The sequence below is a fragment of the Thermus kawarayensis JCM 12314 genome (assembly GCF_055393575.1).
Map to the genome: position 1 here is coordinate 700,001 of NZ_AP043756.1, position 97,500 is coordinate 797,500.

At 68.4% G+C, this 97,500-nt stretch carries 101 protein-coding genes, 1 tRNA gene, 3 pseudogenes and 1 riboswitch (2 of these 106 only partly in view); of the genes and pseudogenes, 42 read left to right on the forward strand and 63 right to left on the reverse strand.

Annotated elements, in window-relative coordinates; all coding sequences use genetic code 11:
- From pyrE to ACZ5RK_RS04170, 4 genes are all read left to right on the forward strand, one after another.
- On the forward strand, positions 1-381 hold the 3' portion of the coding sequence (gene pyrE / locus ACZ5RK_RS04155) for an orotate phosphoribosyltransferase (protein ID WP_464910054.1). Its footprint begins 162 nt before the window's first position; the window shows 381 of its 543 coding nt (coding positions 163-543); the start codon falls outside the window, past its left edge; it ends in the stop codon at positions 379-381.
- Positions 382-384: 3 nt separating this feature from the next.
- A complete protein-coding gene (locus tag ACZ5RK_RS04160; protein WP_464909780.1) occupies positions 385-1,383 on the forward strand; it encodes a hypothetical protein in 999 nt (332 codons plus the stop codon).
- On the forward strand, positions 1,380-2,345 hold the full coding sequence (locus tag ACZ5RK_RS04165) for an NAD(P)H-dependent glycerol-3-phosphate dehydrogenase (protein WP_464909781.1): 966 nt from the start codon (positions 1,380-1,382) through the stop codon (positions 2,343-2,345). The genes ACZ5RK_RS04160 and ACZ5RK_RS04165 overlap by 4 nt, the downstream gene beginning before the upstream one ends.
- A 93-nt stretch (positions 2,346-2,438) precedes the next feature.
- Complete coding sequence (locus ACZ5RK_RS04170) at positions 2,439-2,975, forward strand: Uma2 family endonuclease (protein WP_464909782.1); 537 nt, start codon at positions 2,439-2,441, stop codon at positions 2,973-2,975.
- On the opposite strand, the gene ACZ5RK_RS04175 is transcribed toward ACZ5RK_RS04170, so the two are convergent.
- Genes ACZ5RK_RS04175 through ACZ5RK_RS04195 form a run of 5 tightly spaced genes read right to left on the reverse strand, consistent with a single transcriptional unit; the run spans position 2,972 to position 7,602 of the window.
- Complete coding sequence (locus tag ACZ5RK_RS04175) at positions 2,972-3,682, reverse strand: alpha/beta fold hydrolase (RefSeq protein ID WP_464909783.1); 711 nt, start codon at positions 3,680-3,682, stop codon at positions 2,972-2,974. The two genes, ACZ5RK_RS04170 and ACZ5RK_RS04175, sit on opposite strands and share 4 nt — an antisense overlap.
- Positions 3,679-3,885, reverse strand: coding sequence for a hypothetical protein (locus ACZ5RK_RS04180; RefSeq protein WP_464909784.1), 207 nt, complete (start codon positions 3,883-3,885; stop codon positions 3,679-3,681). The genes ACZ5RK_RS04175 and ACZ5RK_RS04180 overlap by 4 nt, the downstream gene beginning before the upstream one ends.
- Complete coding sequence (sufU, locus tag ACZ5RK_RS04185; protein WP_464909785.1) at positions 3,882-4,298, reverse strand: Fe-S cluster assembly sulfur transfer protein SufU; 417 nt, start codon at positions 4,296-4,298, stop codon at positions 3,882-3,884. Before sufU ends, ACZ5RK_RS04180 begins: the two co-directional genes overlap by 4 nt.
- Before the next feature lie 7 nt (positions 4,299-4,305).
- Positions 4,306-5,520 (reverse strand): aminotransferase class V-fold PLP-dependent enzyme, encoded by a 1,215-nt coding sequence (locus ACZ5RK_RS04190; RefSeq protein WP_464909786.1) that lies wholly within the window; start codon positions 5,518-5,520, stop codon positions 4,306-4,308.
- A gap of 15 nt (positions 5,521-5,535) precedes the next feature.
- Positions 5,536-7,602 carry a heavy metal translocating P-type ATPase gene (locus ACZ5RK_RS04195; protein WP_464909787.1) on the reverse strand — a complete coding sequence of 689 codons (2,067 nt, stop codon included), beginning with the start codon at positions 7,600-7,602 and terminating at the stop codon, positions 5,536-5,538.
- Positions 7,603-7,786: 184 nt separating this feature from the next.
- Between ACZ5RK_RS04195 and ACZ5RK_RS04200 the strand changes: the two genes are divergently transcribed.
- Together ACZ5RK_RS04200 and ACZ5RK_RS04205 are read left to right on the forward strand one after the other, a co-directional pair.
- Positions 7,787-8,628 (forward strand): IS5 family transposase gene (locus ACZ5RK_RS04200; protein WP_464909788.1). Its coding sequence is split into 2 segments (ribosomal slippage): positions 7,787-8,150 and positions 8,150-8,628, totalling 843 coding nucleotides; the frame shifts between segments, so codons are not numbered across the junction.
- A gap of 57 nt (positions 8,629-8,685) precedes the next feature.
- Positions 8,686-9,483: pseudogene (locus ACZ5RK_RS04205) on the forward strand (IS630 family transposase).
- Here ACZ5RK_RS04205 and ACZ5RK_RS04210 read toward each other — a convergent pair.
- The 3 genes and pseudogenes from ACZ5RK_RS04210 to ACZ5RK_RS04220 all read right to left on the reverse strand — a co-directional run.
- Entirely contained in the window at positions 9,480-10,868 is a 1,389-nt protein-coding gene (locus ACZ5RK_RS04210) for a multicopper oxidase family protein (RefSeq protein ID WP_464909789.1), read from the reverse strand. The pseudogene ACZ5RK_RS04205 and the gene ACZ5RK_RS04210 sit on opposite strands and share 4 nt — an antisense overlap.
- 41 nt (positions 10,869-10,909) lie before the next feature.
- Positions 10,910-11,299 carry a DUF302 domain-containing protein gene (locus ACZ5RK_RS04215; RefSeq protein ID WP_054647477.1) on the reverse strand — a complete coding sequence of 130 codons (390 nt, stop codon included), beginning with the start codon at positions 11,297-11,299 and terminating at the stop codon, positions 10,910-10,912.
- Positions 11,300-11,316: 17 nt separating this feature from the next.
- Positions 11,317-11,445, reverse strand: a pseudogene (locus ACZ5RK_RS04220) (peptidase M4); the annotation flags it as partial.
- 35 nt (positions 11,446-11,480) lie between these two features.
- On the opposite strand from ACZ5RK_RS04220, the gene ACZ5RK_RS04225 reads away from it, so the two are divergent.
- Entirely contained in the window at positions 11,481-12,104 is a 624-nt protein-coding gene (locus tag ACZ5RK_RS04225) for a class I SAM-dependent methyltransferase (RefSeq protein WP_464909790.1), read from the forward strand.
- 17 nt (positions 12,105-12,121) lie between these two features.
- Here ACZ5RK_RS04225 and ACZ5RK_RS04230 read toward each other — a convergent pair whose 3' ends face one another.
- The 20 genes from ACZ5RK_RS04230 to ACZ5RK_RS04325 all read right to left on the reverse strand — a co-directional run bounded on the left by ACZ5RK_RS04230 (position 12,122) and on the right by ACZ5RK_RS04325 (position 30,812).
- The gene (locus tag ACZ5RK_RS04230) at positions 12,122-12,334 is read right to left on the reverse strand and encodes a DUF2283 domain-containing protein (protein WP_054647476.1); all 213 of its coding nucleotides are present in this window, start codon (positions 12,332-12,334) and stop codon (positions 12,122-12,124) included.
- Positions 12,331-12,597 carry a DUF4258 domain-containing protein gene (locus ACZ5RK_RS04235; protein WP_464909791.1) on the reverse strand — a complete coding sequence of 89 codons (267 nt, stop codon included), beginning with the start codon at positions 12,595-12,597 and terminating at the stop codon, positions 12,331-12,333. Before ACZ5RK_RS04235 ends, ACZ5RK_RS04230 begins: the two co-directional genes overlap by 4 nt.
- Before the next feature lie 97 nt (positions 12,598-12,694).
- The gene (locus tag ACZ5RK_RS04240; RefSeq protein WP_464909792.1) at positions 12,695-13,447 is read right to left on the reverse strand and encodes a WD40/YVTN/BNR-like repeat-containing protein; all 753 of its coding nucleotides are present in this window, start codon (positions 13,445-13,447) and stop codon (positions 12,695-12,697) included.
- Between the two features lie 3 nt (positions 13,448-13,450).
- A complete protein-coding gene (locus tag ACZ5RK_RS04245; protein ID WP_054647474.1) occupies positions 13,451-13,969 on the reverse strand; it encodes a CueP family metal-binding protein in 519 nt (172 codons plus the stop codon).
- Between the two features lie 10 nt (positions 13,970-13,979).
- Positions 13,980-15,101, reverse strand: coding sequence for a sensor histidine kinase (locus ACZ5RK_RS04250; RefSeq protein ID WP_464909793.1), 1,122 nt, complete (start codon positions 15,099-15,101; stop codon positions 13,980-13,982).
- 2 nt (positions 15,102-15,103) lie between these two features.
- On the reverse strand, positions 15,104-15,769 hold the full coding sequence (locus ACZ5RK_RS04255) for a response regulator (RefSeq protein ID WP_464909794.1): 666 nt from the start codon (positions 15,767-15,769) through the stop codon (positions 15,104-15,106).
- Entirely contained in the window at positions 15,766-15,978 is a 213-nt protein-coding gene (locus tag ACZ5RK_RS04260; RefSeq protein ID WP_054647807.1) for an SHOCT domain-containing protein, read from the reverse strand. Before ACZ5RK_RS04260 ends, ACZ5RK_RS04255 begins: the two co-directional genes overlap by 4 nt.
- 38 nt (positions 15,979-16,016) lie before the next feature.
- Positions 16,017-18,404 (reverse strand): heavy metal translocating P-type ATPase, encoded by a 2,388-nt coding sequence (locus ACZ5RK_RS04265; protein ID WP_464909795.1) that lies wholly within the window; start codon positions 18,402-18,404, stop codon positions 16,017-16,019.
- 4 nt (positions 18,405-18,408) lie between these two features.
- The gene (gene csoR / locus ACZ5RK_RS04270) at positions 18,409-18,693 is read right to left on the reverse strand and encodes a metal-sensitive transcriptional regulator CsoR (protein ID WP_054647345.1); all 285 of its coding nucleotides are present in this window, start codon (positions 18,691-18,693) and stop codon (positions 18,409-18,411) included.
- Between the two features lie 2 nt (positions 18,694-18,695).
- Positions 18,696-18,896, reverse strand: coding sequence for a CopZ family metallochaperone (locus tag ACZ5RK_RS04275; RefSeq protein WP_054647344.1), 201 nt, complete (start codon positions 18,894-18,896; stop codon positions 18,696-18,698).
- A 117-nt stretch (positions 18,897-19,013) separates the two neighbouring features.
- On the reverse strand, positions 19,014-19,316 hold the full coding sequence (locus ACZ5RK_RS04280) for a Rieske (2Fe-2S) protein (RefSeq protein ID WP_464909796.1): 303 nt from the start codon (positions 19,314-19,316) through the stop codon (positions 19,014-19,016).
- A 1-nt stretch (position 19,317) separates the two neighbouring features.
- Positions 19,318-20,610: a Fe-S cluster assembly protein SufD gene (sufD, locus tag ACZ5RK_RS04285; RefSeq protein ID WP_464909797.1), complete on the reverse strand. Its 1,293-nt coding sequence runs from the start codon at positions 20,608-20,610 to the stop codon at positions 19,318-19,320.
- 60 nt (positions 20,611-20,670) lie between these two features.
- Complete coding sequence (sufB, locus tag ACZ5RK_RS04290; RefSeq protein ID WP_464909798.1) at positions 20,671-22,077, reverse strand: Fe-S cluster assembly protein SufB; 1,407 nt, start codon at positions 22,075-22,077, stop codon at positions 20,671-20,673.
- Positions 22,074-22,826: a Fe-S cluster assembly ATPase SufC gene (gene sufC / locus ACZ5RK_RS04295; protein WP_464909799.1), complete on the reverse strand. Its 753-nt coding sequence runs from the start codon at positions 22,824-22,826 to the stop codon at positions 22,074-22,076. The genes sufB and sufC overlap by 4 nt, the downstream gene beginning before the upstream one ends.
- 85 nt (positions 22,827-22,911) lie before the next feature.
- Complete coding sequence (locus ACZ5RK_RS04300) at positions 22,912-25,674, reverse strand: hypothetical protein (RefSeq protein WP_464909800.1); 2,763 nt, start codon at positions 25,672-25,674, stop codon at positions 22,912-22,914.
- 142 nt (positions 25,675-25,816) lie between these two features.
- Positions 25,817-27,133, reverse strand: a complete 1,317-nt coding sequence (gene aceA, locus ACZ5RK_RS04305; protein ID WP_464909801.1) for an isocitrate lyase — start codon at positions 27,131-27,133, stop codon at positions 25,817-25,819.
- Positions 27,134-27,249: 116 nt separating this feature from the next.
- Positions 27,250-28,581 carry an FAD-dependent oxidoreductase gene (locus ACZ5RK_RS04310; protein WP_464909802.1) on the reverse strand — a complete coding sequence of 444 codons (1,332 nt, stop codon included), beginning with the start codon at positions 28,579-28,581 and terminating at the stop codon, positions 27,250-27,252.
- Between the two features lie 60 nt (positions 28,582-28,641).
- The gene (locus ACZ5RK_RS04315) at positions 28,642-29,328 is read right to left on the reverse strand and encodes an ABC transporter ATP-binding protein (RefSeq protein WP_464909803.1); all 687 of its coding nucleotides are present in this window, start codon (positions 29,326-29,328) and stop codon (positions 28,642-28,644) included.
- Between the two features lie 21 nt (positions 29,329-29,349).
- A complete protein-coding gene (locus ACZ5RK_RS04320) occupies positions 29,350-30,492 on the reverse strand; it encodes an ABC transporter permease (protein ID WP_464909804.1) in 1,143 nt (380 codons plus the stop codon).
- 44 nt (positions 30,493-30,536) lie between these two features.
- Positions 30,537-30,812 (reverse strand): NIPSNAP family protein, encoded by a 276-nt coding sequence (locus ACZ5RK_RS04325; protein ID WP_054647281.1) that lies wholly within the window; start codon positions 30,810-30,812, stop codon positions 30,537-30,539.
- 31 nt (positions 30,813-30,843) lie between these two features.
- Between ACZ5RK_RS04325 and alaS the strand changes: the two genes are divergently transcribed.
- Genes alaS through mltG form a run of 4 tightly spaced genes read left to right on the forward strand, consistent with a single transcriptional unit; the run spans position 30,844 to position 35,573 of the window.
- Positions 30,844-33,492, forward strand: coding sequence for an alanine--tRNA ligase (gene alaS, locus ACZ5RK_RS04330; protein WP_464909805.1), 2,649 nt, complete (start codon positions 30,844-30,846; stop codon positions 33,490-33,492).
- Between the two features lie 9 nt (positions 33,493-33,501).
- A complete protein-coding gene (locus ACZ5RK_RS04335; protein ID WP_464909806.1) occupies positions 33,502-34,188 on the forward strand; it encodes a hypothetical protein in 687 nt (228 codons plus the stop codon).
- Positions 34,169-34,576 (forward strand): Holliday junction resolvase RuvX, encoded by a 408-nt coding sequence (gene ruvX, locus ACZ5RK_RS04340; RefSeq protein WP_054647126.1) that lies wholly within the window; start codon positions 34,169-34,171, stop codon positions 34,574-34,576. The genes ACZ5RK_RS04335 and ruvX overlap by 20 nt, the downstream gene beginning before the upstream one ends.
- Positions 34,560-35,573, forward strand: coding sequence for an endolytic transglycosylase MltG (mltG, locus tag ACZ5RK_RS04345; RefSeq protein ID WP_464909807.1), 1,014 nt, complete (start codon positions 34,560-34,562; stop codon positions 35,571-35,573). The genes ruvX and mltG overlap by 17 nt, the downstream gene beginning before the upstream one ends.
- Here the strand turns inward: mltG and ACZ5RK_RS04350 are convergent.
- Positions 35,558-36,397, reverse strand: a complete 840-nt coding sequence (locus tag ACZ5RK_RS04350; protein ID WP_464909808.1) for a carbohydrate ABC transporter permease — start codon at positions 36,395-36,397, stop codon at positions 35,558-35,560. The two genes, mltG and ACZ5RK_RS04350, sit on opposite strands and share 16 nt — an antisense overlap.
- Before the next feature lie 4 nt (positions 36,398-36,401).
- A complete protein-coding gene (locus ACZ5RK_RS04355; protein ID WP_464909809.1) occupies positions 36,402-36,893 on the reverse strand; it encodes a bioflim formation protein in 492 nt (163 codons plus the stop codon).
- Between the two features lie 32 nt (positions 36,894-36,925).
- Between ACZ5RK_RS04355 and ACZ5RK_RS04360 the strand changes: the two genes are divergently transcribed.
- Entirely contained in the window at positions 36,926-37,639 is a 714-nt protein-coding gene (locus ACZ5RK_RS04360) for a DEAD/DEAH box helicase family protein (RefSeq protein WP_464909810.1), read from the forward strand.
- A 74-nt stretch (positions 37,640-37,713) separates the two neighbouring features.
- Positions 37,714-38,799: an enolase C-terminal domain-like protein gene (locus ACZ5RK_RS04365; RefSeq protein WP_464909811.1), complete on the forward strand. Its 1,086-nt coding sequence runs from the start codon at positions 37,714-37,716 to the stop codon at positions 38,797-38,799.
- Here the strand turns inward: ACZ5RK_RS04365 and ACZ5RK_RS04370 are convergent.
- Together ACZ5RK_RS04370 and ACZ5RK_RS04375 are read right to left on the reverse strand one after the other, a co-directional pair.
- Positions 38,785-39,411, reverse strand: a complete 627-nt coding sequence (locus ACZ5RK_RS04370) for an HAD family hydrolase (RefSeq protein WP_464909812.1) — start codon at positions 39,409-39,411, stop codon at positions 38,785-38,787. The genes ACZ5RK_RS04365 and ACZ5RK_RS04370 overlap by 15 nt on opposite strands.
- A complete protein-coding gene (locus ACZ5RK_RS04375) occupies positions 39,404-40,453 on the reverse strand; it encodes an MFS transporter (RefSeq protein ID WP_464909813.1) in 1,050 nt (349 codons plus the stop codon). The genes ACZ5RK_RS04370 and ACZ5RK_RS04375 overlap by 8 nt, the downstream gene beginning before the upstream one ends.
- Positions 40,454-40,491: 38 nt before the next feature.
- Between ACZ5RK_RS04375 and ACZ5RK_RS04380 the strand changes: the two genes are divergently transcribed.
- The 21 genes from ACZ5RK_RS04380 to ACZ5RK_RS04480 all read left to right on the forward strand — a co-directional run bounded on the left by ACZ5RK_RS04380 (position 40,492) and on the right by ACZ5RK_RS04480 (position 64,509).
- Positions 40,492-41,268 (forward strand): YgfZ family protein, encoded by a 777-nt coding sequence (locus tag ACZ5RK_RS04380; protein ID WP_464909814.1) that lies wholly within the window; start codon positions 40,492-40,494, stop codon positions 41,266-41,268.
- A complete protein-coding gene (locus ACZ5RK_RS04385; protein WP_464909815.1) occupies positions 41,241-42,425 on the forward strand; it encodes a CinA family nicotinamide mononucleotide deamidase-related protein in 1,185 nt (394 codons plus the stop codon). Before ACZ5RK_RS04380 ends, ACZ5RK_RS04385 begins: the two co-directional genes overlap by 28 nt.
- Positions 42,422-43,015: an RNA 2',3'-cyclic phosphodiesterase gene (gene thpR, locus ACZ5RK_RS04390; RefSeq protein WP_054647127.1), complete on the forward strand. Its 594-nt coding sequence runs from the start codon at positions 42,422-42,424 to the stop codon at positions 43,013-43,015. Before ACZ5RK_RS04385 ends, thpR begins: the two co-directional genes overlap by 4 nt.
- On the forward strand, positions 42,966-43,988 hold the full coding sequence (gene recA, locus ACZ5RK_RS04395) for a recombinase RecA (RefSeq protein WP_464909816.1): 1,023 nt from the start codon (positions 42,966-42,968) through the stop codon (positions 43,986-43,988). Before thpR ends, recA begins: the two co-directional genes overlap by 50 nt.
- Positions 43,989-45,704 carry a ribonuclease Y gene (gene rny / locus ACZ5RK_RS04400; protein WP_464909817.1) on the forward strand — a complete coding sequence of 572 codons (1,716 nt, stop codon included), beginning with the start codon at positions 43,989-43,991 and terminating at the stop codon, positions 45,702-45,704.
- 11 nt (positions 45,705-45,715) lie between these two features.
- Complete coding sequence (gene mreB / locus ACZ5RK_RS04405; RefSeq protein ID WP_054647632.1) at positions 45,716-46,747, forward strand: rod shape-determining protein; 1,032 nt, start codon at positions 45,716-45,718, stop codon at positions 46,745-46,747.
- 5 nt (positions 46,748-46,752) lie between these two features.
- On the forward strand, positions 46,753-47,178 hold the full coding sequence (gene fabZ, locus ACZ5RK_RS04410; RefSeq protein ID WP_464910055.1) for a 3-hydroxyacyl-ACP dehydratase FabZ: 426 nt from the start codon (positions 46,753-46,755) through the stop codon (positions 47,176-47,178).
- The gene (locus tag ACZ5RK_RS04415) at positions 47,178-47,816 is read left to right on the forward strand and encodes an RNA-binding protein (RefSeq protein WP_464909818.1); all 639 of its coding nucleotides are present in this window, start codon (positions 47,178-47,180) and stop codon (positions 47,814-47,816) included. Before fabZ ends, ACZ5RK_RS04415 begins: the two co-directional genes overlap by 1 nt.
- A gap of 181 nt (positions 47,817-47,997) precedes the next feature.
- Positions 47,998-51,357 carry a DNA-directed RNA polymerase subunit beta gene (rpoB, locus tag ACZ5RK_RS04420; RefSeq protein ID WP_464909819.1) on the forward strand — a complete coding sequence of 1,120 codons (3,360 nt, stop codon included), beginning with the start codon at positions 47,998-48,000 and terminating at the stop codon, positions 51,355-51,357.
- A 16-nt stretch (positions 51,358-51,373) separates the two neighbouring features.
- Positions 51,374-55,951, forward strand: a complete 4,578-nt coding sequence (gene rpoC, locus ACZ5RK_RS04425; protein ID WP_464909820.1) for a DNA-directed RNA polymerase subunit beta' — start codon at positions 51,374-51,376, stop codon at positions 55,949-55,951.
- Positions 55,952-56,074: 123 nt separating this feature from the next.
- The gene (locus ACZ5RK_RS04430) at positions 56,075-56,653 is read left to right on the forward strand and encodes a fuculose-1-phosphate aldolase (protein ID WP_464909821.1); all 579 of its coding nucleotides are present in this window, start codon (positions 56,075-56,077) and stop codon (positions 56,651-56,653) included.
- Positions 56,650-56,889, forward strand: coding sequence for a hypothetical protein (locus ACZ5RK_RS04435; protein WP_054647040.1), 240 nt, complete (start codon positions 56,650-56,652; stop codon positions 56,887-56,889). The genes ACZ5RK_RS04430 and ACZ5RK_RS04435 overlap by 4 nt, the downstream gene beginning before the upstream one ends.
- Positions 56,859-57,707, forward strand: coding sequence for an alpha/beta fold hydrolase (locus tag ACZ5RK_RS04440; protein WP_464909822.1), 849 nt, complete (start codon positions 56,859-56,861; stop codon positions 57,705-57,707). Before ACZ5RK_RS04435 ends, ACZ5RK_RS04440 begins: the two co-directional genes overlap by 31 nt.
- 14 nt (positions 57,708-57,721) lie before the next feature.
- Positions 57,722-57,814, forward strand: a riboswitch (TPP riboswitch).
- Positions 57,815-57,844: 30 nt separating this feature from the next.
- Positions 57,845-58,879: a thiamine ABC transporter substrate-binding protein gene (locus ACZ5RK_RS04445; RefSeq protein WP_464909823.1), complete on the forward strand. Its 1,035-nt coding sequence runs from the start codon at positions 57,845-57,847 to the stop codon at positions 58,877-58,879.
- A gap of 1 nt (position 58,880) precedes the next feature.
- Positions 58,881-60,365: an ABC transporter permease gene (locus tag ACZ5RK_RS04450; protein ID WP_464909824.1), complete on the forward strand. Its 1,485-nt coding sequence runs from the start codon at positions 58,881-58,883 to the stop codon at positions 60,363-60,365.
- An 85-nt stretch (positions 60,366-60,450) separates the two neighbouring features.
- The gene (locus ACZ5RK_RS04455; RefSeq protein ID WP_054647039.1) at positions 60,451-60,960 is read left to right on the forward strand and encodes a YceI family protein; all 510 of its coding nucleotides are present in this window, start codon (positions 60,451-60,453) and stop codon (positions 60,958-60,960) included.
- A complete protein-coding gene (locus tag ACZ5RK_RS04460; RefSeq protein ID WP_464909825.1) occupies positions 60,957-61,739 on the forward strand; it encodes a cytochrome c3 family protein in 783 nt (260 codons plus the stop codon). Before ACZ5RK_RS04455 ends, ACZ5RK_RS04460 begins: the two co-directional genes overlap by 4 nt.
- On the forward strand, positions 61,736-62,146 hold the full coding sequence (locus tag ACZ5RK_RS04465; protein ID WP_464909826.1) for a hypothetical protein: 411 nt from the start codon (positions 61,736-61,738) through the stop codon (positions 62,144-62,146). The genes ACZ5RK_RS04460 and ACZ5RK_RS04465 overlap by 4 nt, the downstream gene beginning before the upstream one ends.
- Complete coding sequence (locus ACZ5RK_RS04470; RefSeq protein WP_464909827.1) at positions 62,143-62,799, forward strand: response regulator transcription factor; 657 nt, start codon at positions 62,143-62,145, stop codon at positions 62,797-62,799. The genes ACZ5RK_RS04465 and ACZ5RK_RS04470 overlap by 4 nt, the downstream gene beginning before the upstream one ends.
- Positions 62,796-64,013, forward strand: a complete 1,218-nt coding sequence (locus tag ACZ5RK_RS04475) for a sensor histidine kinase (RefSeq protein WP_464909828.1) — start codon at positions 62,796-62,798, stop codon at positions 64,011-64,013. The genes ACZ5RK_RS04470 and ACZ5RK_RS04475 overlap by 4 nt, the downstream gene beginning before the upstream one ends.
- Complete coding sequence (locus ACZ5RK_RS04480; RefSeq protein ID WP_464909829.1) at positions 63,997-64,509, forward strand: hypothetical protein; 513 nt, start codon at positions 63,997-63,999, stop codon at positions 64,507-64,509. Before ACZ5RK_RS04475 ends, ACZ5RK_RS04480 begins: the two co-directional genes overlap by 17 nt.
- Positions 64,510-64,537: 28 nt before the next feature.
- Here the strand turns inward: ACZ5RK_RS04480 and ACZ5RK_RS04485 are convergent, their stop codons facing one another.
- The 22 genes from ACZ5RK_RS04485 to ACZ5RK_RS04590 form a co-directional block, all read right to left on the reverse strand.
- A complete protein-coding gene (locus ACZ5RK_RS04485; protein ID WP_464909830.1) occupies positions 64,538-65,332 on the reverse strand; it encodes a DNA-formamidopyrimidine glycosylase in 795 nt (264 codons plus the stop codon).
- Positions 65,316-65,636, reverse strand: a complete 321-nt coding sequence (locus ACZ5RK_RS04490) for a DCC1-like thiol-disulfide oxidoreductase family protein (RefSeq protein WP_054647079.1) — start codon at positions 65,634-65,636, stop codon at positions 65,316-65,318. Before ACZ5RK_RS04490 ends, ACZ5RK_RS04485 begins: the two co-directional genes overlap by 17 nt.
- Positions 65,620-65,997: an acyl-CoA thioesterase gene (locus ACZ5RK_RS04495; protein WP_464909831.1), complete on the reverse strand. Its 378-nt coding sequence runs from the start codon at positions 65,995-65,997 to the stop codon at positions 65,620-65,622. The genes ACZ5RK_RS04490 and ACZ5RK_RS04495 overlap by 17 nt, the downstream gene beginning before the upstream one ends.
- Positions 65,998-66,008: 11 nt before the next feature.
- On the reverse strand, positions 66,009-66,248 hold the full coding sequence (locus ACZ5RK_RS04500; protein WP_054647081.1) for a 4a-hydroxytetrahydrobiopterin dehydratase: 240 nt from the start codon (positions 66,246-66,248) through the stop codon (positions 66,009-66,011).
- A gap of 52 nt (positions 66,249-66,300) precedes the next feature.
- Positions 66,301-66,377: transfer RNA gene (locus ACZ5RK_RS04505), tRNA-Met, on the reverse strand.
- A 9-nt stretch (positions 66,378-66,386) separates the two neighbouring features.
- Complete coding sequence (locus ACZ5RK_RS04510) at positions 66,387-67,763, reverse strand: FAD-binding oxidoreductase (RefSeq protein ID WP_464909832.1); 1,377 nt, start codon at positions 67,761-67,763, stop codon at positions 66,387-66,389.
- A 78-nt stretch (positions 67,764-67,841) separates the two neighbouring features.
- The gene (locus ACZ5RK_RS04515) at positions 67,842-69,620 is read right to left on the reverse strand and encodes an ABC transporter ATP-binding protein (protein WP_464909833.1); all 1,779 of its coding nucleotides are present in this window, start codon (positions 69,618-69,620) and stop codon (positions 67,842-67,844) included.
- On the reverse strand, positions 69,607-70,155 hold the full coding sequence (locus tag ACZ5RK_RS04520) for a hypothetical protein (RefSeq protein WP_054647077.1): 549 nt from the start codon (positions 70,153-70,155) through the stop codon (positions 69,607-69,609). The genes ACZ5RK_RS04515 and ACZ5RK_RS04520 overlap by 14 nt, the downstream gene beginning before the upstream one ends.
- A gap of 232 nt (positions 70,156-70,387) precedes the next feature.
- A complete protein-coding gene (locus tag ACZ5RK_RS04525; RefSeq protein WP_464909834.1) occupies positions 70,388-70,789 on the reverse strand; it encodes a PIN domain-containing protein in 402 nt (133 codons plus the stop codon).
- Positions 70,786-71,028 (reverse strand): AbrB/MazE/SpoVT family DNA-binding domain-containing protein, encoded by a 243-nt coding sequence (locus ACZ5RK_RS04530; RefSeq protein WP_054647637.1) that lies wholly within the window; start codon positions 71,026-71,028, stop codon positions 70,786-70,788. The genes ACZ5RK_RS04525 and ACZ5RK_RS04530 overlap by 4 nt, the downstream gene beginning before the upstream one ends.
- Positions 71,029-71,110: 82 nt before the next feature.
- Positions 71,111-72,247 (reverse strand): MFS transporter, encoded by a 1,137-nt coding sequence (locus ACZ5RK_RS04535; RefSeq protein ID WP_464909835.1) that lies wholly within the window; start codon positions 72,245-72,247, stop codon positions 71,111-71,113.
- A 66-nt stretch (positions 72,248-72,313) separates the two neighbouring features.
- Positions 72,314-73,468 carry a hypothetical protein gene (locus ACZ5RK_RS04540; protein WP_464909836.1) on the reverse strand — a complete coding sequence of 385 codons (1,155 nt, stop codon included), beginning with the start codon at positions 73,466-73,468 and terminating at the stop codon, positions 72,314-72,316.
- A complete protein-coding gene (locus ACZ5RK_RS04545; RefSeq protein ID WP_464909837.1) occupies positions 73,465-74,616 on the reverse strand; it encodes a hypothetical protein in 1,152 nt (383 codons plus the stop codon). Before ACZ5RK_RS04545 ends, ACZ5RK_RS04540 begins: the two co-directional genes overlap by 4 nt.
- A 323-nt stretch (positions 74,617-74,939) precedes the next feature.
- Positions 74,940-75,557 (reverse strand): NHL repeat-containing protein, encoded by a 618-nt coding sequence (locus ACZ5RK_RS04550; protein WP_464909838.1) that lies wholly within the window; start codon positions 75,555-75,557, stop codon positions 74,940-74,942.
- A gap of 130 nt (positions 75,558-75,687) precedes the next feature.
- Positions 75,688-76,089 carry a PIN domain-containing protein gene (locus ACZ5RK_RS04555; RefSeq protein WP_464909834.1) on the reverse strand — a complete coding sequence of 134 codons (402 nt, stop codon included), beginning with the start codon at positions 76,087-76,089 and terminating at the stop codon, positions 75,688-75,690.
- Positions 76,086-76,328 (reverse strand): AbrB/MazE/SpoVT family DNA-binding domain-containing protein, encoded by a 243-nt coding sequence (locus ACZ5RK_RS04560; RefSeq protein ID WP_054647637.1) that lies wholly within the window; start codon positions 76,326-76,328, stop codon positions 76,086-76,088. The genes ACZ5RK_RS04555 and ACZ5RK_RS04560 overlap by 4 nt, the downstream gene beginning before the upstream one ends.
- Before the next feature lie 82 nt (positions 76,329-76,410).
- Positions 76,411-77,535 carry an MFS transporter gene (locus tag ACZ5RK_RS04565; RefSeq protein WP_464909839.1) on the reverse strand — a complete coding sequence of 375 codons (1,125 nt, stop codon included), beginning with the start codon at positions 77,533-77,535 and terminating at the stop codon, positions 76,411-76,413.
- Positions 77,532-78,482 (reverse strand): hypothetical protein, encoded by a 951-nt coding sequence (locus ACZ5RK_RS04570; protein WP_464909840.1) that lies wholly within the window; start codon positions 78,480-78,482, stop codon positions 77,532-77,534. The genes ACZ5RK_RS04565 and ACZ5RK_RS04570 overlap by 4 nt, the downstream gene beginning before the upstream one ends.
- Positions 78,483-78,729: 247 nt before the next feature.
- Complete coding sequence (locus ACZ5RK_RS04575) at positions 78,730-80,208, reverse strand: hypothetical protein (RefSeq protein WP_464909841.1); 1,479 nt, start codon at positions 80,206-80,208, stop codon at positions 78,730-78,732.
- A 101-nt stretch (positions 80,209-80,309) separates the two neighbouring features.
- Positions 80,310-81,269 (reverse strand): aldo/keto reductase family protein, encoded by a 960-nt coding sequence (locus ACZ5RK_RS04580; RefSeq protein WP_464909842.1) that lies wholly within the window; start codon positions 81,267-81,269, stop codon positions 80,310-80,312.
- 43 nt (positions 81,270-81,312) lie between these two features.
- A complete protein-coding gene (locus ACZ5RK_RS04585) occupies positions 81,313-81,522 on the reverse strand; it encodes a CDGSH iron-sulfur domain-containing protein (protein ID WP_054647356.1) in 210 nt (69 codons plus the stop codon).
- A gap of 9 nt (positions 81,523-81,531) precedes the next feature.
- The gene (locus ACZ5RK_RS04590) at positions 81,532-82,005 is read right to left on the reverse strand and encodes an AbrB family transcriptional regulator (protein ID WP_054647355.1); all 474 of its coding nucleotides are present in this window, start codon (positions 82,003-82,005) and stop codon (positions 81,532-81,534) included.
- A gap of 27 nt (positions 82,006-82,032) precedes the next feature.
- Between ACZ5RK_RS04590 and ACZ5RK_RS04595 the strand changes: the two genes are divergently transcribed.
- On the forward strand, positions 82,033-84,348 hold the full coding sequence (locus ACZ5RK_RS04595; protein WP_464909843.1) for a penicillin acylase family protein: 2,316 nt from the start codon (positions 82,033-82,035) through the stop codon (positions 84,346-84,348).
- Positions 84,349-84,466: 118 nt separating this feature from the next.
- On the opposite strand, the pseudogene ACZ5RK_RS04600 reads toward ACZ5RK_RS04595, so the two are convergent.
- The 3 genes and pseudogenes from ACZ5RK_RS04600 to ACZ5RK_RS04610 form a co-directional block, all read right to left on the reverse strand.
- A pseudogene (locus tag ACZ5RK_RS04600) lies at positions 84,467-85,177 on the reverse strand (GGDEF domain-containing protein); the annotation flags it as partial.
- 6 nt (positions 85,178-85,183) lie between these two features.
- Positions 85,184-85,540, reverse strand: coding sequence for a hypothetical protein (locus ACZ5RK_RS04605; RefSeq protein ID WP_464909844.1), 357 nt, complete (start codon positions 85,538-85,540; stop codon positions 85,184-85,186).
- Between the two features lie 10 nt (positions 85,541-85,550).
- A complete protein-coding gene (locus ACZ5RK_RS04610; RefSeq protein WP_464909845.1) occupies positions 85,551-87,638 on the reverse strand; it encodes an AAA family ATPase in 2,088 nt (695 codons plus the stop codon).
- Positions 87,639-87,705: 67 nt separating this feature from the next.
- Here ACZ5RK_RS04610 and glgC point away from each other — a divergent pair, with 67 nt between their 5' ends.
- The 6 genes from glgC to ACZ5RK_RS04640 are packed head-to-tail and all read left to right on the forward strand — an operon-like array spanning position 87,706 to position 92,655.
- Positions 87,706-88,950 (forward strand): glucose-1-phosphate adenylyltransferase, encoded by a 1,245-nt coding sequence (gene glgC / locus ACZ5RK_RS04615; RefSeq protein ID WP_464909846.1) that lies wholly within the window; start codon positions 87,706-87,708, stop codon positions 88,948-88,950.
- Between the two features lie 2 nt (positions 88,951-88,952).
- A complete protein-coding gene (locus ACZ5RK_RS04620; RefSeq protein ID WP_464909847.1) occupies positions 88,953-89,639 on the forward strand; it encodes a SagB/ThcOx family dehydrogenase in 687 nt (228 codons plus the stop codon).
- 17 nt (positions 89,640-89,656) lie between these two features.
- Complete coding sequence (locus ACZ5RK_RS04625; protein WP_464909848.1) at positions 89,657-90,331, forward strand: response regulator transcription factor; 675 nt, start codon at positions 89,657-89,659, stop codon at positions 90,329-90,331.
- Positions 90,331-90,708, forward strand: a complete 378-nt coding sequence (locus ACZ5RK_RS04630; RefSeq protein ID WP_464909849.1) for a gamma-glutamylcyclotransferase family protein — start codon at positions 90,331-90,333, stop codon at positions 90,706-90,708. The genes ACZ5RK_RS04625 and ACZ5RK_RS04630 overlap by 1 nt, the downstream gene beginning before the upstream one ends.
- Positions 90,708-92,021 carry a glycogen synthase gene (locus tag ACZ5RK_RS04635; protein WP_464909850.1) on the forward strand — a complete coding sequence of 438 codons (1,314 nt, stop codon included), beginning with the start codon at positions 90,708-90,710 and terminating at the stop codon, positions 92,019-92,021. The genes ACZ5RK_RS04630 and ACZ5RK_RS04635 overlap by 1 nt, the downstream gene beginning before the upstream one ends.
- Position 92,022: 1 nt before the next feature.
- Entirely contained in the window at positions 92,023-92,655 is a 633-nt protein-coding gene (locus tag ACZ5RK_RS04640; RefSeq protein ID WP_464909851.1) for a tetratricopeptide repeat protein, read from the forward strand.
- Here the strand turns inward: ACZ5RK_RS04640 and dusA are convergent.
- Genes dusA through ACZ5RK_RS04665 form a run of 5 tightly spaced genes read right to left on the reverse strand, consistent with a single transcriptional unit; the run spans position 92,551 to position 96,371 of the window.
- Positions 92,551-93,579, reverse strand: coding sequence for a tRNA dihydrouridine(20/20a) synthase DusA (dusA, locus tag ACZ5RK_RS04645; protein WP_464909852.1), 1,029 nt, complete (start codon positions 93,577-93,579; stop codon positions 92,551-92,553). The two genes, ACZ5RK_RS04640 and dusA, sit on opposite strands and share 105 nt — an antisense overlap.
- A complete protein-coding gene (ispH, locus tag ACZ5RK_RS04650) occupies positions 93,572-94,594 on the reverse strand; it encodes a 4-hydroxy-3-methylbut-2-enyl diphosphate reductase (RefSeq protein ID WP_054647748.1) in 1,023 nt (340 codons plus the stop codon). Before ispH ends, dusA begins: the two co-directional genes overlap by 8 nt.
- 1 nt (position 94,595) lies before the next feature.
- Positions 94,596-95,192, reverse strand: a complete 597-nt coding sequence (locus tag ACZ5RK_RS04655; RefSeq protein WP_464909853.1) for a hypothetical protein — start codon at positions 95,190-95,192, stop codon at positions 94,596-94,598.
- Complete coding sequence (locus tag ACZ5RK_RS04660) at positions 95,180-95,371, reverse strand: hypothetical protein (RefSeq protein ID WP_464909854.1); 192 nt, start codon at positions 95,369-95,371, stop codon at positions 95,180-95,182. The genes ACZ5RK_RS04655 and ACZ5RK_RS04660 overlap by 13 nt, the downstream gene beginning before the upstream one ends.
- A gap of 7 nt (positions 95,372-95,378) precedes the next feature.
- Complete coding sequence (locus ACZ5RK_RS04665; RefSeq protein WP_464909855.1) at positions 95,379-96,371, reverse strand: polyprenyl synthetase family protein; 993 nt, start codon at positions 96,369-96,371, stop codon at positions 95,379-95,381.
- Between the two features lie 17 nt (positions 96,372-96,388).
- Between ACZ5RK_RS04665 and ACZ5RK_RS04670 the strand changes: the two genes are divergently transcribed.
- The gene (locus ACZ5RK_RS04670; protein ID WP_464909856.1) at positions 96,389-97,219 is read left to right on the forward strand and encodes a DMT family transporter; all 831 of its coding nucleotides are present in this window, start codon (positions 96,389-96,391) and stop codon (positions 97,217-97,219) included.
- Here the strand turns inward: ACZ5RK_RS04670 and moaA are convergent.
- Positions 97,197-97,500: the 3' portion of a GTP 3',8-cyclase MoaA gene (gene moaA, locus ACZ5RK_RS04675; RefSeq protein WP_464909857.1), read on the reverse strand. Its footprint extends 674 nt past the window's final position; only the last 304 of its 978 coding nucleotides appear in the window; its start codon lies off the right edge, out of view — the gene reads right to left on this strand; its stop codon occupies positions 97,197-97,199. The two genes, ACZ5RK_RS04670 and moaA, sit on opposite strands and share 23 nt — an antisense overlap.

Below are 97,500 nucleotides of genomic sequence, written 5' to 3' on the forward strand. Positions count from 1 at the left end.
GTGGACTTCGTCCTCGGCCCCGCCATCGGGGGGGTGGTGCTCTCCTTCGTGGTGGCCAGGGCCCTGGGGGCCAGGGCCCTCTTCGCCGAGAAGGACGGCCAGGGGGGCATGACCCTCCGCAAGGGGCTTACCGTGAACCCGGGCGACCGTTTCCTGGCGGTAGAGGACGTGGTGACCACCGGGGAAAGCGTAAGGAAGGCCATCCGGGCGGCGGAGGCCCGGGGAGGGGTTTTGGTGGGGGTGGGGGCTTTGGTGGACCGGAGCGGGGGAGGGGTGGACTTCGGCGTGCCCTTCCGGGCCCTGGCCCGCCTCGAGGCCCCCCAGTACCCCCCGGAGGCCTGTCCCCTCTGCCGGGCGGGGATGCCCTTGGAGGAGGTTTAGGCCGTGCGGGGGCTGGCTTTGCTCCTCTTCTTTGCCTTGGCCCTGGCGGCCCCGGAGGAGGCGGCCAGGGAGGCCGTCTCCCGCTGGCTCAGAGGGGAGCTTTCCCCGAGGCTTGAGGAGGTCCTCAAGGCCTCCCCTGAGGAGGCCCCCGGGCTTCTGGAGCGCTACGCTTCCTTCCCCCCGCCTCCAGAAGGGCTCTCCGTGAACCTGGATAGCCCCCAGGTGGAGGGGGGCCGGGTCTACTTCCCCGCCGCCCTGGGGGAGGAGGTGGGGGAGGTGGTGGTGGTCCTGGAAGGGGAGAGGGTGCAACGGGTCTACTTCCGCCCCCAGGGCCTGGGGGTGCCCCCCTACCTCCTTGCGCCCGGGGCGGGGTGGGGATTTCTCCTTCTCTCCTTCTTCTGGACCCTGATGCTCTTCCAGCCCTCCCCCTTTCGCGCCTGGGGGCTGGAGGCCTTGGCCCTCCTCAGGGGCCACCTGAGGCTGTACCTCTTCACCAACCTGCTCCTTTACGGCCTCTTCGCCCTGGGAGCGGGGCTTGCTTACGGGATGCCCGAGCTCGCCCGGGCCCTGCAGGCCCTTTTCGGGGGGGCCCTGGAGGCCATCGGCCTGGAAGGGGCGGTGGGCAAGGGGGTCTTGGTCCTGGCCGGGGTCATCTTCCACTGGAACTTCACCCAGGGGCTCCTCCTCACCGGCCTTTTCCCCGCCCTCCTCTTGGGGCTTCCGGTCCTCCTCTTGAACGCCCTGCGCTACTTCGTCTTCGGCTTCGCCCTTTCCCCGGCCCTCCTCGGGGAGGTGTTTTTGGCCCACCTGCCCACCCTGCTCCTGGAGCTTCAGGCCTACATCCTGGTGACCTTTGGGGGGCTTGTCCTCCTGGCCAAGACGGTCCGGGGGGAGGGGTACCGCAGGGGTCTCCGGGGGCTTCTCCTCGCCTTCTACCTGGGGGCTTACGCCCTTCTCCTCGCTGCCTGGTACGAGGCCTGGGAGGTGGTCTTCCTCCTATGAAGGTGGCGGTGCTGGGCGCGGGGGCCTGGGGAACGGCCTTGGCCGTCCTCCTCGCCGGCAAGGGGGTGCCCACGGCCCTGTGGGCGAGGCGCAAGGAGCACGCCGAGGCCCTCAGGGCCCACCGGGAGAACAAGGACTACCTGCCGGGGGTGGCCCTTCCCGCCTACCTCTACCCCACCCACGACCCCCAGGAGGCCCTGGAGGGGGTGGAGCTTGCGGTGGTGGCGGTGCCTTCCAAGGCCTTGCGGGAGACCCTCGTCACCCTTCCCCTGGCCCCCTGGTACGTTTCGGCCACCAAGGGCCTCTTCTACGAGGAAGGGGTTCGGACGCCGGCGGAGGTGGTGGAGGCCCTGACCGGGAGGCCCGCCGTGGTCCTTTCCGGGCCCAACCACGCCGAGGAGGTGGCCCGCTTCCTCCCCACGGCCAGCGTGGCGGCGGGGCCGGAGGAGCACGCCCGGCGGGTCCAGGCCCTCTTTTCCGGGCCCACCTTTCGGGTGTACACCAGTCCGGACCGGCGGGGGGTGGAGCTAGGCGGGGCGGCGAAGAACGTCCTGGCCCTGGCGGCGGGGATGGTGGATGGGCTTAGGCTTGGGGACAACGCCAAGGCAGCTCTCCTCACCCGGGGGCTTAAGGAGATGGTGCGCTTCGGCACCGCCCTGGGCGGGGAGGAGGCCACCTTCTACGGGCTTTCCGGCCTGGGGGACCTCCTGGCCACGGCCTACAGCCTCCACTCCCGCAACCGCGGGGCCGGGGAGAGGCTGGTGCGGGGGGAGGCTTTGGAGCGCCTCGAGGACCGGGGGGTGGTGGAGGGGCTTTACGCCGTGAAGGCCATGGTGGCCTGGGGAAAGGAGGCGGGGGTGGAGCTTCCCATCGCCGAGGCCGTCCACCAGGTGGCCTACGGGGGTCTGGACCCCTTGCGGGCCCTCCAGGGCCTCATGGCCCGGGAGCCCAAGGCGGAGTGATGCCGCCGTGCGGGCCCAAGCCGATCTAAAGGTTCCCGTGGGGGTTTCGGGGGACTGCGGAAAGGGTGGGAAGCCGAGGAGGCCTGGGTTAGGATGAGGGAAATGCTTGCCCGCAAGCTTCTTACCCTGGAGCGTTACCTGGAGGAGGAGGTGCAAAGCCCCGTGAAGCGGGAGTTCTACCGAGGCCTCCCTTACGCCATGGCCGGGGCCAGCGCCCTCCACAACCGGGTGGCCCTGAACATCGCCGCCCGCTTCCTGGAGGCGGCCCGGCCCCGGGGGTGCCGGGTCTACATGAGCGACATGAAGCTCCGCATCCGGGACGAGGCGGTCTACTACCCGGACGTGATGGTGGTCTGCGGGGAGGGACCGCCCCACCCCTATTACGAGGAGGCCCCTTGCGCCGTGGTGGAGGTCCTTTCCCCCGCCACCGAGGCCTTGGACCGCAGGGAGAAGCGGGCCATGTACCTAAGTCTGGACACCCTCCAGATCTACTTCTTGGTGGACCCGGAGGGGCGACGCTTTACCGCCTATCGCTTAACCCCGGAGGGGTTCGTGGAGGAGGAGGGCGAGGAGGTGCACGTGCCCTGCCTGGACCTCCGCCTCTCCCTGGAGGACGCCCTCCGCCTTTAGAAGAACTCGGCGAGAAAGCCCAAAAGGGCGGTGCGGAAGGCCTTGGGGTTTTCCAGGTTGGCCAGGTGGCCGGTTTCGGGAAGGATGAGCATGCGGGCGTCGGGGAGGGCCTTCCACATGCCCTTGGCCTCCTCCGGGGGGGTGAGGGTGTCCTCCTCCCCCACCAGGACCAGGGCGGGCACCTCCATCCGGGGAAGGAGGGGGGTGGAATCGGGCCTTGCGGCGAGGGCCACGAGGCTTTCCGCCACGGCCTCGGGGGAGGCCTCCAGGATGAGGGCCCTCGCCCTCTCCACCACCTCGGGCCTCAGGGCCTGGGTAGTCTTCCCCAGGTGACTTGGGAGGAGGGCCTCGGGCAGGAAGGCCACCCCCTCCTTAAGCACCCTTTCCCTGAGGGCGTAGCGGTTCCTTCTGGCCTCCTCCGCGTCGGGGCCGGCGCGGGTGCTGGAGAGGACCGTTCCCAGGAAGCGCTCGGGGGCCCTTCGGAAGAGCTCAAAGATGAGGTACCCCCCCATGGAGAGCCCCACGAAGACCGCCCGCTCCAGCCCCGCCTCCTCCATCTCCCGAAGCACCTTCCCGGCGGCATCCCCCAAGGAAAGCCCCAGGTAGTGGGGGGCGAGGACGGGAAGCCGGGTCTTGAGGAGGGCCACCTCCTTCTCCCACATCCTGGGGCTATACGGGAAGGCGTGCAGAAAGACCACGCCCTTCACGCTTCCTCCACCACGGTCTCGCCCTTCAGGCCCAGGGCCTCGAGGCGGGCGATGAGGCCTGGGTCCTCCACGATGACCACGTTCTCCTTGCCCAGGGTCTTGGCCCGGATCCTTCCCTCCCGGGCCGCCTCCTTCCAGGCCTCCATGAGGTCGGGGTGTTGCACCAAAAGGGGCGTCACCTTGTGGGCCGGGTAGCGCTTCACCTTAAGGCCTCCTCCAGGGCGTGCCAGGCCAGGGTGGCGCACTTCACCCGGGCCGGGAGCTTGGCCACCCCCTGGAGGGCCAGGAGGTCCCCCAGGGAGGGGTCCGGGGGGGCCCCCTCCACCACCATGGCCTGGAACCTCCGGGAAAGCTCCAGGGCCTCCTCCACCTTCTTGCCCTTCACCGCCTCGGTCATGAGGGAGGCGCTGGCCGTGCTGATGGCGCACCCCTGGCCCTGGAAGCGGATGTCGGCGATGGTATCCCCCTCCAGAAGGACCATCACCTCCACCTGGTCCCCGCAGGAGGGGTTCATCCCCCCGGCCTGCCGCGTGGCCCGGGGCAGGACCCCGTAGTTCCTGGGGGTTTGGTAGTGCTTCAGGATGATTTCCCGGTAGAGCTCGTCGAGGACGCTCATTGGTCCATTATAGCCAAGCCCGGTACTTGGCCTCTATCCTTAGAAGGGCTTCCACGAAGCGGTCTACCTCCTCCTGAGTGTTGTAGAGGTAGAAGCTTGCCCGGGCGGTGGCCGCCACCCCGAGCTTGCGGTGCAAGGGTTGGGCGCAGTGGTGGCCCGCCCTCACGGCGACGCCTTCTTGGTCCAGGAAGGTGGCGAGGTCGTGGGCGTGGAGGCGGCCCAGGGTGAAGGGGATGACCCCGCCCCGGTCTGGGCCCTTGGGCCCGTAGACCCGGAGGTTCGGGACCTCCTCCAGGCGCTTTAGGGCGTACTCCAGGAGGGCCCGGTCGTGGGCGAAGACCCGTTCCATCCCCACCTCCATGAGGTACTGGGCCGCCTCCCCCAGGGCGATGGCCTCGGCGATGGGGGGCGTGCCCGCCTCAAAGCGCTGGGGCGGGGGGGCGTAGGTGGAGCGGTCCACGTGGACCTCGCGGATCATCTCCCCTCCGCCCAAAAAGGGCATCATTCCCTCCAGGACCTCATACCTCCCCCAAAGGACCCCGGCCCCCGTGGGCCCCAGCATCTTGTGCCCCGAAAGGGCGAAGAAGTCGGCCCCCAGGGCCTTCACGTCCACGGGGAGGTGGGGGGCGGACTGGGCCCCGTCCACCACCACCAAGGCCTCCGCTTCCTTGGCCCTCTTGGCGATCTCGGCCACAGGGTTGATGGTGCCGAGGACGTTGGACATGTGGACCAGGGAGACCACCTTGGTCCTTTCGGTGAGGAGGTGGTCCAGGGCGCTTAGGTCTAGCCTCCCCTCCTCGGTCAGGGGAATGGCCCTCACCTTGGTCCCCTTCAGCCCCGCCACCAGGTGCCAGGGGACGAGGCCCGCGTGGTGCTCCATCTCGGTGACCAAGACCTCGTCCCCCTCCTTGAGGTTCCTGAGGCCCCAGGCGTAGGCCACCAGGTTCATGGCCTCGGTGGTGTTGCGCACGAAGACGATCTCCCGGGGCTCGGCGTTGAGAAAGCGAGCTAGGCGCCTACGCGCCTCCTCGTAGGCCTCGGTGGCGGCCACGGAGAGGCGGTAGGCCCCCCGGTGGACGTTGGCGTTTAGCTCCTCGTAGTAACGCTTGAGGGCTTCTATCACCCTCTTAGGCTTCTGGCTGGTGGCGGCGGAGTCCAGGTAGACGAGCTCCGGGCGCTGGGCGACGAGGGGGAAGTCCTCCCTCAGGGCGCTTAGGTCCATGCCTCAAGTTTAGCCCTAAAGCCGCACCCGCCTGAGGAGCATGGCGTTTAGGGCCACGATGACGGTGGAGAGGCTCATGAAAAGCGCCCCTACCGCCGGGGAGAGCACGATCCCCCAAGGGTAGGCCACCCCGGCGGCGAGGGGGAGGGCGATGGCGTTGTAGCCCGTGGCCCAGAGGAGGTTCTGCACCATCTTGGCGTAGGTGGCCCGGGCGAGTGCCAGGGCGCGGACCACGTCCACCGGGTCGTTTTCCACGAGCACCAGGTCCGCGGACTCTATGGCCACGTTGGTTCCCGCCCCGATGGCGATGCCGAGGTCGGCCTCGAGGAGGGCGGGGGCGTCGTTGATCCCGTCCCCCACGAAGGCGGTGGGGCCCTCCCGCTTGAGCTCCCGCACCAGCCGGGCCTTGTCCTCCGGGAGGACCCGGGCGTGGTAGCGTTCGATTCCCAGCTCCCGGGCCACGGTTTTGGCCACGGCCTCGGCGTCCCCGGTGACCATGACCGGGGTAAGGTCCATGGCCTTGAGATGCCGGACGGCTTCCTTGGCGGAGGGGCGGATGCGGTCGGCCAAGGCGAGGTAGGCCAAGACCCGCTCCTCGTCCATCAGGGCCACCACGCTTTCCCCGCGGCTTTCGGCCTCGCGCAACCCCTGCTTAAGGGGCTCGGGCACCCTTAGGCCGAGTTCCTCCGCCCACTCGGGCCGGCCCACCCGGTAGAGGCGGCCTTCCACCCGGCCCTCCACCCCCTTGCCGGGGATGGCCCGGAAGTCCTGGACCCGGGGGAGGGGAAGCCCCCGCTCCTTAGCGGCCTCCAGGATGGCCTGGGCCAGGGGGTGCTCGGAGAGGGCCTCGAGGGCGGCGGCAAGTCCCAGGGCTTCCCCCTCAGGCCCTTGGGCGTAGACGGCCCGGACGGCGAACCTCCCCTCGGTCAGGGTCCCCGTCTTGTCCAGGGCCACCACCCGGATCGCCCGGGCCCGCTCAAAGGCCTCGCGGTTCCGCACCAGAATGCCGTTTTTTGCGGCCAGGGCCGTGGCGTTTACGGTGACCAAGGGGATGGCGAGGCCTAGAGCATGGGGACAGGCGATGACGAGCACGGTGACCGCCAGGGAAAGGGCGAAGTTGAAGCCCTGCCCCAGGGCGAGCCAGGCGAGGAAGCTGAGCATGCCCAGGGTTACGGCGATGTAGAACAGCCACCCCGCGGCCCGGTCTGCCAGGGCCTGGAAGCGGCTCCGGGAGGCCTGGGCCTCCTGCACCAGCCGCATGATCTGGCTTAAGGTGGTGGCCTCGCCCGTGCGCCTGACCCGGACCCTTAGGGCCCCCTCCCCGTTCACCGAGCCGGCGAGGACCTCGTCCCCCGGTGATTTCAGCACCGGCCGGGACTCCCCGGTGAGGAAGGCCTCGTTCACGCTGGAGACCCCTTCCTCCACCACCCCGTCTGCGGGCACCTGCTCCCCGGGGCGGACGAGGATGAGGTCCCCCTCCTTCAGGGCGGCGACGGGGACGTCCTCTATGCGGTCTTCCGCAATCCTATGGGCGGTGGTGGGCATGAGCTTGGCGAGCTCCTCCAGGGCACGGCTCGCCGCCTGCACCGAGGCCATCTCCAGCCAGTGGCCGAGGAGCATGACGTCTAGGAGCGTGGCGAGCTCCCAGTAGAAGGGCATGCCCGGAAGCCCCAAGGAGACGGCGAGGCTGTAGGCGTAGGCCACGGTGATGGCCAGGGCGATGAGGGTCATCATGCCGGGGGTCCGTTCCCGGAGTTCCCTCAGGGCCCCTTGGAGGAAGACCAGGCCGCCGTAGAAGTAGAGGACGGTCCCCAGCACCGGGTTCACCCAGGCGCTTCCCGGGAAGGACATCGCCCGGTAGCCGAGCCAGGCCTGGAGCTGCTCGGAGAAGTAGAGGATGGGTAGGGTGAGGAGGAGGCTTACGAAGAAGCGGTCCCGGAACATCTCCGGGGTGTGGCCGGCGTGTTTGTCGTGGCCCGCGTGGGAAGCGTGCCCTCCGGAAGGGTGTGCGCGCTTGGGTTCGGAATGGGAGTGGTGAGGATGCTCGTGGGCGTGGCCGGGGTTGGGGTCTTCATGCTTCATGGGAACACCCCCTTTCGTTTCCTAGGGTACACCCCTCCCCCGGGGGGGGAGGGTAGGGGCCAGGGCAGCTGCGACCCAAAGGCCCCTACCTAAAGGCCCGGGAAAGTCCTTTTGGGGCCCCGCTATGGCTTGGGCCATAGCGGGGTACTTAGAGGCTGTCGTAAAAGGGTGCTATACTTGAGGGGTGGTTCTTCGCAGAGCCTACCTCAGCGACCTGAGGGATGAGGAATGGAGCATCCTGGAGCCCTTGATCCCGGCCCCCAAAGCCGGCGGTCGCCCCGCCAAGGTGCCGAGGAGGGAAATAGTCAACGCCATCCTTTACGTCCTGGAGAACGGCATCAAGTGGCGGGCTATGCCTCATGACTTGCCCCACTGGTCCACGGTCTACCACTACTTCCGCAAGTGGCAGAAGGAGGGCGTATGGGAGAGAGCCGTCCAGGCTCTGGCCCGCCAGGACCGGGAACGAGAGGGGAGAGAGGCTTCCCCCAGCGCTTTGGTCATAGACAGTCAGTCTGTGAAGACCACGGAAAAAGGGGGCCCCGAGGGAACGACGGGGCGAAAAAGGTCAAGGGGAGAAAACGGCAGATCCTGACGGACACGGGGGGCCGGTTGCTGAAGGCCTTCGTGCACCCGGCCAACGAGCACGATAAGCGGGGTGGGGAGGCCTTGCTCCTGGGGATGGACCTCTCCCTCTGGCCCCGGGTGCGGAAGGTCTTTGTGGACTGGGGGTACCGGGGCCTTCGGGGGCTGGCTTCTTCCCTGGGGCTGGAGCTTGAGGTGGTGGCCCGTCCCTACGCGGGGGTGCGAGGGGTCTGGGTGCGGGAGGGGGAAGAGGCGCCGGAGCTTCCGCGGGAGAGGGGGTTCAAGCCCTTGCCCAAGCGGTGGGTGGTGGAGCGGACCTTTGCCTGGCTTGGGCGGAACCGGCGGTTGTCCAAGGACTACGAAGCTAACCCTGGGGTGAGCGAGGCCTGGGTGTACTTGGGCATGCTACGCTTGTTGGTGAAGCGGCTGGCCAGGGCCGCGTAGCCTCCGTGGAGAGGTTTTACGACAGCCTCTTAAGTGTCCATGCATTAAACTATCTACATGCCCGCCCCCCTTCGCATCCACCTGACCCCCGAGCAGGAGGCCCAGCTCCGGGAGCTGGAGACCAACCCCGTGGTCCCCCACAAGGTCCGGCGCCGGGCCCAGGCCATCCGCCTTGCCGCCCAGGGGTGGACGGCTCCCCGGATCGCCCGCCACCTGGGCCTGGACCGCACCACCCTCCACCGCGACCTCAGGCGGTGGCTGGAGAGGGGGATAGAGGGGCTTGAGGACGGTAAGCCCCCCGGGGCCAGGCCCCGCTGGACCCCAGCCATGAGCGCCTTCCTGCGGGAGCTTCTGCGGGGGGAGGAGGCCTGGACGGCCCCCCGGCTTCTGGAGGCTCTGGAGAGGCGCTTCTTCGTGACCTTCCACCCGGGGACGGTGCGGCGGAAGCTCCTGGAGATGGGCTACCGGTGGAAACGGACGCGCTATGTGCCCACGGGGAAGCCCAAGGAGGAGGAGGTGGAGGGGTTCAAGGCGGCCCTGGGGGAGGCGGAAAGGGGGGGCTGAGGGTGTTCTTTTTGGATGAGAGCGGGTTTGGGCTCTCCCTGCCTCCCACCTACGCCTGGGCGAGGAAGGGGGAGGCGGTGCGGGACGGGGGAGGTGGTGGCCTACCTGCCGCGGTACAGCCCGCACCTGAACCCGGTGGAGGGGGTGTGGCGGCGGGTGAAGGGGTTTTTGCTGCCCCGGAGGCACTACGGGAGCGTGGGGGAGCTGAGGGGGGCGGTGGCCGAGGCCCTTGAGAGGCTACGGGAGCGGATGGGGCAGGGGGTGTCGCAAGGTCTATGCGTGGGCACTTAGCCCACCTCGAGGACCCCCATCATCCCCCGGTCCTCGTGCTCCACGATGTGGCAGTGGAAGACGGTCTTGCCCTTTTCCCGCAAGGGGACCAGAAGCCTCGCCACCTCGCCGGCCTTTACGTTGACCACGTCCTTCCAGGCCCGGTAGGGGAAGGGCCTCCCGCCCACGGAGAGGACCTGGAAGGGGTGGGTGTGGAGGTGGAAGGGGTGGTCCATGTCCCCCTGGTTTTCCACCTCCCAGACCTCCACCGTCTGGGCTTTCCCCTTCAGGTCCACCCGCCCGTGGTCAAAGGCCTGGCTGTTGATGAAGAAGCGGGCCGCCATCATGTCCTCCGTGAGGACCAGACGCCGGGTGGCCACGGGGGCGGGCAGGGTGGGGAAGGGGCTTAGGGTCTTGGGCAGGGGGAGGGGCTTGGGATTCTTGGGGGCGATGAGGTAAAGGAGGGTTTCAGGCCGGCTTGGCCCTGCGGGCATGGTGTGGGCCATTCTCCCCATGTCCATCATGCCCATGGCCCCGCGGTCGTAGGGCAGGGCCTGGAGCAGGAAGCGGCCCTCTTTCCGCAGGCGCACCAGGACCTCGGCCCGTTCTCCTGGGGCCAGGAGAAGTTCGGGCACCTCCACGGGCTCTTCCAGAAAGCCCCCGTCGCCGGCGAGGAGGTAGAGGGGATGGTCCTGCAGGGCCAGGCGGTAGTAACGGGCGTTGGAGGCGTTGAGGAGGCGGAACCTTAGGGTGGCCTTCTGGGCCACCAGGGTGGGGCGTAGGGCCCCGTTCACCAGGACCAGGTCGCCCTCCTTCCCGTTCATCCAGTCCATGGGGGTGTGCGGCGCCGGGCGCCCGCCCTGGAGGGCCAGGTCCTTCAGGACGAGGAGGTGCTCCTCCGCCTCCCGGAGCTCGGGGATGGCGTCCAGGGGGCTTTCCACCACCATGGCCCCCAGGAGGCCGGCGAAGAGCTGGGAGGACACCCGGCCGTGCAGGTGGGGGTGGTACCAGAAGGTACCTGCCAGCTCCTTGGGAACGGCGAACTCGTAGGTCCAGCGCTCCCCCGGGGGGATCTCCAGGAAGGGATCGTCCACCCTGGGGGAGATGGGCAGGCCGTGCCAGTGGAGGTTGGTGGGCTCGGGAAGGCGGTTTTCCAGGGTGAGGCGCACCGTGTCCCCGGGACGGACCCGGAGGGTGGGGCCGGGAAGGCTTCCCCCATAGGTGAGGAGGGTGGCCTGCTTTCCTGCGAGCGGGAGGGAGGCGGGAGCGGCCGGAAGCGCCAGGGAGAGGAGACCGCCCTGGCTCCGCACCACCTTGGGCTCGGGAAAGGGGGCAGCCTGGGCCCGGGCAACGCCCAAGACCAGGCCGCTTACCGTGAGCTTGAGGAAGGTCCTGCGGTCGTGCATGCCCCAAGGGTAGGGGGGATGTGTTAAGGGCGTGTAAAGCCTCAGAGCCGGGCGAGGGCCCGGGAGAGCCTGGCGCGGGCCTCCTCGGCCACGGGGGCCAGGGCTTCCTGGGTGGCCTCGGGGAGGACCCGGAACATCTCCTTGGGGTCCTGGACCAGGACCTCCACCCCCTCTCCCGCCTCCCGGAGCACCACGTTGCAGGGAAGAAGGAGGCCGATCTCCGGCTCGGCCTCTAGGGCCCGCGCCGCCAATTGGGGGTTGCAGGCCCCGAGGATCAGGTAAGGGGGCCTCTCCAGGCCGAGTCTGGCCTTCAGGGTGGCGGCCACGTCAATCTCGGTCAGGACCCCAAAGCCCTCCTCCTTGAGGGCGGCCTCCACCTGGGCCCGCGCTTCGGAAAGGGTGGCCTTTAGGGTCTTGCGCATCCCGGTCATGGATATCCCCCAACAGTTTACTCCCCGCGTCCGCCCAGGAAGGGCCCATGCCAGGTGTGGACCCAGACCTCTCCGGTGTAGGCGTTTACCGAGAGCATGCCTTCCACCTCTTTGCGGCCGAAGTCAAGGGTGTAGTACCCCGGGAAGTAAAGGGGGCGCGGGCTAGGGTAGGCTGGTTTCGGTGATCCGCAAGCACCTCTTCGCCCGCCTTTACCCGGGGCTTTCCGCCCGGCACGAGGCCTGGGTGGCGGCAAAGAAGCGGGCTCTTTTCCAGGAGGCCTTTAGGCGGGTGCGGCCCGAAAAGGTTCTGGAGATCGGCCCCGGGCCCGGCACCAACCTGGCCTACCTGCCCGAGGGGGTGGCCTACCTGGCCCTCGAGCCCAACCCCTTCTTCCACCCCCGCTTAAGGGAGGAGGCGAAGAGGCGGGGTCTCGGCCTCACCCTTCTTCCCGGGCGGGCGGAGGCCATCCCCTTGCCCGCAGGGAGCGTGGACCTGGTGGTGGGCACCCTGGTCCTCTGCTCGGTGGAAGACCCCAGTAAGGCCCTGGAGGAGGTCCACCGGGTCTTGCGGCCGGGCGGGGCCTACCTCTTCCTGGAGCACGTGGCCGCCACCAGAAGGACCCCTTTGCGGTTTCTCCAGGAGGCGGCCACGCCGCTTTTCTCCTTCTTCGGGGACGGGTGCCACCCCAACCGGGAGACCCTCGCCCTAATCCAGGCCCGCTTTCCCCGGGTGGAGGCGGAGGCCTTCGCCCTTCCCCTTCCCGTGGTGGCCCCCCACGTGGCGGGGCTCGCCTTCAAGGAGTAGGGGATATGGGCTCCCCTTCAGCGCTCCGAGGGCACGGTTTCAAACAAAAGCCTTTGTAGCTCCGCTTCAGGGGCCCGCTGGCTGAGGTAGAGCACCTCCACCCCCACGAGCCGGCCCTGCTCGTCGTAGTCCACGATGATCCCGGGGGCCACTTCCTCCGAGCGGCTGGCCGGTCCTTCGGTTAGCGTCAAGTAGAGCGCATCCGCTTCACGGTCTATCTTTAGCCTCATAAGACTACCCTCCGGTCCAAAAACGCCGTTACCACCCGCATGGGTTGGGACTTAGGGTTCACGACAACTCGGAGCACCTTCCCCCTCTCCGGAATCCGGACGAGGCGGTGCTCCAATGAGGGGTCTACCCGGTCCTTTTCCACGGCTTCTGGAAAGGCCAGCGCCCGCTCTATCCACTCTAGGGGGATGCCCCTCTTCTCCAGAACCTCCCGTGCGTGCTGGGTGAGGACGTACTCCGGGCTCCCCATGCCGGGCTTCGGCACCCTAAGGCTAGGGTAGCCTCCCTTGGGCTTCCCTTCAAGCAGAAGGAGATCTGGGGGTAGCCTTCGGGATCCTTGGGCTTTCGGCAGGGACGTGCCCTTACGGAAGCTTCCAGACCCGCCCTTGGCCGTCTATGAAGACGAGCCTTCCTGCCTCCTGGGGATGGGCGGCGAGGGCCAGGACCGTGCCCTGCCACAGCTTTTTCCAGCCCACCGGGGTCCTCTGCCAGAGGCCGGTCTGCCCTCCCAGGTAAAGGGTCCCCACCCCCACCGCCAGGGCGTAGATCTCCTTTTCCGGGGTCGGCACCTGGGTGAAGGTCTGGCCGCCGTCTGGGCTTTGGTAGAGGCCCTGGCCCATGGGGGCCACGTAAAGGGTCCTCCCCTGGAAGACCATGGCCGCCATGTTCGCCTTGGGAAGCCCCTTAGGGGCGGTGGGCTTGAAGATTTGCCCACCGTCTTCGCTGACGAAGTAGCCGTGGGTGGCCTCGAGGGCCACGTGGAGCCCTCCCGCGGCCGCATAGCCGTGAAGGTCCATGGCGGGAAGCCCCTGGGGGCGCAGGTTCCGCCAGGCCTTGCCCCCTTCTTGGCTCTCCGCAAGCACCCAGTGCCCGGCGGCGAGGATACGGTTCCCCTCCAGGACAAGGCCCATGGCGTCAAAGCCCATTTGACGCACCAGGTCCTGCCAGGTCCGGCCTTCGTCCTCGGAGACATGGATGCCGTCGTGGTGGCCGAAGAGGAGGCGGCCATCGGGAAGCCACAGGAGGGCGTGGACGTCCCGGGTGGCCACCTGGCCCACGGGAACCTGGGCCAAGGCTCCCAGGCCCAAAACCCAGAGCGCGAGGAGGCGCCGCATCCCTCACCTCCGGGAAAGCCTTAGCTCCGTGAGGCAGGTGGGGCTATCCCGGAAGGTGGCCACGGGGGCTTGGGCTACCCAGTCCCCCTGGCGGACCTCGAGGGTGTAGCGGCGGTTCCGGGGAAGCCAAAGCTCAAAGAAGCCGTCCTTGCCGGTGCGCACCTGGGTCCTCAGCACCTCCTTGTTCCCCTCCAGGACCCGGACGGCGAAGGTCTCCTCCCGCAGCTCCCCCGTGCAGCTGGAGAAGTAGTGGACCTGGCAGGGGTGGGTCCTTTGGCGGTAGGGGGCCACGGCCAAGAGGAACGCCTCTCCCAGGGCCACCCGGGCCTTGCGGCCGTCCGGGAACTCAAAGAAGAAGGCCTCGGGGGTCACGTAGCTCACCACCCTCTCTCCTTTCTCCCGCCACCTTTTGGCAAGGGCCAGGGTTTCCTCTAGACCCACCCCCTGCAGGACCTCGGGGGAGGGGGCTTGGGCCAGGCCTAGAGCTGCGCCCACCAGGGTGAGGACAAGAAGCCTCTTCATAGCCACAACGCTAGCTACCCGGCGTTAAGCCCGTGTAAAGGGGGAGGGTGAAACGGAAGGCGCTCCCCTGGCCGGGCCGGCTTTCCGCCCAGATCCTTCCCCCCATGGCCTCCACCAGGCCCTTGGCCACGGTGAGGCCCACGCCCGTGCCCCCGTCCTTGCGGCTGCGAGAGGGGTCTATGCGGTAAAAGCGTTCAAAGATGCGGGGGAGGTGCTCCTCGGGGATGCCGGGCCCGGTGTCCTCCACGCTGAAGAGGACCTCCCCGGCTCCCCTTTCCGCCCTCAGGCGGACCTCCCCACCTTTGGGGGTGTGGCGCAGGGCGTTGGAAAGCAGGTTGGCGAGGACCTGCAACACCCTTTCCTCGTCGGCCAGGACCGGGGGCGAGGCGGAAGGGGAAAGCACCTCGAGGGCCACCCCCTTGGCCTGAAAGGCGGGGAGGAAGCGCTCCGCCGCCGCTTCCAGAAGGGCCTGGGGGTCCAGGGGCCTGAGGTGGAGGGCCACCGCCCTCGCCTCCACCTGGGAGACCAGGGCCAGGTCCTGGACCAGGCGGGCCATGGCCCGCACCTCCCGCTCCACGCCTTGGGCCGCCTTTTCCGGGGCCATGACGCCATCGGCCAGGGCCTCGGCGTAGGCCTGGAGGGCGGCCAAGGGGGTTCTGAGCTCGTGGGCCACGGTGCCGATGAGCTCCACCCGGGTTTTCTCCACCCTCTCCAGGGCCTCGGCCAGGCGGTTGAAGTGGAGGGCGAGCTCCCCGAGCTCGTCCCTTTCCAAAACGGGAAGGCGCACCCCGTACTCCCCCTGGGCCATGCGGCGGCTTCCTTCCATGAGGAGCCGGGCGGTGCGGGCCACGCGGAGGCTGGCGAAGGAGGCGGTTAAGGCGGCCCCCAGGGCGGCGAGGGGCAGGGCGGCGAGGAGGGCGGCGGTGAGGGTGGAGCGGAGCCCCTCCTCCAGGTCCCGCCGCAAAGCCTCGCCCATCATCAGGCCCCCCATCATGGAGAGGGCGTGGTACATGCGCTCCACGTGCCCCCGGTAGAAGGTGGGGGCGAAGGCCTCGGCCAGGAAAAAGAGGAGGGAAAGGGCCAGGAGGGCCACCACCAGGTGGCTGAGGAAGAGCTTGAGGAAGAGGCGCATCTTTAGGGGGTTTCCCGGAAGCGGTAGCCCACCCCCCGCACCGTTTCAATGAAGCGGGGATTGTCCGGGTCGTCTCCAAGCTTCTTTCTTAGCCCGGCGATGTGGACGTCCACCACCCGGTCCACCCCCGGGAAGTCCGGTCCCCAGACCTTCTCCAGAAGCCTCTCCCGGCTGAAGACCATGCCCGGGTGCTGGGCCAGGGTGAGGAGCAGGTCAAACTCCAGGGGGGAGAGGGGGAGGGGCTGGCCCTCCAGGTAGGCCTGGCGTTCCCGGGGGAGGAGGCGGAGGGGGCCGTAGGCGAGTTCCTCCTTGAGCCCCACCCGCCTGAGGAGGGCCTTGGCCCGGGCCACCACCTCCCTGGGGCTGAAGGGCTTGACCACGTAGTCGTCGGCTCCCAGCTCCAGGCCCCGCACCCGCTCCTCCTCCGCTCCCCGGGCGGTCAGGAGGAGGACGGGAAGCTCCGGCTTTTCCCGGCGGATCTCCCCTAAGACCTGCAGACCGTCCAACTTAGGTAGCATGAGGTCCAGGATGACCAGGTCGGCCCGGGGGAAGAGCCCCAGGGCCTCCTCACCGTCTTCCGCCTCCAGGACTTCAAACCCGGCCCCTCGGAGGTAGGCCCCGAGGACCTCGAGGAGGGCCGGGTCGTCGTCCACCAGGAGGACCTTCATGCGAGGTCCCGCTTCAGGCGCTCAAAGGTCTCCTTGTCTATCTCCCCCTTGGCGTACCGCTCCCTCAAAACCTCCAGGGCCCGGTCCCGCCTCTCGGGGGCCAGAACCCGGACCAACCAGTAGACGAAGAGGCCCAGGAGGACGAACCAGAGGAGACCCAGGAAAGGCCCCCACCAACCCATGTACCAGCCGCTTCCGCACCACCACATACCCATCACCTCCCAAGGGTCACCTTAGCCCGGTTCGGTTAAGCCTCGGTAAAGCTTTGGGGCCGGAAGCCCCTAAGCCTCAGGGAGTTGGTGAGGACGAAGAGGCTGCTTAGGCTCATGGCCGCCGCCGCCAGCATGGGGTTGAGGAGAAGGCCAGCAAAGGGGTAAAGCGCCCCGGCGGCCACGGGGATGAGGACCACGTTGTAGGCGTAGGCCCAGAAGAAGTTGAGGTAGATGGTGCGCAAGGTGCGCCTCGCGAGCCGGACGGCGTTCACCACCCCCTGGAGGTCGGGGGTGAGGAGGACCACGTCCCCAGCCTCGAGGGCGATGTCCGTGCCGCTCCCCATGGCGAGGCCCGCGTCCGCCTGGGCTAAGGCGGCGGCGTCGTTGATGCCGTCTCCCACGAAGATCACCTTGCGCCCCGATTCCTGGAGCCTCTTCACCGCCTCCACCTTCCCCTCGGGCCTCACCCCGGCCAGGGCCTCGGGGACGCCCAAGGCCTCCGCCACCCGCCTTGCCGGGGCGGGGTGGTCCCCGGTGAGGAGGACGGGCTTCAGACCCAACGCCTTTAGGGCCTCCACCACCGCCTTGGCCTCGGGCCTCGGGGGGTCAAAGACGGCGAAGGCGGCGAGGAGCCTCTCCCCCTCCGCCAGGTAAAGGGGGGTGTAGCCCTCCTCGGGGAGGGCCTTCGCCTCCTCGGGCAGGGGCACGCCCAGGCGCTCCATGAGGGCGGGGCCTCCCAGGTGGAGGCGCCTCCCTTCCACCCGGCCCTCCACCCCCTCCCCGGGGAGGGCCCGCACCTCCTCCGCTTGGGCTTGGGGCAGGCCCTGGGCGGCCTCCAGCACCGCCTTGGCCAGGGGGTGCTCGCTTCCCCGTTCCAGGGCGGCGGCGAGCCTCAGGGCTTCTTCCTGGGCAATGCCGAAGGGGAGGACCTTGACCAGGGTGGGCCTTCCCAGGGTGAGGGTCCCCGTCTTGTCCAGGACCACGGTGTCCGCCCGGGCCAGGGCCTCCAGGGCCGTCCCCTTGCGGAAGAGGAGGCCCATCTGGGCTGCCCGCCCCGTGGCCACGGCGATGGCCGCCGGGGTGGCGAGGCCCATGGCGCAGGGGCAGGCGATGAGGAGGACGGAGAGGGCGGCCACGAAGGCGTGGGAGAGGCCGGGGCCCAGGAAGAGCCATAGGACGAAGGTGAGGAGGGCGATCCCCAGGACCACGGGCACGAAGACGCCCGCAATCCGGTCGGCGAGCTCCTGGACCTTGGGCTTGTAGGCCTGGGCCTCCTCCACCATCCGGGCCATCTGGGCCAGGAAGGTGGCCTCGCCTACCCGGCTCACCCGCAGCAAAAGGGCTCCCTCGCCGTTCACCGTCCCCCCCACCACCTCGTCCCCGGGGCCCTTGGCCTTGGGGATGGGCTCCCCGGTGAGCATGGACTCGTCCACGTGGCTTCGGCCCTCCACCACCACCCCATCGGCGGGGATGCGCTCCCCCGGCAACACCCGCACCAGGTCCCCGGGGATCAGGGCCAAGGCGGGGATCTCCTTTTCCTCCCCTTCCTGGACCACCCGGGCGGTCTTGGGCCTCAAGGAGAGGAGCTTCCTTATGGCCTCCGAGGCCTTGCCCTTGGCCCCTTCCTCCAGGTGCTTGCCGAGGAGGATGAGGGCCAGGATCACCGCCCCCGCTTCAAAGTAGAGGTGGCGGGCCTCCTCGGGAAAGGCTTTCGGGAGGAGAAGGACCAGGAAGGAGTAAAGGTAGGCGCTTCCCGCACCCAGGGCCACCAGGGTGCTCATGCCTAAAGCGCGGTGGCGGGCCTCGGCCAGGGCCTGCCGGAAGAAGCGCCTTCCGGCGTAGAGGACGGGAAGGGCGGCGAGGGCCTGGGCAAGGCCAGGGAGGTGGGGCAGGGGAAGGAGCATGGGCCCCATGGCGAGGAGGAGGGTGAGGAGGGCGAAGGGCAAAGCCAGGAGAAGGTTCTTCCGGTAGGTGGGAAGGGGCTTTATCTCCTCCTCGGTCACCGCCACGGGCTCGTATCCCGCTTCCCGGATGGCCTGGTGCAGGCGGGCTAGGCTCACGGTGTCCGGAAGGTATTCCACGAAGGCCTTCTCCGTGGCCAGGTTGACGCTTACGGAGAGCACCCCGGGAAGCTTGCCCACGGCCCGTTCCACCCGGGCCACGCAGGCGGCGCAGGTCATGCCCCGGATGGGGATCTCCGCCTGGGCCACCACGGGCTCGTAGCCCACCTCTTCCACCCGCCTCAGGACCTCCTTGAGGTCCACGCCTTCCTGGAGGCGCAAAAAGGCCTCCTCGGTGGTGAGGTTGACCCGGGCTTCCTCCACGCCCTCCGCCCGTTTCAGGGCCCGTTCCACCCGGGCCACGCAGGCGGCGCAGGTCATTCCCTTGACGCCTACCTTGATCTCCTGGGTCTCCTGGGCCATGGCCTCACCGGTACTTGAGGGCCTCCATCAGCTCCTCTACGATCTCCTCCACGTCCCCCCGCTCGTGGGCGGTGGCCACGTGGTCCTTGAGGTGGGCCCTTAGGACCATCTCCCCCACGCGGTCTAAGGCGCCCTCCACCGCCTTGAGTTGCTTGAGGACGTCCACGCAGTAGACCTGGGGGTCTTCCAGCATGCGGAGGATCCCCTCCAGGTGGCCCTTGGCGGAGAGGAGGCGCCTTCTCGCCTCCTCCCTCACCCTGGGGTCCAGGTGCAGGTGGGGGTGGGACATGGCTAGGCCAGGACCTCGGCCTTGTACCCCTCCTCCTCCACGGCCCGGATAAGGGCCTGGGGGTCGGCCACCCCTTCCACCAGGGCCTCTCCCTTTTCCAAGGAAACCTCGGCCTTTTCCACGCCAGGCACCTTGAGAAGGGCCTTCTTCACCGCCATGACGCAGTGGTTGCAGGTCATGCCTTCCACCTTGAGCTTTAGCATCCCTCGCACCCCCTACCCCACCCCAGGAGGGGTGGGTATCTCCACCTTAACCCTTCTCCTCTCCCCCGTCAAGCACAACCGTCCCGGGAACCTCCCGGGACGGTTTCCGGCGTGGGGCTAAAGGTCCAGGAGGACGGTCTCCCCCTCCAGCCGGGCCGGGAAGACCTTGACGGGCCTGGGGGCCGGGAGGGTCTGCCGGCCCGTCCTGAGGTCAAAGCGGGCCCCGTGCCGGGGGCAGACGATGGCCCCTTCCTCCACTTCTCCCTCGTGGAGGGGACCGTCGTCGTGGGTGCAGATGTCCTCCAGGGCGAAGACCTCCTCCCCGGTGTGGAGGAGGAGGATGGGCTTCCTGTGCTCGGGCCTCCGGATCACCAGGCGGCCTTCCCGGAACTCGCTGAGCTTGGCCACGGGGGTCCACATGCTAGATGCGCACCTTTTCCTCAATGATCGCCTCAATGTAGGCCCTTAGGGCCTTCAGGGGGATCCGGGTGAGGACGTCCGCCAGGTGGGCCTTGACCAGAAGCTCCTGGGCCAGGCTTCGGGGAAGGCCCCGGGACTCTAGGTAGAAGAGCTGCATCTCGTCCACGGGGGCGGTGGTGGAGCCGTGGGTGCAGCGCACGTCGTTGGCCCCGATCTCCAGCTGGGGAATGGAGTCCACCCGGGCCGTGGGGGAGAGGAGGAGGTTGCGGTTGGCCTGGTAGGCGTCCGTCTTCTGGGCACCCCGCTCCAGCTTGATGAGGCCGGAGAAGACCGCCCGGGCCTCGTCCTTCACCGCTCCCTTGTAGAGGAGGTCCGAGCGGGTGTGGTGCTCCACGTGGTGCTGCAGGGTGTAGTGGTCAAAGTGCTGCCTGCCGTGGCCGAAGTAGAGGCCGAGCATTTCGCTTTCCGCCCCGGGGCCCAGGAGCTCCGAGGCCACCTCGCTCCGGGCGTAGGTGCCCCCCAGGTTCACCACCAGGTCGTTGAGGCCCGCATCCCGCTCCAGGAGGGCCCTTTGCCGGTGGAAGTGCCACACCCCCTCCCCGAAGGTCTGGACGTGGGCGTGGCGCAGGCGGGCCCCGGGCCTCAGGACCATCTCTGTGGCCGAGAGGTGGAGGGTAGGGGAAAGGTCCGGGGAGAGGTACTCCTCAATGTAGGCGGCCTTGGCGTTGTCCTCCAGGAAGAGGAGGGTGCGGCCGAAGGAGGCCTTCCCTTCCAGGAGCACCTTGAAGACCCCGAGGGGCTTCTCCACCTCCAACCCCGCGGGCACGTAGAGGAAGGCCCCGTGGGTGAAGAGGGCGCTGTTCTGTGCGGCGAACTTGTCCTCGGTGTGGACCGCCCGGAAGAGGGCCGCCTCCACCTTTTCCGGGTGGGTCTTCAGGGCCTCCGCCAGGGAGGTGAAGAGGAGGCCCTTTTCCCTTAGCTCCTCGGGCACCTCGGCGTAGACGAGGTCGGGCCCCACGAAGACCAAAAAGCCCGAGGCGTCCGTCTTCTCCAGGCGGCGCCGCACCACCTCGGGGAGCCCGTCCCGGGAAAGCCTAAGCCCCTTGGGGGTCTCCGCCTCCTGCGCCAGCGGGGCCTCGGAGAGGTCGGTGTAGCGCCAGTTCTCGTCCTTCTTGCTGGGGTAAGGGAGGCGGGCGAAGGCCTCCAGGGCCTTCAGCCTCTTGGCCAGCACCCAGGCGGGCTCGCCCAGGGCCTGGGAGAGGGCCTCCACGTGGCTTTTGTCCAGTACCTGCATCCTGCCTCCTTGCACGGGAAGGGGGGAGGCCGGGAAGCCCCGCCCCCTGGGCCGGGCCTCTTAGCCTACGGAGCCCTCCATCTCCAGCTCTATGAGCCGGTTGAGCTCCACGGCGTACTCCAGGGGAAGCTCCTTGGCGATGGGCTCAATGAACCCCCGCACGATGAGGGCCGCCGCCTCGTCCTCCTTGAGGCCTCGAGTCTGGAGGTAGAAGATCTGCTCGTCGTTGATCTTGGAGACCGTGGCCTCGTGGCCCACGTGGGCGGTGTCCTCCTCAATCTCAATGTAGGGGTAGGTGTCCGTGCGGCTTTCCGGGTCAATGAGGAGGGCATCGCACTCCACGTTGGCCTTGGCGTGGCGGGCCCCTTCCAGGACCTTCACCAGGCCCCGGTAGCTGGCCCGGCCCTCTCCCTTGGAGATGCTCTTGGAAACAATGGTGCCCGAGGTGTGGGGAGCCCCGAAGAGGATCTTGGCCCCGGTGTCCTGGTGCTGCCCGGTTTTGGCGAAGGCGATGGAGAGGATCTCCGTGCGGGCCCCCGGCTCCAGGAGGTAGCTGGAGGGGTACTTCATGGTGACCTTGGAGCCCAGGTTCCCGTCCAGCCACTCGTGGAAGGCCTCCCCGTAGACCAGGGCCCTCTGGGTCACCAGGTTGTACATGTTGGTGGACCAGTTCTGGATGGTGGTGTAGCGGCTCCTCGCCCCCCGCTTCACCACGATCTCAATGACCCCGGTGTGCAGGCTCTCCGTGGAGTACATGGGGGCGGTGCAGCCCTCGATGTAGTGCACCTCCGCCCCCTCGTCCACGATGATGAGGGTGCGCTCAAACTGGCCGAACTCGGGGGTGTTCACCCGGAAGTAGGCCTGGAGGGGAAGCTCCACCTTGACCCCCGGGGGCACGTAGACGAAGGAGCCCCCGGACCAGGCGGCGGAGTTCAGGGCGGCGAACTTGTTGTCCTCGGGGGGGACCACCTTGGCGAAGTACTCCTTGAAGAGGTCCTCGTACTTCTTCATCCCCTCCTCGATGGCCACGAAGATGACCCCCTGGCGCTCAAGCTCCTCCTTGACCCGGTGGTAGACCATCTCTGAGTCGTACTGGGCCCCCACCCCGGCCAGCACCTTGCGCTCCGCCTCGGGGATGCCCAGGCGCTCGTAGGTCCTGCGGATCTCCTCGGGGAGCTCCTCCCAGCTCTTGGCGTCCCGCACCTCGGCGGGCTTCACGTAGTAGACCAGGTTGTCCAGGTCTAGGCCCGAGAGGTCGGGGCCCCAGGTGGGCATGGGCTTCTTCTGGAAGATCTCCAAGGCCCGCAGGCGGAACTTGAGCATCCACTCGGGCTCGCCCTTGTGGTAGCTGATGGCCTCAATGACCCTGCGGGTGAGGCCCCGCTCGGCCACGAAGACGGGCCTGACCTCGTCTATGAAGTGGTACTTGTACTCCTCCCCTAGGGTTTTCAGGTCGGTCTCGTTCATGCGCCCTCCTTCACCCTTTCCTTAAGCCACTCGTATCCCTTGGCCTCAAGCTCCAGGGCGAGCTCGGGGCCACCCGTAGCCACCACCCGCCCGTCCATCATCACGTGCACCTGGTCGGGGACGATGTAGTTCAGGAGGCGCTGGTAGTGGGTGATGACCAAAGCGCCGAAGCCGGGCCCCCGTATGGCGTTCACCCCCCGGGCCACCACTTTGAGGGCGTCGATGTCCAGGCCGGAGTCCGTTTCGTCCAATATGGCGTAGGTGGGCTCGAGGACCAGAAGCTGCAGGATCTCGTTCCGCTTCTTCTCCCCGCCGGAAAAGCCCTCGTTGAGGTAGCGGGAGAGGTAGCTCTCGTCCCAGTCCAGAAGCTCCAGGGCCCGCTTCACCTTGGCCCAGAACTCCGCCACCCCCACCTCCCGGCCTAGCCTCGCCTGGAGGGCCAGGCGGAGGAAGTTGGCGATGGTCACCCCGGGTACCTCCACCGGGTACTGGAAGGCCAGGAAGAGCCCCTTTCTGGCGCGCTCGTCGGGGGAGAGCTCCAGGATGCTCTCCCCGTCCAGGAGGATCTCCCCCTTCTCCACGGTGTACTCGGGGTCCCCGGCCAGGATCTTGCCCAGGGTGCTCTTGCCCGCCCCGTTGGGGCCCATGAGGGCGTGGACCTGGCCCTTGGGGACCACGAGGTTCACGCCCTTAAGGATCCTTTCCCCGTCAATGGAAGCCCAGAGGTCGCGGATTTCTAGCTGGTTCATCTTTCCTCCTGAGGTCGGGCCGGGCTCTTACTGCGACCCGTTCGCAGTAAGAGTATACCGCCCTTCCCTCCAAAAGTATAGTGATTTAGTCGGGATTTGCCAGGTGGAAGCCCAGGGCCTCGGGCAGGGCCAAGGGGGTGGGGGGAAGCCGCTTTTCCAGCCCGGGGCAGAAGCGCCCCAGGGCGCGGCCGAGCTGGAGGCGGAAGGGCTGGGGAAGGGGGCCTTGCCGCACCTCCAGGAGCTTATGCCAGGCCGCTTCCCCTTCCCCTAGGCCCAAAAGGGCCAGGACCTCCACCGCCCGGGCCTGGGCCAGGAGCCCCGGGTCCTCCAGGGGCGGCAGGGCCACGATCTGGGCCAGGGCCTCCCCCAGGCTTCCCTCCCGGGCCAAGGCCTCGGCGTAGCCCAGGCGGGCCTGGGCCCTCAGGTAGGGGTTTTCCAGCTCCAGAAGGGGCTTGAGGAGGGCCTTGCCCTCGGCGGGGGGGAGGAGGAGGGCGAGGAGGCTGGCCGCGTCCAGCCGGAGGGCGGTGTAGCGCTCGGTGGGTTCCTCGGGGATCTCTTCCAATAGCCTTCCCAATAGGCGCCCGGCCTGGGGGGCGGAAAGGCCTCCCAAGAAGGGAGGGCGGTAGGGCTGCCCCGCCTCCAGGAGGAGGTAGGCCGCCCCCAGGCGGAAGAGGGTGCGCAGGTGGCGGTAGCGGGCCTCCTTGGGGCGCTCGGGGGTGGTGCGGAAGTAGGCCTCGGCGGGCACCAGGTAGGCCAGGGCCTCAAAGGGCCGGCCCCGGGCGGCCTCGAGGATGCCGGCCTCGCTTCGGACCCGGGCCTGGGTGAAGGGGTCTTCCGCCTCCCTCAAGGCTTTCTGGATGGCCTCCTCCGCCTCCCCATAGAGGCCCAGGCGCCTCAGGAGGGTGGCGTAGCGGGCCCGCACCCGGGCCACCTCGTCCTTGGGGGCCCCGGCCTCCTCCAGGGCCTTGAGGCCTTCCTCCATCCGGGCCTTGGCCTCGAGGCGGCCCAGGCGCATGAGGAGGTCCCCCATCTGGTAGCGGGCCCGGCCCAGGAGAAGGGCATCGTGCCCCACCTGGGCCAGGGCCTTGAGGGCCTCCTCGTACCGCCCCAGGTCCTTGGCCACCAGGCCCTGCCAAAGCCGCACCCTGTCCCTGAGGAAGGGGGCCACGGGGAGCCCCTCGGCCTCGGCCACGAAGCGGGCGGCCCTTTCGTAGTCCCCCTTCCACCGCTCCACGGCGGCCATCACCAAAAGGCCCTCCGCCCGGGCGGTCTCGTCCAGGAGGGCGAGGTCTTCTTTGGGGGGGAGGAGGCGTTCCGCCTCCTTGTAAAGGGCGGCGTCCGCCTTGGCCTCGGCGGCCTTGATCCGGGCCCAGGTGCGCAAGGGGGGGGTTGGGGATTCCGAGAGCACCTTTAAAGCGGCCTCCGCCTCGGGGTGGGCGTACTGGCCGAGGACCGCCCGGTAGCGGACCACCACCCCCGCCAAGGCCTCCAGGTCCTCCCGGGGCCAGGTCTGGGCCTCCTCCCAAAGCCCGGGGAGCAGGGCCAGGCGGGCGGGGTCCTCTTGTAGTAGATCCAAGAGAACCCCCCGCTCCCCGGCCTTCCGGGCGTGGTAGAGCTTGCGGAAGGTGTTCTCCCGGGGGAAGTGCTCCAGGGCCAAAAGGTGGAGCTCCCTGGGGGCCTCCTCGGGGAGGAGGCTCCTCAGGGCTGGGCGCACCAGGCCTTCCCCCACCCAGTCCAAAAGGGCCCGTTCCGCCTGGGAGAGCCTTTCCAGGGGCTTGCCCAGGGCCTTTTCCAGGAGGGGGAGGGGAAAGGCGGGGTCGGCCTCGGGGCTGAAGGCGGCCAGGGCCTGGAGGAGGGGCCTCAGGGTGGGATCGTCCTGCAGGGGGGTTTTGGGGTCGTGCTTGGCGGCCTCCAGGAGCACCAGGCGGGAGAGTTCCCCGAAGTTGCGCCCCGCCTGGTTCACCAGGGCCTCGAGGCGCTCCGGGGGCAGGTGGGGAAGCCTCTCCCGCACGAAGCGCCGGGCCTCCTCCCGGCTGGGTGGGGAGAGGGGCTGGTAGGGCAGGGTGGGAGGGGCCTCCGAGAGGGCGGCCAGGTAGGGCACCCGGAGCCTCCGGAGGAAAGGCTCCAGCCAGGCGGCAAGCCCCTTTTGGCTTCCCTCCGGGCCCCGGAGGGGGAGGCCCTCCAGGGTGCCCTCCGCCTCGGCCCGGAGGAGGAGGGGCCGGCCTTCCCGGTTCAGGCCTTGGGCCAGGAGGGTGAGGACTTCCTGTTGCAGGGCGCCCTGGAGGGCGTAGGGCTGGGTGGGGGAGAGCTGGGCCAAAAGCCCCCGCACCTCCTCGCCCACCCCCAGGCCCTCCGCCAGGGGCACCAGGGCCTGGGCCACCTCCCCCCCCAGGTTGAGGAGGTGGGGCTCCTGCTGGGGGAGGGCGGAAAGGGCCCGGGCCAGGGCGGAGAGGAGCACTCCCTTGCCCGTGGCCGGCCCTCCCACCACCACCATCTGGGGCCTCCCCCCCGCCTCCAGCTCCTTGAGGAAGCGGCGGAAGATGCGGCGCTTGTCCCGGCCCAGCACCTTGCGGGCGCTTTCCAGGAAGAGCTCCGCCGGCGGGGGCGGGGGTTTTAGGCCCGCTTCCCGGTAAAGGTCGGCGATGAGCCCATAGAGCCTTTCCTTTTCCTCCGGGCTTCCCAGGTCCTTGTAGAGGATGTTGCGCACCGTTCCCGCCCGGCCTCCCCGCTCGGCCATGAGGGCCTCGAGCCAGCGCAAGGACCCCCTTTTCCCCCGGTGGTCCTGGCCTTGGAGGTGGGGACGGAGGGCTTCCAGGTAGCGAAGCCAGGGTGTAGAAGCTTCGCGCATAATACCTACACTTTAGCCGGGCGGTGTGTCCTTTGGCAACATGGTTTTAAGCGCGGGGTACCTACGCGGGGTGGCCCCTTTGGGAGGCCTTCCAAGGACAAAGGCCGCCCCCCGCCTGGGGGGCGGCCTTTGGGCCACGCCCTTAGGGGGTGGCCTCGGTGAACTGGGCCTCCTCCGTGGAGCCTTTGAGGGCCAGGGTGGAGGCCTCCCCCTGGGTCAGGGCCAGGACCACCTCGTCAAAGTAGCCCGCCCCCACCTCCCGCTGGTGCTTCACGGCGGTGAAGCCCTGGGCCTGGGCCAGGAACTCCTTCTGCTGCAGCTCCACGAAGGCGGGCATGCCCCGGGCCTTGTACCCCTTGGCCAGCTCCCAGGTGTAGTAGTTGAGGGTGTGCCATCCCGCCAGGGTGATGAACTGGAACTTGTAGCCCATCTCCCCCAGCTCCCGGTTGAACTTGGCGATGGTCTCGTCGTCCAGGAACTTCTTCCAGTTGAAGGAGGGGGAGAGGTTGTAGGCCAGGAGCTTGTCAGGGAACTCCTTCTTCACCGCCTCGGCGAACTTCCTGGCCTCCTCCAGGTCGGGCTTGGAGGTCTCCATCCAGAGGATGTCGGCGTAGGGGGCGTAGGCCAGGGCCCGGGCGATGCCGGCCTCGAGGCCGTTCTTGAAGCGGTAGAAGCCCTCGGGGGTGCGCTCGTCCGAGAGGATGAAGGGCCTGTCCCGCTCGTCAATGTCGCTGGTGATGAGGGTGGCGGCCTCGGCGTCGGTGCGGGCGACGATCAGGGTGGGCACGCCCATCACGTCCGCCGCCAGCCTGGCCGCCTGCAGGGTGCGGATGTGCTGGGCCGTGGGCACCAGGACCTTGCCCCCCAGGTGCCCGCACTTCTTCTCGCTGGCCAGCTGGTCCTCGTAGTGGATGCCGGCGGCCCCGGCCTCAATCATGGCCTTGGTGAGCTCAAAGACGTTCAGGGCCCCGCCGAAGCCCGCCTCGGCGTCGGCCACGATGGGCACGTACCAGTCCCGGCTCACCTTGCCCTCGGCGCGCTCCACCTGGTCCGCCCGCATGAGGGCGTTGTTGATGCGCTTCACCATCTGGGGCACGGAGTTATAGGGGTAGAGGGACTGGTCGGGGTAGGTCTGCCAGGCCAGGTTGGCGTCGGCGGCCACCTGCCAGCCGGAGAGGTAGATGGCCTCGAGGCCGGCCCGCACCATCTGCACCGCCATGGCCCCGGTGTAGGCCCCGAAGGTGTGAATGTAGGGCCTCTCGTGGAGGAGCCGCCAGAGCTTTTCCGCCCCTCGCCTGGCCAGGGTGTGCTCCACCCGGATGCTGGGACGGAGCCGCACCACGTCCTCGGGCCTATAGTCCCGCCGGACGCCTTTCCAGCGGGGGTCCTTCTCCCACTCCTGGCGAAGGGCCTCGGCCTCTTGCCGCATCTCCGGGGTGAGCATGCTCAAGGGTTCCATGGACCACCTCCGGCCCTCAGTCTGGGGGCGGGGAAGGCCCCGGTGTAGGGTGTAAGCCCGCAAGCTTCACACCCCAGGCGGGTGTAGCCGGCCTCGGGCTACACCCCTGGATGCCCTCAGCGCACCTGCTGGGCGGCGATGAGGAGGGGGTCCCAAACGGGGCTAAAGGGCGGGGCGTAGGCCAGGTCCAGGGCCAGGAGGTCCTCCACCGTCCCCCCTCGGGCCAGGAGGGCGGCCAGGGCGTCTATGCGGAGGGCGCCGTGCCCGTGGGCCACCACCGCCCCTCCCAAAAGCCTCTCCGTCCCCTCCTCGTAGACCAGCTCCACCCAGAGGGGCCGGCTTCCCGGGTAGTAGTGGGCCCCGTCCCGGCTTTGGATGAGGACCTTCTTGGCCCGGAAACCCTCCCTGAGGGCCGCCTCCAGGGAAAGCCCCGTGGTGGCCACCGCCAGGCCGAAGGCCTTGAAGATGGCCGTGCCCGCCACGCCCCCGAAGCGGGCCCTTTTGCCGGCGATGGCGCTTCCCGCGGTGCGGCCGTGCTTGTTGGCCACGTCCCCCAGGGGGAGCCAGTAGGGGCGCTTTAGGACCTGGTGGAAGCTTTCCGCCACGTCCCCGGCGGCATAGACCCCCTCCAGGTTGGTCCGCATGGCCTCATCGGTGGCGATGGCCCCCGTGGGTCCTAGGGCCACCCCCATGGCCTGGGCGAGCCCGGTGTTGGGGCGGATGCCCGTGGCCAGGAGGACCAAATCAGCGGCCACCACCCCTTCCGAGGTCTCCACCGCCTCCACCCGGCCCTGGCCCCTCAGGGCCTCCACCCTCACCCCGGTCCAGACCTCCACCCCGTGCCGCTCCAGCTCCTCCTTGAGGAGGGCCCCCACCTCGGGGTCCCAGTGGGGTAGGGGGCGGTCCTTGGCCTCCAGGAGGGTGACCTCCAGGCCCCGCTTGCGGAAGGCCTCGGCCACCTCGAGGCCGATGTACCCCGCCCCCAGGATGGCCGCCCGCCTGGCCTGGGAAAGGGCCTTTAGGAGCCTTTCCCCGTCCTCCATGCTCCTCAGGGTGTAAACCCCTTCCTGCTCCGTGCCGGGGATAGGGGGGACGGTGGGCCTCGCCCCCGTGGCCAGGACCAGGTGGTCAAACCGGTCCTGGAAGGTCCTCCCCTCGGCATGGTCGTGCACCGTCAGGGTGCGGAGCCCGTAGTCCACGTCCACCACCTCGTGGCGGGTGTGGACCAGGACGCCTTGCCTCCGGAACTCCTCCGGGGTGCGGGCCACGAGGTTTTCCAGCCTGGGGATCTCCCCGGAGAGCACATAGGGCAGGCCGCAGGCCCCGTAGGAAACCCAGCCCGACTTCTCGTAGACCACCACCTCCAGCTCGGGGTTTTCCCGCTTGGCCTTGGCGGCGGCGGAGGCCCCGCCCGCCACCCCACCCACGACCACCAGGCGCTTGCCCATGGGGGGTATTGTGCCACAACGGCCCAGGGCCAGATGTCCTTGGGGTCTCCTGGCCCCGGGCTAGCCCTTGGGAAGCCGCGGGGCTTCTTCCCTCACCAGCTTCCCCCCCTTGAGGTAGAGAATGCGCCCCGCCCTTTGGGCCAGCTCCAAATCGTGGGTGACCAGGACCAGGGTGCGCTCCTCCCCCAGGGAGAAGAGAAGGCCTGCCACCTGCTCCCGGGACTCCAGGTCCAGGTTCCCCGTGGGCTCGTCGGCGAAGAGGACGGCGGGGTCCAGGGCCAGGGCCCGGGCCAGGGCCACCCGTTGCTGCTCCCCGCCGGAAAGGCGGCTTGGCGGCTGGTGGAGGCGGTCCTCTAGGCCCACCCTCTCCAGAAGCTCCCTCGCCCGCTCCAGCCTGGCCTTCCTGGGCCAGCCCGCAAGGAGGAGGGGAAAGGCCACGTTCTCCAGGGCGGTGAGGGTGGGGATGAGGTTCCACTGCTGGAAGACGAAGCCCATCCGCCTGAGGCGAACCCCCGCCCTTTCGTCCTCGGAGAGGGCGTGGAGGGGGGTGTCCCCTAGGTAGACCCCGCCTTCCGTGGGGAGGTCCAGGCCCGCCAGGAGGTTTAAGAGGGTGGTCTTCCCGCTCCCCGAGGGGCCCACGATGGCGGTGGCCCCCTTGGGGAAGGCGTAGGTGAAGCCCCGGAGGGCCACCACCTCCTTCTCCCCTTGCCGGTAGCGCTTGCCGAGGTTTTCCGCCCTTAGCGTCATGGTCTTCCCTTCCGGGGCGGTTTACACCCTCCCCAGGGCCTCCACCACCGGGATGCGGCTGGCGTTGTAGGCGGGGAGAAGCCCTGCGAGAAGCCCCAGGCCGAGGGCCACCCCCAGGGCGAAGAGCCCGAGCCTCGGCGTCACCGCCGAGAGGGCGAGGCCCACCTGGTCCAGGGTGTAGAGGTTGATGAGGAGGGAGGCCAGGCCGCCGAGCCCCAGGCCCAGGGCCCCGCCCAAGAGGGCCAGGAGGAGGGCCTCCAGGAGCACCAGGCGGAAGATAAAGCCCCTCCTTGCCCCCAGGGCCCGCATGACCCCAAACTCCCGCACCCGCTCGTAGACGGACATCATCACGGTGTTGGCCACCAGAAGCCCCCCCACCACCAGGGCCACCAGGCTGATGCCGAAACGCACCAGGTCGCTGATCCTTAGGGCGCGCTCGGCAAAGCGCATCACCTCGCCCGTGGTCTGGGCCTTCACCCCGGGCACCGCCCTTTCCAGGGCCCGGGCCACCTCTTCCGCCTTCTGGCCGGGGCTTAGGGCCACCAGCACGGCGGTCACGTTCTCCGTGCCCACGGCCTCCTGGACCGCCCTTAGAGGGACGAAGATCAGGTTGTCGGCGAGGCCGCCCGTTTCCTCCAGGACCCCCTCCACCCGGAGCTCCAGCCTGGGGGAGAGCCTGAGGACGCTCCCCAGGGCGAGGCCGCTCCGCTGGGCCACCTTGGCCCCCACCACGGCGCCTTTTCCCGTGGGGAGGAGGCCGCCTTCCCTGGCCTTTAGCCCCGGGTAGAGGAGGTCCGGGGGGACCCCTTCCGGCAGGCCCTGGAAGAGGAAGCTGGCGCTGGGGTCAAAGCCTCCCCGGGTTAGGAAGAGGGTGGGGACCACGGCCCGCACGCCCAGGGCCTTTCCCGCCTCCTCCAGGGCCTTCAGGGTCTCGGGGGGGATCTCGGGGAGGCTGCCGAAGGCGAAGCCCTCCGCTCCCTCGGGCACCACCTGGATGGCAGGCCCCACCCGGGAAAGCTCCTGAAAGAGGGCCCGCCTCAGGCCCTCCCCGAAGGAGAGGAAAAGGACCATGCTGCTGGTGGCCACCAGGACCCCGAGGAGGGTGAGGAGGCTCCGGATGGGCCTGGCCAGGAGGTTGCGAAGGACTAAGAGAAGGACCTCCATCCCCCTAAGCCTACCCCAAGGGGCGGCCAGGGGCGTGGCCTGGCCTACAGGAGGCGCTCCACGAAGCGGGTCTCCATCTCCTCCAGGAACTCCCGGGGGTTCACCTCCTTCCGCTTGGGGTGCGCGTAGTAGGCCTTCTCCGCCCGCTCAAAGTCCTCGTGGCCCACGAACCAGAGGAACTCCCTTTCGGAAAGCCAGTAGGCCCCCAGAACCTTAAAGCCCAAGGCCTCCCGCAGGGGAAGGATGGTTTCCAGGAAGACCTTCTGGAAGGCTTCCTTGGCCCCTTCCTTCAAGGTGTAGCGGCGCATCTGGACCTTCATGGGCCCATTGTAAGCGCCTATAATCAAAGCCATGCGCACGGCGGAGATCCGCGAGAAGTACCTTTCCTTCTTTGAGAGCAAGGGGCACCTGCGCCTTCCCTCCTTCAGCCTCGTCCCGGAAAACGACCCCTCCCTCCTCTTCACCTCGGCGGGGATGGCCCCCCTAAAGCCCTACTTCCTGGGGGCCAGGCCCATCTTCGGGGGCAAGGAGTGGCGGAGGGTCACCACCTGCCAGGAGTGCCTCCGGGTGGGGGACATTGAGAACGTGGGGCGCACGGGGCGGCACAACACCTATTTTGAGATGCTGGGCAACTTCTCCTTCGGGGACTACTTCAAGAAGGAGGCCATCCTCTGGGCCTGGGAGTTCCTCACGGAGCACCTCAGGCTAGACCCCAGCCGCCTCTGGGTCACGGTCTACGAGGACGACGACGAGGCCTACCAGATCTGGCGGGACCTGGTGGGGGTGCCCGAGGAGAGGATCGGCCGCTTCGGCGAGGACGAGAACTACTGGCCGGGCGGGGCCATCACCCACGGGCCCAACGGGCCTTCTGGCCCCTGCTCGGAGATCTTCTACGACCGGGGCCCGGCCTACGGCACCCCCGACGAGACCGGCCCCAACACCGGAAGCGGGGACCGGTTCGTGGAGATCTGGAACCTGGTCTTCACCCAGTACGACCGCCAGGGCCCCATCCCCGGCCCCGGCATCCTCAAGCCCCTGCCCCAGAAGAACATCGACACCGGCATGGGCCTCTACCGGGTGGCGGCCATCCTGCAGGACGTGGAAGACTTCTACCGCACGGACACCTTCTTCCCCATCATCCAGGAGGTGGCCCGTTTTTCGGGCCGCCCCTACGAGGGGAAGGGGAGCGTGAGCCACCGGGTCATCGCCGACCACGTCCGGGCGGTGGTGGCGGCGCTTTCCGACGGGGTGACCTTCTCCAACACCGGCAGGGGCTACGTGATCCGGCGCCTTCTCCGGCGCGCCCTAAGGCACGGCTACCTCCTCGGGCTTTCCGAGCCCTTCCTCCACCGCCTCGCTCCCCTGGTGGCGGAGCTTCTCGGGGACTTCTACCCGGAGATGCGGGAGAACCTCCCTGCGGTGGAAAAGCAGATCCGCCTCGAGGAGGAGCGCTTCCTGGAGACCCTGGAGGGAGGTTTGAGGCGGCTTGACACCCTGCTTTCGGGTCTAGGGCCGGGGGAGGTCCTCCCCGGAAAGGAGGCCTTTAGGCTCTACGACACCTACGGCTTCCCCCTGGACCTCACCGTGGAGATCGCCGCCGAGAGGGGTTACGGGGTGGACACCGAGGGCTTTGAGCGGGCCATGGAGGAGCAGCAGGAGCGCTCCCGGGCGGCCATGGCCTTTGAGCGGGAGATCTTCAAGAAAAGCGCCCAGGTCCTGGAGGAGCTCTACGCCGAGCGGGGGGCCACGGAGTTTGTGGGCTACGGGACCTTGGAGGCCGAGGCCGAGGTCCTGGCCCTTCTGGCCGGGGACGAGAGCGTGGAGGAGGCGGGCCCCGGCACCGAGGTGCAGGTGGTCTTGGACAAGACCCCCTTCTACGCCGAAGGGGGCGGGCAGATCGGGGACTTCGGCCTTTTGGAGTGGCCCGGGGGCCGGGCCCGGGTGGAGACCACCAGGAAGACCGAGCGGGGGATCTTCCTGCACCGGGCCCGGGTGGAGGAGGGGGCCCTCCGGGTGGGGAAGAGGGTGCGGGCCCTGGTGGACCCCAGGCGGCGGGACACGGAGAGGAACCACACCGCCACCCACCTCCTCCATGCCGCCCTTAGGGCCGTCCTCGGCCCCCACGTGCGCCAGGCGGGGAGCCTGGTGGCCCCGGAAAGGCTCCGCTTTGACTTCACCCACCCCGAGCCCCTAAGGCCCGAGGAGCTTGAGCGGATTGAGCTTCTCGTGAACCGCTGGATCCAGGCGGACTTCCCCGTGACCTGGCGGTACCTGCCCCTGGAGGAGGCGAGGAGGGAAGGGGCCATGGCCCTCTTCGGGGAGAAGTACGGGGAGGTGGTCCGGGTGGTGCGGGTGGAGGGAAGCCCGGAGCCGGGCCTCGAGTCCAAGGAGCTCTGCGGCGGGTGCCACGTGCGCCGCACCGGGGAGATCGGGGCCTTCCTCATCACCGGGGAGGAGGCGGTCTCCGCCGGGGTGCGCCGCCTGGAGGCGGTGACGGGGGAGGGGGCCATCCGCTTCGCCCGGGGGGCCCTGAACCGCCTGAAGGCCCTGGCCGGGCGCCTGGAGGTGGGGGAGGCCGCCCTGGAGGAAAGGCTTGAGAGGCTCCTTTCCGAGCTCAAGGAAAGGGAGAAGGAGGTGGAAAGCCTCAAGGCCCGCCTGGTGCAGGCCGCCCTGGGGGGCGGTGGAGGGCCTTCCCTGGAGGAGAAGGGGGGCCTCAGGTGGGCGGCGGTGGAGCTTCCCGGCTTGGATGCCAGGGCCCTCCGCCAGGCGGCGGACGACCTGGTGGGGCGGGGGGCGGACGTGGCTTTGGTGCTTTCCGGGGGTCAGGCGGTGCTGAAGCTTTCGGAGAAGGCCCGGGAAAGGGGCCTCGAGGCGGGAAGCCTCTTCCGGGCCCTCACGGAGAAGGTGGGGGGCCGGGGGGGTGGGAAGGGGGCCCTGGCCCAGGGGGGTGGTCTGGACCCGGAGAGGGCCAAGGCCGCCCTGCCCGAGCTTTTGCCCTAAAATGGGGGCATGCTTCTCCTGAGCTTTCTGGCGGTGGCCCTTTCCTGGGCCCTCTTTGCCCTCACCTTCGGCCGGTACCGGCATAGGCCCTCCCTCCACAACGCCCTTTACAGCCTGGGCCTCTTCTTCTTCGCCCTGGCGGTTTCCGCCGAGCTCCTCGCCCGCCTGCAGGGGGGCTGGAGCCCCTTCCTCTACCGCCTCTGGTACCTCACCGGGGCCATGCACGGGGTGACCTTCTTAGGCCTCGGGAGCCTGGCCCTCCTCTACCCCAAGGCGGCCCGTGGGCTTCTTTGGGCGCTAGGCCCCCTCGTCCTCTGGGGCCTTTACCTGGTGGCCTCGGCCCCCTTGGACTTCTCCCGCCTCCCCGAGCCCTACGCCCCTTCCGGGGCTGCCTTCCCGCCCCCCGGCCTCACCTCCCCTAGGCTTTGGACCATCCCCTTCAACCTCCTGGGCACGGCCCTCATGGCGGGGGTGGCCCTCTACACCACCCTCTTCTTCTGGCGGAGGAACCCCTTAAGGGCCCAGGGCACGGCCCTAGTCTTCCTCTCCGCCCTGGTCCTCGCCTCCACCAGCGCCCTGAACCGCTTCGGGGTGGTGGGCCTGGAGGAGGGGGGCCGGGCTTTAGGGGTGGCGCTCCTTTACCTGGGGGTGGTCCTGGCGGACAAGAGCGTGCAGTATGCGGGTGGGCGCGCTTGACGTGGGCGAGGCCCGGATCGGCCTCGCCGTGGGGGAGGAGGGGGTTCCTTTGGCCTCGGGCCGGGGGTACCTGGTGCGGCGGGGCCTGGAAGAGGACGTGGCGGCCCTCCTGGACTTCGTGCGGCGGGAGGGCCTCAGGAAGCTCGTGGTGGGCCTGCCTCTCCGCACCGACCTCAAGGAGAGCGCCCAGGCCAAGAAAGTCCTCCCCCTGGTGGAGGCCCTGAGGGCGCAAGGGGTGGAGGTGGAACTCTGGGACGAGCGCTACACCACCAGGCTCGCCAAGGAGCGCTTAAAACACGCCCCCAAGCGGCTCCGCCGGGACAAGGGGAAGCTGGACGAGCTCGCCGCCCTGGTGCTTCTGGAGGACTACCTTGCCCGAGGGCTCTAGAAGGTGGCTCTGGCGGGGGGTGGTGGCCCTCTTCCTTACCTTCGCCCTTTTGCTCCTCTACGCCCTCTGGCTTTTGGGCCCCACGGGGAAGGAGGCCCTGGTGCGCATCCCCAGGGGGGCCAAGGGGGCGGAGGTGGCCCGTGTGCTGGAGGAGGCCGGGCTTCTGCGCTCGGGGTACCTTTTTTCCGCCTACCTGAGGTTTTCCGGCAGGGCCAAGCGCCTGGTCCCCGGGGTCTACCGCTTGAGGGGGGAGGGGGCCTTCCGCCTGGCCCGGGCCCTCACGGGCGGGGAGAGGCCCCTAAGCGTCACCCTCACCTTCCCCGAGGGGGAAAGGGCGGTGGACTACGCCCGGAGGCTTTCCCGGGCGGGCCTGGACGGGGAGGGCTTTTTGCGCCTGGCGGAAAGTCCCGGGGACCTTAAGCCCCCCTACGTGGAGGGGAGGACCCTCGAGGGCTACCTCTTCCCCGCCACCTACACCTTTGACCTCCTGTCCACCCCTGAAGAGGTGGTGCGCTCCATGCTCCGCCGCTTTGAGGCGGAGCTCACCCCGGTGGTGCGGCGCCTTCTGGAGGAGGAGGGGCTTTCCGTCCACGCCTGGGTCACCCTGGCCTCCATCGTCCAGGCCGAGGCGGGAAGCGAAGGGGAGATGCCCTACATCGCCGGGGTCTTCCGGAACCGCCTGGAGCGGGGCATGCCCCTCCAGGCCGACCCCACCGTGGCCTACGCCCTGGGGAAGCGCCTCCCCGAGCTTTCCCGCCCCGGGGGGGACTTCCAGGTGGACTCCCCCTACAACACCTACCGCTACGCGGGCCTTCCCCCGGGGCCCATCGGGAACCCCGGGCGGGAGGCCCTCCTCGCCGTCTTGCACCCCGTGCGCCGGGACGAGCGGGGCCGCCCCTACCTCTACTTCTTCCACGCCCGGGGAAAGCTTTACCTGAACGTGGACTTTGAGGCCCACCTCCGGGACCTGGACCGGTACCGCTACTCCTCCCCGTGACGCAAAAGCCTTAGCTGGGCGTAGGCGAAGAGGAGGGTGAGGAGGAGGAGGACCACGGTGACCGCCGCCGCATAGCCCAGGCGGAAGTTCTCAAAGCCCACCTCGTACAGGTAGTAGCCCAGGACCCTCGTGGCCCCGTAGGGCCCCCCCCGGGTGAGGAGGAAGACCGCGGCGTAGGACTGCAGGGCGAGGATGGTGCCCACCACCACCAGAAAGGCCACCGCCGGGCGCATGAGGGGAAGGACCACGTGGCGAAAGGCCTCAAAGGGCCCCGCCCCGTCCACGTAGGCGGCCTCGAGGAGGGTCTTGGGGATGGCCTTGAGCCTGGCCGAGGCCACCAGGACCCCGTAGCCCAGGTGGCGCCACAAGGTGAAGGCCACCACCATCAGGAGGGCCCAGAACCCCTCCCGGTCCCAGGGGGGGATGGGGAGGAACTGGGCCAGGGCCCCGTACTCCGGGGTGAAGAGGGTGTACCAGCTCAGGGTGGCCCCTCCCAGGGTGACCAGGCCCGGGAGGAAGAGGAGGCTCTTGGCCAGGCGCTCGTAGGGCATCCCCTCCAGGGCCACCGCCAAGGCCACGGAGAGCCCCACGAAGAGGGGCAGGGCCAGGAGCATGAACTTCAGGGTGACCAGGAGGCTGTTCCAGAAGGCGGGGTCCCGGAGGAGGTCCCGGTAGTTCTCAAGCCCCACGGGCCTGGGCTCGGAAAGCCCCGACCAGTCCCAGGTGGAGAAGCGAAGGACGTCCAGGAATGGGTAGAGGACGAAGAGGAAGAGGGGAAGGAGGGCCGGCAGGGAGAAGAGAAGGAGGGGGAGCTTCTTTCGCACGGGGCTACCAGAGGTAGAGGAGGGAGAGGAGGAAGGGGTAGCGGTCGGAGGCGGAGACCTCCAGGGCCAGGGGCTCCAGGTAGAGCCTAAACCCCGCTCCCCAGGCCAGGTGGAACCCCGCCTGGTAGCCGAGGCCGAGGCCCAGGGAGAGGGCTCCGCCCGGAACCTCCACGCTCGCCACCGGGCCCAGGTGGACCCCGAAGGGGTAGCGGAGGTCCAGGCCCAGGCCCAAGGAGGTGTAGAGGTCGGCGAGGACGAGCCCGGGGAAGAGGTTGGCCTTGAGGAGGGCGTAGACCTCGGGGCTCTGGGAGAGGAGGACCTGGGCGTCCAGGCCGGTGTCTATCCCCAGGGGATTGAAGGGCAGGAGGGCGCTTCCTTGCAGGTAAAAGCCCTTGTCCGGGGCGTACCCCAGGCCCAAGGTGTTCTCCGGGTAGGCCGGGGCCTGGGCCAGGGCGAGGCCCAGGGCGAGGCCGAGGAGGGCGAAGAGCCGCTTCATAGCCCTTCTATCCTACCAGGTAGCATGGGGGCATGGAGGTGGCCTTTTCCTTGGAACCCGCGCCCAGCCTCGTCCCGGTGCGGGAGGTATCCCTTTTGGTCCTCGTGGGCCTCACCGGGGTGGGGAAGAGCACCCTGGTGGAGGCCCTGGGCCTTCCCCGGCTCCCCGACCGCCGGGAGCTGGTGGACCGCTACGTCCTCCCCCGCTACGGGGCAGAGCCTCCCATACCCCGGGAGGAGCGCTTCCGCCTCACGCGGCGCTTCCGGGAGGAGTTCCCCGGGGGGGTGGCGGAGGTCCTTTACCGGGGCTACGCGGCGCCCAGGCCCCTTCTCCTCTTTGACGGCTTAAGGGGCGAGGCCGAGGTGGCCTTCGCCCTGGAACACCTCCCCCAGGCCCTGTTCGTGGTCCTCCACGCCCGGGAGGGCACCCGGCTCAGGCGCCTCCTGGTCCGGCAGGACGCCTTTGACCGGGTGGAGGTGGCCCCCGAGGAATACGCCCGCCTGAGGGAGCTCGCCCAGGGGGTCCTCACGGAGGAGGAGCTTGCGGAGGCCCTCTCCCTCGCCCCCCTCGAGGAGGTCCTGGCCAAGCTCAAGATCGTGGCCGAGGAGAAGCGAAACTACGACCCCCATGGCCCTTTGCGCCTCCTCCGGGGCCACCCCCGGGCCCTCGTCCTGGACACGGAAACCCTCACCCCCGAGGAGGAGGCCGAGGAGGTGAGGGCCTTTCTCCGGAATCAGGGCTTCTAACCCCCCCTTTCCTTCGCCCCCCTGGCTCAGGGAAGCCCGCCTACGTGGCCTTCTTGCCCCTTAGAATGGGGCCTATGCCGAGGATACGGGACCTTCGCCTCATCCCCTTCCGCATCCCCCTGAAGGCCCCCTTGCGCTGGGGGAAGTCCTCGGAGCTTGCGGCCTTGGAGCACGCCCTTCTGGAGGTGGAGCTTTCCGATGGCTCCCTGGGCCGGGCCGAGGTGGCCATCCGCCCCACCATCTACGGGGAGACCCTGGGGAGCGTGAGGGCGGGGCTTGAGTACCTGAGGCCGAGGCTTTTGGGCCTCGAGGCCGACGACCAGGAGGGGATAAGGGCCGTTCTGGAGGCCTTCCCCTTTAACTACGGCCTAAAGGGCGCCCTGGATACCGCCCTCTGGGAGGCCTGGGCGAGGAGCGAGGGGGAGGAGCTTTACCAGGTCCTGAGGCCCGCCAAGCACCGGGTGCGGGTGGCCTACATCCTGGGCCTGGGGGAGGAGGAAGAGGTCCTGGAGGACGCCCGCATGGCCTTCGCCGCGGGGGTCAGGGTCTTCAAGGTGAAGGTGGGGCGGGACCTCGAGGGGGACACCCGCCGCATCCTCCGCCTCAAGGAGGCCTTCCCCGAGGCCGAGCTCTACGCCGACGCCAACGAGTCCCTTCCCCCCAAGGAGGCCGAGGGCTACCTCCAGGCCTGGAAGGAGCTCGGCCTCCGCTACGTGGAGGAGCCTTTACCCCTAGAGGAGGTGGAGGCGCGGAGGAGGCTTAGGGAGAAGGGCATCCTCCCCCTCATCGCCGACGACTCGGCCATGACCCCGAAGGACCTCAAGCGGGAGCTACAGCTGGACACCTTTGACCTCCTGAACCTCAAGCCCGCCCGCACCGGGGTCACCTGGACCCTGGAGATGCTGGCCCTGGCCCGGGAGAGGGGCAAAAGGGCCATGGTGGGAAGCCAGGCGCAAAGCTCCTTCGGCGCCTACCAGTCCGCCCTCCTCGCCTTCCAGCAGGGGGTGACGGAGCCTTCGGAGCTCGCCTTCCACCTCAAGGCGGAGGGCGGCTTCCTCCCCTTCCCTGCCTTCCGGGAGGGGTGGCTTTACTGGGAGGACCTGGTGGAGGCCCGCTTTGACGAGGAGGCCTTCGCCCGGTACGCCCTAGAGGAGGCCTAGGGCTTCCCGAAAGTCCCGGAAGACCCCCTGGGCCCCGGCTTCCCGGAGGGCCTCCGCCCCGTGCCCCGTGAGGAGGCCGTAGGTGGGAATCCCCGCCCCCACGGCGCTTTTGACCCCGGAAGGGGAGTCCTCAAAGGCCAGGGCCTCTCCCGGGGCCAGGCCCAGGCGCCCCAGGGCCACCCGGTAGGGCAGGGGGTCGGGCTTCCCCCGGCCCACCTCCTCGGCGAGGACGAGGAGAGGGGGCCTTAGCCTCAGGGCCTTGAGGACATGGCGGGCGTTCTCCCTGGGGGCGTTGGTCACCACGCCCCAGGAAAGCCCCCTTTCCTTGACCTTCTCCAGAAGCTCCGGGAGGCCCGGGGTGGGCCTGAGCCCTTGGGCCAGCTCCCGGAAGCGGGCCTCCTTGGCCCCTATGAGCCTTTCCGCCTCCTCCCCTTCCAGGCTAAGGAGGTCCCGGAGGATCTCGGGGTTGAGCCTTCCCGAGATGCGTTCCCGGTAGAAGGCGGGGTCCACCTCGAGGCCGTAAGGCGCCAAGACCTCCCGCCAGGCCAAGAGGTGCAGGGGGTCGGTGTCCGCCAGGGTGCCGTCCAGGTCAAAGAGGAGGGCCTTAAGCATAGGCCTCCCCCCGTTCCAGCCCCCGCACCAGGGCGAAGAGGCCCAGGGCGAGGAGGAGGAGCCCCAGGGGAATCCCCTCCGGGGGGAGGAGGGCGAAGAGGGCGGGAACGAGGGTGCTCCCCGCCGCCCCGGCGTAGAAGAGCCCCCCCAGGGCCCGGTGGCCGAAGCGGGCCTGCGCCAGGGCGAGGAGGGTGGAGAAGAGGGGCCCCAGGAGGAAGCCCGCCAGGGGGAAGAGGAGGGCCGTGGAGGGGAGGAGGTTGAGGCCGAGGAGGAAGAAGACCCCAAGGAGGAGGCTCCGGAGGGCCCTAAGGGGGCTTTTCGCCACCTGGCCCGCCAAAAGAAGCCTTCCCAGGGCCAGGAAAAGCCAGTAGAGGGAAAGGAGCGCCCCGCCCACCCCCACGGCGTGGCCTAAGGTTTCCAGCCAGACCCGGTTCCAGGTGGCCAGGGAGCCTTCCAAGCCCGTGTACAGGGCCACCGCCAGGAGGAAGGGCCAGAAGCCCCGTCCGCCCTCCTTGGGGGCGTGGGCCACCGCCGGGGCCTTCCAGACCAGGAAGGCCCCCAGGAAGGCCAGGAAGGCTGCCAGGAGGAGGAAGAGGGGGTAGGGGAGGAGGAGAAGGAGGAGGGGGGTGAAGACCGCCCCCAGGCCGAAGGCCACGTTCACCCGGTTCAGGAACTCCACCCGGCGCTTCGGGTAGAGCTCCCCCACCAGGCTATTGCCGTGGACGTTCATCACCCCTTCCCCAAGCCCCAGGGGGAAGGCCAGGAAGACCGCCAGGGGGAAGCTTGGGGCCAGGGCCAGGGAAAGGAAGGCGAGGCCCAGGAGGAAGAGGGCGGCCGGGTAGAGGGGGTGGCGCTCCTTTCCCTGGGCCAGGCGCACCCCCAGGAGGAGGCCCAAAAGGAGGGCGGCGAAGAACCAGGAGACCTCCTCCCCCGCCCCGTACCGGGCCCGCCAGTAGGGGAGGGCCGCCCCGGGGAGGGCCACCACCACGCCCACCAGGAAGAGGGAGAGAAAGGCGCCCCAGAAAAAGCGCACGTCCGCCATTCTCCCCCCTTCTGACCCTTTGGTCAATAATAGGAGGCATGGACCCCCTTCTGGCCAAGGCCCTCTCGGGGGAGGGCTTCTTCGCCTTCCCCGGGGTGCTCCTCCTCCGCGGCCCCGACGCCTTTTCCTTCCTTCAGGGCCAGGGCACCCGGGACCTGAGGCGGCTTGGGGGCCCTGCGGGCGTCCTCTTTTTGAACCACAAGGGCCAGGTTGAGGAGGCGGCCACCCTCTTTCCCCACCCGGAGGGCTTCCTCCTGGCGCCCTGGGGCACCCTCGAGGGCCTGCGAAAACGCCTGCAGCGCTACGTCGTCTTTGACCAGGTGGAGCTTTTGGCCCTTCCCCTCTTCCGCCTCCTCCACGCGGACGGCCGGGAGGAGGTGGGGGAAAGCGGCGAGGGGGCGCTTCCCGAAGGGCTTTACCCCCTCTACACCCTCCTCAAGGGCCTCCCCCTCCTCGCGGACATCCAGGGGGAGCTTCCCCAGAGCGTGGGCCTCCTCCACCTGGTGGACTCCGGCAAGGGGTGCTACGTGGGCCAGGAGATCATGGCCCGCACCGAGGGGAAGGAGGTGCCCTACCGCCTCGTGGGCCTAAGGGCTCTAGAAGGGGGCGGGGCCCCGGCGGCGCTTTTCCTGGAGGGAAGACGCGTGGGGGAGGCGAAGCGCCTTTTAGAGACCCCCTTCGGCCTCTTGGGCCTCGCCGTGGTGCGGAAAGAGGTGCCCTTCGGAGCGCTGGTGGAGGGAGGCGGGGGGCGGTACGCCCTCGAGGCCCTCCCCTTCAAGGAGGCGGCATGGAGCGGGCAGAGATCCTCGGGGTAGGCACCGAGCTCCTCTACGGGGAGACCCTGGACACCAACACGGCGGAGATCGCAAGGAGCCTCAAGCCTTACGCCCTCAAGGTGGAAAGGACCTTGAGGGTGGCGGACGAGGTGGAGCCTCTGGCCCGGGAGGTGGGGGAGGCCCTGAAGCGGGCCAGGCTCGTGGTCCTCTCCGGGGGTCTCGGCCCCACCCCCGACAACGTGACCCGGGAGGCGGTGGCCCTAGCCCTAGGGGAGCCTCTAGAGCTGGACGAGGCCATGCTGGCCCACATCCACTCCCTCTTCCGCGCCCGGGGCCGGGCCATGCCCGAGGCCAACCGCAAGCAGGCCATGAAGGTCCCCTCGGCCACCTGGCTCCAAAACCCCTGGGGCACCGCCCCTGGGTGGTGGGTGAGGAAGGACGGCAAGGACCTGGTCCTCCTTCCGGGGCCCCCGACCGAGTGGCGGCCCATGTGGCGGGAGGTCTTGCCCAGGCTCGCCCTTCCCCGGCGGGCCTACGCCGAGCGGGTGCTGAAAACCTGGGGCATCGGGGAGTCGGAGATCGTGGAACGCCTGGGGGAGCTTTTCCTCCGGGAAGAGGAGGTGGAGGTGGGCACCTACCCCAAGGTCCACGGGGTGGAGGTGGTGGTCCGGGGGCGGGAGGACCGGGTGGCGGAGCTTTCCGAGAAGATCAAGAAAAAACTCCTCAAGGAGGTCTGGGGCGAGGGGGAGATCACCCTGGCGGAGGCGGTGAAAAGGCGCCTGGAGCTGGAAGGGGCCACCCTCGCCACCATGGAGAGCCTCACCGGGGGGCTCCTGGGGGCGGAGATCACCCGGGTTCCCGGGGCGAGCCGCTTCTACCTGGGGGGCGTGGTATCCTATTCCCGAGGGGCCAAGGCCCGCTTCGGGGTGCCGGAGGAACTCCTCGCCAAGACGGTTTCCGCCGAGACGGCCAAGGCCATGGCGGAGGCCGCCCGTACCCTTTTTGGGTCCACCTACGCCCTGGCCACCACCGGGGTGGCGGGCCCAGACCCCTTGGAGGGCGAGCCCGTGGGCACGGTCTACGTGGCCTTGGCGGGGCCTGGAGGGGTGGAGGCCAGGCGCTACCGTTTTCCCGGGGACCGGGAGGCGGTGAGGCTTCGGAGCGTGTACGCCGCCTTGGCCCTTCTCGTGACATGAGGCTCTTCTACGCGGTTTTTCTTCCGGAGGACGTGCGGCGGGCCCTGGTAGAGGCTCAGAGGAAGGTTTCCCGCTACAGGGGTTGGAAGGAGGTGCCCCCCCACCAGCTCCACCTGACCCTGCTTTTCCTGGGGGAGCGGCCGGAGAGGGATCTGGAGGACCTCACGGCCTTGGGCCACCGCCTGGGCAGGCAGGTCGCCCCTTTCACCGCCCTCCTTAAGGGCACGGGCTACTTCCCCAACGAGGGCACCCCCCGGGTCTGGTTCGCCAAGGCCGAGGGGGAGGGGTTTGCCCTTCTGGCCGAGGGCCTAAAGGCCGGGGTGAGGGAGCTTCTGGGGGAGGAGGCCCTCTGGGCGGGGGGGGATAAGGACTTCAAGCCCCACATCACCCTGGCCCGGCGCAAGGCCCCGGCCCCTCGGGTGCCCCCCTTGGTTTTCGGCCTTTCCTGGCCGGTGGGGGAGTTCGCCCTGGTGCGTTCGGAGCTGAAGCCGAGGGGGCCCGTCTACACCATTCTGGAAAAGTTTCCCTTGCGAGGTGAGCATGGACGAGAACAAGAGGAAAGCCCTGGAGAATGCCCTGAAGACCATTGAGAAGGAGTTCGGCAAGGGGGCGGTGATGCGCCTGGGGGAGATGCCCAGGCAGCAGGTGGACGTGATCCCCACGGGCTCCTTGGGCCTGGACCTGGCCTTGGGGATTGGGGGCATTCCCCGGGGACGGGTCATTGAGATCTACGGCCCCGAGTCCGGGGGCAAGACCACATTGGCCCTCACCATCATCGCCCAGGCCCAGAAGCAAGGAGGGGTGGCGGCCTTCGTGGACGCCGAGCACGCCCTGGACCCTCTCTACGCCCAGAGGCTCGGGGTCAAGGTGGAAGACCTCCTGGTCTCCCAGCCCGACACCGGGGAGCAGGCCCTGGAGATCGTGGAGCTTCTCGCCCGCTCGGGGGCGGTGGACGTCATCGTGGTGGACTCGGTGGCCGCCCTGGTGCCCAAGGCGGAGATTGAGGGGGAGATGGGAGACGCCCACGTGGGCCTCCAGGCCCGGCTCATGAGCCAGGCCCTCCGCAAGCTCACCGCCGTGCTTTCCAAGAGCAACACCGCCGCCATCTTCATCAACCAGGTGCGGGAGAAGGTGGGGGTCATGTACGGCAACCCCGAGACCACCCCGGGGGGGAGGGCCCTCAAGTTCTACTCCAGCGTGCGCCTGGACGTGCGCAAGAGCGGCCAGCCCATCAAGGTGGGCAACGAGGCCGTGGGCATCAAGGTCAAGGTGAAGGTGGTGAAGAACAAGCTGGCCCCGCCCTTCCGGGAGGCCGAACTGGAGATCTACTTCGGCAGGGGCCTGGACCCGGTGATGGACCTGGTGAACGTGGCCGTGGCCGCCGGGGTCATGGAGAAGGCGGGGAGCTGGTTCTCCTACGGGGAGCTCCGCCTGGGCCAGGGGAAGGAGAAGGCGGCCGAGGCCTTGCGGGAGCGCCCTGAGCTTTTGGAGGAGATCCGCGCCAAGGTCTTGGAGCGCTCGGACCAGGTGGTCCTGGCCGCCAGCGAGGAAGAGGGGGAGTAGATGGGCCCGCTGGAGCTGGTGCTGCTCTTGGCCCTCCTTTTCCTCTTCCTGGGGGCCCTCTTCTTTGCCTTTAGGCGCAAGGGGGAGGGCCAGGCCATCCTCGAGGCCGCCCGGGAGGAGGCCAAGGAGGCCCTGGAGGCCGCCCGCAAGGAGGCCAGGGAGATCCTCGAGGCCGCCCGCAAGGAGGCCAAGGCCCTCCGCGAGGAAGCGGAGGCCCGCGCCCAGGCCCTCCGCCAAGAGCTGGAAAAGGAGGTGCGCGCCCGCGCCGAAGCCCTGGAGGCCGAGGGCAGGAGGCGCCTTCAGGAGGCCGAGGAGCGCCTAAGGGCCGAGCGGGAGGAGCTTAAGGCGGAAAGGGAGCGGCTTAAGGCCCTGGGGGAGGAGCTCAAGGCGGAGAGGGAGCGCCTCAAGGAGGAGCGGGAGGAGCTTCGCCGGGAGGCCGAGAGGCTTTCCAAGCGGGGCGAGGCCTTAGACGCCCGGGCCCTCAAGCTGGACGCCCTGGAGGAGGCCCTGGCCGGACGGGAGGAGGCCCTGAGGGCCAAGGAGGCGCTCCTGGGGGAGAGGGAGCGGGAGATCTCGGAGAAGCTCCACCAGGTGGCGGGCCTCTCCCCGGAGGAGGCCAGGCGCCTCATCCTGGAGAAGCTGGACCGGGAGCTGGAGGAGGAGAAGGCCCAGAGGGTGCGGGCGGCCTTGGAACGGGCCCGCCTCGAGGCCCGGAGGGAGGCCCAGAAGATCCTGGCCCAGGCCATGCAGCGCCAGGCCTCGGAGACCGCCGCCCAGCTTGCCGTTTCCGTGGTGCCCATCCCCTCCGACGCCATGAAGGGGCGCATCATCGGCCGGGAGGGCCGCAACATCCGCACCTTTGAGGCCCTGACGGGAGTGGACCTCATCATTGACGACACCCCGGAGGCCGTCCTCCTCTCCTCCTTCAACCCCATCCGCCGGGAGATCGCCCGCATGGCCCTGGAGGAGCTCTTGAAGGACGGGCGCATCCACCCGAGCCGCATTGAGGAGGTGGTGGAGAAGGCCAAGCAGGAGATGAAGACCTTCATCTACGAGAGGGGAGAGGAAGGGGCCCTGGAGGCCGGGGTGGTGGGCCTGAAGCCCGGCCTCGTCCAGCTTCTGGGCCGGCTTCACTTCCGCTCCAGCTACGGCCAGAACGTCCTCAAGCACTCCATCCAGGTGGCCCACCTCACCGGGATCATGGCGGCAGAGCTGGGCCTGGACGCCGCTTTGGCCCGGCGGGCGGGGCTTCTCCACGACATCGGCAAGAGCGTGGACCGGGAGGTGGAGGGAAGCCACGTGGAGATCGGCATCGCCCTGGCCCGCCGCTTCGGGGAACCCCCCGAGGTGGTGGACGCCATCGCCCACCACCACGACCCCGAGAACGCCGAGACCCTCTACGCCGTTTTGGTGGCCGCGGCCGACGCCCTCTCGGCGGCGAGGCCGGGGGCCAGAAGGGAGAGCCTGGAGGAGTACCTCCAGCGCCTCGAGGCCCTGGAGCGCATCGCCCTTTCCTTCCCCGGGGTGGAGACGGCCTTCGCCGTGCAGGCAGGCCGGGAGGTGAGGGTCATCGTCAAGCCCGACAAGATCACCGACGCCAAGGCCACCCTCCTGGCCCGGGAGATCGCGGGCCGCATTGAGCGGGAGATGAACTACCCCGGCCAGGTCCAGGTCACCGTGGTGCGGGAGACCCGGGCGGTGGAGTACGCTAGGTAGAGTGAGGCGATATGCTGAAGGGCGAGGACATCGGGATTGACCTGGGGACGGCCAGCGTCCTCATCTACGTGCGGGGGAAGGGGATCGTCTTAAGGGAGCCCTCCGTGATCGCGGTGGTGCAGGGCAAGCGGGAGGTCAAGGCGGTGGGGGCGGAGGCCTACCGCATGCTGGGCCGTACCCCGGGGAACATCGTGGCCGTGCGGCCCCTCAAGGACGGGGTCATCGCCGACTACGCCCTCACGGAGCGCATGCTTCTCCTCTTCCTGCAGAAGGTCCTCTCCCCCATGAGCCGCTTCTTCAAGCCCCGGGTCATGGTGGGGGTGCCCTCCGGGGTCACGGACGTGGAGCGCCGGGCCGTGGTGCAGGCGGTCTCCGCCTTGGCCCAGAAGGTCTACCTCATTGAGGAACCCCTGGCCGCGGCCATCGGGGCGGGCATCAACGTGGCCGAGCCTACGGGGAGCATGGTGGTGGACATCGGGGGCGGGTCCACGGACATCGCTGTCATCTCCCTGGGCGGCATCGTGCGCTCGGAGAGCCTGAGGATTGCGGGCAACGAGATGGACCAGGCCATCATCCGCTACGTGCGGCAGAAGTACAACCTCCTCATCGGGGAGCGCACCGCCGAGGAGCTCAAGATCCAGCTGGGCCGGGCCAAGGTCCTTCCCGGGGAGGAGAAGGAGGTGGCCGAGGTGCGGGGCCGGGACCTGATCACCGGCCTTCCCCGCACGGCGGAGATCCCTGCCGAGGACGTGGCCGAGGCCTTGAAGGAGCCCTTGGAGAAGATCTTCCAGGGGGTGAAAGGGGTGCTGGAAACCACCCCCCCCGAGCTCGCCTCCGACATCTACGAAAGGGGCATCCTCCTCACCGGGGGCGGGGCGCTTCTCAAGAACCTGGACCTTGCCCTGCAGGAGGCCACGGGGGTGCCGGTGGTGGTGGCAGAGAACCCCATTGAGGCCGTGGCCCTGGGCACCGGCAAGGCCCTGGAGATGCTCCACGTCTTGGAGGACACCATCCTCTCCTCGGACGACGTCCTGAAGAGGTGAGACCCGTGGAGATCGGGGAGATCCTCGAGTTTCTGCCCCACCGCTATCCCTTTCTCCTCATAGACCGGGTCCTGGAGGCGGACGAGAAGCGCTTCCGCGCCCTGAAGAACGTGACCTTTAACGAGCCCCACTTCCAGGGCCACTTCCCCGGCTACCCCGTGATGCCGGGGGTCTTGATCCTCGAGGCCATGGCCCAGGCGGCGGTGGGAACCCTGGTGCGGCAGCCGGGTTTCGCCCCGGGGGGGCTGGTCTTTTTGGTGGGGGTGGAGGAGGCCCGCTTTAGGAAGCCCGTGGTGCCCGGGGACACCCTCCTCCTGGAGGGGGAGCTTCTCTTCTTCCGCCGGGGCCTGGGCAAGGTGGCGGTCCGGGCCTTGGTGGAGGGGGAGGAGAGGGCCCGGGCCACCCTGAGCTTCGCCCTCAAGGAGGGGTAGTGGCGGACCTTGCGGCCTACCTCAAGCGGGCCAGGGGAGGCCGGGTGGTGCAGACCGGCTTCCTCACCCCCGAGGAGCAGGCGGCCCTTTCCGCCTTGGCGGGGAAGGAGGGCCTCAAGGTGGCCTTCTTCGGGGGCCTTCCTTTGGCCGAGCGCAAGGTGGCGGTCCTCCATCCCCCCGAGGTGCCCTCCGTGCACGACCCGGTGGCCGTCTTCCTCCTGGAGAAGGAGCCCGTGGACTTGGGGGAGGCCATGGGGGATGTGGAGCCCTGGGGGGAGGGGTACCTGGTGGCCCTCCTCCCCCAGGGGCGGAGGGCCTTGGAGGCCCAGGGCTACCGCCTCCACCCTCCCCCGGAAGGCGCCTTGCGGGCGGCCAGGGAGCGGGTGCGCACCCTGGTGGTGCCCTCCCTGCGGGTGGACGCCGTGGGGGCCAAGGGGTTTGGCGTGTCCCGCACCTACTTCGCCCAAGGGGTGAAGGCGGGGAAGGTGCGCCTCCGGGGCCGGGTGGCCTCCCCTAAGGAGGAAATGGCCCCCGGGGATGTACTTCTGGCCGAGGGCCTGGGGAGCCTCACCCTCCTGGAGGTGCTTGGCCAAACGGTGCGGGGCAACTATAAAATCAAGGTGGAGGTGGAACGCTAGGAAAGGGCTTTCGGCGCCAGGCTTGACGGGACGAGGGTGTGCCGTATAGGCTAAGGTTTGTGCTCTTTGGTCGGGCCAAGGGAGCACGGTAAGAGCCAGCCGCCGCAAGGGGAAGGCCCCCCTTGCGGAAGAACCCTGTTAGCTTACCTCGGGCGGCCCGCTTTCCCCGAAGAGGTGACGCATGGAGATTAAGCGGTTCGGTCGCATCCGAGAGGTCATTCCCCTACCCCCCCTTACGGAGATCCAGGTAGCCTCCTACAAGAAAGCCCTGCAGGTGGACGTGCCCCCCGAAAGGCGGGAGAACATCGGCATCCAGGCGGCCTTCAAGGAGACCTTCCCCGTGGAGGAGGGGGACAAGGGAAAGGGCGGCCTGGTGCTGGACTTCCTGGAGTACCGCATCGGCGACCCCCCCTTTTCCCAGGAGGAATGCCGGGAGAAGGACCTGACCTACCAGGCGCCCCTCTACGCCAAGCTCCAGCTCATCCACAAGGACACGGGCCTCATCAAGGAGGATGAGGTCTTCCTGGGGCACATCCCCCTCATGACCGAGGACGGCTCCTTCATCATCAACGGGGCCGACCGGGTCATCGTCTCCCAGATCCACCGCTCCCCGGGCGTCTACTTCACCCCCGACCCCGCCCGCCCCGGCCGGTACATCGCCAGCATCATCCCCTTGCCCAAGCGGGGGCCCTGGATTGACCTCGAGGTGGAGCCGAACGGCACCGTCTCCATGAAGGTCAACAAGCGCAAGTTCCCCCTGGTCCTCCTCCTTAGGGTCCTGGGCTACGAGCAGGAGACCCTCTCCCGGGAGCTTGGGGCCTACGGGGAGCTGGTGCAGGGCCTTCTGGACGAGTCCGTGCTCTCCATGCGCCCGGAGGAGGCCATGGTGCGCCTCTTCACCCTCCTCCGCCCCGGCGACCCCCCCAAGAAGGACAAGGCCCTGGCCTACCTCTTCGGCCTCCTGGCCGATCCCCGGCGCTACGACCTGGGGGAGGCGGGCCGGTACAAGGCCGAGGAGAAGCTGGGGGTGGGGCTTTCCGGGCGCACCCTGGTCCGCTTTGAGGACGGGGAGTTCAAGGACGAGGTCTTCCTGCCCACCCTGCGCTACCTCTTCGCCCTCACCGCCGGGGTTGCGGGCCACGAGGTGGACGACATTGACCACCTGGGCAACCGCCGCATCCGCACCGTGGGGGAGCTCATGGCCGACCAGTTCCGGGTGGGCCTCTCCCGCCTTGCCCGGGGGGTGCGGGAGCGCATGCTCATGGGCTCTCCCGACACCCTCACCCCGGCCAAGCTGGTGAATAGCCGCCCCTTGGAGGCCGCCCTCCGGGAGTTCTTCGGCCGGAGCCAGCTCTCCCAGTTCAAGGACGAGACCAACCCCCTCTCCTCCCTGCGCCACAAGCGCCGCATCTCCGCCCTGGGCCCGGGCGGCCTCACCCGGGAGCGGGCGGGCTTTAACGTGCGCGACGTGCACCGCACCCACTACGGCCGCATCTGTCCGGTGGAGACCCCGGAAGGGGCCAACATCGGCCTCATCACCTCCCTGGCGGCCTACGCCCGGGTGGACGAGCTGGGTTTCATCCGTACCCCCTACCGCCGGGTGAAGGACGGGGTGGTCACCGAGGAGGTGGTCTACATGACCGCCACCGAGGAGGACCGCTACACCATCGCCCAGGCCAACACCCCCCTCGAGGGCGACCGCATCGCCACCGACCGGGTGGTGGCCCGGAGGAGGGGGGAGCCCGTGATCGTGAGCCCGGAGGAGGTGGAGTTCATGGACGTCTCCCCCAAGCAGGTCTTCTCCGTGAACACCAACCTCATCCCCTTCCTGGAGCACGACGACGCCAACCGGGCCCTCATGGGCTCCAACATGCAGACCCAGGCGGTGCCCCTCATCCGGGCCCAGGCCCCCGTGGTCATGACCGGCCTCGAGGAGCGGGTGGTGCGGGACTCCCTGGCCGCCCTCTACGCCGAGGAGGACGGGGAGGTGGTGAAGGTGGACGGCACCCGCATCGCCGTGCGCTACGGGGACGGCCGCCTGGTGGAGTACCCCTTGCGCCGCTACGCCCGCTCCAACCAGGGGACCGTCCTGGACCAGCGCCCCCGGGTGGTGGTGGGCCAGCGGGTGCGCAAAGGGGACCTCCTGGCCGACGGCCCCGCCTCCGAGGGGGGCTTTTTGGCCCTGGGGCAGAACGTCCTGGTGGCCATCATGCCCTTTGACGGCTACAACTTCGAGGACGCCATCGTCATCAGCGAGGAGCTCCTCAAGCGGGACTTCTATACCTCCATCCACATCGAGCGGTACGAGATTGAGGCCCGGGACACCAAGCTGGGCCCCGAGCGGATCACCCGGGACATCCCCCACCTCTCCGAGGCCGCCCTAAGGGACCTGGACGAGGAGGGCATCGTGCGCATCGGGGCCGAGGTCAAGCCCGGGGACATCCTGGTGGGCCGCACCAGCTTCAAGGGGGAGCAGGAGCCTTCCCCGGAGGAAAGGCTTCTCCGCTCCATCTTCGGGGAGAAGGCCCGGGACGTGAAGGACACCTCCCTCCGGGTGCCCCCGGGGGAGGGGGGGATCGTGGTGGGCCGTCTGCGCCTCCGCCGGGGCGACCCCGGGGTGGAGCTCAAGCCCGGGGTGCGGGAGGTGGTGCGGGTCTACGTGGCCCAGAAGCGCAAGCTCCAGGTGGGCGATAAGCTCGCCAACCGCCACGGGAACAAGGGCGTGGTGGCCAAGATCCTCCCCGTGGAGGACATGCCCCACCTGCCCGACGGCACCCCGGTGGACATCCTCCTCAACCCCCTGGGCGTCCCCAGCCGCATGAACCTGGGCCAGATCCTGGAGACCCACCTGGGCCTGGCGGGCTACTTCCTTTCCCAGCGCTACATCTCCCCGGTGTTTGACGGGGCCACCGAGCCCGAGATCAAGGCCCTTCTGGCCGAGGCCTTTGACCTCTACTTCGGCAAGCGGAAGGAGGAGGGCTTCGGCGTGGACAAGCGGGAGAAGGAGGTCCTGGCCCGGGCGGAAAAGCTCGGCCTGGTGAGCCCCGGCAAAAGCCCCGAGGAGCAGCTTAGGGAGCTCTTCCTCCAGGGCAAGGTGGTCCTCTACGATGGCCGCAGCGGGGAGCCCTTTGAGGGGCCCATCGTGGTGGGGCAGATGTTCATCATGAAGCTCTACCACATGGTGGAGGACAAGATGCACGCCCGCTCCACCGGCCCCTACTCCCTCATCACCCAGCAGCCCTTGGGCGGCAAGGCCCAGTTCGGCGGCCAGCGCTTCGGGGAGATGGAGGTCTGGGCCCTCGAGGCCTACGGGGCCGCCCACACCCTGCAGGAGATGCTCACCCTGAAGTCCGACGACATAGAGGGCCGGAACGCCGCCTACGAGGCCATCATCAAGGGCGAGGACGTGCCCGAGCCCAGCGTGCCCGAGTCCTTCCGCGTGCTGGTGAAGGAGCTCCAGGCCCTGGCCCTGGACGTCCAGACCCTGGACGAGAAGGACAACCCCGTGGACATCTTTGAAGGCTTGGCGTCCAAGAGGTAAAAGCCCCGGAGGAACGATGAAGAAGGAAGTCCGCAAGGTCCGCATCGCCCTGGCCTCCCCGGAGAAGATTCGCTCCTGGAGCTACGGGGAGGTGGAGAAGCCCGAGACCATCAACTACCGCACCCTCAAGCCCGAGCGGGACGGCCTCTTTGACGAGCGCATCTTCGGTCCCATCAAGGACTACGAGTGCGCCTGCGGCAAGTACAAGCGCCAGCGCTTTGAGGGCAAGGTGTGCGAGCGCTGCGGCGTGGAGGTGACCAAGAGCATCGTCCGCCGCTACCGCATGGGCCACATTGAGCTCGCCACCCCCGCCGCCCACATCTGGTTCGTCAAGGACGTGCCCTCCAAGATCGGAACCCTCCTGGACCTCTCCGCCACGGAGCTGGAGCAGGTGCTCTACTTCAACAAGTACATCGTCTTGGACCCCAAGGGGGCCGTCCTGAACGGGGTTCCCGTGGAGAAGCGCCAGCTTCTCACCGACGAGGAGTACCGGGAGCTCCGCTACGGCAAGCAGGAGACCTACCCCCTGCCCTCCGGGGTGGACGCCCTGGTGAAGGACGGGGAGGAGGTGGTGAAGGGCCAGGAGCTCGCCCCCGGGGTGGTAAGCCGCATGGACGGGGTGGTCCTTTACCGCTTTCCCCGCCGGGTGCGCGTGGACTACCTCTATAGGGAGCGGGCCGCCCTGCGCCTTCCCCTCACGGCCTGGGTGGAAGGGGAGGCCTACAAGCCCGGGGAGGTCCTGGCCGAGCTTTCCGAGCCCTACCTCCTCCGGGCGGAGGAGGGCGGGGTGGTGGAGCTTCGGGAGTTCCCCGAGGGGGCCCTCCTCTACCTGCGCCAGGAGGAGGAGGTGGTGGCCCGCTACCTCCTTCCCGTGGGCCTTGCGCCCTTGGTGGTCCACGGGGAGATCGTGGAGAAGGGCCAGCCCCTGGCGGAGGGCAAGGGGCTTCTGCGCCTTCCCCGGCACATGGCCGCCAAGGAGGTGGAGGCCGAGGAAGAGGGGGAGACCGTATACCTCACCCTCTTCCTGGAGTGGACCGAGCCCAAGGACTACCGGGTGGCCCCGCACATGAACGTGGTGGTGCCCGAAGGGGCCCGGGTGGGGGCGGGGGAGAAGATCGTGGCGGCCATTGACCCCGAGGAGGAGGTCATCGCCGAGGCCGAGGGGGTGGTCCACCTGCACGAGCCCGCCAGCCTCCTGGTGGTCAAGGCCCGGGTCTACCCCTTTGAGGAGGACGTGGAGGTCTCCACCGGGGACCGGGTGGCCCCGGGGGACGTCCTGGCCGACGGGGGCAGGGTGAAAAGCGAGATCTACGGCCGGGTGGAGGTGGACCTGGTCCGCAACGTGGTGCGGGTGGTGGAGTCCTACGACATAGACGCCCGCATGGGGGCGGAGGCCATCCAGCAGCTTCTCAAGGAGCTGGACCTCGAGGCCCTGGAGAAGGAGCTTTTGGAGGAGATGAAGCACCCCTCCCGGGCCCGGCGGGCCAAGGCCAGGAAGCGCCTGGAGGTGGTGCGGGCCTTCCTGGACTCGGGGAACCGGCCCGAGTGGATGATCCTCGAGGCCGTCCCCGTTTTGCCCCCGGACCTCCGCCCCATGGTGCAGGTGGACGGGGGACGCTTCGCCACCAGCGACCTCAACGACCTCTACCGCCGCCTCATCAACCGCAACAACCGCCTGAAGAAGCTCCTGGCCCAAGGAGCCCCGGAGATCATCATCCGCAACGAGAAGCGCATGCTCCAGGAGGCGGTGGACGCGGTCATTGACAACGGCCGCCGCGGCACCCCCGTGACCAACCCGGGCTCCGAGCGGCCCTTAAGGAGCCTCACCGACGTCCTCTCCGGCAAACAGGGCCGCTTCCGCCAGAACCTCCTGGGCAAGCGGGTGGACTACTCGGGGCGCTCGGTCATCGTGGTGGGGCCCCAGCTCAAGCTCCACCAGTGCGGCCTGCCCAAGCGCATGGCCCTGGAGCTCTTCAAGCCCTTCCTCCTCAAGAAGATGGAGGAGAAGGGCATCGCCCCCAACGTCAAGGCGGCGAGGCGTATGCTGGAGCGCCAGCGGGACATCAAGGACGAGGTGTGGGACGCCCTGGAGGAGGTGATCCACGGCAAGGTGGTCCTCCTAAACCGCGCCCCCACCCTGCACCGCCTGGGGATCCAGGCCTTCCAGCCCGTCTTGGTGGAGGGGCAGTCCATCCAGCTCCACCCCCTGGTCTGCGAGGCCTTCAACGCCGACTTTGACGGGGACCAGATGGCGGTCCACGTGCCCCTCTCCTCCTTCGCCCAGGCGGAGGCCCGCATCCAGATGCTCTCCGCCCACAACCTCCTCTCCCCGGCCTCCGGGGAGCCCCTGGCCAAGCCCAGCCGGGACATCATCCTGGGCCTTTACTACATCACCCAGGTGCGGCGGGAGAAGAAGGGGGCGGGCCGGGAGTTCGCCACCCCCGAGGAGGCCCTCCTGGCCCATGAGCGGGGCGAGGTGGCCCTGAACGCCCCCATCCGGGTGGCGGGCCGGGAGACCAGCGTGGGCCGGCTGAAGTTCGTCTTCGCCAACCCCGACGAGGCCCTTTTGGCCGTGGCCCAGGGGCTTTTGGACCTCCAGGACGTGGTCACGGTGCGGTACCTGGGCAAGCGCCTGGAGACCAGCCCCGGCCGAATCCTTTTCGCCCGCATCGTGGGCGAGGCCGTGGGGGACGAGAGGGTGGCCCAGGAGCTCATCCAGATGGACGTGCCCCAGGAGAAGAACTCCCTCAAGGACCTGGTCTACCAGGCCTTCCTGCGCCTGGGGATAGAGAAAACCGCCCGCCTCCTGGACGCCCTCAAGTACTACGGCTTCACCCTCTCCACCACCAGCGGCATCACCATCGGCATTGACGACGCCGTCATCCCGGAAGAGAAGCAGAGGTACCTGGAGGAGGCCGATCGCAAGCTCCGCCAGATTGAGCAGGCCTACGAGATGGGCTTCCTCACCGACCGGGAGCGGTACGACCAGGTGATCCAGCTTTGGACGGAGACCACGGAGAAGGTCACCCAGGCGGTCTTTAAGAACTTTGAGGAGAACTACCCCTTCAACCCCCTCTATGTCATGGCCCAGTCCGGGGCCCGGGGTAACCCCCAGCAGATCCGCCAGCTCTGCGGCATGCGTGGCCTCATGCAAAAGCCCTCCGGGGAGACCTTTGAGGTGCCGGTGCGCTCCTCCTTCCGCGAGGGCCTCACCGTCTTGGAGTACTTCATCTCTAGCCACGGGGCGAGGAAGGGTGGGGCGGACACGGCCCTCCGCACCGCCGACTCCGGCTACCTTACCCGGAAGCTGGTGGACGTGGCCCACGAGATCGTGGTGCGGGAGGCGGACTGTGGCACCACCAACTACATCTCCATCCCCCTCTTCCAGCCCGACGAGGTGACCCGCACCTTGCGCCTCAGGAAGCGCTCGGACATCGAGGCCGGGCTTTACGGCCGGGTCCTGGCCCGGGAGGTGGAGGTCTTGGGCCAGAGGCTGGAGGAGGGCCGCTACCTCTCCCTGGAGGACGTGGGCCTTCTCATCAAGGCTGCGGAGGCCGGGGAGATCCGGGAGGTGCCCGTGCGGAGCCCCCTCACCTGCCAGACCCGCTACGGGGTCTGCCAGAAGTGCTACGGCTACGACCTCTCCATGGCCCGGCCCGTGTCCATCGGCGAGGCCGTGGGGGTGGTGGCCGCCGAGTCCATCGGGGAGCCCGGTACCCAGCTCACCATGCGCACCTTCCACACCGGGGGCGTGGCCACGGGCACGGACATCACCCAGGGCCTGCCCCGCGTGATTGAGCTCTTTGAGGCCCGCAGGCCCAAGGCCAAGGCGGTCATCTCCGAGATCGACGGGGTGGTGCGCATTGAGGAGGCGGAGGACAAGCTCTCCGTCTTCGTGGAGTCGGAAGGCTTCTCCAAGGAGTACAAGCTCCCCAAGGACGCCCGCCTGGTGGTCAAGGACGGGGACTACGTGGAGGCGGGCCAGCCTCTCACCCGCGGGGCCATTGACCCCCACCAGCTCCTGGAGGCCCGGGGCCCCGAGGCGGTAGAGCGTTACCTGGTGGACGAGATCCAGAAGGTCTACCGGGCCCAGGGGGTGAAGCTTCACGACAAGCACATCGAGATCGTGGTGCGGCAGATGCTGAAGTACGTGGAGGTCACCGATCCCGGGGATAGCCGCCTTCTGGAGGGCCAGGTCCTGGAGCGCTGGGACGTGGAGGCCCTGAACGAGAAGCTCATCGCCGAGGGCAAGGTGCCCGTGGCCTGGAAGCCCCTCCTTATGGGGGTGACCAAGAGCGCCCTCTCCACCAAGAGCTGGCTCTCCGCCGCCAGCTTCCAGAACACCACCCATGTCCTCACCGAGGCGGCCATCGCCGGGAAGAAGGACGAGCTCATCGGCCTCAAGGAGAACGTTATCCTGGGCCGCCTGATTCCGGCGGGCACCGGCTCGGACTTCGTGCGCTTCACCCAGGTGGTGGACCAGAAGACCCTGAGGGCCATTGAGGAGGCCCGCAAGGAGGCGGTGGAGGCCAAGGAGAAGGAGGTCCCGGCCCGCAGGGCCCCGCGCCGGGAGCAGCCGGGGAAGCAGGCCTGATCCCACCCCATGCTGGCCTGGGCCAGCATGGGGGCCCCTAGGCGGCCTTCCTCGAGCCCACAGGGTGAAGGAAGCAGGGAGAAGGGGCGGGGTGAACCCGCCCCCTTGGGCCATAATGGACCCATGCTGGCCCGGATCTACACCGCCTTCCGCCAGGTGGGGGAGGATCTCTTCCAGCAACGCCTCATCTCCGCCACGGCGGGGAACTTTTCCGTGCGCACCAAGGAGGGCTTTCTCATCACCCGGAGCGGGGTGCAGAAGGCCCGCCTGACCCCGGAGGACCTGGTGGAGGTGCCCCTCACGGGGCCCATCCCTCCGGGGGCCAGCGTGGAGAGCGTCATCCACCGGGAGGTCTACCTTAAGACGGAGGCCAAGGCCCTGGTCCACGCCCACCCCCGGGTGGCCGTGGCCCTTTCTTTGGAGCTGGACCGGATCGTTCCCCTGGACCTCGAGGGCCAGTACTACCTGAAGGAGGTCCCGGTCCTCGCCCCCAAGACGGTCTCCGCCACGGAGGAGGCGGCCCTGAGCGTGGCCGAGGCCCTCGCGCGCCACCCGGTCTGCCTCCTGAGGGGGCACGGGGCCTTCGCCCGGGGCGAGAAGGAAAGGCCGGAAGAGGCCCTTCTTCAGGCCTACAGCCTCATGACCACCCTGGAGGAGAGCGCCGAGATCCTCCTCTACCGCCGCCTGTGGGGGCGAGGATGAGGGTGCTTTTCGTGGAGGGCAAGGAACCGGCTTCCCTTTTGGCCCTGGCCCGGGAACTTCCCCACCCCTTCTGGCTTTTGGAGGGGGAAGGGCGCTTTTTGCTCCAGGTCTTCGGGGCCACGGAGGAGGCGGAGGCCCAGGCCCGGGAGGTTCCTGGGGTTAAGGTTTGGGCCTTCCGCCTGCGGGATGGGGTAGTGTATAGGGGATGCGGGAGGAAATCGGGTACATCCCCGTAGGGGAGGCGGAGCTTTACGTGGAGGACGTGGGGGACCTGGGGGCCCCGGCCCTCTTCGTGCTTCACGGGGGCCCCGGGGGCAACGCCTACGCCCTCCGGGAGGGCCTCCAGGATTACCTGGAAGGTTTCCGGGTGGTCTACTTTGACCAGCGGGGCTCGGGACGGAGCCTGGAGCTTCCCCCAGACCCCCGGCTCTTCACCGTGGACGCCCTGGTGGAGGACACCCTCCTCCTGGCCGAGGCCCTGGGCGTGGAGCGCTTCGCCCTTTTGGCCCACGGGTTTGGCGCCCTGGTGGCCCTGGAGCTTCTTCGCCGCTTCCCCCAAGTGGAGGGAGCCCTCCTCCTTTGCCCTTGGGTGAGCTTCCCCTGGCTTGCCGCCCGCTTGGCGGAGGCCGCGGGGCTTGCGCCCTCGGCCGACCCCGAGGAAACCCTAAGGGCGGCCCTGGAGAGGGCCGAGCCCAAGGCCCTCTTTGACCGCCTCATGTTCCCAAGCCCCCGGGGGCGCCTGGAGTACGAGTGGGTGGCGGAGGGCTCGGGCATCGTGGGGCCCGAGGCCCCGGCCCTGGCCTTCCTGCAAAACGGCCTTTGGCGCCTGGACTACACTCCCTACCTCTCCCCGAGCCGCAAGCCCCTCACCGTGGTGGTGGGGGAGCTGGACGGCACCAGCTACCCCTACGCCGAGGAGGTGGCCGAGCGCCTTCGGGCCCCCATCCACGTGGTTCCCGGGGCCGGCCACTTTCCCTGGATAGACCAGCCCGAGGCTTTTGAAAGGGCCTTCCGAGAAGCCCTGGCCGCCCTGCCCCTGGCGAGGTCGGGGTAGGGGTGCTAAGCTGGGGGCGTCACCGGGGGTGCCCCTGAGGGGCTGAGAGATACCCTTGGAACCTGATCCGGGTAATGCCGGCGTAGGGAAGGTGACGGAAAGGAACTTTCCGTAAACCCCGGTGGCAGGGGGTTTTTATGTTGCGCTTGCTGGCTCTTGCGGCGTTGTTGGCCTTCGGCTTTGCCCAGGAGATCACCGTCCTCACCCACAGCAGCTTTTCCCTGGACAAGAACCTGGTAGCCCAGTTTGAGCGGGAGACGGGCCTCAAGCTCCGCTTCCTCAAGGCCGGGGATGCCGGGGAGACCCTGAACCGGGCCATCCTCACCAAGGGGGCCCCCATCGCCGACGTGATCTATGGGGTGGACAACACCTTCCTCTCCCGGGCCCTCCAGGCGGACATCCTCCTCCCCTACCGGAGCCCGGAGATCCGCAACCTCAGGGCCACCCTTCTCCTGGACCCCACCTTCCGGGCCCTCCCCGTGGACTACGGCTGGGTGAGCCTGAACTACGACAAGGCCTTTTTCAAGGACCGGCCCCTTCCCAAGGCGCCCCAGGACCTGGCCCGGCCCGAGTACGCCAGGCTTCTGGTGGTGGAAAACCCCGCCACCAGCTCCCCGGGCCTGGCCTTCCTCATGGCCACGGTGGCCCGCTTCGGCGAGGACGGGTACCTGGACTTCTGGGCCGCCCTCAGGGACGGGGGGGTGCGGGTGGCCAAGGGCTGGAGCGAGGCCTACTACACCCACTTCAGCCTCTACAAGGGGGACCGGCCTCTGGTGGTCTCCTACACCACCTCCCCGGCGGCCGAGGTCTACTACTCCGAGGGCAAGTACCAGGAACCCCCCACGGGCAACCTCCTTCCGGAGCTGGCCTTCTTCCAGGTGGAGTTCGTGGGCATCTTGAAGGGCACCAAGAACCTGGAGGGGGCTAGGAAGGTGGTGGACTGGTTCCTCTCCAAGCCGGTCCAGGAGAACCTCCCCACGGAGATGTGGATGTACCCGGCGAGGAGGGACGCCCGGCTTCCCCAGGTCTTCCGCTTCGCCCCCGAGCCCTTGGGAAGCGTGCGCATGGACCCCAGGGCCATGGCGGAGAACCGGGAGCGCTGGATAGAGGAGTGGACCAGGGTGGTCCTGCAGGGGCAGAGCCCCGAGGCAGTGCGGCGGGCGAGGCGGTAGGGTGGTCCGGCTGGCGGGGGGCTTCCTCCTCCTCTTCCTGGGCTTCGCCCTTTTCTACCCCCTCCTGCGCATCCTCCTTCTGGGGTTGGGGGAGGGGCTTTTCCGGGTCTGGGGAAACCCCTTTTACTGGGGGCGGTACCTCTTCAGCCTGGAGTACGGCCTTCTTTCCGCCCTTCTCACCCTGGCCTTGGCCTTGCCTCTGGCCTTCCTCTTCCGGCGGCGCTTCCCCTTGAGGGAGGCCTTCCTGGCCCTAGCCACCCTGCCCTTCGTCCTCCCCACCCCGGTGGTGGCCCTGGGGTTTTTGGCCCTTCTGGGCCCCCGGGGGGCGTTGGGGGTGGACCTTTACGGCACCCTGGCCCTCCTCCTCCTGGCGGCGGTCTTTTATAACCTGGGGCTTGCCCTGCGCATCCTCCTCCCCGTGGCCCTGGGCCTGCAGGGCCCCCTGCAGGCGGCGCGGGTGCACGGGGCCTCCCCCCTTCGGGCCTTTTTTCGGGTGGGGCTTCCCCTGCTTCTGCCCGCCTTGGGTTCGGCGGGGCTCCTCGTCTTCCTCTACGCCTTTTCCGCCTTCGGGGTGCCCCTCCTCCTGGGGGGGCGGTACGCCACCCTGGAGGTGGAGGTCTACACCCTCCTCGCTCAGCGCCTGGCCTTCGCCGAGGCCAGCGGGCTCATGCTCCTGGAGCTTCTGACCCTGGGCCTGGTGGCCTGGCTCTACCTGCGGCTTCCCGCCTACCCCTTGGGGCCTTCCGGCCTCCTTCCCTCCAGGCGTCCCTGGACCCTGGTCTTGGGCCTGGGGGCCTTTTTTCTCCTCCTTTACGCCCCCCTCTTCGCCCTCCTGGGGGAGGTCCGCCTCGAGGCCCTGGCCCGGGCCTGGCGCTCCCAGGACTTCACCCCCCTTCCCCAGGCCCTGGTCAACAGCCTCCGCTTCACCTTCCTGGCCCTTCTCCTGGCCCTGCCCCTGGGGGTGGCCTACGGGGTGGCGGCCAGGAGGAGCCTGGGGTGGGACCTCTTGGGCCTCTTTCCCCTCATGGTGAGCCCGGTGGCCGTGGGCCTGGGCTACCTCCTGGCCCACCCCGGGCTTCGGGGCTCCCTCCTCCTTCTCCTCGCCGCCTACGCCCTCCTCGCCTACCCCCTTCTGGCCCGGGTCCTCCTTCCGGCCCTTAAGAGCCTCCCCCCAAGCCTTCTGGAAGCGGCCAGGGTCCTTGGGGCCACCCCCTACCGGGCCTTCCTCCGGGTGGAGCTTCCCCTCCTCCTTCCCGCCCTGGCCTCCGGGACGGCCCTGGCCCTCTCCGCCCTCCTGGGGGAGTTCGGGGCCAGCCTCGTCCTCTGGCGGCCCGAATGGACCACCCTCACCCTGGCCATCTACGAGCGCCTGGGAAGGCCCGGGGAGGGGCCGTACCGGGAAGCCCTGGCCCTTTCCGCCCTCCTGGCCCTCCTTTCCGCCCTCCTCTTCTACCTTTTGGACCGGGGCCGGGGGGGGTTCCGCTAGGGGCCTGGGCAAACCCTCTCCCCTTTCGCAGGGTGCTTACGGACCGTTTACGCCACGGGCCTAACCTGGGTGCGGGAGGGAAGGTATGCGGGCGATGGCATGGCTCGTCTTCTTCGGCCTGGCCCTGGCCTTGGACTACACGGTACAGGGAGAGGTTCTCTACCAGGCCAAGGCTCCCCTGGGGTCCTTTAGCGGCAGGAACCCCACCTTGAGGGGTCAGGCCAGCTTTGATCCCGCCACGGGGCGCTTACAGGGCAAGGTCTGCCTGGACCTTTCCGCCTGGGACTCCAAAGAGCCCCTGCGCGACCGCCACACCCGGGAGATGTTTGAGGTGGACCGCTTCCCCCAAGCCTGCCTCACCCTCAAGGGCTACGATGCGGCCGGGAGCGCCCTCCTTGGGGACCTGGAGCTTCACGGGGTGCGCCGGGCGGTGAGGATTCCCCTGCGTTACCGCCTGGAGGGGCGAAGGCTCCTCTTCTCCGGGGAGTTCGCCCTCGCGCTCAGCGATTACGGCCTCAAGGCGCCGAGCTTCATGGGGATGCGGGTGCAGGACCGGGTGGAGGTCAGGGTGCAGGGCGAGGGGGTGGCCCCGTGAGCCGGGCCCTCCTCCTCTTCCTTTTCGCCTTGGGCTTGGCCTCGGAGGGGGAGCGGTACCTTTACGTTCGCTACGATGCGGAGAAGGGTAGGGCCACGCTCTCCGATGGTTCCCCCTTGCCTCCCGGTCTTTCCCTGGTCCCCGGCCAGTACGTGGAGGTCAAAAGGGGAACCCTCAGACCCAAGGAGCAGTGGCAACCCCCCCAGGACCTGGTGAAGGTCTTCTGGCCCCAGGGGGCTTCCCGGGTGGTCTTCAGCCACGAGCGGCACTTCGCGGCCTTGGGGGCCAAGGGGGCTACCTGCCAGACCTGCCACGAGAGCCTGGACCGGGGGCGGACCTGGCGGAGCCTGGCCCCAGGCCCGGCCCTGGAGCCCCACGGACCCAGTTCCTTGGGCCGCTTCTGCGCCACCTGCCACGACGGGCGGGCCAAGGCCTCCGCCCTTTCCGGGGCGGGGCTTCCGGTCTTCGCCGCCTTTGGCCGGAGGGGGGACCCGGCCTGCGCCCGGTGCCACGTTCCCAAGGACCACGGCCAGGACTTCACGCCCCGCCACGGGGAGGTGGCGGAGCACGGTGGAGGCCAGCGTTGCGCCACCTGCCACCGGGGTGCGGACCGCATTTCCCCCGCGGAGACGGCCCTGGTCCGTGCCTTCCAGCAGGCCCAGCTTGCCCTCATCCGAAACCCCGAGGACGAAAAGGCCTTCAACCAGGTCCTGCCCAACAACTTCTGCGCCTACTGCCACGGCCTGGACCTGAAGGCTTGGCAAGGAGGTGAGCGGTGAAGGCGTGGGTGCGCCACCGGTTTCCTGAGCTGGTAGCCTTCTTCGGCGCCGTGGGGTTATTCCTCACGGGGGTGGAACTCCTCCTCATGGACCACACGGAGGGGATCCAGATTCTTGCCCCGCTTACGGCCTTCGCTGGGGCCCTTCTGGTGGGCCTCGGCTTGGTTCTTCGGTGGTGGGGCTTCGCCCTGGCCCTTTTCCTTTTGGCCCCTCTGGGCCTCTTCGGGTTCTGGCAGCACCTGGAGGAGGGGTTGGAGGCTGGGGTCTCCGGAACCTACCGTTGGGTGGACGAGGAGGGCGAGGCGTGGGAGGAGGATGGGAAAAACGCCCCCCCGCCCCTCGCCCCCCTCTCCCTCTCCGGCCTGGCCCTCCTGGGGGCCTTGGGCCTCTATGCTAGGGAAGAATGAGGGTCCTGGTCCTGGAGGACGAGCCCGGCCTCCTGGAGCCCATCCTGGCCTTCCTGCGCCAGGCCCGCCTCGAGGCCCAGGGCGCCCGGAGCCTGGCCGAGGCTTACCGCCTCCTGGGGGAGGGCGAGCCTGAGGTCCTGGTGGTGGACGTGCGGCTGCCGGAGGGGGAGGATGCGGGCTTCCGCTTCGCCGAGGAGGTGCGGCGGGCGGGTTACCGGGGCGGCATCCTCTTCCTCACCGCCCGGGACGCCCTGGAGGACCGCGTGCGGGGCCTGGACCTGGGCGGGGACGATTACCTGGTGAAGCCCTTCCACCTGGAGGAGCTCTTGGCCCGGGTGCGGGCCCTGGCCCGCCGGGGGGCCTCCTTCAAGGGAAGGGTTTTGGAGCGGGGTCTCCTGCGGGTGGACTTCGCCCGCCGCCGGGTCTTTTGGGGGGACCGGGAGGTGGTCCTTTCCCCCAAGGAGTTCGCCCTCTTGGAGCTCCTCTCTCTTTACCCCGACAAGGCCTTTTCCAGGGAGGAGCTTCTGGAGCGGGTCTTTCCCGGGGCGGAGTCGGAGGCCATCCTCCGGGTGTACGTGCAACGCCTGCGGCAGAAGCTCGCCCCCTGGGTGGTGGAGCGGGTGCCCGGGGGGTACCGGTTGGGGGGGGCGTGAGCCTGCGGCGCCGCCTGGCCCTGGCCTTTTTGCTGCTCTCCGCCTCGGGGGGCTTCCTGGAGGCCTTGATGGGGTACTGGTCCTTCCGCAACCTGGTGGAGCAGGACATCCGGGGAGACTTGGCGGAGGTGGGGTCCAGGGTCCTCGGTGCCCTGGAGCTGACCCCCGAGGGCCCCCGCCTGGCCCGTGGGGATATCTTCGGGACCCATTATGTCTTTGGCTTCCGCCTCCTGGAGGACGGCCACCTGGTCCTGGAAGGGGGGTTTCCCCTGGAGGAGGGGGGAGCCTGGCGCACCTGGCGAACCCCCTGGCAGGGCTACACCCTGGAGGTTCACCTCCGGGTGGAGGAGTACCGCAGGGCCCTGGAGGACTACCTCAAGGCGGCCCTCCTTCCCCTCTTTCCCCTGGTGGTCCTCTCGGGTTTTCTCGGCCTCTACCTGGCCGCCCGGCTCACCCGGCCCCTGGCCCTTTTGGGCCAGGCCCTGGACCACCTCTCCCGCCTGCGCTTCCCCGAACCCCTGCCCGAGCCCTCTGAAGGGGAACTTTCCCGGGTGGTGCGGGCCTTCAACCGGGTGGTGGGGGCGGTGCGGGCGGCCCTGGAGCGGGAGCGGGCCTTCACCCGCCACGCCTCCCACGAGCTGCGCACCCCCCTGGCGGTTCTGCAGGCCCAGCTGGAGGCCCTGCAAAGGGGGCATCTTCCCCAGGAACAGGCCTTCCCGGAGATGCGCCGGGCGCTGTGGCGGATGCAGGCTACCCTGGCGGGCCTTCTGGAGCTCGCCCGCCTGGGGGAGGGGGACCTTGTCCCCCTGGAACTCGGGGGCTTTTTGCGAGAGCGGTTGGGGAGGGAAACGTTGCGCCTGCCGTCGGAGTCCGTCTGGGTCCTGGCCCACCCGGAGCTTCTTGAGCGGGTTTTGGAGAACCTTCTGGAGAACGCCGAGCGCTACGGGGCCCCTCCGGTGGAGGTGGGCCTCGAGGCGGGGGAGAAGGAGGTTCGGCTCACGGTGCGGGACCATGGCCCCGGCGTTCCCCCATCCCTGCTTCCCCGGTTGGGAGAGCCCTTCACCAAGGGGGAGGCCGGGGGGACCGGGTTGGGCTTGGCCTTTGTCCGCCTGGTGGCCGCCTGGCTCGGGGGGCGGGTGGCTTGGGAGAACGCCGAACCGGGTCTGCGGGTGGTCTTGACCTTGCCGAGGTGGCGGGATGTGGACGCGGCGTAGCTTCCTGGCCACCCTACTGGGGACGCTTTCCACCGCTACGGGCGGGAAGGAAAGGGAGCGGGAAGAAGCAAAAGGGGGGCGCCCCTCCCCCTTCTACGGCCTGGTGGAGGCCGTGGAGGGAGGGGGCCTATGGGTGGCTGGACGGTACGTGGAGGCGGCTGGCGGGCTATGGCCCTACCTGGCCCCGGGCATGGCGGTGCGGGTGGAGGGGAGAAGGGTCCGGGTGGTGGAGCCCAGGGTCTGGGCCTACTTCCAAGGGCCTGGTTCCCTCGTGGGGCTTGCCGGGGACAGGGTGCGGGTCTGGTGGGCGGAAGGGCGGCCATGGAAGGTCCTTAGGGGAACGGCGAGGGAAGGGGTGTTGGTGGCCCGCTTTGCTGAAGGAGTCTGGCAGGGCCTTCCTCCCCCCTTTACCCTAAGCCCCCCGCCCAGGAAGGGCTGGTGGCGGTGGGGGCTGAGGAGGGGAGTGTGGGCCCCGGAGGCTTTCCTGGAGGAGTGACCCTGGTCCACCCTCCCTTGGCCGCCCCTCACCCCTGGCAACGGGGGCAGAAGTGGGTGCTCCTTCCCGCCACCCTCCGCCTTTCCACCGGGTGGCCGCACCGGGGGCAGGGAAGGCCCGTCCGGCCGTAGACGGCGTGGCGCTCTTGGAAGCCTCCGGGAACGCCGTCGGGCTGCTGGTAGCTTCCGTCGGAAAGGGTGCTTCCCCCCAAGGCCACCGCCTGAGAGAGGACCTCCCGGATGGCCCGGAAGAGCCTCCGGGCCTCCTCCTTCCCCACCTCCTTCCCCCGGCGGAAGGGGGAAAGGCCCGCCCGGAAGAGGGCCTCGTCGGCGTAGATGTTGCCCACCCCCGCCGCCAGGCGTTGCTCCAGAAGGAGGGCCTTGAGGGGTTTGGGGCTTGCCTTTAGAGCCCGGTAGAAGGGGGGGAAGCGGAAATCCGGCGAAAGGGGCTCGGGGCCGAGGCGGGAAAGGAGGGGGATTTCCCGGTAGTCGCCCCTTTCCACCACCCAGATGCGGCCGAAGCGCCGGGGGTCGTGGAAGTAGAGGGCTCCCTTCTCCATGAGGAGGCGGGCCCGGGTGTGGGGGGTTGCCTCCAGGCGGAAGCCCCCGGTCATCCCCAGGTGGAGGACCATCTCCAGGCCCCCGGAAAGGGCCAGGAGGAGGAACTTCCCCCGCCTCCTTACCTCCTCCACCCTTCGCCCTTCCGCCCTTTCCGTGTGGCGGTAGCGGGCGGGGTCTTGGTGGACTACCTGGAGGAGGGTCTGGCCCAGGACCAGAGGCCGAAGCCGCCTACGGGTGGTCTCCACCTCAGGAAGCTCGGGCACGGGGCCTCCTTTGGGCCAGGAAGCGGTAGAGCCCCTCGCCGATCCCAAAGGGGGTGAGGAGGAGAAGGAGGGGGTAGAGGGGCCAGAGGAGGGGGAGCCTCCGGCTTAGGGCCAGGAGGGCGGCGTAGCCCCGGTGGGTCCTCCTCCCTTCCAGGACGTGAAGGGCTTTCCGGAGTTCCACCTGGGGGAGGTCTGGGGCCTCCTGGAGAGGCTCCACCCGGAGGGCCTTCCCCAGGTCCAAGGCCTTAAGGGCCCGCCCCAGGGCCCGGCAGTAGGGGCACTCCCCGTCAATCAGCACCCGCATGCTCCTCCACGGGCACGGGCTGGCCCTTCTCGTTCACCGCCACGTAGGTGAGCTCCCCCCGGGTGGCCAGCACCCGGCCGTTCTCCTGCCCGAAGCGCTCCTTGTAGACCTCCACCTCCACGGTGAGGGAGGTCCTGCCCACCCGCACCACCCTGGCCACCACCTCCAGGAGGTCCCCGGTGCGGATGGGTACCTTGAACTCCACGCTGCTCACCGCCACGGTCACCACGGGCTTTCTGGCCCGGCGGGCGGCGGCGTAGGAGCCCACCTTGTCCATGAGTCCCAGGACGAAGCCGCCGAAGGCCGCCCCCAAGGGGTTGGTGTGTTCGGGAAAGACCAGCTCGAGGGTGCGCGCCTCCATACCCTTCTAGGCTACTCCAGAAGGGCCTCGGTGAGGCGGGCCATCTCCCGGTCCTTCTCCGTAACCCCCCCGGCGGAGTGGGTCCACCACTCCACGGTGACCTTGCCCCACTCCACGGTGAGGCGGGGGTGGTGGTTTTCCCTCTCGGCAAGCTCCCCCACCCGGTGGGCGAAGGCCAGGGCCTCCCGGAAGTTCCGGAAGCGGAAGGCCTTGACCAGGCGCTCGGGGTCTTGGCGCACCTCCCAGTCCATGGACCCGAGGATAAAGGAAAACCCCCGGGCCCATGGTGCCCGGGGACAGGTTTGGTTGCGGGGGCGGGATTTGAACCCGCGACCTTCGGGTTATGAGCCCGACGAGCTACCAGGCTGCTCCACCCCGCGTCGCCATCCTTAACTATAGCCGGGGGGAGGGCTTATGTCAAGCACCTTGCCCGGGTTCAGGAGCCCCTCCGGGTCCAGAAGGGCCTTGATCCTTCGCATCCAGTCCAGGGAAGCCCCGTGCTCTTTGGGGAGGAACTTCTTCTTGCGGAGGCCCACCCCGTGCTCGGCGGTGCAGGTGCCCCCGAGCTCCAGGGCCTTTTCCACGAGCCTCTCGGCGTAGGCCTCCGCCTTCGGGTAGTCCTCGGGGAGGACGGGGACCAGGGTGTGGAAGTTCCCGTCCCCCACGTGGCCCAGGATGTTCCCGGTGAGGCCCATCTCCAAAAGAAGCCCCTGGGCGAAGCGCACCATCTGGGGAAGCCGGGAGAGGGGGACGGCGGTATCGGTGATCACGAAGCGGTGGCCGGGGAAGAGGTGGACCAAGGCCCAGTAGGCCTGGTGCCTGGCCTCCCACTGCCTTTTGCGCTCCTCCTCGGTCCTGGCGGCCTCCACCTCTAAAGCCCCGGCCTCCTTCACGAGCTCCAGGGCCAGGGCCATCTCCGCCTCTAGGGCCTCCTTGGTGGAGGCGTGGAACTCCAGGAAGAGGGCGGGGCGCTCGGGGAAGCCCGCCTTTAGGTACCGGTTCAGCGCCCGCATGGCGAGCTCGTCCAGTAACTCCAGCCTGGCCACGGGAAGCCCCGTAGCCATGACCCGGTAGCTCGCCTCCGCCGCCTCCTCCACGCCGGGGAAGAAGACCCTTAGGGCGTGGACGTGCTCGGGGAGGGGGTGGAGCCTTAAGGTGAGGCGGGTGATGACCCCCAGGGTGCCCTCGCTTCCGATGAAGAGGTCCTTGAGGTCGTAGCCTGCGGAGGTCTTGCGCACGCCGCGGCCGAGCTCCAGCACTTCCCCGCTCGCCAGGACCACCTGGAGGGCGAGGACGTTTTGCCGCATCCCCCCGTAGCGCACCGTGGTGGTGCCGCTGGCGCCCGTGGCCGCCATCCCCCCAAGGGAGGCGTCCGCCCCCGGGTCCACGGGGAAGAAGAGGCCCGTTCCCTTCAGGGCCTCGTTCAGGGCCTTGCGGGTGAGGCCGGGCTCCACCACGCAGAGGAAGTCCTGGGGCGAGACCTGTAGGAGGCGGTTCATCCGGCTCAGGTCCAGGCTGATGGCCTCCCTGGTGGGGTAGAGGTGGCCCTCGAGGCTCGTCCCCGCCCCGAAGGGGATCACCGCCACGCCCCACGCCCGGGCCCATTGGAGGGCTTTTTGTACGTCCTCCACGCCCTCCGGATAGACCACGGCCAACACCGGCCTCGCCTCGGGGTAGCCCTCGTCTTTGCCGTGGCGCAGGCGCTCGCTCTCCGAGAGGTCCACCTTCCCCGGGAAGAGGCGCTTCAGGGCTTCCAGCTTGTCCATGCCCTTGAGTTTACGCCTTGCCCAGGAAGGGGACCGCGCCCAAGGGGAAGGGGAAGCCCCACCCCGGCCAAGAGCCCCTCAGGTTTCGTAAAGTTGGGCCTGGAGCCGCCAAAGCTCGGCGTAGGCGCCGTTCTTTCGCAACAACTCCTCATGGGTCCCTTCCTCCACCAACCGGCCTTCCTGGAGGACGAGGATCCGGTCCGCCATGCGTACCGAACCCAGGCGGTGGGTGATGAGGATGACCGTCTTACCCCCGGCCATCTCGGCGAAGCGCCTGTAGAGGTGGGCCTCCTCTTTGGGATCCAGCGAGGCCGTAGGCTCGTCCAAGACCAAAAGCTTGGCCTTGCGGAAGAAGGCCCGCGAGAGGGCAACTCGTTGCCACTCCCCCAGGGAAAGCTCTGTGCCGCCAAAGGCCTTGGACAGGAGGGCCCGGGGGCCAAGCTGCTGGAAGAGCTCCCAGGCCCCGCCTAAGCGTAAGGCCTCTGCGACACGGTTAGGGTCGGGCTTCGCGTCCGGGTCGGAAAGGGCGACGTTTTCCTGGAGGGTTAGGGCGTAGCGGCCAAAGTCCTGGAAGACTGCGGCGATGAGGGAGCGCCAGGCCTTCAAGTCTATTTCCCGGAGGTCAATCCCGTCCACCAGGATGCGGCCCTCCGTGGGGTCGTAGAAGCGGAGGAGGAGCTTCACCAGGGTGGTCTTGCCCGCCCCGTTTTCCCCCACCAAAGCCAGGCGCTCCCCCCGTCGGAGGGCAAAGGAGACCCCCGCAAGCGCCCGCTTTCCGTTGGGGTAGCAGAACCCCACCCCTTCAAACCGGATCTCCTCAAAACCCTGGACCTTCCTGCCCGGGCCAGTCTCTGCCATGGAAGCGGGCCTGGCTAGGAAGCTTTCCAGCCTTTCAAAGTACAATAGGCTTTCGTACAGCATGCCCCCGTCCTGGACTAGGGCGTAGAGGTTTTGCTGAAGGCTTCCCACCGACTGCAAGAGGAGCACCAGACTGCCCAGGCTCCCTCCCAAAAGGGTCTGGCGCAGCCCCAAGAAGAGGGCAAGAGCCGTGAAAAGGGCGCTCAGTAGCACCAGCAGGCTGGTCCCTAGGGCCTGGCGGCCTCGAGCATGGCGCAGGCTTTGGTAGAGGCTACGGAAGGCCTCGAGGTAGCGTCTGCGGAAGAAGGGCAAAAGACCGAATAACCGCACCTCTTTGGCAGCCTCGGGGCTCAGGAGCACCTCGGCGAAGTAGCGCATTCGCCGGGCCTCGGGGGCCCCGAAGAGTAGGGCTTCCCACACCCCCTTCTGGAGCCGAAAGGTGAGCCAGGCCTGGGGCAGGGTGGCCAAAAGCAGGAGTAAGGGGAAGAAAGGCGCCAGCCCAAATAGCAGGAGAAGAACCCCGAGAGCGGCGAGGACCTCCCGGAAAGCGTTGCCCAGGAAAACCAGCAGGTTGAGGGGCTGGTAAGGGGCCTGGTCGCGTAGCACCTGAAGCTCATCGTGAAAGCTGGGATCCTCAAAGGGGGTCAGATCCGGCGTACCGGCCACCTTCTCCATGAGGAGCAGGTGAACCCGAGCGGTGAGCTTTTCGTTCACCGAACCTTGCAGGTAGGCCACCCAAGGGGTGAGGAGGAAGTCCAGGCCAAAAGCCAGCGCTAACCCCACCAGCGGCCAAAGGAGGGTTGGGGTAAAGGGACTACCCCCCAGTGTGGTCGCCAGCTGGTCCACCAAGGCACGGGTGAGGCCCAGCACCGCCACCGGAACGAGCCCTCCCAGGACCAGGAGCGCAAGCAAAAGGGCGCTATCCCTGGGGCTTGCGCGGAAGATGTGCCGCAGCGCAGGGAGCAGCAGGCGCCAAAGGGATCTTTTACTCAGCCCCAACCACCTCCTGCGGACGAGAAATCCAACGCGTGGGGTTGATGTAGTTAGAAGCTATGTATTCCCACTCCTTTTCCGAAATTGGCATCATGTCTTCCACCGCATAGCGGTTTCGCATAGGCTGGGTAGGGTCGTGGCGGAGCACCGCTTTGTACCCCTCGGGGATACTTACGAGGTCAAAGGATTGACCTCTTTCATCCCACTCCCAGATGAAGACTTCCCCCAGTAGCGCATAGAAAGCATCCCTATGGGCGTCCAGGTTGCGGGCGTACACATTCGCTGGGCAGTACCAGCAGGAGGTGCGGTATTTCCCGCAAGCCACCACTTCCAGTGGCCGCACGTAGTGCCGGAACTTGAAGATCTCCCCGAAGAAGACCAAAGTAGGCCGCTCAGCGGGCTGAGCGATGATGCCTCCTTGAGGATGGTAAACGTACTCAAGCTCCGAAGATGGGCCCAAGCGAAGGACCAGGCCGTAGTTATCCCTAACCTCCACGAGGCCGTCCCGCGTTTTAAGGATATCACCAACCTCCAGCGTCATGCCCTCTACGATTGGTAAGTCCTTTCTACCGCGGAAAAGCGTGGGTTGTTCGCCTCCTTGTCCAGCTTGCCGAAGGACCCGAGTAACCGTGTAAACCGTCATTTGCTTCACCCCCTTACGGGTTAGCCCCAGGGTAGCAGGGGGGAGGTTATGCGGGGTTACGTGGAAAGGGTTCCACACTTGGCCTTCTGCGTAACCTCGCGTAACCTTGGGCCCCCCGCGCAACCCCCCTTCAAGGAAGCAGCTCTACCCCGGCCCGCCTTCGCAGCTTGCGGTCCGAAGTGGCGAGCCCGGCCCCTTGCCTGCGGGCGCGGTGGGCCAAGAAGGCGTCCACCAGGCTGAGCCCTCCCTTCCCGGCCTCCTCCAGGGCGGGGCGGAGATCCTCCTCGTCTTCCAGAAGGACCCCCTCCCGGTCCAGCAGGTCCAAGAGGGCCCCCGCCGCCTCGGCCCGCCCCACCCCGTAGAAGGAGACCAGGGTGTAGAAGGCCTCGGCCACCGCCAAGGGGTGGACGGCCAGGGTGTAGCGCCCCTCCTCGGCCCCGCGAAACACCTCCAGGGCTTGGGCGGCGAGCTCCGGCGGGTCTCCGGTCAGGAGGCGGAGCATCAGGGAGGTGTCCAGGTAGTAAGGCTTCAAGCCCCTTCCCTCCACGCCTCCTCCCGCGCCCGCCTCTCCGCCTCTTCCCCGGGGAACCCCCGTTTGCCCTTCAAGCGCCCGAGCAGGGCTTCCAGGGGTACGCGGCGCCGGGGGCGGAGGAAGGCCCCCCCTTCCCGGAGCTCAAAGACCACCTCTTCTCCCGGGCGGAGTCCAAGGGCCTCCCGGATCGCCTTGGGAAGGGTGATCTGCCCTTTACTGCTTATCCTGGACTTTACCATTCCCTTTTCACTTTACCACGGCCTCCATTCCGGCGCCACAAAGCCGACTTTGCCGGCGAGGCTCACGAGGGAGGCTTGCCCCTCACCGCCACTCCCTTCCCACCCAGGGGGCGAGGGCGAGGAGGAGCCCCCCGGCCAGGAGGAAGGGGAGGGGGAGGGCCACCCCTGCCAGGGCCCCGCCCAGGAGGGGGCCTAAGGGGGCCAGGGCCCCGGTCAGGAAGAGAAAGCCCCCCGCCACCCGGCCCCGAAGCTCCGGGGGGGCCTGGCTCAGGCGCACCGCCCCGGCCACCGCGCCGAAGAGGGCGCCCCCAGCCCCCAGGAGAAAGGTCAAACCCGCGAGGAGGGGCCAGGGGGGAAGTAGGGCGGTCCCCAGGAGGCCTAGCCCTGCGAGGCCCAGGGCGAGCCTCAGGGTACCTCCTTCACCTAACCGCCCCAGGACCGCCCCTACCAGGAGCCCTCCCAAGGCCCCCCCGAGGCTCTGGACTGCGCCCAGGAGGCCCAGGACCCAGGAGGCCTCCCCCAGGCCCCGCAGAACCACAAAGGGCAGGAGGCCGGCGAAGAAGGCGTAGGCCAGGCCCAGGAGGGCCTCCTGGAGCAGGAGAGGACGGAGGGAGGGGCTTTCCCAAAGGAAGCGCAAGCCCAAGAGGCTTCCCCCCTCTGGTCTCACCGGGGACCTTGGGGGCAGGGGAAGGGCGCGGTAGAGCCCGGCCGCGAGGAAGAGGAGCCCGCTTCCCAGGCCAACAGTCCAGGGGCGGCTTCGGGTGAAAAGGAGACCCGCGGCCAGGTCAGAAAGGGCGTCGGCGGCGGTGTAGAGGGCCCCCAGCTGCCCCCGGGCCCGGGCCAGGGCCTCTTTGGGGAGGAGGTCGGCGAGGAGGGCCCCGGCGGCCACCATCCGCAGGGCCTCCAGGAAGGCGAAGAGGAAACCCAAGAGATAGAGGGGGAAGAGGACGGGGATGACGAGGAGAGGAAGGAGGGCCAGGGTGAGCCCTCCCTGGCCCAAGGCGGCCAGGAGGAGGAGCCTTCCCCTGGGCCACCGGTCGGCCAGATGCCCCCCGTAGAGGGCGAAGAGGGGCTCGGCCAGGAGGCGGAAGGCCAGGGCTAAGCTGGCCTCTAGGGGGCTCAAGGCCCCAAGAGCGGTGAGGGCGGCGTGGGCGAAGTAGAAGAACCCCGCCCCGAAGAGGCGGAAGGCTTCCAGCCAGAGGAGGAGGGCCAGCGTCATGCGCTTACAGGTTAACCGGAAACGGACCAAAAACGAGAAGGGGTAGATTCTCCTTGTCCAAGATTCCTACTCTACTTCTTGCCTTAAGGTCTCCAGTCGCCTAGGGTGGAGGGGTCCTAAGGCGAAGGGAAGAAGGACCAGGAATCCCAAGGCTCCTAGGAGGAGGGGCAGGGTTGGATCCCCCTTGCCCAGGACCCCCGCCCCCAGGCCCCCCAGGGCCCCGGCCCCGTAGAGGAGGGCCCGGATGGCGGCGAGACTTGGGGCCAGGCCCTCCTTGGGCAGGAGCCTGCCCCGCACCGCCCGCAGGTGGGTGCTGAGGAGGGCCACGGCCAGGCCTAAGAGGGGTGGGGCGGCGAGGAGGAGGGGAAAGGGCAGGAGAAAGCCCATCCCCCCGAGGGCTGCCCCTAATGGGCCCAGCCTAAAGGCCAGGGCCGGTGGGACCCGCCCGGCAAAGTAGCTTCCCAAGGTGTACCCTAGGCTTTGCAGCACGAAGACCAGGCCGAAGAGGGCTTCCGGGGTGCCCGCCCGGAGGGCCAGAAGGCCCAGAAGGGCGGTGGTGAGGGCATGGGCCAGGGTAAAGAGGAGGGAAAGAAGGAGATAGGGCCTGAGGGAGGCATAGGCCAGGAGGCGACGGAGGGACCGCCCCAAGGCCTCGGGCCTCGTCGCCTCCTCCCTCTCCCCCTTCTCCCCTGTGAGGGTGGGGCGGAGGAGGGCCCAGGCCAGGAGGAGGATCCCGGCGGCAAGGAGGTAAGGGAGGGCGGGATGGAGGGCGAAGAGGGCGGGGCCGAGGCCTACCCCCACCAGCCCCCCCACCTCCCAGGCGGCGTAGAGCTTGCCGCTCCTTTCCACCAGCCTGTCCCGGCCTCTCCGCACCTGGAGGCCTTCCCAGGCCACGACGGCCAGGTCGGTGAGGACCATAAGGGGGTAAGCGTAGAAGACCAGGAGGGCGGCTTCCCGCGGCAGGAAGGGAAGGGGGAGAAACAGGAGGCCCCGGGCCAGGCGCAACTTTAGGAGGGCCCGGGCCAGGCCTCGCTGCTCCACCCAGGGGCTGAGGAGGAGAAGGGGCCCTAGGGTAAGGTAGCCCAAGGCGGCGAAGAAGCCCACCCATAAGGCCTCCCCCGTGCGGGCCACTTCCAGGGCGAGGGCGCTAAAGCCGAGGGAGGCCCCGAGGTCGCTCAGGGCCTCGGCCCAGAGAGGCCCGTTATGAAAAGGAAACCTCACGGGGACCTCCCCTCCCTCAAGGCGAGGAGCCGCCCGCAGCCCAGGGGCCCCAAGGCCAAGGGCAGGAGGAAGAGGAGGCCCAGGAGGGCGGTAAGGAGGGGCACCCGGGGGCCAAGGGTCCCCAAGCCCCCCGCCAGGAGGGTGCCGAGGAGGCTCCCCAGGGAAAGAAGGGCCACCGCCCCCGCCTGCACCCGGCCTAGGAGGGCCTCCGGCGCGAGGCGCTGCCGGTAGGCCCGGAGGTGGACCCCGCCCAAGGCGCCGCCCATCCCCGCGAGGAAGGCCCCCAGGGGCCCGAAGGGAAAGGGCAGGAGGAGGAGGGCGAGCCCCAAAACCCTCAGCTCGTGCCCGCCCCAAATCCCCAGGCAAGGCCCTACCTTCCCCGCCAGGAGGCTTCCCAGGAAGCCCCCTAAGGAGAGGCCCCAGGGGTAGAGGCCGTAGAGGGCGGGGGGTGCCCCCTGGGCCAGGGCCAGGAGGGGCAGGAGGGCCAGGGCCAGCCCGGAGAGGAAGCTCAAGGCGAGGGCGTAGAGGGTAAGGGGAAGGAGCCTTCCGTCCCCGAGGAGGAAGGCGAGCCCCGCGAAGAGGGCTCTAAAGGTAAGACCCTCCCCCTTCGCCGCCCGTGGAGGCGGGTAGCCGGGGAGGTCCCGGAGGAGAAGGCCCTCCCCCGCGAGGAGGAGGGCTCCCAGGGCAAAGGGCAGGGGCTTGGCGAGGAGAAGGAGGGGGGCGGCCAGGAGGTCCCCCAGGCCGTCCCCCAGGAGCTGGGCCGCCTGCAGCCTTCCCCCCTCCCGCTCCAGCCGGTCCCGGGCCAGGCGGACCAGGAGGGCATGCCAGGCGGGGAGGTCCAGGGCCAGGACGGCCTGGAAGAGGAAGGCCAGGGGGAGGAGGAAGAGGGGTTCTTTGGGAAGAAGGGCGAGGAGGCTGAGGATCCCAGCCCTCAGCCCGATCCCTGCGAGGAGGAGGGTCCTGCGGTCCAGCCGGTCCAGGAGGAGGCCGGCGAGTAGGTCCAGGGGCAGAGTGAGGTAGGGGAGAGCGGCCAAGAGGGCCAGGGTCCAGGTCGTTCCTTCAAGGCCCAGGAGGAGCCCGAGGCCTGTGAAGGCCAGGCTCCCCCCGAAGACGCCTAACGACTCGGCGAAAAGGTATCTTGTCCTCAAGCTGACCTAGTCGGAAAATCCCTCTACTTGCCAGATCGCTCCACTTTGTGGCGAGCACACGAGCATCTTCTCCCCATCAAGAGTAAAGCGCACGCATGAAGCCATGGGGATGCCAGAGACCACCGGGGAATCAAAGCGGTAATTCCGACTTTCTCTTGGATTTATGGCGCGTACTTCGCCTTGCAAGGGTTGTGTTACGTAAAGCATTCCATCAAATGGGTGTGCTATCATGCCCCCAGTCCAACCTAAGCCCCTGGCGAAAGTATGCTCAGGGGCTAAAGCTTCGTAGTGCCCACCATCTTCTGGAACACCAACAATAAGCCCTAACCCGCCGATGGAGACAGCAAAACGTAAGGCCGATCAGGGAAAACTTTAGGATCTGTGCCCCACTTACCACATCCTGCCACGAAGCCTTCCCAACGATCGGGCCAAGCATGTGGAGGTGTATATCCCTCAAAGCCCGGTGTTTCTACAGATGGAACTCCTTGCACTAAGGGTACGGCCTTTCCCGAGGCAATTATGCTTATTCGCCCAACTCCATGTCCTAGATGCTCGGTTACTAACAATCTTCCCAGAGCATCTAAAGCCAAGCTATACGGCTTGCTCAAGTCCTCAGCGTAGATGGCCAACTTTTCCGAGGGACCACCTACGCTGATGTCCCGAATCCTGCCTCCCCAGAACTCGGTAATCAGAATCCGACCATCCGGCAGCGGGCACATGCTGGAGGGCCCCTGGAGCCCCCAGGCGAAGGGCTTGGCCTCCTCCATGTCCCCACCCTTGGTGACGTCCTTCACCTTGCCCGTGGTGCGCTCCACCACCAGGAGCCTGCCGTCCGGGGTCCACTCCATGTGGGTGGGCGCGTGCAGGTTCCAGGCGAAGGGCCTCACGTAAACCCGCCGCGTCCGGCCGCCGAGCTTGACCTCCTGCACCTCCTTGAGCATCTCCTTCACCCCCTTACGGGTTAGGCCTAGGGTAGCAGGGGGGAGGTTACACGAGGTTACGTGGAAAGGGTTCCACACTTGGCCTTCTGCGTAACCTCGCGTAACCTTGGGCCCCCCGCGCAACCCCCCTTCAAGGAAGCAGCTCTACCCCGGCCCGCCTTCGCAGCTTGCGGTCCGAAGTGGCGAGCCCGGCCCCTTGCCTGCGGGCGCGGTGGGCCAAGAAGGCGTCCACCAGGCTGAGCCCTCCCTTCCCGGCCTCCTCCAGGGCGGGGCGGAGATCCTCCTCGTCTTCCAGAAGGACCCCCTCCCGGTCCAGCAGGTCCAAGAGGGCCCCCGCCGCCTCGGCCCGCCCCACCCCGTAGAAGGAGACCAGGGTGTAGAAGGCCTCGGCCACCGCCAAGGGGTGGACGGCCAGGGTGTAGCGCCCCTCCTCGGCCCCGCGAAACACCTCCAGGGCTTGGGCGGCGAGCTCCGGCGGGTCTCCGGTCAGGAGGCGGAGCATCAGGGAGGTGTCCAGGTAGTAAGGCTTCAAGCCCCTTCCCTCCACGCCTCCTCCCGCGCCCGCCTCTCCGCCTCTTCCCCGGGGAACCCCCGTTTGCCCTTCAAGCGCCCGAGCAGGGCTTCCAGGGGTACGCGGCGCCGGGGGCGGAGGAAGGCCCCCCCTTCCCGGAGCTCAAAGACCACCTCTTCTCCCGGGCGGAGTCCAAGGGCCTCCCGGATCGCCTTGGGAAGGGTGATCTGCCCTTTACTGCTTATCCTGGACTTTACCATTCCCTTTTCACTTTACCACGGCCTCCATTCCGGCGCCACAAAGCCGACTTTGCCGGCGAGGCTCACGAGGGAGGCTTGCCCCTCACCGCCACTCCCTTCCCACCCAGGGGGCGAGGGCGAGGAGGAGCCCCCCGGCCAGGAGGAAGGGGAGGGGGAGGGCCACCTCCGCCAGGGCCCCGCCCAGGAGGGGGCCTAAGGGGGCTAGAGCCCCGGTCAGGAAGAGAAAGCCCCCCGCCACCCGGCCCCGAAGCTCCGGGGGGGCTTCTCCCAATCGGATGGCCCCGGCCACCACGAAGAAGGCTAGGCTCCCGAGGCCGAGAAGGAGCGCGCCTAATCCCACCCAGATCCAGTGGGTAGCCCCACCTATGCTCAGAAAAGCTCCACATCCCAGGAGAAGGGCGATTACGAGGATCTTATCTCTCCCGACCCGCTGTGAAAGCTCTCCGCCGAGGAGACTTCCCAGGAAACTCCCCATGCCCAAGAGGGACGAGACGATGCCGTAGACGAGAGGACTTTCCCCCAAGACCCTTAGGAGCAAAAAGGGCAATAGGCTGACCCCCAGGGCGAAAACGAAGGTATAAGTTGCTTCGGCGACCACGATGGGTCGCAGGGTGGGGGCCTGCCAGAGAAAGCGTACACCTTCCCAGACTTCCGTGAGGCGGAAGCGTTTTTTCGGCGTAGGTGCTTTCTCCAAAGGAAGGGAGCGGTAAAGAAGGGCAGCGCCGAAGAGGGCTAGAAGCGCTAGGAAGGGAGGCAGCCAGAATGTCCGGGTTACGAGGATGCCGGCGAAGGGATCTTTCAAGGTATCCACCGCGATGTGGACCGCTGCCGCCCTGCCCCGGGCTTTCTCCAAGCCCACCCTGCTTGCCAAGTCCGCCAGGTAGGCCGAGGCCGTGAGCCCCGTTAGGGTTGAAAGGGCAAAGAAAAGGGCTCCACAGAGGAGAAGCACGATCGGGGTTTTCAGGAACAGGCCCAGGGTTGTCAGAGCCTGAAGCGTTAGCGCAACGGCCAAAAGCTCCCTTCTTGGAATCCTGTCCGCCAAGGCGCCTAGGGGAAGAGCGAGGAGCCCGGCGATTCGCTGTAGGGTGAAAGGAAGGGTGGCTTGCCAGGCAGGATTCCCTGAAAGGGCAAAAAGGACGAAGAGGGGAAGGGTGAAGAGGCCTTCCCCTAAAGTTCTCAGGCCCTCGGCAAGAAAGAATCGCCTCAAGCGAAGAAGTTACGCACCAGGTAGACTACGCCTGAGGAGAAGGAACACACGAACATTTCCTTGCCGTCAGGGCTGAACCTTACGCAACTCGGCCAGTTAAGGCCTTGGACCACGGGCGGCACGTGCCGGTAGTCACCGGGTTTTTCGGGATCCAATGCAAATACAGTGCCTGCAGGTGGATCAACGGCGTAGATTAGCCCATTTACTGGGTGCTGCGTCATTCCCCCCGTAAAACGCAGACCCCTAGCAATCACATTCTTATCGTCCGAGAGGATATCAGCGAACCGTCCGCCTCCTTTGGGCACTTTGAAGATCACAAAATTGGCCTCTAAGATTAGAGATCCGTCCGCAAGGCGCTTAGTCCAGGGGGCGCTTTCGCACCCCATCATCACTTGGGGCCTCAACTCGTACCCCTGGGTCCCCGGCTCTTGGTAATAAACCGGGCTCGCGTAGGGTATTTCCCTGACGTAAGGGAGATGCTTTTCCCTCCCCCCACCCTCTGTGATGTCGGTCAGTTGGCCGAAAAGAGGAGCGACCAACTCACTTACAAAAATCCTTTCCTTGCCGTCTAGTTGCGCCGTAGTAAGGGAATAGGGCCACCTCAGATCAAGGGCATGGACCTTGCTGGAGCCATCCGTAAGGTCAAGGAAGGTAACTCTGCCCCCCCAAGTTTCAGCAACGAAAAGGCCTTTTTCTTTGGGCAGAATGCTGGCTGGTCCTTCTAGATTTTCAGCAACAGTGGTTGCTTTTTCCACCCTGCCCCCTTCTGTGATGTCAAGAATGCGACCGCGGTTTCGTTCGGAGACCAGCAACCGCCCTTGGGGAGTCCACTCCATGTGGGTCGGATACGCCAGACCTTCCGCAAAGATGCGCACTTGCGGCCAGAATCCATTCTGGCTATGCCCCAATGACCTCTTGGCTTGCACCTCCTTGAGCATCTTCTTCACCCCCTTACGGGTTAGCCCCAGGGTAGCAGGGGGGAGGTTACGCGGAGGTTACGTGGAAACGGTTCCACGCCTGGCCCCCCGCGTAACCTCGCGTAACCTCAGGCCCCCCGCGTAACCCTCCCCGTGGCACCCTGGGGGCATGGGGGGCAAGGTCCTTTGGTTCTTCCTCTTGGCCTGGCTCTTCCTCCTGGCCCGGCCTTCCGGGCCCGCTTTGGCCTGCTGGCGCCCCGACTGCTTTCCCCCGGCCTCACACCCCGTACTCCCGGCGGAGCCTCGCCACCCGGGCCCGGGCGATGGGGAGGCGGGGGTCTTCGGGGGGTAGCCTCTCCAGGAGGGCCTCCCAGACCTCCAGGTCCTCCCCCAGGCGCTCGGCCAGGAGGAAGAGGTTCTCCGTGTCCCCTTGGGCCAGCACTGCTTGCCTCAGGGCCTCCTCCAGCTCCAGGCGGAGTTCCTCCACCCCCGGGGCCTGGCTCCAGGGGAGGAAGGGGCCTTGGTAGAGGGCCAGGGCCTCCTCCAGATCCCCCCGGGAGAGGGCTCTGAGAAAGGCCCTGAGGTCCGAGGGGGGAGGGTTTTCCAGGCGGTAAGGGGAACAGGCGATGCGGAAGCCCTTCTCCCGCAGGCGGTGGAGGAGGGCCTTCAGGGCCCCCGGGTTGGGCTCCCCGTAAAGCGCCTCCCCCAGGGCCTCTCCCGACAGGCCTGCCTCGCGGGCGAAGAGGAGGGCCAGGGCCTCGGTGCCCCTGGGGCCCAGGGAGGGGAGGGGGCCTCTCCCGAGGAAGCGAAGGAAGGGGGCTTCCGCCTGGCCCAGGAGGAAGGCCCGGGCCTCCGGGCGGAGGGCGGGGGCGAGCCCCGGGGCCAGGGGGGCTTCCACCTCCACCCCGAGGGCCTTCAGGCGGGCCTCGGAGAGGAGGGCGTAGAGCGCCCCGTCCTCCCGCAAAAGGCCGTGGGCAGCGAGGAGGCAGGCCTCATCCCCCTCCCCAAGTCCCCGGGCCAGGAGGTAAAACCCCCAGGGCCAGCCCTCCCGGGGGAGGAAGGCCTGGGCCCCTTCTAGGAGGAGCCGGACCTCGGGGGGGTCCAGGGCCAAGGCCCCGAGGACCAGGAAGCTCGCGAGGCTTGGCGGCTCCAGGAGAGGGAGGAGGCCCCGGAGGAGGTTCCTTGCCCGCCTCGAGCTTCCCCGGAGGAGGTGGGCCAGGGCCAGGGTGTGCCCCGCGAGGAGGCGCACCCCGGGGAAGGGGTGGGGCAGGAAGGGCTCCGCCTCCTCCAGGACCTCCGGGAAGGGCTTGGCGCCGAAGAGGAGCTCCAGGCGCAGGTGGTGCAGGATGGTCCAGGGGGAGGGGTTCTTGAGGCGGGCAAGGGCGGCGTGGGCCAGGGCCTCGAGGCGGCCCAGGCGCTCCAGGGCGATGGCCAGGGCCAGGTGGAGCCGGGCCTCCCCCTGGGCGTCCCCATGGAAGCGGCGCAGGGCCTCCTCCAGGGCCAAGGCCCCCGCCTTTGGGGGCAGGGCCAGGCCCAGGTGGTAGAGGGTAAGGGGGGTCTGGGCCCTTTGGGCGGCCTCCAGGGCCAGGGCGCGGTAGGCCTGAAGGTTTCCCCGCCTCGCTTCCACGAAGCCGAGAAGGGCGAGGCGCTCTGCTTCCAAAGGGCCCTCCTGGGGAGGAAGGAGAAAGGCCAGGGCTTCCCGGTCCCGCCCCTCTTCCAGCAGGCGGAGAGCGGGGGCGAGGAGAGGCTTGCCCATAGGGGAAGCCTACAGGCCCCCTCTTTCCTTGGGAGGGAAGGAAGCCACACTGGAGGGACGCCCCTTGGCCTTGCGTCCGGGCCCGATTGCGGCGCGGGCACTTAGTCTTCGCCCTTTAGGATGGCCTCAATCTTCGCCAGGGCCTCCTTCGGCAGGTCCACCCCCGCCGCTCCCAGGCTTTCCCGGATCTGCTCGGGGCGGGTGGCCCCGGTGATGGCGCTACTGATCCCGGGAAGCCTCAGGACCCAGGCCAGGGCGAGCTGGGTGCGGGTGAGGCCGAGCTCGTCCGCCACCTGCTTGAGCTTGAGCACCTTCTTACGGTTCTCCTCCGTGAGGAAGCGCTCGGCGAACTGGGGGTAGCGGGCGAAGCGGCTCTCCTCGGGGATGCCCCCGTCGTACCGCCCCGTGAGCATGCCCATGGCCAGGGGGCTCCACACCACGAGGCCCAGGCCGAAGCGCTCCGCTTCCGGAAGAATCTCGTTTTCCACCCGTTCCCGGTAGAGCATGGAGTACTGGGGCTGCTCCACCACGGGCGGGTGGAGGCCGTTTCCCCTGGCGAAAGCCACGGCCTCGGCGATGCGGGCGGCGGGCCACTCCGAGGTGCCCCAGTAGAGGGCGTACCCCTTCTCCACGAGGGTGTGCATGGCGTAGACGATCTCCTCCATGGGGACCTCGGGGTCGAAACGGTGGGCGAAGAAGAGGTCCACGTAGTCGGTCTTAAGGCGCCTGAGGCTTTTCGTGATGCTCTCCAGGAGGTGCTTGCGGCTTAGGCCCCGGTCGTTGGGATCCTCGGACATGGGCCAGTAGGCCTTGGTGGAGAGGACCAGGGTGTGCCGGGGGAACTCCTTCAGGACCTCCCCCATGATCTCCTCGGCCAGGCCCTTGGCGTAGACGTCGGCGTTGTCAAAGAAGTTCACCCCGCCCTCGTAGGCGATTCTAACGATCTCCCGGACCGTCTCCTTGTCCTTCACCGCGTCCCCGAAGGTCACCCAGGCCCCCAGGGAGATCTCGGAGACCTTCAGGCCCCACTTGCCGAGCTTCCGGTAGCGCATGGCACCCATAGCCCCCGGAGTCTACCTCCTTTGGCCGGGATTGACCAGCGGGTCAGTCGCTTTCCACCTCCAAGACCCCGCCCGGGGCCTGGAAGCCGATCCGCTTGTGGGTGCCGTCACAGAAGGGCTTGTTCCCCGAACCCCCGCAGCGGCAGAGGAAGACCCGCGGGCGCTCTAAGACCTCCTCCTTCTCCCCCACGCGCACCACGAAGCGCTTGCCCTCCACCCGGATGGGGCCGTTTTCCAGGAACTCTAGCTGCATGCCTTCACTCTACCTGAGAAGCCGGGCGAGGAGGGGGACGAGGAGGAAGAGGGCGAGGACGCGCACCGTGTGGAAGACGCCTACCAGGGCGGGGCTTCCCCCCTCGGCCTGGCTTAGGGGCCCCATGCCCGTGATCCCTCCCGGGGCCAGGGCGAAGAGAAGGGCCTGAGGGGGCCGGCCCAGGGGCTTGGCCAGGAGGAAGGCGAGGAGGAGGGCGAGGGCGAGGAAGGCGAGGGCGTTGAGGAGGGCATAGGGGAGGAGCTTGGGGGAGAGGAGCTCCTTCCGGAAGGAAAGCCCCACCAAGACCCCGGCGGCAAGCTGTACGGCGAGGTCCAGGCCCTTGGGGATGGGGGCGGGGGAGGCGAGGAGCTGGTGGAGGCCCGTGCCCAGCATGGCCCCCACCACGGCCCCGCCCGGAAGGCCCAGGCGGTAAAAGAGAAGCCCAAGGAAAACCCCGCTCAAGGAGGCGCGCAGGAGGTCCATGGGGTTATGGTATGCTTCCTCCCAACCATGAAGCGCTTCTTGCGGGCGATGGCTTGGCTTTTGGGCTTAGGGCTTCTCCTCGTCCTTCTCCTGGCCCTTTCGGGGTACCTCTACCTGAGGTCTTTCCTGCCCCAAGAGGAGGGCCGCATCGCCTTGAAGGGGCTTTCCGCTCCGGTGGAGGTGGTGCGGGACGGCAAGGGGGTGGTGCGCATCCGGGCGGCGACGCTTAGGGACCTCTTCTTCGCCCAGGGCTTCGTCCACGCCCAGGAGAGGCTCTGGCAGATGGAGTTCCAGCGCCGGGTAGGCCAGGGGCGTTTGAGCGAGGTCCTGGGGGAGGCTACCCTGCCCCAGGACCGCTTCCTCCGCACCTGGGGCTTCTACCGGGCGGCCAGGAGCGCCTACGAAAGGCTCTACCCCGAGGAGAAGGAGGCGGTGGACGCCTACGCCGCCGGGGTGAACGCCTTTTTGGCGAGCGGCGCCTCCTTGCCCTTGGAGTTCAGGCTCCTCGGTTTCCGCCCCGAGCCCTGGACGGGCCCCGACGTTTTGGTCTGGGCTAAGATGATGAGTTACGACCTTTCGGGGAACTGGGAGGAGGAGCTAAAGCGCCACCGCCTCCTCGCCCGGGGGGTAAGCCCGGAGAGGCTTCTCGAGCTCATGCCCCCTTACCCCGAGGACGCTCCCACCGTGCTCAGGGCGGAGGACCTCAGGCTTCCCCTCAAGCGGGAGGAGGCGCCCTCCGCCCTCCTCCAAGTGGCCCCGCCCCGCTTTGTGGAGGCCAGCAACAACTGGGTGGTGGCGGGAAGCCGCACCGCCACGGGAAAGCCTTTCCTGGCCAACGACCCCCACCTCGCCCTCCAGGCCCCGAGCCTCTGGTTCCTCATGGCCCTCGAGGCCCCGGGGCTTAGGGCCATGGGCGCCTCCTTGCCAGGTCTTCCCGGCATCGTCATCGGTAGGAACGACCGCATCGCCTGGGGGGTGACCAACGTGGGGGCGGACGTGGAGGACCTGTACCTATTGGAGGAGGTGGAAGGGCGGGGCTACCGCTACAAGGGGAGGGTCGTCCCCTACGGGGTGCGGGAGGAAAGGATCCGGGTGAAGGGCGGGAAGGAGGAGGTTCTGAAGGTACGGGAGACGGTCTTTGGCCCCGTGATCACCGATGCCCTCAAGGACCCTCCCAAGACCCCCATGGCCCTCCGCTGGGTGAGCCTGGACCCGGAAGACCACATCCTCATGGCCTTCCTGGGGGTGAACCGGGCAAGAAACTGGGAAGAATTTCAAAAGGCCCTGGAGCCCTACTCCGCCCCTAGCCAAAACTTTGTCTACGCCGACGTGGAGGGCAACATCGGCTACATCGCCCCGGGGAAGTTCCCCATCCGCAGGGAGGGGCACACGGGGATGGTGCCGGTGCCGGGGAACGGGGAGTGGGACTGGCTGGGCTACCGAAGCCCTGCGGAGTGGCCCAGGGCCTTTAACCCCCCAAGGGGCTATATCGTCACCGCCAACCACAAGGTGACCCCCAAAGGCTTTCCCTACGCCCTCACCTACGACTGGGCCGAGCCCTACCGGGCGGAGCGCATAGAGGAACTCCTCCTGGCCAAGGAGAGGCTTTCCCTCGAGGACATGAAGGCCATCCAGCAGGACCAAAAGAGCCTCCTCTACCGGGACTTCCGTCCCATTTTGGAGCTTCTCACCCCCCTCTCCGAGAGGAGCCGGGCCTTTCGGGAAAGGCTCCTCGCCTGGGACGGGACCATGGCCGCCTCCTCGGAGGAGGCCCTGGTCTTCGCCCTCTGGTACACCGAGCTCACCCGGCTTCCCGAGAGGGAGGTGGGGGAGGCCTACTGGGACCAGCCCCGCTACCTCCTGAGGGCCCTGAAGGAGGGGGATAGGAACTGCGACCAGCCAGAGACGGAGTACGCCGAGACCTGCCTGGACTATGCCGCCCTCGCCCTGGAAAGGGCCTTGGACCGGAAGGAGGCCTTAAGGGTTAGGGCCTGGGGCGAGGTCCACCGGGCGCGCTTTCTCCACGCCGTCCTCACCCACACGCCCCTAAAGCGCCTCTCCGACCGGGAGGTGGCCTTCGGCGGGGACCGGTACACGGTGAACGTAGGCCCCTTTGACCCCAAGACCCTTGCCATGGGCCACGGGCCCAGTTACCGCCAGATCGTGAACCTCGCGGACACGGAAAACTCCCTCTTCGTCCACCCTATGGGGCAGTCGGGCCACCTCTTTTCCCCCCACTACGCCGACCTCCTGGCCCTTTGGTGGCGGGGGGACTACCTCCCCATGCGCTTTGGGGTGCCTCCGGGGAGAACGCTCCTTCTGGAGCCCCTTCGCTCGCCTTGAGGGCCTCCGCCAGGGCCCAGCCTGCGCCTTGGCGCTTGGCGTGGGTGGAGGCCAGGCTGGCGAGCTTTAGAAGGTCGTCGGCGGTGGCCGAGAGGTTGGCCGGTACCCGTCCCTCCCGCCGCCTTCCCCCGGCCACGCCCACGGAGAAGCCCACCCTTTCTCCTCCCACTTCTAAGGGTTGCAGGAGCTCGGGGAGGGCGGGGAGGAGGACCTGTCGGGGCCGGGGAAAGACCAAGGCGAACTCGTCCCCCCCGTAGCGGTAGGCTTCCCCACCCAGGTCTTGGGCGAAGCCCTTCAGCCGCTGGCTCAAGGCCTTTAGGACCCGGTCCCCGAAGGGGTGGCCGTTTGCCTTGTTGAGGCGGCCGAAGTCGTCCAGGTCCACGAAGATAAGGGTGGGGTCCTTCCCCTGGGCCAGGAGGCTTTCCAGGTGGTGGCGCAGAAGGTCGGCCCGGGGAAGGCCGGTGAGGGGGTCAAAGTGCTGGCCCAGGGCGAAGGCCAGGGTCCCTTGGGTGAGAATGCCCAAAAGCCTTCCCTCCCGCATGACCAAGAGCCTCTCCAGGCCTTTGGCCTCCATCAGGGCCTTGGCCTCCAAGAGGCTCGCCTCCGGGGAAATCGCCACCGGGGGTCCTTTGAGCACGTCCACCACCAAGCGGTTGGGGTGGGCCCCCCGGAGGTCGCGGCTGGTGACCACCCCGAGAACCTGGCCGTCTTCCACCACCACCAGGCTTCCCACCCGGCGTTCGGCCATGAGCCGGGCGGCCTCCCGGACGCTCGTCCAGGAGTTCACCCGGATGGGGTCCGAAGCCATGGCCTCCATTACCCGGAGCATTTGTATCTAGTCTAACCGGATGGTCCTCCCCGTGTGAAGCACCACCTCCACCTGGGCTCGCACCACTTGCTCCTCGGAAAGGAGAGGCGCAAGCTCTTCCAGGAGCACCTCCTCCAGGGCCTCAGGTGCCAGGGCTCGCAGAAGGCTTTTCCGGACCAGGAAGGCTTCCACTGGCCCCTTCTCCACCTTAAGGAGGGTGAACTGGCCGGGAGCCAGGCTTTCCGCCATGCGCCTCGCCGCTTCGGGGCCGATGGGAGCGAGGCGGCCGATGAGGAGGACGTCCCAGAGGGGCGGGATCTCAAAGATCTGGCCGCTCAGACGCAGTTCTAGCTGCCGTTTGGAAGGGGGTGTTTTCTTGGCCATCCCCTTAAGTTTACTTCTCCTCCCCGTTCTCCAGCTTCTGGAAGTGCTCCAGAACCTCCCGCACCCGCTCGTGCACCCAGTAGGCCTTGCGGCCGAAGAGGAGCTCCATGGCCTCGTCCACTTCCTCCACGGCGTAGAGGTGGAAGCGCCCCTTCTCCACCGCTTCCACCACCTCCTCCCGCAGGGTGAGGTGGGGGAGGTTGGCCTTGGGCAGGACCACCCCTTGGGTGCCGGTGGGTCCTAGGGCCTGGCAGACCCGGAAGAAGCCCTCCACCTTCTCCGTCACCCGGCCCACGGCCAGGACCCTTCCCGTCTGGTCTATGGCCCCGGTGACCGCCAGGTCCTGCCTTAAGGGCAGGCCCGAGAGGGCCGAGAGGACGGCCAGGAGCTCGGCGAGCCCCGCCGAGTCCCCCTCGAGGCCCCCGTAGCTCTGCTCAAAGACCAGGCTCACCGTGGCGGAGAGGGCCCCCACCTGGGCGTAGGTGCCCCGCAGGTACCCGGCCAGGGTGAGGACGGCCTTGTGGAAGACCTGGCCCCCCAGGCCCACCTCGCGGTCTATGGAGAGCACCCCTTCCCGCCCCGGACCCGCCTGGGCGGTGATGCGCACGGGGCGGCCCATGGGAAGGGGGCCCTCCACCACCACCAGGCCCTTCACCTCACCCACCCGCTCCCCCGCCACCTCCAGGGCCACCACCCCTTCCCGGATCTCTTGCAGGTAGAGCTCCTCCTCCAGGCCAAAGCGTTCCTCCCGGGACCTCACCGCCTCCCGCACGGCCTCCCCGTCCACGGGGGCCCTCAGGCCCTGGGCCTCCCGGGCCAGGTCCAAGAGGCGGTAAAGCCGGGCGTCCAGGCGCTCCCGGTGGCCGGCCAGGCGCCGGGCCTCGTCGGCCAGGGCGGCCAGGCCCTCGGGGGTAAGGGGGACGCCCTCGGCCTCCAGGAACCCTCCCAGGTAGGCCAGGTTCTCCTCGGTGTAGGGGATCTCCGGGCTGAACTCCACCCGGAAGGGGAATAGCTCCAAAAACTCCTCATCCTCCTCCAGGAAGGCCATGACCTCCGGGGGGCCCACCAGGAAGACCTGGGCCTTGAGGGGAGCGGGCTTGAGCCGGGGGCCCTTGACCTCGGGCCTGGGGGTGAGGGGCTCCACCTCCCCGGTGGCCAGGGCCCGCTTGAGGAGGGGGTAGCTCCCCAGCTCCCACACCCGGTGGGCCTCGAGGACCAGCACCCCTCCCGTGGCCCGGTGCAACGCCCCGGGACGGAGAAGGCCCAGGTGGGTGGTGAGGACCCCTTCCCGGGCCTCGTACTCCAGGTGGCCGAAAAGCCTTTCCGGGATGGGGTTGGGCTCGTAGACCACCCGGTCCCCTCCCGCCACCAGGAGGTGGGGGAGGAGGGTTGAGGCCTCCAGCTCTTCTTCCAGAGCGGCGGCCCGGAGGAGGGTTTCCAGCACCCAGCCCACATAGGCCCTGGCCTCGGGGAAGCGCTCCTTAAGCCTTTCCGCCCTGGGCGAGAGGAAGCGCTCGGCGAAGCTCCGCCTTAAGGCGGCCACCTCCGCCTGGGCCTTCTGCCGGGCCTCCACGTAGGCCAAGACCGTCTCCTCCAGCCTGGCGGAAAGCTCCGGGGGCAGGGGGCCCTGGCCGGAGAGCCTCAGGCTTTCCTCCCCTTCCTCCAGGACGAAGCCGTGGGACTTGGCCTCCTCCCCTAAGGCTTCCAGAAGGGCCTCGGCCTCCTTCTGGTAGCGGGCTTCCACCAGGCTTTTGGCGTAGAGGAAGCCCTTTTCCCGGAAGAGGGCCGGGGTGAACTCGGAGAGAAGGGCTTCCACCTCCTCCAAAAGGGCCCGGCCCTCCCCCTCGGGGAGGAGGAGGGGGAAGGCCTCCTCTCCCAGGGGAAGGTAGACCAGCTCTTCCTTGGGGAAGGTGCGCCCTGTGAGGTAGCGCAGGAGGCGCTTGCGCTTGCCCAGGCCGCTTGGGCCCACCAAGTAGCCGTGCCCCCCCTGGCGAAAGGCGGCCTCCAGGGCCTTCAGGGCCCGCTCCTGGCCGAAGAAGGGCGGGGCGGGCCTAGGCCTTGTGGGGGGGGCGAACCAGCGAAGGGCAGAGACCCTCATCGCGCCCACTATACCCGGGCCTTTGTCCCCGGGGCCCTAGGGTAAACTACCGGCAAAGGGGGATTCCATGGTCAAGGTGGAGGTCTTGGGGATGGTTCTGGCCGGGGGGCAGGGAAGCCGCCTCTATCCCCTCACCGCCAAGCGGGCCAAGCCCGCCGTGCCCTTCGGGGCCAAGTACCGCATCATTGACTTCGTCCTGAACAACTTCGTGAACTCGGGAATCTACGCCATCTACGTCCTCACCCAGTACAAGGCCCAGTCCCTCACCGAGCACATCCAGCGCTACTGGCGCTTCGGGGCTTTCTTGGACGACCACTTCATCCTCCTGGTGCCCGCCCAGATGTACCGCTATGAGGAGCTCGGGCCCGTCTGGTACCGGGGCACCGCCGACGCCATCTACCAGAACCTGCACCTGGTGCAGAACCACGCCCCCGAGGCGGTGGCCGTCTTCGGGGGGGATCACATCTTCAAGATGAACGTCCGCCACATGGTGGAGTACCACCGGGAGAAGCGGGCGGACATCACCATCGCCGCCTACCCCGTGCCCGTGGAGGAGGCAAGCCGCTTCGGCGTCTTGCAGGTGGACGAGGAGTGGCGCATCACCGAGTTCCAGGAAAAACCCAAGACCCCCAAGCCCATCCCCCAGAGGCCCCATCTGGCCCTGGCCTCCATGGGGAACTACATCTTCCGCACGGAGGCCCTCTTTGAACTCCTGGAGGCCGACGCCCGGGACGAGACCAGCGCCCACGACTTCGGCAAGGACGTGATCCCCCGGGCCCTCAAGGAGGGGTACAGGGTCTACGCCTACGATTTCCACCGCAACCCCATCCCCGGCCAGGAGGGCCCCAACCTCTACTGGCGGGACGTGGGGACCCTGGACGCCTACTACGAGGCCAGCATGGACCTGGTGAAGGTGGTCCCCGAGTTTGACCTCTTCAACCCCGAGTGGCCCCTCCGCACCGCCAACCTCTTCAGCCCCCCGGCCAAGTTCGTCCACGAGACCGGGGAGCGGGTGGGGCGGGCCTTGAATAGCCTCCTCGCCGGCGGGGTCATCGTGAGCGGGGGGACGGTGAGGGAGTCGGTCCTCTTCCGCCGGGTGCGGGTGAACTCCTATAGCCTGGTGGAGCGCTCCGTCCTCTTTGACGACGTGGAGGTGGGCCGTTACTGCCGCATCAGGAACGCCATCGTGGACAAGAACGTCAAGATCCCCCCCCACACCGAGATCGGCTACGACCTGGAGTTGGACCGGGCCCGGGGCTTTACCGTGACCCCCGAGGGCGTGGTGGTGGTGCCCAAGGGCTACCGCTTCTAGCCATGGAGAAGCACCCCGGCAAGCTCTTCTACCGCCTCACCCGCTTGAGCCCGGGAGACGAGCTCCCCTTGAGGCGGAAACCCAAGGCCAAGGTCTACGCCAACCCCCTGGAAACCCAGGCCCTGCCCCCCTTCCGGGGGGAGGGGGGCCCCCCTTTGTTTCGCGCCATGGCCCACCTGAGGCCCCTTCTTCCCGAGGTGGGCTCGGCCCTCACCCTGAAGGACCTCTCCCAGGTGCTCTACCCCTTGGCCGAGCGGGAAGGGCGGCGGGGGTTCCCCTCGGCGGGGGAGGCTTATCCCCTCGAGGCCTACCTGGTGGCCCTCCGGGTGGAAGGGATGTTCCCCGGGGTCTACCATTACTTTTCCAAGGAGCACCAGCTCTTCCAGATCTCCCCCCGGGCCGAGGTGGCCCCTTGGTCCGAGGCCCTCATGGGCCTCGCCCTGGAAAGGGCGGCGGCCCTCCTTGCCTTCACCCTGGTGCCGGAGAGGAGCGAGGCCTTGTACGGCCTTAGGGGGTACCGGTATGCTCTTTTAGAGGCAGGCTACGCCGCTTCCCTCGCCTTGCTTGCCGCGGTGGGCCAGGGTCTGGCCGCCTATCCCGCGGAGACCTTCCACGACGAGGCGGTGGCGCGGCTTCTGGGATTGCCGGAGGGGGAGTATCCCGGGGTGGTGCTGGTTCTGGGGCGGTGAGTATTCGGGGAAACATTATGGGAAGGATTCTCTTGGTGGAGGATGACCCCCAGGTGGGCGAGTTGGTGAAGCGCTTTTTGGAGAAGGAGGGGTTCCAGGTGGGGTGGGCCCGCTCGGGGAGGGAGGCCCTGGACCGGGTGTGGGAGGGGGCGAGGCCGGACCTGGTGGTGCTGGACCGGGGCCTGCCGGATATGGAGGGGCTGGAGGTCTTGAAGGGCCTCCGCTCCTCAGACCCCCTCCTTCCCGTCCTCCTCCTCACGGGCCGGGCGGATGAGGACAGCCGGGTGGAGGGGCTTTTGGAGGGGGCGGACGACTACCTAGGGAAGCCCTTTTCCCTCAAGGAACTCCTCGCCCGCATCAAGGCCCTCCTCCGCCGGGCCGGGAAGGAGGGGAGGCGGCGCTTTGGGCCTTTGGAGCTGGACCTCGAGGCCCGCAAGGCCTTCTTTGAAGGGGAGCCCCTTAAGCTTTCCCCCACGGAAACGAGCCTGCTTCTGACCCTGGCCCAGGCTCCGGGCCGGGTCTTCACCCGGGAGGAGCTCCTCCTGAGGGTCTGGGGGCCCGAGTTTGAGGGGAACGAAAGGGTGGTGGACGCCTACATCCGCCTCCTTCGCAAAAAGCTCAAGGACGACCCCCTGGCCCCCCGCTTCATAGAGACGGTGGTGGGCCTGGGGTATCGCTTTCTGGGGGAGTAGTGGAGCGGGTCTTCGTCTACGGGACCCTCAAGCGGGGGGAGAGGAACCACCCCCTGGTGGCCCCCTACCTCCACCGGGTCCTCCCGGGGTGGGTGGAGGGGTTTCGCCTCTACCACCTTCCCCAGGGTCCCCACCGCCCCTACCCCTACCCCGCCATGGTGCCGGGGGAGGGGAGGGTGTATGGGGAGGTGCTTTGCCTGGCCCCGGAGGCCCTTCCCCTTTTGGACGAGCTGGAGGAGGAGGGGATGGAGTACCGGAGGGTGCGTATGGTGGCGCAGACCCCGGAGGGGCCGGTGGAGGCCTGGGCCTACCTGTACCTGGGCGGCCTCGAGGGGGCCCTGTCCCTTCCCCAAGGGGTTTGGAAGGGAGGGGATTGATGCGCGTGCTTCACGTGGCTCCCGAGGCCTACCCTCTGGTCAAGGTAGGGGGGCTTGCCGACGTGGTGGGGGCCCTCCCCAAGGCCCTGAGGCCCTTTGGGGTGGAGGCGGAGGTCCTCCTTCCCTGGCACGGGGGGCTTCAGGCGAGGCGCGCGGGGGAGGTGGCCTTCGCCTTCGCCGGGCGGGAGGAAAGGGCGTTTTTAGGGGAGCGGGTGGAAGGGGGGGTGCGGTTTCTTCTCCTCCAGGTGGAGGGCTTCGGCCGGGAACGGGTCTACGGCTACCCCGACGACCTGGAGCGCTACCTGCGCTTCGCCCTGGCGGCCAAGGAGGTGGCCCGGGATTACCCCCTGGTCCACGCCCACGACTGGACGGCGGCCCTCCTCGCCCTCTACGCCCCCACCGTCTACACCATCCACAACCTGGCCCACCAGGGCCTTGTGGACCCCGGGCCCTTCTTCCACTGGACCGGGCTTCCCTGGACGCTGTTCCACATGGAGGCCCTGGAGTTCTACGGCCGGGTGAACCTGATGAAGGGGGGGGTGGTCTTCGCCCGCCGGTTCACCACGGTGAGCCCCTCCTACGCCGAGGAGATCCAGACCCCGGAGTTCGGCATGGGCCTGGACGGGGTCCTAAGGAGGCATGCCGGGAAGCTCAGGGGCATCCTGAACGGCCTGGACACGGAGGTTTACCACCCCGCCAAAGACCCCCACCTCCCCGCCCCCTACACCCGGGAGGACCCCTCGGGGAAGGCCCGGGCCAGGGAGGCCTTCCGGGAAAGGACGGGTCTTAAGCCCCCCATCCTGGCCTACGTGGGCCGCCTGGACGCCCAGAAGGGGCTGGACCTCCTGCTCCAGGCCCTCCCCCGCCTGGTGGAGATGGGCTTCAGCCTCTACGCCCAGGGGGTGGGGGAGGAGGGGCTCGCCCAGGCCCTGGAGGAGGCGGAAAGGGCCTACCCCGGGCGGGTGCGCTTCCTCCCCGCCTACCACGAGCCCATGGCCCGCCTGGCCTACGCCGGGGCCGAAGCCCTGTTGGTGCCGAGCCGCTTTGAGCCCTGTGGCCTCGTGCAGATGATCGCAAGCCGCTACGGCACCCCGCCCGTGGCCCGGGCCGTGGGGGGGCTCAAGGACACCGTAGAGGACGGCCGGACCGGGGTCCTCTTCCAGAGCTACCACCCGGAGGGCCTCCTCTACGGGGTTTTGCGGCTTTTCCGCCTGGGGGCCGAGGAGATGGGCCTTAGGGGTATGGAGAAGGACTTCTCCTGGGAAGGCCCGGCCCGGGCCTACCGGGAGGTGTACCGGGAGGCCTTGGGCTAGGATGGAGGGCGTGAAGGACCTGGAGGCGGGGGCCCTTTCCGGGGATCCCAAGGCCCAGGCCCTCCTCCACTTCCTCAGGCTCCTCCGGCGGAGGGACTACGCCGGGGCCCGGGCCTACGCCGAGGGCTTCCCGGAAGGGGAAAAGGAGCGGCTCCTGAAGGGCCTTGCCCTTCTGGAGGAGGCCCCCGAGACCCTGGAGGACCCCCTCTTCGCCGCCGAGAAGGAGGTGGTCCTGGGGGTGAGGGCGGTGGGGGAGGGGAGGCGGGAGGAGGCGGAGGCGCGGTTCCGAAGGGCCCTGGAGCTGGATCCCCTGCACCACCGGGCCCTCACCAACCTGGGCACGCTCCATCTGGAGCGGGGGGAGGTGGAGGAGGCCCTCGTCCTCTACCAAAAGGCCCTGAAGCTCGCCCCCGACGACCCCCTTCTCCACGAGAACCTGGCCGCCCTCTACAAGCGGAAGGGGGACCTGGACAGGATGGTGGCCCACATGAAGCGGGCGGCCCGGCTGAAGATGGCCCCGCCCCCCGTCCTAGACCCCCTCACGGGCAAGCCCAGGCGCTCCTTCCGGGTGCCCCTTTGGGTGTGGGTTTTCCTCCTCGCCCTCCTGACCTACCTCCTCCTCCATAAGCCGTAGGGCCCGGTCCAGGGCCTCCGGGGAGCGCCCCTCGCTGAGGAGCCTGCGCCAGAGCCTCCCCTTGGGCCTTCCCCGGAAGAGGGGGAGCATGTGCCTCAGGACCGCCCAGGGGGGCGTGCCCCTTAGGGCCTCTTCCTCCAGGTAGGCCCGCATCCGCCGGGCCACCCCCAGGCGGCTTGGCCTATGGGGCAGGCCAAAGACCCTCTGGTCCGCCTCCTCCAGGACGAAGGGGTCCTCGTAGACCGCCCGCCCCAGCATGGCCCCGTCCACCCGCTTCAGGTGGAGGAGGGCTTCCTCCAGGCTCCTTATCCCCCCGTTGGTGACGAAGGTGAGGTGGGGGAAGTCCTCCTTCAACTGGTGGACCCATTCGTGCCGGAGGGGAGGGATCTCCCGGTTCCCCTTCGTGGAGAGGGTGAGGAGGGCGCTCCTCGCGTGGACGATGAAGACCGAAACCCCGGCCTCGGCGAAGCCCGCTACGGTGTGGGCCAGGGCGGGATAGGTTTCCTTCCCCTCGAGGCCCAGGCGCATCTTCACGCTCACCGGCACCCCCACCGCCTCGCCCATGGCCCTAAGGATTTCCGCTACCCGTGGGGTGTCCCTGAGGAGGCAGGCCCCGTACCCCCCTTCTTGCGCCTTTTCCGAGGGGCAGCCCAGGTTGAGGTTGATCTCGTCGTAGCCGAAGGCCTCCCCGACCCTGGCCGCTTCTGCCAGGCTCTTGGGGTCGTTGCCCGCAAGCTGCAGGGCGATGGGGTGCTCCTCGGGGCGGAAGGCGAGGAGGCGCTCCCGGTTTCCCTTTAGCACCGCCTGGTCCACGGTCATCTCCGTGTACAGCCGCACCCCCAGGCTCACCTGGCGGACCAGGAAGCGGAAGTGGCGGTCCGTGCGGTCCACCATGGGGGCCACGGAGAGCCTCAGGTCAAGCACCCTTCAGGACCTCCTCGGGGGCGAGGGGCCTGGGCTCGCGGAAGCTGATGGCCTCCCACTCCCCCTCCTCCACCACCTCTAGGCCCGGGCTTAGGGCCCTGAGCCTTGCCAGAAGGCCCTGGACCAGGTCCTCGGGGGTGCTGGCGGCGGAGGTTACCCCCACGTTTTCCACCCCGAGAAGCCACTCGGGGCGCAGGTCCTCCGGGCCCTCGAGGCGGTAGGCCCGCCCGGTGAGGTCCTGGGCCAGCTCGAAAAGGCGCATCCCGTTGGAGGAGTGGGGGCTTGTGAGGACCAAAAAGGCCTCCACCCGGGGGGCGATGCGCTTCACCGCCTCCTGGCGGTTCTGGGTGGCGTAGCAGAGGTCCTTGCGGGGAGGCACCACGAGCTTGGGAAAGCGCCGCTTGAGGATCTCAACGGTGGCCAGGGTGTCGTCCACGCTCAGGGTGGTCTGGGTGAGGACCACCACCTTCTCGGGGTCCGGCACCTCCACGGTGCGGGGGTCGGCCAGGCGGGGGTCCTTGCCCACGTGGGTGTGGACCGCCACCAGGAGGGTCCTTTCCGGGGCCTCCCCGTAGGTCCCCTTGATCTCCTGGTGGTCGGCGGAATCCCCGATGAGGAGGATCCAGTACCCCTCCTTGGCGTAGCGCCTGGCCTCGGTGTGCACCTTGGTCACCAGGGGGCAGGTGGCGTCCAAAATGGTGAGGCCCATCTCCGCCGCCTGCTTGCGGACGGCGGGGGGATGCCCGTGGGCGGAGAAGACCACCGTGCCCGCAAGCCGTCTTTCCCGCCCCAGCCTTTCCACCTCGGCCAGGTCCTCCACGAAGTGGACCCCCTTCCTCCGGAGACGCTCCACCACCACCCGGTTGTGGACGATCTCGTGGTAGACCACGAGTTCGCCCTTTTCTTTTAGGGCCTCCGCCCAACGCTCCACCGCCTCAATGGCCATGACCACCCCGGCGCAGAACCCCCGGGGCCGGGCCAGGTAGACCCGCCGAAGCCCCGCCATGCCCCCCATTCTAGGGCCCGGGGCTCCCCCCCTTTGTGGCCTGGGCGAGGACCCTTTCCGCCACCTCCCGGGCGAAGGGGGTTTGGGCCCGCTCCAGGGCCTTGCGGGCGGTTTCCTTGCCCCTCCCCCCGGGGCGGAAGCCCTCCTGGGCCCAGGCCAGGAGGGCCAGGGCGGTGGCAGGGAAGGGGAGCCCCGCCTGCTCCAGGAGGCCCAGGGCCTCCCCATAGCGGTGGAGGGCCTCCCGGTGGGCTCCTCTGAGGAGGGCTTGGCTCCCTTCTTGGAAGAGGCGGGCTATCCTGAGGAGGCCCTCCCCCTCCACCGGGGCCTCCCCGGCTTCGGCGGAGCGGAAGGCGGCCTCCAAAAGCCTTTCCAGGGCCAGGGTCCTTTCGGCCTCGGGGAGCAAAGGGGTGTACCAGGCCCCGAACAGGGGGGCGAACCAGGAGAGGCGGAGAGGGTTTTTGAGGTAGAGGGTCTCCCCCCGGGCCTCCACCTCCTCCCCCAGGGCCTTGAGGAAGGGGACGAGCCGGGGAAACCGGGCCCGCACCTCCTCCCGCTTGGCCTCGCCCTTCAGGGCCAGGAAGAAGCGGAAGGCCTCTACTCCTGCCATTCCTCCACTTCCTTGTAGTGGACCAAGGCGGCGAAGAGGGGGGAGGGTCCCTCGGAGACGGCGAACCTCACCTCCACCAGGACGGTGTTTTCCGGCAGATTTTCCACGAAGCGGTTCAGCCTCTCCTGGAATATGTCCGGGTCGTTCCCGGTGATGACCTTGAAGCGCACCCCCTGCATGGCTCCATTATGCCCGCCGCTCCACCAAAGCGGTGAGGAGTCCCCGGAGGAGGCCCGCCGCCTCCTTTCCCGGAAGGCGCTCCAGGGCGGGAAGGAGGGCCTGGAACCCTTCCTCTTTGAGCCTCTTTGCCGTGGCCTTGCTCCAGGAAAGGGCCCGGGAGGCCAGGAGCCTTTCCCAAAGCCAGCGCACCTCCTCCACGGGCTTCGCCTCCCGGGGAAGGCGGAGGAGGGCCTCCGTCCGGGCCCTTTCCTCCGGGGAGGCCTCTTCTATGAAACGGAGGAGGATCAGGGTGCGCTTGCCCTCGTAGAGGTCTCCGGCCCTCTCCTTGCCGTAGGCCTCGTCCCCCTCCAGGTTGAGGATGTCGTCCACGATCTGGAAGGCCGTGCCCAGCTTCAGGCCCCCCTCCTCGTAGGCCCCGGGGGGCTCTTGCCCGGCGAGGAGGGCTCCCAGGCGCAGGGGGGCCACGGCGGTGTAGTAGGCGGCCTTGTGGGCCACCATGTGGAGGTAGTCCTCGAGGCGGAGGTCCAGCCTCCCCGTGAGGGTCCAGAGGAGGTCCAGGTGCTGGCCGTAGGCGGTGCGGTGCACCACCTGGTGGAACTCCCGGAGCACCCCCGGGCCGAAAAGCCCCCTAAAGAGCCCTTCCGCCAAAAGCCCCCACATCTCGGCGTGCAAGGCGTCCCCGGCGTTTAGGGCCAGGGGCATGGGGTGGAGGCGGTGGAGGGCGGGGCGGCCCCGGCGCTCTTCCGACCCGTCCTCTATGTCGTCGTGGACCAGCACCCAGTTCTGGAAAAGCTCCATGGCCTCCGCGGCGAGAAGGGCGGCCTCTTCCCCGGCCCCGTGGGCCAGGGCGCTGTAGAAGGTGAGGAGGCCCCGGAGCATCTTCCCGCCTCGCTTGGGATATTCCTGGAGGAGGTTCCGGTAGGAGGGGTCAGGGTGGTCCAGGCGGGAAAGAAGCCCTTCCTGGATGGCCTGCCGGACCGTATCGGGCGCGGGCACCATGCCTTACACTTTAGGCCATGCGCGGCTACGCCCTGGGCCTTTTCGCCCTCAACCTCCTTACCCTCCTTTGGGGCACCACCTTCGTGGTGGTGAAGGGGGCCGTGGAGACCATGCCCGCCAGCGCCTTGGTCTTCCTCCGCTTCCTGGTGGCGAGCCTTTTCTTCCTTCCCTGGCTTGTGCGCCTGCCCAGGGGGGCCTTTGGGCCGGGGATGGAGCTTGCCTTTTGGTTGCTTTTGGGGTACGCCAGCCAGGCCATCGGCCTCCAGTACACCTCCGCCAGCCGGAGCGCCTTCATCACCGCCCTGAACGTGGTCCTGGTGCCCCTTCTCCTATCCTTGGGGGGAAGGAGGGTGGGGCGGGTGGGAAGGGCCGCCCTCCTGGCCTTTCTGGGGGTGGGGCTTCTCTCCTACGACCCCAAGCAGCCTCCCCTCAACGTGGGGGACCTCTGGACCCTGGCCACGGCGGTGACCTACGCCCTTTACATCCTCCGCCTCGAGGTCCACGCCAAGGCCGTTCCCTCCCTGCCCCTCACCGCGGTCCAGGTGGTAGGGACGGCCCTTCTGGCCTGGCCCTGGGCCCTGGGGGAAGGGGGCCTCTCCCGGGAGGTCCCCTGGGGGGCGGTGCTCTACCTGGGGGTGGTGGCCACGGCCCTCACCACCTGGCTCCAGACCTGGGGGCAGAGGCACGTCCCTGCGCCCCAGGCGGCGGTGCTTTACACCCTGGAGCCCGTCTGGGCCACCCTCTTCGCCTTCGTTCTTCTGGGCGAGCGCCTGGGCCTCACGGGGGTTCTGGGGGCGTCCTTGGTGGTTCTGGCCACCTTTCAGGCTATCCGCCGATCCCCAGCATGACCCGCTTGCGCAGGGTGGGCAGGGTGTTGCCGAAGGCGGGCTTGCGGTTGGTGGCGATGAGGATGGCGTCCACCAGGGCCTCCACCGGCTCGGGGGCGGCGAAGGCCCAGGCGATGTCCATCTCCAGATCCGTAAGCAGGCAGGGCCTGAGCTTCTTGTCCGAGGTGAGGCGAAGCCTTGAGCAGTTGGAGCAGAAGGGTTCCGTCACCGGGTTGATGAAGCCCACCGTGCCCTTGGCCCCGGGGATGCGGAAGACCCGGGCGGGGGAGGTGGGGTCGTGG

Excerpts from the sequence above, each read along its gene's own strand:
- ACZ5RK_RS04595 (WP_464909843.1), top strand. The coding sequence starts at position 82,033 with ATGAAGCGCTTCTTGCGGGCGATGGCTTGGCTTTTGGGCTTAGGGCTT.
- ACZ5RK_RS04335 (WP_464909806.1), top strand. The coding sequence starts at position 33,502 with ATGCTTCTCCTGAGCTTTCTGGCGGTGGCCCTTTCCTGGGCCCTCTTT.
- ACZ5RK_RS04500 (WP_054647081.1), bottom strand. The coding sequence starts at position 66,248 with ATGGACTGGGAGGTGCGCCAAGACCCCGAGCGCCTGGTCAAGGCCTTC.
- ACZ5RK_RS04455 (WP_054647039.1), top strand. The coding sequence starts at position 60,451 with ATGCGGGCGATGGCATGGCTCGTCTTCTTCGGCCTGGCCCTGGCCTTG.
- ACZ5RK_RS04480 (WP_464909829.1), top strand. The coding sequence starts at position 63,997 with ATGTGGACGCGGCGTAGCTTCCTGGCCACCCTACTGGGGACGCTTTCC.
- aceA (WP_464909801.1), bottom strand. The coding sequence starts at position 27,133 with ATGGAACCCTTGAGCATGCTCACCCCGGAGATGCGGCAAGAGGCCGAG.
- ACZ5RK_RS04380 (WP_464909814.1), top strand. The coding sequence starts at position 40,492 with ATGGACCCCCTTCTGGCCAAGGCCCTCTCGGGGGAGGGCTTCTTCGCC.
- ACZ5RK_RS04610 (WP_464909845.1), bottom strand. The coding sequence starts at position 87,638 with ATGAGGGTCTCTGCCCTTCGCTGGTTCGCCCCCCCCACAAGGCCTAGG.
- ACZ5RK_RS04575 (WP_464909841.1), bottom strand. The coding sequence starts at position 80,208 with ATGGGCAAGCCTCTCCTCGCCCCCGCTCTCCGCCTGCTGGAAGAGGGG.
- ACZ5RK_RS04255 (WP_464909794.1), bottom strand. The coding sequence starts at position 15,769 with ATGAAGGTCCTCCTGGTGGACGACGACCCGGCCCTCCTCGAGGTCCTC.
- ACZ5RK_RS04435 (WP_054647040.1), top strand. The coding sequence starts at position 56,650 with ATGAGGGTGCTTTTCGTGGAGGGCAAGGAACCGGCTTCCCTTTTGGCC.
- ACZ5RK_RS04215 (WP_054647477.1), bottom strand. The coding sequence starts at position 11,299 with ATGACCGGGATGCGCAAGACCCTAAAGGCCACCCTTTCCGAAGCGCGG.
- ACZ5RK_RS04310 (WP_464909802.1), bottom strand. The coding sequence starts at position 28,581 with ATGGGCAAGCGCCTGGTGGTCGTGGGTGGGGTGGCGGGCGGGGCCTCC.
- ACZ5RK_RS04430 (WP_464909821.1), top strand. The coding sequence starts at position 56,075 with ATGCTGGCCCGGATCTACACCGCCTTCCGCCAGGTGGGGGAGGATCTC.
- ACZ5RK_RS04170 (WP_464909782.1), top strand. The coding sequence starts at position 2,439 with ATGAGGGAAATGCTTGCCCGCAAGCTTCTTACCCTGGAGCGTTACCTG.
- ACZ5RK_RS04625 (WP_464909848.1), top strand. The coding sequence starts at position 89,657 with ATGGGAAGGATTCTCTTGGTGGAGGATGACCCCCAGGTGGGCGAGTTG.
- rpoB (WP_464909819.1), top strand. The coding sequence starts at position 47,998 with ATGGAGATTAAGCGGTTCGGTCGCATCCGAGAGGTCATTCCCCTACCC.
- csoR (WP_054647345.1), bottom strand. The coding sequence starts at position 18,693 with ATGTCCCACCCCCACCTGCACCTGGACCCCAGGGTGAGGGAGGAGGCG.
- thpR (WP_054647127.1), top strand. The coding sequence starts at position 42,422 with ATGAGGCTCTTCTACGCGGTTTTTCTTCCGGAGGACGTGCGGCGGGCC.
- ACZ5RK_RS04535 (WP_464909835.1), bottom strand. The coding sequence starts at position 72,247 with ATGACGCTGGCCCTCCTCCTCTGGCTGGAAGCCTTCCGCCTCTTCGGG.
- ACZ5RK_RS04670 (WP_464909856.1), top strand. The coding sequence starts at position 96,389 with ATGCGCGGCTACGCCCTGGGCCTTTTCGCCCTCAACCTCCTTACCCTC.
- sufC (WP_464909799.1), bottom strand. The coding sequence starts at position 22,826 with ATGAACCAGCTAGAAATCCGCGACCTCTGGGCTTCCATTGACGGGGAA.
- ACZ5RK_RS04315 (WP_464909803.1), bottom strand. The coding sequence starts at position 29,328 with ATGACGCTAAGGGCGGAAAACCTCGGCAAGCGCTACCGGCAAGGGGAG.
- alaS (WP_464909805.1), top strand. The coding sequence starts at position 30,844 with ATGCGCACGGCGGAGATCCGCGAGAAGTACCTTTCCTTCTTTGAGAGC.
- ACZ5RK_RS04355 (WP_464909809.1), bottom strand. The coding sequence starts at position 36,893 with ATGAAGCGGCTCTTCGCCCTCCTCGGCCTCGCCCTGGGCCTCGCCCTG.
- ACZ5RK_RS04245 (WP_054647474.1), bottom strand. The coding sequence starts at position 13,969 with ATGAAGAGGCTTCTTGTCCTCACCCTGGTGGGCGCAGCTCTAGGCCTG.
- ACZ5RK_RS04580 (WP_464909842.1), bottom strand. The coding sequence starts at position 81,269 with ATGGGTGCCATGCGCTACCGGAAGCTCGGCAAGTGGGGCCTGAAGGTC.
- ACZ5RK_RS04275 (WP_054647344.1), bottom strand. The coding sequence starts at position 18,896 with ATGCTAAAGCTCAAGGTGGAAGGCATGACCTGCAACCACTGCGTCATG.
- ACZ5RK_RS04560 (WP_054647637.1), bottom strand. The coding sequence starts at position 76,328 with ATGGTAAAGTCCAGGATAAGCAGTAAAGGGCAGATCACCCTTCCCAAG.
- ACZ5RK_RS04195 (WP_464909787.1), bottom strand. The coding sequence starts at position 7,602 with ATGAAGCATGAAGACCCCAACCCCGGCCACGCCCACGAGCATCCTCAC.
- recA (WP_464909816.1), top strand. The coding sequence starts at position 42,966 with ATGGACGAGAACAAGAGGAAAGCCCTGGAGAATGCCCTGAAGACCATT.
- ACZ5RK_RS04490 (WP_054647079.1), bottom strand. The coding sequence starts at position 65,636 with ATGCGGGTGCTGATTGACGGGGAGTGCCCCTACTGCCGGGCCCTGGGG.
- ACZ5RK_RS04365 (WP_464909811.1), top strand. The coding sequence starts at position 37,714 with ATGCCGAGGATACGGGACCTTCGCCTCATCCCCTTCCGCATCCCCCTG.
- rpoC (WP_464909820.1), top strand. The coding sequence starts at position 51,374 with ATGAAGAAGGAAGTCCGCAAGGTCCGCATCGCCCTGGCCTCCCCGGAG.
- sufU (WP_464909785.1), bottom strand. The coding sequence starts at position 4,298 with ATGAGCGTCCTCGACGAGCTCTACCGGGAAATCATCCTGAAGCACTAC.
- ACZ5RK_RS04240 (WP_464909792.1), bottom strand. The coding sequence starts at position 13,447 with ATGCGGCGCCTCCTCGCGCTCTGGGTTTTGGGCCTGGGAGCCTTGGCC.
- ACZ5RK_RS04320 (WP_464909804.1), bottom strand. The coding sequence starts at position 30,492 with ATGGAGGTCCTTCTCTTAGTCCTTCGCAACCTCCTGGCCAGGCCCATC.
- ACZ5RK_RS04635 (WP_464909850.1), top strand. The coding sequence starts at position 90,708 with ATGCGCGTGCTTCACGTGGCTCCCGAGGCCTACCCTCTGGTCAAGGTA.
- ACZ5RK_RS04655 (WP_464909853.1), bottom strand. The coding sequence starts at position 95,192 with ATGGCAGGAGTAGAGGCCTTCCGCTTCTTCCTGGCCCTGAAGGGCGAG.
- ruvX (WP_054647126.1), top strand. The coding sequence starts at position 34,169 with ATGCGGGTGGGCGCGCTTGACGTGGGCGAGGCCCGGATCGGCCTCGCC.
- ACZ5RK_RS04230 (WP_054647476.1), bottom strand. The coding sequence starts at position 12,334 with ATGAGGCTAAAGATAGACCGTGAAGCGGATGCGCTCTACTTGACGCTA.
- ACZ5RK_RS04385 (WP_464909815.1), top strand. The coding sequence starts at position 41,241 with ATGGAGCGGGCAGAGATCCTCGGGGTAGGCACCGAGCTCCTCTACGGG.
- sufD (WP_464909797.1), bottom strand. The coding sequence starts at position 20,610 with ATGCAGGTACTGGACAAAAGCCACGTGGAGGCCCTCTCCCAGGCCCTG.
- ACZ5RK_RS04375 (WP_464909813.1), bottom strand. The coding sequence starts at position 40,453 with ATGGCGGACGTGCGCTTTTTCTGGGGCGCCTTTCTCTCCCTCTTCCTG.
- ACZ5RK_RS04510 (WP_464909832.1), bottom strand. The coding sequence starts at position 67,763 with ATGGACAAGCTGGAAGCCCTGAAGCGCCTCTTCCCGGGGAAGGTGGAC.
- rny (WP_464909817.1), top strand. The coding sequence starts at position 43,989 with ATGGGCCCGCTGGAGCTGGTGCTGCTCTTGGCCCTCCTTTTCCTCTTC.
- ACZ5RK_RS04265 (WP_464909795.1), bottom strand. The coding sequence starts at position 18,404 with ATGGCCCAGGAGACCCAGGAGATCAAGGTAGGCGTCAAGGGAATGACC.
- ACZ5RK_RS04190 (WP_464909786.1), bottom strand. The coding sequence starts at position 5,520 with ATGGACCTAAGCGCCCTGAGGGAGGACTTCCCCCTCGTCGCCCAGCGC.
- ACZ5RK_RS04210 (WP_464909789.1), bottom strand. The coding sequence starts at position 10,868 with ATGCACGACCGCAGGACCTTCCTCAAGCTCACGGTAAGCGGCCTGGTC.
- ACZ5RK_RS04520 (WP_054647077.1), bottom strand. The coding sequence starts at position 70,155 with ATGACGCTGGAGGTTGGTGATATCCTTAAAACGCGGGACGGCCTCGTG.
- glgC (WP_464909846.1), top strand. The coding sequence starts at position 87,706 with ATGGTCAAGGTGGAGGTCTTGGGGATGGTTCTGGCCGGGGGGCAGGGA.
- ACZ5RK_RS04250 (WP_464909793.1), bottom strand. The coding sequence starts at position 15,101 with ATGCGCCTCTTCCTCAAGCTCTTCCTCAGCCACCTGGTGGTGGCCCTC.
- ACZ5RK_RS04440 (WP_464909822.1), top strand. The coding sequence starts at position 56,859 with ATGCGGGAGGAAATCGGGTACATCCCCGTAGGGGAGGCGGAGCTTTAC.
- ACZ5RK_RS04370 (WP_464909812.1), bottom strand. The coding sequence starts at position 39,411 with ATGCTTAAGGCCCTCCTCTTTGACCTGGACGGCACCCTGGCGGACACC.
- ACZ5RK_RS04300 (WP_464909800.1), bottom strand. The coding sequence starts at position 25,674 with ATGCGCGAAGCTTCTACACCCTGGCTTCGCTACCTGGAAGCCCTCCGT.
- sufB (WP_464909798.1), bottom strand. The coding sequence starts at position 22,077 with ATGAACGAGACCGACCTGAAAACCCTAGGGGAGGAGTACAAGTACCAC.
- mreB (WP_054647632.1), top strand. The coding sequence starts at position 45,716 with ATGCTGAAGGGCGAGGACATCGGGATTGACCTGGGGACGGCCAGCGTC.
- ispH (WP_054647748.1), bottom strand. The coding sequence starts at position 94,594 with ATGGGGGGCATGGCGGGGCTTCGGCGGGTCTACCTGGCCCGGCCCCGG.
- ACZ5RK_RS04550 (WP_464909838.1), bottom strand. The coding sequence starts at position 75,557 with ATGCTCAAGGAGGTGCAGGAGGTCAAGCTCGGCGGCCGGACGCGGCGG.
- ACZ5RK_RS04620 (WP_464909847.1), top strand. The coding sequence starts at position 88,953 with ATGGAGAAGCACCCCGGCAAGCTCTTCTACCGCCTCACCCGCTTGAGC.
- ACZ5RK_RS04640 (WP_464909851.1), top strand. The coding sequence starts at position 92,023 with ATGGAGGGCGTGAAGGACCTGGAGGCGGGGGCCCTTTCCGGGGATCCC.
- ACZ5RK_RS04530 (WP_054647637.1), bottom strand. The coding sequence starts at position 71,028 with ATGGTAAAGTCCAGGATAAGCAGTAAAGGGCAGATCACCCTTCCCAAG.
- ACZ5RK_RS04325 (WP_054647281.1), bottom strand. The coding sequence starts at position 30,812 with ATGAAGGTCCAGATGCGCCGCTACACCTTGAAGGAAGGGGCCAAGGAA.
- ACZ5RK_RS04605 (WP_464909844.1), bottom strand. The coding sequence starts at position 85,540 with ATGGCCAAGAAAACACCCCCTTCCAAACGGCAGCTAGAACTGCGTCTG.
- ACZ5RK_RS04165 (WP_464909781.1), top strand. The coding sequence starts at position 1,380 with ATGAAGGTGGCGGTGCTGGGCGCGGGGGCCTGGGGAACGGCCTTGGCC.
- ACZ5RK_RS04470 (WP_464909827.1), top strand. The coding sequence starts at position 62,143 with ATGAGGGTCCTGGTCCTGGAGGACGAGCCCGGCCTCCTGGAGCCCATC.
- ACZ5RK_RS04360 (WP_464909810.1), top strand. The coding sequence starts at position 36,926 with ATGGAGGTGGCCTTTTCCTTGGAACCCGCGCCCAGCCTCGTCCCGGTG.
- ACZ5RK_RS04585 (WP_054647356.1), bottom strand. The coding sequence starts at position 81,522 with ATGCAGCTAGAGTTCCTGGAAAACGGCCCCATCCGGGTGGAGGGCAAG.
- ACZ5RK_RS04660 (WP_464909854.1), bottom strand. The coding sequence starts at position 95,371 with ATGCAGGGGGTGCGCTTCAAGGTCATCACCGGGAACGACCCGGACATA.
- ACZ5RK_RS04495 (WP_464909831.1), bottom strand. The coding sequence starts at position 65,997 with ATGGAGGCGCGCACCCTCGAGCTGGTCTTTCCCGAACACACCAACCCC.
- ACZ5RK_RS04260 (WP_054647807.1), bottom strand. The coding sequence starts at position 15,978 with ATGTGGTGGTGCGGAAGCGGCTGGTACATGGGTTGGTGGGGGCCTTTC.
- ACZ5RK_RS04665 (WP_464909855.1), bottom strand. The coding sequence starts at position 96,371 with ATGGTGCCCGCGCCCGATACGGTCCGGCAGGCCATCCAGGAAGGGCTT.
- ACZ5RK_RS04590 (WP_054647355.1), bottom strand. The coding sequence starts at position 82,005 with ATGGACCTCCTGCGCGCCTCCTTGAGCGGGGTTTTCCTTGGGCTTCTC.
- ACZ5RK_RS04445 (WP_464909823.1), top strand. The coding sequence starts at position 57,845 with ATGTTGCGCTTGCTGGCTCTTGCGGCGTTGTTGGCCTTCGGCTTTGCC.
- ACZ5RK_RS04280 (WP_464909796.1), bottom strand. The coding sequence starts at position 19,316 with ATGTGGACCCCCGTGGCCAAGCTCAGCGAGTTCCGGGAAGGCCGCCTG.